Consider the following 111,121-nt stretch of genomic DNA (forward strand, 5'->3'; position numbering starts at 1 on the left):
TTCGCGCCCATCGCGGTCCTGCTGGCGCTCGGCGTGCTGTTCGCCGGCTACGCCTTGAAGCGCGATCCGCAGGTCCAGCCCAAGGCCCTGGTGGGCAAGCCGGTTCCGGCCGTCAGCCTGCCAGACCTGGAGACCGGCCGCCCGACGCCGATCGCCGCCACCCTGGACGGGCCGGTGCTGATCAACTTCTTCGCCTCCTGGTGCGCTCCCTGCGAGATCGAGCATCCGCAGCTCATGGCCCTGAAGGCCGAGGGCGTCCGCATCATCGGCGTCGCCTACAAGGACGCGCCGGACAACACCCGCGCCTTCCTCACCCGCCTGGGCGATCCCTTCGCCGTGAAGCTGATCGACCGCGACGGCCGGGCCGGGATCGAGTTCGGCGTCACCGGCGTGCCGGAGACCTACCTTGTGGACGGCCAGGGCGTGATTCGCGCCAAGCACACCGGCCCGCTCACCCCGGAGGCGGCCGAAAGCATGCTCAGCAGCCTGGGCTCAGCGCCGCGTTAACCTTTCATTGACCATGTTCGCGCCAAACCTTGACGGCGCGTTAACCATGTTCAGACTGGTCCCGTGACCGACATCCGCCCCAACAACTGGCCCGCCGTAACGCCGCAGCATCAAGCGCCGGCGAAAGCGAATCCGCGCAACTCCGCCCAGAAAGCGTTCTTCGACGCGGCGCTCAGCAAGGCCGGGGCGGACGCCTACGCCGCGCCCCAGAAGCCGCAGCCGCAACCCACGGCGCAGACGGGCGCCAGCGGTCAGCCGACGCGCCTGCTGCGCCCCGGCTCGCTGGTCAATATTCTAGTCTAGAAGCCGGCTACTCGACCGGCGGCGGCGGGGCTTCGACGGCCTCCATCGCCTTCATGCCCTTCATCATCAAAGGCACCTGCGCGGCCGAGAAGGCCAGCGCCAGGATCTGCAGGCCCGGGAAGCGGAACACCACCCAGGTGGTTTCCGGCTGGGTGCGCCAGACGACCTCGTTCAGGATCGCCACGCACAGGAAGAACACCCCGTAGCGCAGGGTCAGGGTCCGCCAGGAATCCTCCGGCAGGCTGACCGCCTCGCCCAGCAGCACCTTCAGCGGGTTCTTCTTCAGCATCACCCCGCCCAGCAGGAAGATGGCGAAGGCCGTGTTCAGGAAGGTCGGCTTCATCTTCACGAAACGGGCGTCGTGGAAGATCAGGGTCAAGGCCCCGAACACCAAGGCCGCCCCGCCCGCCAGCAGCGGCATGGGCGCCAGGCGGCGCTCGAAGGCGAAACCGATGGCCAGGGCCACCGCCGAACCGGCCACAAGCGCCCAGGTCGCCGCGATCATGTCGCGGGTGATCAGATAGGCGACGAAGAACACCAGGGGGCCGCCGTAATCGACGGCGCCGCGCACATAGGGGCGGAGTTTCGGGGACATTCAGGCCTCTTTGAGCGGCCACCTTCCCACATCCGTTCTCCCCGGCGAAGGCCGGGGTCAAGATGACAAGATGCGGCGCTCGATGATCTGGGTCCCGGCCTTCGCCGGGATGAGCGGGTTTCTAAGGTTTAGGCCGGCGGAAGGCCGACCAGAGAACGGGAAAAGGCCTTGGCGTCGAAGGGTTGCAAATCCTCGATGCCTTCGCCCACCCCGATCAGCATGATCGGGCTGTCCGACGCCTGGGCCACGGGCACCAGCACGCCGCCGCGGGCGGTGCCGTCCAGCTTGGTCATGACGATGCCGGTTACGCCGATCTGGTTGCCGAACACCTTCTCCTGCGCCAAGGCGTTGCGGCCTACCGTGGCGTCCAGCACCAGCAGCACCTCGTGCGGCAGGGCGCCGTCGATCTTCTTCAGGACGCGGATGATCTTGAACAGCTCGTCCATAAGGCCGGACTTGTTCTGCAGGCGGCCGGCGGTGTCGATCAGGACCACGTCATAGCCCTCGGCCTTGGCCTGCTCCACCGCGTCAAAGGCCAGACCCGCCGCATCGGCGCCGGACGGGCGCGAGACGAAGGTCGCCTTGGCCCGGTCGGCCCAGACCGACAGTTGTTCGACCGCGGCGGCGCGGAAGGTGTCCCCGGCCACGATCATCACCTTGGCCCCGCGGCCGGTCAGGTCGGCGGCGATCTTGCCCAGGGTCGTGGTCTTGCCCGAGCCGTTCACACCGATGAACAACACGACGTAGGGCTTGGGCCCTGACAGCGGGTCGAACCGGGCCTCGCGGCTGATCAGTTCGGCGGCCACGGCTTCGGCCAGGGCCTCCTTAACCTCGTCCTCGCTGGATTCCTTGCCGAAGCGGGCCTTGCCGAACGCTTCGGCGATCCGGGCGGCGGCGGCCGGGCCGAGATCGGCCTCGATCAGCATCTCCTCGAGTTGATCGAGTTGATCCTGGTCCAATGGCTTCTTGGCGACAAAGACCGAGGTGACCTGCTCGGTCATCTGCTTCGACGAGCGCGAAAGGCCCGAGGTCAGCCGCTGGAACCAGCCTTGCTTCTTTTCAGTCATGGCGCTCCTTTACCCGCCCGTGCGAGGAAACGCCATGGACGCCCTTTCGACCGCTCTGTTCTGGCTGGACTACGCCGCCGTGGCCGTGTTCGGGGCCGCCGGCGCCCTGGCCGCCGCGCGACGCAAGCACGACATCATCACCTTCGGCTTCTTCGCCGCCGTCACGGGGGTCGGCGGGGGCACCCTGCGCGACCTGCTGATCGGGGCGCCGGTCTTCTGGGTTGGCCGCCCCGGCTACATCGTCACCTGCCTGATCGCGGCGGCGGCCATCTGGGTCGTGGGCCGCAAGCCCTGGCGGTTCACCGCCCTGCTGTGGTTGGACGCCCTGGGCATGGCCGCCTACACCGTGGTGGGCACGGCCAAGGCCCAGTCCTTCGGCGCCCCGCCGGTCTCGGCCATCGTCATGGGCGTTCTGACCGCCGCCTTCGGGGGGATCGTGCGCGACGTCCTGGCCAACGAGCCATCGATCCTGCTGCGGCGGGAGATCTACATCACCGCCGCCCTGGCCGGCTCCACCGTCTTCGTGGTCCTGACCGCCCTGGGCGCGCCCTACTGGTGGGCGGGGGGCGCGGGTTTCGCGGCGGCGCTGTCCATCCGTTCCGGCGCGCTGCTGTTCGGCTGGAACATGCCGGCCTTCCCCGGCGCGGGCTCCACCGAGGACTGAGGCAGCGCGACCACCGGCGGTTCGTACTTCGGCCAGCGGACGCGGAAACGGACCATCAGGCCGTCATGGTCCGACAGCACCGGCTCGTTCTGACCGTCGAACAGGGCCTCGATCTCGATGGGCCAGATGGACGCCCCGGTCCCGGCCGTCGAGCCGATCAGGTCCTGGGTGTCGAGCCACGGCGCGTCCCCATCCATGGACACCTTGATGGCGCAGGCGCCGGCCGCGAGGCTCCGCCAGCAGTACTCGCTGGCCACGTCGAAGTCGTAGTCCTCGAACATGTAGTTGTAGCGGTCGGGCGCCTTCCGGATGTTGAAGTCGCCGCCCACCACCAGCGGCGCGGTCGGATCATGCGCCACGGCCACGAAGCGCTTCAGCTCATCCGCCTGCAGGTTGTGCGCGCGGAAGGCCCGCAAGCGCGGCACGCGCGACGCCTTGCGGGCGTTCATGTGCGTGTTGGCCACGTCGATCACCGTGGGCGCGCCCGGCAGGCGGATGCCCGCCAGTTGGACGCCCTTGTTCGCCAGGCAGTCGAATCCCGCGCAATAGCGGAAGGCGTGCGAGCGCCGCGTCTCGATCGGATAGTTGCTGAGGATGTAGAGGCCGCTGGAGCGCCACTTGCCCAGCCCCTCGCCCTTTCGCCAGTACTTGCCGCGCTTGTACTGCGCCGGCTTGTCCAGCAGGGCCGGGTCGCGCTGCTTGCGTTTCGGTCCCCGGGCATGGTGCGGATAGCCGCTCAGCCGGATCAGGTCGTGGATCTCGTCGCGGAAGGCTTCCTGCACCAGGACCACGTCCGGCGCCCGCCCCTCGGCGCGCATCTTGGCCAGCTCCCGGCCGATAGCCTTCAGGGCCTCGCCCCGATCCTTGCGCACCGGCCAGGGCAGGCCGGCGACGTTGTAGGTCAGGACCGAAAGCTCCTTCTCCACCACCGGCTGAGGCTGGGCCTGGGCGAAGGCGCGCGCGGGAAGGATCAGCAGCAGGCCCAAGGCCGCCGCCTTGGCCAGACGGATCAAGCCGCCAGTTCCGCCAGGACCCGCTTGCCGTCGTGGCCGGTCACCCGCATGGGGCGGATGGTTCCGGCCTCGGCCTCGCCGGTGAAGGCGATCTCGGTGAAGTCCTCGGCCCGCGCTAGGCCGTCACGCTCCACCAGACCCGACAGGACGCGGCCGACCTGGGCGTCCAGGTGGCGGACCAGGGCCGCCTCGCCGGCGGCGCGCAGGCGGGCGGCGCGCTCCTTGATCGCCGCGCCCTTCACAGGGGGCATCTTGGCGGCCGGGGTGCCGGGGCGGGCGCTGTAGGGGAAGACGTGCAGGAAGGCGAGACCCGCCTCCTCCACCAGCTTCAGGGTGTTCTGGAACGCCTCTTCCGTCTCGGTGGGGAAGCCGGCGATCAGGTCGGCGCCAAAGGCGGTGTCGGGGCGCACGGCCCGCACCTCGCGCACCAGCTTCAGGGCGTCGGCCCGCAGGTGGCGGCGCTTCATGCGCTTCAGGATCAAGTCATCCCCCGCCTGCAGCGACAGGTGCAGATACGGCATCAGCCGCGTCTCGACGGCCAGCAGCTGCATCAGGTCCGGGTCGATCTCCGCCGCGTCGATGGACGACAGGCGCAGGCGCGGCAGGTCGGGGACCAGGCGCAGGATGCGGCCCACCAACTGGCCCAGCGACGGCTGGCCCGGCAGGTCGGCGCCCCAACTGGTCACGTCGACGCCGGTCAGAACCACTTCCTGATAGCCCTCGGCGGACAGGCGGCGGACCTGTTCGACCACCTCGCCCGCCGGGGCGGAGCGGCTGTTCCCCCGGCCATAGGGAATGACGCAGAAGGTGCAGCGGTGATCGCAGCCGTTCTGCACCTCCACATAGGCGCGGGCGCGGTCCTTGAGCCCGGCGATCAGGTGCCCGGCCGTCTCGCGCACCGACATGATGTCGTTCACGCGGACCCGCGCCGTGGTCTCCATCAGCGCGCCCGGCGCGGCCTTCTCGGCGTTGCCGAGGACCAGGTCCACCTCGGGCATGGCGGCGAAGGCGGCGGGGTCGATCTGGGCCGCGCAGCCGGTGACGATCAGGCGCGCGCCCGGACGCTCCCGGCGGGCCTTTCGGATCGCCTGCCGCGCCTGGCGCACGGCCTCGTTGGTGACGGCGCAGGTGTTGAACACCACCGCGTCCTTCAGTCCGTCCTCCTCGGCGCGCGCGCGGATGGCCTCGGACTCGTAGGCGTTCAGCCGGCACCCGAAGGTGACGACATCGACCTCTGCGTCCGAAGTCTTTTCAGCAGGCGTTTCGAGGACGTCGGTCACGCCGCGGCGGCCTCCGGCAGCTTGCCGGCGAAGTCCATGCTGACCGGACCGGTCATGATCACGTGGCCGTCGCTCTCGCGATATTCGATGACCAGCGAACCGGTCTCGAACTCCACCTTCGCCTTGCGGTCGGTGAGGCCCCGGCGGAAGGCGGCCACCTGGGCAGCGCAGGCGCCGGTGCCGCAGGCGGCGGTCAGACCCGCGCCACGCTCCCAGACCTTCAGCTTGATGTGGTCGCGGGCGACGACGTTGGCGAAGCCCACGTTCACGCCTTCGGGGAACAGGGGATGATGTTCGATGGGCGCACCGGCCTCGCGGGCCAGTTCGTCGCTGGCCGGGGCGTCCACGAAGAACACCACGTGCGGATTGCCCATGGAGACGCAGCCCGGCGCCGTCAGCTCCGGATGGGTCGCCGAGGTCAGGTCCACCGTGACCGTGTCCATCGGACCGCTCAGCGGGATCTCGTTCCAGGCCAGACCCGGCTTGCCCATGTCCACCGTGACCAGCTTGTCGCCGGCCATGACGCCGGTCAGCCGGCCCGCCACGGTGTCGAAGGCCACCTCGTTGGTCCGCGCCGACTGCATCAGCAGCCACGCCACGCAGCGGGTGCCGTTGCCGCAGGCGCCGGTCTCCTCGCCGTCCGAGTTCCAGAACCGCACATAGGCGCTGGCGCCTTCGGCCGTCGGCGGATCGATGGCGATCAACTGGTCAAAGCCGATCCCGCCCTCGCGGTCGGCGATGGCGCGAATCTCCTCCACCGTCGGGTTGAACGGCTGGCTCTTGGTCTCGACGACGACAAAATCGTTGCCGAGGCCATTCATCTTCAGGAACGTGCGGGTCATTTGGCCCGCTATATAGGCCAAAATATCGTCTTCGTCAGATCGGGCCGCCAAGCAGGACACATGACCGCAGCCGAACGCGCCGACGACGACAAGGGATTGCGCCTGCGGGCGCGTCTCCGCGCCCTCTATCACGGGGCCTCGCCCACGGCGGTCCGCTTCCGCTACGCGGTGCTGATGGTCGATCTGGCGATCATCGCCTTCTTCATCGCCGCGCCCCTGCTGCGCGACCACATGACAACCTTCTACGTCCTCGACTACATGGTCGCCGTGATTATGGCCGTGGACCTGGGCGCGCGGGCCATCGCCTATGGCGACCTGAAGGGCTGGCTGAAGCAGCCGATGATCTGGGTCGACCTGTTTGTCTTCGCGACCCTGCTGGCGCCGTTCTGGCTGTTCAACCTGGGCTTCCTGCGGGTGCTGCGCCTGTGGACCCTGGTCAACAGCGAGTTCTTCTGGCGCACCGTGGCCCGGCGCTATGACGACACCCGGGTCGAGGAGGTGACCAAGGCCTCGGTCGCCCTCGTCACCTTCATCTTCGTGGTCACCGGCTTCGTCTATTCCAGCTTCATCGGCCGCTACGAAGGCATCGGCGGTTATGTGGACGCGCTCTATTTCACGGTCACCAGCCTGACCACCACCGGCTATGGCGACATCATCCTGCCGGGGGTGTGGGGCCGCCTGCTGTCCATCGCCGTCATGCTGGGCGGGGTGTCGCTGTTCATCCGCCTGATCCAGCTGATCCTGCGGCCGTCGAAGGTGACCTATCCCTGCCACGGCTGCGGACTGCAGCGTCACGACCCCGACGCTGTTCACTGCAAGGCCTGCGGTGAACTGCTGAAAATCCCCAACGACGAATAGCCTTGTTCGACGGGTCCGGCTGCTTGCGGCCTCGTTTGAGAGGGCTAAGGTGCCCGCCTCTTTCGTATACGGAACGGGCCTTCATGTTCAGAGCCGCCGGCGTCGCCGCCTTCGCCCTCCTCATCGCCAGCGGGGCGCACGCCCAGGCGGTCGATCCCAACCAGTGGCTGGAGGAGGTGGAGACGCCCCGGGCCCTCGACTGGGTGAAGGCCGAAAACGGCAAGACCCTGCCGGTCCTGACCGGCGACAAGCGCTATCAGTCCCTGCACGACGAGGCGCTGAAGGTCCTGTCGGCCACCGACCGCATCCCCACTCCGCATTTCGAGGGCGAGGCGGTGTTCAACTTCTGGCAGGACGCCACCCACGTGCGCGGAGTCTGGCGCAAGACCAGCCGCGCCAGCTTCAAGACCGCCAACCCGCAGTGGGAGACCGTGATCGACCTGGACGCCCTGTCCAAGGCCGAGAACGCCAACTGGATCTGGAAGGGCGCCGACTGCCGCGGCCCGAAGTACGACCGCTGCCTGGTCCGCCTGTCCAACGGCGGCAAGGACGCCGTGCAGATCCGCGAATTCGACATGGCGACCAAGACCTTCGTCGCCGGCGGCTTCAACCTGCCGGAAGGCAAGCAGAACGTCGGCTGGTTCGATGACGACACCCTGGTCCTGTCCCGCGACTGGGGCGCCGGCAGCCTGACCGACAGCGGCTACGGCATGATCGCCAAGACCCTGAAGCGCGGCCAGGCCCTGGCCGACGCCAAGGAGATCTTCCGCGGCCAGACCAAGGACGTCAGCGCCGGGGCGCGCGTCATGAAGGACGGCGCCGGCAACAGGATCGTGGTGCTGTCCCGCGCCACCGATTTCTTCAACACCGAATACAGCCTGCTGACCGACGCCGGAGCCGCGCGCATGTCGCTGCCGACCCGCTCCAGCATCCAGGGCTTCGTGAACGGCGAGCTGATCGTCACCCTGGAGGAGGCGTGGACCGCTCCAGGCGGCAAGGCTTTCCAGGCCGGCGCCCTGATCGCCGCCACCCCGGCCTTCCTGACCGGCAAGGGCGGCGAGGCGCCGGCCCTGCTGTTCCAGCCCAATCCGCGCCAGTCCATCGACCAGGTGGGCGTGACCAAGAACCGCGTGGTGGCCGCCACCTACGACAACGTGCGCGGCCGGGTCATGGCCTTCGAAAAGCACGCCGGCCACGGCTGGATGAGCAAGCAACTGCCGGCGCCGGAGAACGCCTCCGTCTCGCTGGTCGCCGCGTCGGACGTGGATGACGCCGTCTTCTATTCGGCCGAAAGCTTCCTGGTCCCCACCGAGCTGAAGCTGGCCGACGCCGCCACCGGCGCCGCCGAGACGGTGAAGACCTCGCCCGCCCGCTTCGACGCCGCCAACTATGTGGTCGAGCAGCACGAGGCCACTTCAAAGGACGGCACGAAGGTCCCCTACTTCCTGGTCCGCCAGAAGGGCCTGAAGTTCGACGGCCTGGCCCCCACCATCCTGCACGCCTACGGCGGCTTCCAGCTGTCGAAGCTGCCGGTCTATGACCCGGTTGTCGGCAAGCTGTGGCTGGAGCGCGGCGGCGCCTATGTGGTCGCCAACATCCGCGGCGGCGGCGAGTTCGGCCCCGCCTGGCACGAGGCCGCGCTGAAGGCCAACCGCCAGCGCGCCTTCGACGACTACTACGCCGTGGCCGAGGACCTGATCGCCCGCAAGGTGACCACGCCCCGCCACCTGGGCATCTACGGCCGCTCCAACGGCGGCCTGCTGATGGGCGTGTCCCTGACTCAGCGCCCGGACCTGTACAACGCCGTGGTGGTGGAAAGCCCGCTGCTGGACATGATGCGCTACCACCTGCTGCCGGCGGGCGCGTCGTGGATCGGCGAATACGGCGACCCGACCAAGCCGGAAGAGGCCGCCTGGATCGCCAAGTACTCGGCGTACCAGCACCTGAAGCCGGGCGTGAAATACCCCCTGGCCTACATCACGACGTCGACCAAGGACGACCGCGTCCACCCCGGCCACGCCCGCAAGTTCGCGGCCCGGATGAAGGACCTCGGCGCGCCCTATCTCTATTACGAGAACACCGACGGCGGTCACGCCAACGGCGCCGACCCCAAGGCCAACGCCAAGCGCTGGGCCATGCACTACGTCTATCTGTCGCGTCAGCTGATGGACTGACGCTCCTAGCTTCTAACCCACGGGAAGGTGAGTTCGCCTTCCCGATGGGCGAAGCGGTTGACGTGGTCGGCCACCACGTCCTCGAACCGGCCCATGTCGGCGTCTTCGGCGCCGTCCAGGTCGATCTGCAGAACCGCCGGGGTGGCGGTCAGGGTGCAGACGCCCAGGGGCAGGACGATGCGCCCCAGCACCGGATCAAAGCTGACCTCGAACTTGTGCGCCCAGTGCTTGCACAGCTGGGTCAGGTACTTCGAGGCGTGCTCGGTCTGAACGACGGCCTGGCTCTGCATCACGCCTGCTCCACCTTGCGGGCCGCCTCGTCGAGGGCGGCGACAACGGCGGCGATCTGCTCGTCCGACAGGCGCTCGCCCGTCAGCTTCAGCTTCATGGCCGTCTTCAGGTTCTCCCGCGCCCGCAGGATCTGCGGCGAGAACGCCGCGCTGCGCGAGGCGACGTCCGCCATACGCTCGAACAGTCCGCGCACCGGCGCGTCGTTCTGCTCCAGGAAGGCCTGCCCCTCGGGGGTGATCGAGAACAGCTTCTTGCCGCCGCCAGCATCGGCCGCCGTGGCGTAGCCCAGCTCTTCCAGCAGGGTCAGGGTCGGGTAGATGACGCCGGGGCTCGGCGTATAGGCGCCGCCCGCCGCTTCTTCGACGGCCTTGATCAGCTCGTAGCCGTGGCTCGGCTTGTCGGCGATCAGCTTCAGGACCACCAGGCGCAGGTCCCCGTGGTCGAAGAACCGACCCACCCGGCCGCCGCGGCGGTGATTCTCGTGGCCATGGCCATGGAAGCCGAAGGGATGACGGCCGTGGCGGCTGTGGTGGTGGCCGTGGTGATGATGTCTTCCAAACATATTTCGATCCTATTTCGTTATATCGAAAGTTTAGATATATCGGATGCATATCGAATTCAAGGACGCCCGCTCATTCCGGCGAAGGCGGGGATCCAGATTCAGCCCGCCAAATGACGATCTCCCTGAATGGTCGCTCACCCTTGAAGCTGCACCAAATGCCGCAAGCTATGCCGTTGCGGCGCGCCCTTTCTCAATGCAATCCTGAGTTCAATCGCGGCTAGAGACCCGCCTTGGAAGCTTTAGGAATTTTTGATGCTCGGCCGCCTGTTAGCTTATTCAGCCTTCGCCATCGCCCTGACCGCAGCGGGGCTGGCCAACGCGGCGAATGTCACCTCGCTGAATCCAGAAACGCTGGTTCAGGCGCTTCACAATGCCGGCTACAAGGCGAAACTGGGTAAGGCCGACGACGGAACGCCACTCATCGAGACCGCGTCGGACGGAAACAACATTCTGATCATCATGACGGACTGCACGAACAATGCGTCCTGCACGACGACGGAATTCGTGGGCATTTGGGACTGTTCAGATTCGGTCGCAGCTTGCCAGAAGACCGCGACGGCCTTCAATGCTCAGGAACAGCCCACCCACGTTCTGATGTCCGAGGATGGAAAAAGAGCGACGACCTATTCCTATCTTATCTTCGACAAGGCTGGAATATCGGAGGAGCTATTCATCCGTAACCTGGTCGCGTTCAATTACTACAACAACCAGTTCACGCTTTCCGTGGGCGAAAAATAACAAGGCTCAAGCGTCGCCGGCCTTCGCTGAGATGAGCGGCTACTTCGCCGCTTCCACCCCGAACGCCTGCTTGCAGAGCTCCTCGCCGAAGGCGTCGGACATCTGCTCCTCGGCCTCGCCCATCTTCACGATCGCCATGCGGCCGCCGACCACGGTCTGGCCGATCTGATACTCGCCGACCGTCTGGCCGGTGGCCACATCCACCAGCCGCGCCTCGCCGCGCATGACATTGGCGCCCATGATCAGGGTGGTGATCACCGGATTGGCCTTGTCCAGGCGGGTGAGCTTGGCCTCCAGCCGAAGCGGTCGGGTCCCCGTGGCGCATTCGGCCAGCTTGGACTTCACCCGGCTCTCGAAGATGGAGTCGAACTCGGGCGTGATCTTGAACTCGCCCTCCTTGGCCAGAGTGATCTGGTCGACCCGGCCTCCGGTCTTCCAGTCGGCGGCCAGCGGCGCGACAGCCTTGCTGCGGGACATGCCCACGCAGCCGGCCAACATCACGGCGGCGATGGCGAGGGTCAGAGCGGTTCTCATGACGGCGGTCTCCTGAACTTGGCCGAAGCGCTTTTCGGAGCCTGCCTGTTCCCGATCAGCGCGACTTGAACGCTTCCGCCAGCAAACGCCCTTCCACGGCGCGGCTGGAGCCTGAACGCCAGGCGACGACGATCTCCCGGCTGGGATGGTCCGCCATCAGCGGCCGGATGGTCACCGGCGCATGATTGACCAATCCGGCCTCCACCGCCATGGCCGGCAGGAAAGACACCCCAAGCCCCGATCCGACCATCTGCACCAGGGTCGGCAGGGAGGTGGCGGCGAACCCCTCTCCGTCGTCATCACCCCCGTTGCGCGACAGCTCGATACCGCAGGCGGCCAGGGCGTGGTCACGCAGACAGTGGCCGTCCTCAAGAAGGATCAGGTCCGAAGGATCGATCGACCCCAGATCCACCCGGCTCTGGGAGGCGATGGGGTGGTTGGCCGGGGCGGCGGCCAGCAGTTCGTCATCCTCCACATGCGCCCACTCCAGCCCCGCCATGTCGTACGGCAGGGCGATCAGGGCGGCGTCCAGCGCGCCGGCCTTCAGGCTGGCGATCAGACGGTTGGTGAGGTCCTCGCGGAGGAACAGCTTCAACTTCGGGTATGCAGTTCGCAGGTGCGGCAACGCACGCGGGAGAAGGAACGGCGCCACCGTCGGAATCACCCCCAGACGGAACCGCCCGCACAGGGGCTGGCCCGCTCCGCGCGCGGCCTGAACCAGATCCTCCGACTGCGCCAGGATCGCCTTGGCCCGGCGCAGCGCCTCCTGTCCGGCGGCGGTCAGAAGCACCCCGGAACGCGCGCGGTCCACTACCGGCGCCCCAAGTATTTTCTCGAGTTCCTGCACGCCGGCCGACAGCGTCGGCTGCGTCACGTGCGCGGCTTCGGCGGCGCGGCTGAAGGAGCCGTGTTCGGCCAGAAGGGTCAGGTACTGAAGTTGGCGCAGGGTCGGCAGCATGGCCGATACCTATAGATCAAATTTATCGTTTCGACAAAAACAATTGATTGTGCATTTGCGAAGCGACTCCCTATCTAAGGGTCCGCGCGGCGCCGCCGCACACCATTTCAACTAGGAGAGACTCTGTATGCTGGGCGTTGGTCAAACCCTCCCCGACTTCAAGATCGTCGGCGTGAAGCCGAAGTTCAACAGCCACGAAGAGAACGGCGAAAGCGCGTTCGAGACGATCGATCAGACCTCCTTCGACGGCAAGTGGAAGGTCATCTTCTTCTACCCGAAGGACTTCACCTTCGTCTGCCCGACCGAGATCGTCGAATTCGCCAAGCTCGGCCGTGACTTCGAAGACCGCGACACCGTCGTTCTGGGCGGCTCGACCGACAACGAGCACTCCAAGCTCGGCTGGCGCCGTGAGCACCCGGATCTGAAGAGCCTGCCGATCTGGCAGTTCGCCGACAACGGCGGCAAGTTCGCCCGCGACCTGGGTGTCCTGAACGAAGAAGAAGGCGTCGCCCTGCGCGCCACCTTCGTCGTCGACCCGCACAACGTCGTGCAGCACGTCTATGTGACGAACCTGAACGTCGGCCGCGCTCCGGCTGACACCCTGCGCGTCCTCGACGCCCTGCAGACCGACGAACTCTGCCCCTGCAACCGTGCGGTGGGCGGCGAGACCCTGGCGGCCTAAGGCCGTCAGACCAGGAAGCGCCCGTTTTCTCCCCAGCCAACGGGTGCTTCCTCCCCCATACTCCATCAAGAACAACAAGACTTAGGAGCCGACGATGTCCCTCGACGCGCTGCGCGATCTGCTGCCCGCCTATGCCAAGGATCTCAGCCTCAACCTGTCCTCGCTCGCCAGCGAGACGGTGCTGACCGACCAGCAGAAGTGGGGCACGTTCGTCGCCTCGGCCCACGCCATCGGCGTCCCGGCTGTCGTTAAGGCGATCGAAGCCGCCGCCGATGCGGCCGGCCTGACCCCGGAAGCCAAGACCGCCGCCAAGGCCGCCTCGGCGATCATGGGCATGAACAACGTCTATTACCGGTCGCTGCACCTGCTCTCGAACCACGAGTACCGCACGATCCCGGCCAAGCTGCGGATGAACATCCTGGCCAATCCTGGCGTCGAGAAGGTGGACTTCGAACTGTGGTCGACGGCGGTCTCGGCCATCAACGGCTGCGGCATGTGCCTGGACAGCCACGAGGCCGAGCTGAAGAAGCACGGCGTCGTCGCCCTGAACATTCAGACCGCCCTGCGCATCGCCGCCGTGGTCAACGCGGTCAGCCGCGTGGTCGCCGCCGAAGCCGCTCTGGCCTCGTAAGACAACCTCTCCTTCCCAGAGAGATTGCAAGGAAACGCCGTCCGGTCCGCCGGGCGGCGTTTCTGCGTTCAAAACCAGGGATGGAAGTCGCGCGGCGCCCAGCCGAAGTCGCGGGCCGCCTCGCTGCTGTCGAAGGTCAGGTCCGCCTCCATCCGCTCGCCCATGCCGGCGGTGACGCCCGGCATGATCGGCGAGGCGACGGTCAGGCCGATGCGCCACAGCCACGGCGGCAGGCTGACGATCAGCGGCCGCCGTCCCAGCCCCTCGAACACCCGCTGCGCCATCACTCGATAGGTCAGGGTCTCGCCGCCGGTGAGGTCATAGGCGCGGTTCTTGGCCTTGGCGCTCGCCGCCGCGTCCACCGCACCCTGGGCTAGGTCGCCGGCATGGACTGGCTGGCGCAGACCGCCGCCTTCGCCCGACAGCGGCAGGAAGCCCAGCTTGCGGATCAGGCCCGCTAGGCGGCTGACATTGCGGTCGCGCCCCTCGGCGTAGATCAGGGTCGGACGCAGGATGGTCCAGGCGATCTTGTTGGCTTCACAGAAGGCGATGGTCTCCGCCTCGGCGTCCGCCAGGGCCTGAGCGACCTCCCGCTCCTCGGCGTTGCGGGAAGAGATCTTGGTGAACCGGCTGGTGGACGAGAACGCCACCAAGCGCTTCATCCCCGCCGCCTTCAGAGCCGGCAGCGCCTTGGGCAGCAGCCAGATCGGCGACAGGCTGAACACAGTCTTGGTCGGCGGCAGGCGCTGGGCCAGATCGTCCTCCGACAGGTCGCCGCGGATCATGCGCACGTCGTCGGCCGGCGCCTCGCGGCTCAGGCCGTAATAGTCGAGCCCGGCGGTCGCCAGCCGCTCGATCAGGAAACGCCCGATCAGGCTGGTCGCGCCAAGGACGAGAATCGGGGACGCAAGCGCGGTCATGCGGTCCTAATACGCATCCCTGCCGCTGGTGGAAGCGCACTCGCCTACTTAGATGCGTCGCACCGATCTTCTGGAGTCCCCCATGCACGACGTGAAATCCGGCGATGTCGCCATTCCCGCCCTCGGCTTCGGCACCTGGCAGCTTGAAGGCGACGTGGCCAAGCGCATGACCGAGGCGGCGCTGGAGATCGGCTACCGCCACATCGACACCGCCCAGATCTACAAGAACGAGCGCGAGGTCGGCGCCGCCATCGCCGCCTCGAAGGTGGCCCGCAAGGACATCTTCCTGACCACCAAGGTCTGGGTCGATCGCTTCGCCAAGGGCGACCTGCAGGCCTCGGTCGAGGAAAGCCTGGAGCGTCTGGGCGTCGAGCAGGTGGACCTGCTGCTGCTGCACTGGCCGAAGGCCGTCCCGGCGCTGGAAGAGACGATGGAGGCGCTGAACGACGTCCAGGCCAAGGGCTGGACCCGCGCCATCGGCCTGTCGAACTTCCCGTCCGACCAACTGCAGAAGGCCGCCGCCCTGGCCGCCACGCCTATCGCCACCAACCAGGTCGAGTATCACCCCTACTTGGCCCAGAAGACCTTGCTGGCCGCGACCCAGGCCGTCGGCGCCTCACTCACCGCATGGTCGCCCCTGGCCCAGGGCAAGATCGCCGACGACGCGGTGATCGGCGAGATCGCCAAGGCTCAAGGCAAGACGGCGGGTCAGGTGACCCTGCGCTGGCTGGTGCAGCAGGACGGCGTCATCGCCATCCCCCGCACCCAGAAGGAAAGCCGCGCGAAGGAGAACTTCGACATCTTCGACTTCACCCTGACCGCCGACGAAATGGCCAAGATTCACGCGCTCGCCGCCCCGGACGGCCGCATCGGCGACTGGCTGGACCCGGCGTTCAAATGGGATGCGGAATAAGGCTCTCCCCCTATGGTGACACGGGACGGCGGCGGGCATAGCCTCGCCGCCGTTTTTGTATACGGGGGTCCTTGTTCATGCGTCGCCGCACCTTCCTCGCCGCCCTGCCCGCAGCCGCTGTTGCGGCCCCGGCCCTGGCCCAGTCGCAGTTCGTCGGCGATCCGAATCCCAACCGCAAGCGGCCCGACGTCCATGGCGGCGACCGCGTCGACGGCGCCAACTTCGCCTCGCGCTCGGCGGCCTGGGGCGCCAACGGCGCGGCCGGCACGGCTCACCCCCTGGCCACCCAGGCGGCGATCAGCGTCCTGAAGAAAGGTGGCTCGGCCGCCGACGCCGCCATCGCCGCCAACGCCTGCCTCGGTCTGATGGAGCCCATCGCCTGCGGCATCGGCGGCGACTGCTACGTCCTGCTTTGGGACCCGAAGACCAAGAAGGTCATGGGCCTGAACAGCTCCGGCCGCTCGCCCAAGGGCCTGTCGCTGGAGACGGTGCGCAGCCGCGCCAAGGACGGCCTGCTGCCCTCGTGGGGCGCGGTCACCGTCAGCGTCCCGGGCGCGGTCGACGCCTGGCGCGCCATGCACGAACGCTATGGCAAGCTGAAGTGGGCCGAGCTGTTCGAGGACGCCATCCACTACGCCGAGAACGGCCACGCCATCACCCAGAACGTGGCCTTCTATCTGGCCGGCAGCCACAAGCGCTTCACCAACCCCGCCTCGCAGATCGAGGAGCACGCGAACTTCCTCAAGGTCTGGGCCGCCAGCGGCAAGACCCCGGTCGAGGGCGAGATGTTCCGCAACCCGGACCTGGCCCGCACCTACCGCCTGATCGCCCAGGGCGGCGGCCGCGCCTTCTATGAGGGCGAGATCGCCGAGACGATCGAGCGCTATTTCAAGCGCATCGGCGGCTGGATGACCAAGGCCGACCTGGCCAACCACAAGGCGGTGTGGACCAGCGTCTACAAGACCGGCTATCGCGGCGTGGACGTCTACGCCCTGGCGGAGAACACCCAGGGCCTCGCCACTCTCCAGATGCTCAACATCATGGAGACCATGGACATCAAGGGGATGGGCTTCCAGTCGGCCGCCGCCATCCACCACGCGGTCGAGGCCAAGCGCCTCGCCTATGAGGACCGCGCCCGCTACTACGCCGATCAGGACTTCTACAAATCCCCGATCGAATGGCTGATCTCCAAGGACTACGCCGCCGAGCGCGCCAAGCTGATCCGCCCGGACAAGATCCTCACCCCGGTTTATCCGGGCCAGGCGCCGAGCAAGGGCGACACCACCTATTTCACCACCGCCGACAAGGACGGGATGATGGTCTCGATCATCCAGTCTAACTATCGCGGCATGGGCTCGGGCCTGGTGCCCGACGGCCTGGGCTTCATGTTCCAGGACCGGGGCGAGCTGTTCGCCCTGACCGACGGCCACCCCAACATCTACGCTCCGGGCAAGCGCCCCTTCCAGACCATCATCCCCGGCTTCGCCATGAAGGACGGCCAGCCCTGGCTGTCCTTCGGCGTCATGGGCGGCGACATGCAGCCCCAGGGCCAGGCCCAGATCATCAGCAACATGGTCGACTTCGGCCTGGGCGTTCAGGAAGCCGGCGACTCGCCGCGCTGGCACCATGGCGGCTCCACCGAACCCACGGGCGAGGCCCAGCAGGGCGTCGGCGAGCTGAACCTGGAGTCCGGCGTGCCCGAGGCGACGCAGAAGGCCCTGGCCGCCCTCGGCTGGAACCTCAAGCCCAGCCTGGGCGGCTACGGCGGCTACCAGGCCATCGAACGCTGGCCCGGCCGCTACGCCGCCGCCACCGAGATGCGCAAGGACGGGGTCGCGCTCGCTTACTAAGTGAGTCGCCATGCCGCGGCGGACGGGGCCTTTATCCGTTTGCCGCCGGCTCCTCCGGCAGTCGATACTGCTGGTTGATTCGCACTGGCGTTTCCTTGGCGGGATGATGCGGAAACTGACCCTGGCGCTGCTGATCGGCGCCTATCTTTGTCTGTCCCTGATCGTCGCCCTTACGATTTGGCGTAACGGCGGAGGCTGGGGTGCGGGCGTTTCCGCCTTCCTCGGCGGCCTTGGCCTGTGCCTGGCCTTCCACGGCCTGATCGGCCGGATGATCGAGGCCGCCCAGCTCGAGGGCGAGGTCGAGGCTCTGCGCGAGGCGCATTCCATCCTGCTGACCCAGGTCGAGCGCATCGACGGCCGACTGACCGAGGTGGTCGAGACCGTCACCGACGACGCCCTGCGCCGCTCCGAAGAACTGACCAGCGAAGTCCACATGCTGGAGGACGTGGTCCAGCGCATGAGCGACAAGCTGGAGACCCAGCTGTCCCAGGAAGTCGCCGCCGCCCAGTACGACGCCGCCCGCCCCCGCTCGCAACAGTCGGTCGCTCTGCTGGACGCCGTCCGCGACGCCCTGGCCGAGAACCGCGTCGACCTCTACCTGCAGCCCATCGTCGGCCTGCCCCAGCGCAAGATGGTCTTCTACGAAAGCTTCTCGCGCCTCCGGGACGAGGGCAATCGCGTGATGATGCCGGCCGAGTATCTGGCCGTCGCCGAGCCCGAAGGCCTGGTCGCCGCCATCGACAACCTGCTGCTGTTCCGCTGCGTGCAGGTGGTGCGCCGTCTGGCGCGCAACGACCGCAAGGTCGGGATATTCTGCAACATCTCGCTCAACAGCCTGGGCGACGAAGCCTTCTTCTCCCAGTTCCTGGAGTTCATGTCGGCCAACCGCGACCTGTCCGGCTCGCTGATCTTCGAACTGGGCCAGAGCGCCTTCGACCAGCGCGGCCCGGTGGAGGCCCGCCATATGGCCCGCCTCGCCGCGCTCGGCTTCCGCTTCTCCATCGACAAGGTCAGCGACCTGGATCTCGACTTCCAGGACCTGGCCCGCGCCGACGTGAAGTTCGTCAAGGTCGGCGCCCAGATGCTGCTCGACCAGCTGGAGGAGGAAGGCGGCCGCCTGGTGCTCGCCTCCCTGCCCGACCTGCACGCCGCCGACTTCGCCGCCCTCACCCGCCGCTACGGCCTGGAGGTCATCGTCGAGAAGGTGGAGAGCGAGCGTCAGATCGTCGATCTGCTCGACCTCGACATCGGCTACGGCCAGGGCAACCTGTTCGGCGAGCCCCGCGTGGTCCGCGACGCGGTCCTGGCGGAGGCCGAAGCCCCCGCCCAGTTCTTCCGCGAAGCCCTGCGCCGCCGGGTGGGACGCTAAGTAAAACGGCCGCTGTCTCCAGCGGCCGTTTCCATTTCCAGATCTAACAAGCCCTACTTCGCCGGTCCCTTGTCCAGCGTCGGCCACTTGACGCCGAGCTGCTCCAGATAGGTCTGATCCTTGGTCTCGTCGTAGTAGAACGGCTTCATGGCCTCACGGTACTGGGCCATGATCCCGGTGTTCAGCTCGATGGGCGGCTTGGCGTCGCCGATCAGCGGGGCGTACTTCTCGTTCTTGGTCTGGACGTTGGTGAAGTAGTCCTTCGCCGCCGCGCGCAGGTCCGGCCGCATCAGCAGATCCAGGGTCGTCATCGCCACCACCTTGGAGCCGGCCACCACGCCCTTGTGGGCGATCGGCGTGGCCATGGAGATGCCGTTGCGCCAGTTGTGGCCCGGCAAACCCGGGATGTTCGACGGGTAGTTCACCGTGATGGTCGGGACCGCCCACGCCACGTCGCCGATGTCGTCGGAGCCGCCGCTCTTGGGCTCCTCCACCGGGGGCTCCAGCTTCTTCAGCTCGGTGTCGAGGCCGGCGGTCTTGTCGGCGCCCACATTGGCCTGAACCGCCTTGGCGAAGGCCTGGTCATTGGCGTCCCACTTGGGCAGGCCCACCGCCTGGATATTGGCGTAGGCGGCCTCGGCCATCGGCTTGTTGAAGTGGCGCGGCGCAGCGTAGCCGACCACGCGCTGGGTCACCGTGGTGTCGGTCATCATCGCCGCGCCGTCGGCGATCTTGTCGCCCATGGCCTTCAGGTCGGCGATCTTCTTGAAGTCCTGCTCGCGGAAATAATACCAGACGGTGGCCTTCTCAGGCACGACGTTGGGCTGGTCGCCGCCGTCGGTGATCACGTAGTGCGAACGCTGCTCGGGGCGGATGTGCTCGCGGCGGAACTCCCAGCCGGCGTTCATCAGCGACACCGCGTCCAGGGCCGACTTGCCCTGCCACGGCTTGCCGGCGGAGTGCGCCGTCTCGCCCTTGAAGGTGTACTGGATCGACACCAGGCCGGTGCCCGACGCCTTGCCCCAGGTGGTGGCCAAGTTGTCGCCCACGTGGGTGAAGATCACCGCGTCCACGTTCTTGAACACGCCGTCGCGGACCATGTAGGCCTTGCTGGCCACCAGCTCCTCGGCGACGCCCGGCCACAGCATCAGGGTGCCGGCGATGCCCTCGCGCTCCATCAGCTCCTTCACCGCCAGGGCGGCGACCACGTTCACGGCCTGGCCGGAGTTGTGGCCCTCGCCGTGACCCGGCGCGCCGTCCACCAGCGGCTTGCGATAGGGCAGACCCGGAGTTTGGGACGACTTCGGAATCCCGTCGATGTCGGAGCCCAGGGCGATGACCGGCCCGCCGGTCTTGTTGGTCCAGGTAGCGACCCAGCCGGTGGGCAGGCCCGAGGTCCCGCGCTGGATGGTGAAGCCGTTCTTCTCCAGCACGCCGGTTATGTATTTCGAGGTCTCGATCTCCTGGAAGCCCAGCTCACCGAAGCTGAAAATCGAGTCGTTCATCTGCTGGGCCAGCTTGGCCTTGGAGTCGACCTTCGCGACCGCCTCCTTCTTCAGCGCCGGCAGGGACGCGGCCCAGGCGGACGCGGCGGTCGTGGTCATCAGCAGCGCGGCCAGCGCGCCGGGCAAGGCCCGTTTAATCATCACTCGAAATCCATGCTCAACGGGCGCGAAGCCCCCCAAAGAGGCTAGACGTCTGTACGCGCCGCTCCCCCATCCGCATGGGGGCATGGCGAAGCCAAGCCTGGCAAGGGTTCACTGTGCGTCTGGGCCATTATCTCCGCCTCCCTCGCCCTTGTGGCGAGGGTCCCTGCATCGGCTGCCTCGGAGCTTGGAGTTTGGGCGCTGAGCAAGCGGACGCAGGGACCCTAGGCACAAGGCCTAGGGAGACGAAATTTGTAGAGCGCACCGCAAGGTTCGGAATGCCCGGCTCCTCCGAACCAGCCATATCCACCCCATGATCGCCCCCGACACCCTCGACTGGCCGCGCATCGCCGCCGAACTGGACGCCCGAGGCTGGGCGCTCACCGGCCGGGTTCTCGACGACGCCGACTGCGCCGCCCTGGCCGGCCTCTATCCGCAGGACGCCGGCTTCCGCAGCCGGGTGGTCATGGCCCGCCACGGCTTCGGGCGCGGGGAGTACAAGTACTTCAGCTATCCCTTGCCCGACCGGGTCCAGACCCTGCGGGCGGGGCTGTATCCGCACCTGTCCGCCATCGCCAACCGCTGGGCGGAGCGGCTGGGCATCGACAACCGCTTCCCGCCGAGCCTGGACGAGATGCTGGGCCGCTGCCACGCCGCTGGCCAGCTTCGCCCCACCCCGCTGCTGCTGACCTACGGCGCCGGCGACTACAACTGCCTGCACCAGGACCTTTATGGGGAGCATGTCTTCCCGCTCCAGGCCGCCTTCCTGCTGGACGAGCCGGGCGTGGATTTCGAGGGCGGCGAGTTCGTCCTCGTGGAGCAGCGTCCCCGCCAGCAGTCCGCGCCCCAGGTCGTGCCCCTGTTCAAGGGCGAGGGCGTCATCTTCGCCGTGCGCGAACGGCCGGCGGAGGGAACGCGCGGCGTCCATCGCCGCATCCTGCGCCATGGCGTCAGCGAAATCCGCTCCGGCCGGCGGCGGACCATGGGGGTCATCTTCCATGATGCGAGTTGACCGCACCGCCTGATCCCCGCTACCGCCGGGGCATGCGCGCAGCTCCCCTCCTCCCCGCCGGCCTTTCCGAACTCAAGGATCGCTACGACGTCCTGCTCTGCGACGTCTGGGGCGTGATCCACAACGGGCGCGAAAGTTTCCCCGAGGCCTGCGCCGCCCTGGCCCGCTGGAACGCCGAGATCGGCCCGGTGGTCCTGATCTCCAACTCCCCGCGCCCGGCCAGCGACGTGGTCGCCCAGTTGGAGGCGCTGAACGTGCCGCAGGCGGCCTGGGCCGGCTTCGTCACCTCCGGCGACGCCACCCGCGCCCTGCTGTCCCAGCACGCGCCCGGCCCAGTCTGGACCGTCGGCCCCGTGCGCGACGCCCCGCTCTATGACGGCCTGAACCTGGCCTTCGCCGACGCGGAGGACGCGGCCTTCATCTCGCTCACCGGCCTGTACGACGACGAGAACGAGACGCCCGAGGACTATCGCGAGCGCCTTCAGATCGCCGCCGAGCGCAAGCTGCCCCTGATCTGCGCCAACCCCGACCGGGTGGTTCAGCGCGGCGACAAGCTGATCTACTGCGCCGGCGCCCTGGCCGATCTGTACGAGAGCCTCGGCGGCCAGGTGCTGATGGCCGGCAAGCCCTTCGCCCCGATCTATGACCTGGCCCTGGCCGAAGCCGAGCGCCTGCTGAAGCGCCCTGCCGACCGCAGCCGCGTCCTGTGCATCGGCGACGGCGTGATCACCGACGTCCTGGGCGCCGAAAGCCAGAAGCTGGATTGCCTGTTCATCGCCAAGGGCATCCACGGCCTGAAGGCCATGGGCCCGGACGGCCGCCTGCACGCCCCCGCCGTGGAGGCCCTGCTCAACGCCGAGGGGACCACCGCCACGCACGCCATGGGCGACCTCGTCTGGTGACATCGACCCGTCACGGGGTACAACGGCGCCGCAAGACAACGACGCCGGAACGGCGAGGAGAGTGCGGGTGAAGAGCTACTTCCTGGAAGACCTGAGCGTCGGCATGTCCGCCGAGACCACGAACCTCGTCACCGAGGCGGTCATCCAGAAGTTCGCCGACGTCAGCGGCGACACCAATCCCGTCCACCTGGACGCCGACTTCGCGGCCAAGACGTCGTTCGGAGAGCGCATCGCTCACGGCATGCTGTCCGGCGCCTACATCTCGGCCGCCATCGGCACGAACCTGCCGGGGCCGGGCGCGATCTACATCTCGCAGTCACTGTCCTTCAAACGCCCGGTGAAGATCGGCGCCGAGGTGGTCACCCGCGTTGAGATCACAGCCATCGACGAGGCCAAGGCCCGCGTCACCTTCGCCACCGTCTGCAAGGTGGGCGGCAAGGCCGTGGTGGACGGCGAGGCCGTGGTCATGGTCCCCCGCCGGAGCGCCTGATTGACCCTGCGCATCATCCATAGCTGGAAAGACCTGGGCCCCGAGGATCGCGGCGCCTCCGTGGCGCTCGGCAACTTCGACGGCGTCCATCAGGGCCACCAGCACGTCATCACCGCCGCCGCCGAAGCGGCCAAGCGTCTGGACGCCCCGCTGGGGGTCATCACCTTCGACCCGCACCCGCGCCGCCTGTTCCGGCCCAACGAGCCGGCCTTCAAGCTGATGACCCACGACCAGCAGGCGCGCGCGCTGGAGGCGATGGGCGTCCGCCGCCTGTACCTGCTGCCCTTCGACTTCGAGATGGCCAGCCTGTCCGACCGCGAGTTCGCGCAGAAGGTGCTGAAGGGCGGCCTCGGCGTGCGCCATGTGGCCGTGGGCTTCGACATCTCCTTCGGTCGCGGCCGCAGCGGCGACGCCGGCCTGATGCGACAGTACGGCGAGGAGCTCGGCTTCTCGGTGTCGGTTGAGGAAGCCGTGGGCGAGGAGAGCGGCAAGTTCTCCTCCACCGGCGTGCGCGAGGCGCTGCGCGCCGGCCGTCCGGAAGAGGCCGCCCACATCCTGGGCCAGCCCTTCGCTATCGAGGGGATCGTCCGCCGCGGCCGCCAGCTCGGCCGCCAACTGGGCTTCCCCACCGCCAATGTGGCGCTGGAGGACTATGTGGTCCCCAAGCTCGGCGTGTACGCCACCCGCACCCGCCTGCCCGATGGGCGCGTGGTCCCGGGCGTCGCCAATCTGGGCAACAACCCCACCACCGGCGAGGTCGAGACCCGTCTGGAGACCTGGCTCTTCGATTTCGACGAGGACCTCTACGGCCAGACCCTGGAGACCCAGCTGATCGCCTTCCTCCGCCCCGAGGAGAAGTTCAGCTCCATAGAGGCCATGGTCGAGCAGATCCACGAGGATGAGCGCCAGGCGCGCGGGATTTTGGGGGCGTAAAGCAATCTCTTCCCCTGCGAAGCGGGGGAGCGGGACCATGCGCAGCATGGTGGAGGGGGCGACCGCCCACTCTGAGCCCAGTCACGCCCCCTCCACCGCTTCGCGGTCCCCCTCCCCCGTACCTTCGCTACAGGGGAGGAGAGTTTTAGAGATCCCCGAACCAGTCCGTCTCGCCCCCGATCGGCATGCCGGGCGGCGTTGCCGGGGTGCGGCGTTCCTGGGCCAGCAGCGGAGCCAGGGTTTCGCGGTCGGACAGCAGACCCGCCAGCCAGCGGCCGTGGGCGCTCTCGGCCTCGCCGCCCTTCATGGCCGACAGGCGCTTGGACAAGTCCTCCAGCCGCGCGGCGATGATCGAGGCGGCGGTGGGCGACACGTTCGGGTCGTTCTGCGCGATGGCCAGGGCGAACACCGTCCGCGCCTGCAGGCGACGGCGCACCTCGGCCAGGCGGCCGGCGGGGACCGCGCCGTCAAAGGCGGCGGCCAGGATGCGGCGGGTCATCTCGTCCACGCCCAGATTGCCGGCGTCGCGGCGGTGCTGGTCGGCCACGCGGTTGATGCGGGTCGGGTCCAGCAGGTTGCTCAGGGTCAGGCCCGCCGCCACATCGGCGGCCACCAGCGGATCGAACACCGGCCCGCCCATGGTGCGCAGCACCTCGATCTCATGCTGGCGGTCACGGTCGCCCGAATTGCCGGATGACAGATAGGGGAGCACGCTTTCCGGCACATCCAGCGCCGCCGGCGCCAGGGTCAGCATCAGAGCGTCCAGGGCCGCGCGTTGATGTGCCGCCGGGACCACCGTGGCGGCCTCCTTGCCGTCGCCCTTCACGGAGTAGGCAAAGTCCACCCCGCCCACCAGCTTCACGGCCGCCTCGGCCTGATAGCGGTGCAGCAGATAGACCGGCACGAACTTGCGGCGCAGCTCGTTGGCGCCCTCGCCCTGGTGCAGGACCTTGAGGCCATAGGTCTCCACGGCCACCTTGCGCACGCCCATCATGCGGACCAGTTCGGCGGCCGGATCGGCGCCGTCATCCCACAGGCTGCCCCAGGGCTGGCCCGCCGAGCCCGACCGCGCGTCGGCGTCCGTAGTGTAGCGCAGGCCGCCCTTGGCCGCCGCGTTGGCGTGGGCCCGCTTTTGATCGCCATACATCCAGTCGACGATGAACTCGTCCCAGGCGCCGACGCCCACGCCATAGGCGTCCGAAAGGTCCACCTGGCCGTTGACGAGGTTCAGGCGCGGGGCCGGATAATCCATGACGGAAAACCGGCCCTGGGTGCTGGCCGAGAAGTTGTGTGCGAAGCCCAGGGAGTGGCCGACCTCGTGCGCCGACAGCTGGCGCATCCGGGCCAGGGCCGCCACCACAGGATCGTTCGGCGTGCCGGTCCCGACCTTGTCGGCGCCCACCAGGGCCTCGAAGATCATCATGTCTTGGCGCACCCGCAAAGAGCCCAGCAGCACCGAGCCCTTGATGATTTCGCCCGTGCGCGGGTCGGTCACCGCTTGGCCGTAGGACCAGCCGCGCGTGGCCCGGTTGGTCCAGTTGACGACGTTGTAGCGGACGTCCAGCGGATCGGCGCCTTCCGGCAGGATCTCGACCTTGTAGGCGTCGATATAGCCGGCCTCCTCGAAGGCCTTGGCCCACCAGGCCGCGCCTTCCTTCAGGGCGGTGCGGATCGGCTCCGGCGCGGCGCGGTCGATATAGAAGACGATGGGCTTCTTCACCCGCGACTTCGGCGCGGCGGGGTCCAGCTTCTCCAGCCGGAAGCGCGACACCATCTGGCGCACGATCGGGTCGCCCAGCGGCGCGGCGTAGTCATTGACGATGTTGCCGAAGGCGCCGCTGCGCTGGTCCCACCACCGCCGCTCGAAGCCCGGCTCCGGCAGGCGGATCAGCGAGTGGCGGACAGCCAGGGTGATCAGCTTGGCGTCCGGCGCGATGTTGCGCACTTCCGGTCCCGGCGTGTCGGAGCCGAAGGTCAGGCGCGCCTCCAGCTCCACATTGTCCGGGAACACCTTGGTGGCCGCGGCCTCGACCAGGGATAGGTCGGCCACCTGCTTGAAGCCGCCCTCGCCGCCCTGCTTCAGGGAGTCGGCGATGCCCATGGCGTCGCGGGTCAGGAAGCTGGAGACGTCCACCACCAGGCGGCCGTCGGCCTCCTCGCGCTCGATCTTGCCGGCCCAGACGGTGGAATAGGCGAAGCTGTCGCGGGCGGCAGCCTGTTCGTCAGGACCGGCCCCCTCGGCGCGGAACTTGGGGTTCTCGTACTCGGCCACCACCTTGCCGCCCACGCGGCGGAACACCAGCAGCCGGCCTTCGCCCAGGGCCGCCTTGTCCAGGCCGATGGGCGCCGAGCCGAGCCCAGTCTTCAGGGCGGCGATATGGATGTAGCGGCCGGCGACCCCGTCCTTGTCCGGCTTGGGCAGGGACAGCATCACCTTGCCCTGCTGGGCGTCGATCAGGACAGGCAACAGCCCCTCCTTGCGCTCGACGCTCGAAGCGGCGGCGGGCTTGGCCGCCTGCGCCAGAGCGATCTGCGGCGACGCCGCGATCAGAGCCGTCGCGGCCGCGGCCGCCATCAGAAAACGCTTGCCCATGGAACTCCCCCCGGAACTGGAAGCGAAAGGGATAGGGGCAGTTTCCGCGACCGTCGAGACATAGCAGCGGTCGTTGCGATGAACGCCGCCTCTTGCCCGATGCGCAGGCGTCGCCAATAACCGCGCATGGTTGCGTTCCGGCCTCTTCTTGACCGTCTGCCCAAGCTCCGTCCGGAGAGTGACGACTTCCTGCATCTGGACGCCCTGCGCTTCCTGGCCTCGGCGGGCATCGTCTTCTTCCACATGATGGGCGAACTGCGCCTGCCAGACCTGGGCGAGGACGTGATCAAGCGGTCCGGTCCGCTGAACCTGCTGGTCGACCTGTTCTTCGTCATCTCCGGCATGATGATCGCCCACGCCTATGCCGACCGGCTGAAGTCGCCCGGCGACTACGGCCGCTTCATGCAGAAGCGCATCGCCCGCCTGGCGCCCCTGCACTGGCTGACCCTGCTGGCCTTCCTGCCGTTGATGAGCTGGCTGATGCCGGGCCGTTTCGCCCGCATCGATGTGGGCTGCCTGGCGCCCACCGCCCTGTTCCTGCACGCCATCCCCAACTGCGGCGGCCTGCGGTTCAACTTCCCCAGCTGGTCCATCGGGGCCGAGATGATGATGTACTTGGCCCTGCCGGCGTTCCTCGTCCTATACCGCCGGGCCTGGACCCTGTTCCTGGCGGCGGCCGTGGTGCTGGCCTTCCTCTACGGCGTCGGCCGCGCGGGTCCGATCAACCGCCCCTGGTGGGAGTGGACCTTCGACTGGGGCGTCATGCGCGCCCTGCCAGCCTTCCTTATCGGTCTCGGCCTCTACGCCGTCCGCGACAAGCTGCGCCTTTTGCCCGCGCCCAAGTTGCTGCTGGCGGCCACGACAGTCGCCTATCTGGCGGGCATGTACTTCCGGGTTCCGAAGTCGATCTTGGTGCTGATCGTCTATTCCATCGCCGCCACCGCCCTGGCCGCCGACCTGAACGGCAAGGTGGACGCCCTGACCCGGAAACTCGCCCCACTCGGCCAGCTCACCTACTCGCTCTATATGTGGCACGCCTTCGCCCTGCTGTTCTTCGTGCAGCAGCTGCCCCGCCGCACGGGGATCGGCCACGACGTCTGGATCGCTCTGTCCGTGCCGATCCTGCTGGTCGTCTCCTACGTCTCGCTGGTCGCTTTCGAGCGTCCGATGCGGTCCTGGATCGCCGGACTGCCGATCTTTCCCCGCAAGAGGCGTGACGATGCGGCCTCTTCTCTGGTATCAGCCGGCGATGACCTTCCTTCGGTCCATTCCGCGAATTACGCGCCCGGCGTGACGCCGCCCGTTGAGGCTGCGCGCGCGCCGGGTTCGCCGATCTCCGCCCCTTCCGCTCCCCGCAGCGGCGAAGCCGTCTGACGACGGCGCCCGATTTTTCGAGACGACATGACCATGGCCGACGACGCCAACCAGACCCCGGGCCGCGATTACCGCGAGACCGTCTTCCTGCCCGAGACCCCGTTCCCCATGCGCGGCGGCCTGCCCCAGAAGGAGCCCCAGATCCTGGAGCAGTGGGGCGACCTCTATTCCGCCATCCGCAAGACGCGCCAGGACGCCAAGTCCCCGCTGTTCGTGCTGCATGACGGCCCGCCCTACGCCAACGGCCCGATCCACATCGGCCACTCGCTGAACAAGATCCTCAAGGACTTCGTCGTCCGCTCGCGGTTCGCCCTGGGCTTCGACGTGGACTATGTGCCGGGCTGGGACTGCCACGGCCTGCCGATCGAGTGGAAGATCGAGGAGGAGTTCCGCGCCAAGGGCCGCCGCAAGGACGAGATCCCCGCCGCCGAGTTCCGCTCGCGCTGCCGCGAATACGCCGCCGAATGGATCGACGCCCAGCGCGACGAGTTCAAGCGCCTCGGCGTCCTGGGCAACTGGGACGGCCGCTACGCCACGATGGACTTCACCACCGAGGCGAAGATCACCGGCGAGTTCCACAAGTTCCTGATGAGCGGCCAGCTCTATCGCGGCTCCAAGCCGGTGATGTGGAGCCCGGTCGAGCGCACCGCCCTGGCCGACGCCGAGGTGGAGTACCACGACCACGTCTCGCCGATGATCTGGGTGAAGTTCCCGGTGGTCGAAGGCTCCGACGTGGCCCGCAGCGCCAAGCTGGTGATCTGGACCACCACCCCCTGGACCATCCCTGCCAACCGCGCGGTCAGCTACAACCCCGACATCGCCTATGCGGCGTATGAGGTCGAAAGCCTGGAGACCGGGCTTGAGTTCGAACCCTGGGCCAAGCCGGGCGACCGCCTGATCGTCGCCGAGAAGCTGGCCGAGGACGTGTTCAAGGCCGCCAAGATCGCCTCGTGGAAGAAGGTCGAGTCCGTCGACTGCGAAGGCATGGTCCTGGCCCACCCGCTGGCCGACCTGGACAGCCACTACACCTTCGCCGTGCCGCTGCTGGCCGGCGACCACGTGACCGACGACGCGGGCACGGGCTTCGTCCACACCGCCCCGGGCCACGGCCAGGAGGACTATCAGGTCTGGCTCGCCCACGGGCACCGCGAGATCCCCGAGACGGTCGATCCGGACGGCGCCTACTATCCGTCGGTCGGCCTGTTCGCCGGCCTGAAGGTGCTGGAGACCGAAGGCAAGAAGGCCGGCAAGTTCGGTCCCGCCAACGGCGCGGTCATGGACAAGCTGATCGAGGCCGGCAACCTGCTGGCGCGCGGCCGGCTGGAGCACTCCTATCCGCACTCCTGGCGCTCCAAGGCGCCGGTGATCTACCGCAACACCCCCCAATGGTTCATCCGCATGGACCACGAGGGCGAAGACGGCACGTTGCGCGACAAGGCCCTGGCAGCCATCGACGCCACCACCTTCCACCCGGCCCAGGGCCGCAACCGCATCCGCGGCATGGTCGAGACGCGCCCGGACTGGCTGATCAGCCGCCAGCGCAACTGGGGCACGCCCCTGGCCATGTTCGTCGACAGGGAGACGGGCGAGCCGCTGCATGACCCCGAGGTCAACCAGCGCATCATCGACGCGATGAAGGCCGAGGGCGCCGACGCCTGGTTCACCCGTCCGGTGACCGACTTCCTCGGCGCGCACGATGCGGCCCGCTACGAGAAGATCGAGGACATCCTCGACGTCTGGTTCGACAGCGGCTGCACCCACGCCTTCACCATCGAGGGCCGCGCCGACTCCAAGTGGCCCGCCGACCTCTATCTGGAAGGCTCCGACCAGCATCGCGGCTGGTTCCAGTCGTCCCTGCTGGAAGGCTGCGGCACCCGCGGTCGCGCGCCCTATGACGCTGTCCTGACCCACGGCTTCACGCTCGACGAGAACGGCGAGAAGATGTCCAAGTCGAAGGGCAACACGGTCGCCCCGCAGGCGGTCATCAAGGAAAGCGGCGCCGAGATCCTGCGCCTGTGGGTCGCCTCGGTGGACTACGCTGACGACCAGCGCATCGGGAAGCAAATCCTGCAGGGCGTCGCCGACGCCTATCGCAAGCTGCGCAACACCGTCCGCTACCTGCTGGGCGCCCTGGCCGGCTTCGACGAGGCCGAACGCCTGCCGCTCGACCAGATGCCGCCGCTGGAGTCCTACATCCTGCACCGCCTGCATGAGCTGGACGGTCAGGTGCGCGCCGCCTACGCCGAGTACCGGTTCAGCGACGTCCTGCGCCCCATCGCCGAGTTCTGCGCCCAAGACCTGTCGGCCTTCTACTTCGACATCCGCAAGGACGCGCTCTACTGCGACGCGCCCGACAGCGTCCGCCGCCGCGCCTGCCGCACGGTGATGGACCTGGTGTTTGAGCGCCTGACCATCTGGCTGGCCCCGCTGACGCCGTTCACCATGGAAGAAGCCTGGACCACCCGCTTCCCCGACGCCGGCTCCAACTGCCTGCGCGTCATCCCGGCCACCCCGGCCGATTGGAAGAACGACGCCGAGGCCGCCCGCTGGGCCAAGGTCGAAATGGTCACCCGCGCGGTCACCGGCGCCCTGGAGATCGAGCGGCGTGAAAAGCGCATCGGTTCGGCCCTCGAAGCCGCGCCGGTCGTCCACGTGGCCGACCCCGGCCTGCTGGCCGCCTTCGAAGGCCTGGACGCCGCCGAGATCTTCCGCACCAGCCAGGCGACCCTGGTTGCGGGCGAAGGTCCGGCCGACGCCTTCCGCAGCGACGACGTGAAGGCCGTCGCCGTGGAGCCCACCCGGGCCGAAGGCGCCAAGTGCGCCCGCTCCTGGCGCGTCCTGCCGGAAGTCGGCTCGGACCCGCGCTACCCCGACCTTTCGCTGCGGGACGCGCAAGCCGTCGCCGCCTGGGATGCTAAGCATGGCTAAGCCGCACATCACCCGCTGGGGCTGGACCGCCTACGCCATCGCCATCGCGGTCATCGTCATCGACCAGGCGGTGAAGCACTGGATCCTCAACGTCTTCGACCTGCCCCTGCGCGGGTCGGTGCCGGTGGCGGGTCCCTTCCACCTGACCATGGTGTGGAACCAGGGCGTCAGCTTCGGCCTGCTGCAGGCCGGGCACGACCTGGCCCGCTGGGCCCTGGCCGGCTTCTCCCTGGCGGTGGCCTTCTTCCTGGCCGGCTGGGCGCGCAAGACCGAGCGTCCGCTGCTGGCCACGGCGCTTGGCCTGGTCATCGGCGGAGCCCTGGGCAACCTGATCGACCGGGTGCGATTCGCCGCCGTGGCCGACTTCCTGGACTTCTCGCGGCTCTATTTTCCGTGGGTGTTCAACATCGCCGACGCCGGCATCACGGTGGGCGTCATCCTGCTGCTGGCCGACAGCCTGTTCGGCGATTCCTCGCGCAAGTAAGGCGGCGCGCCCGCCCCGGCGCGCCGTTGCAAAATTGTCTGAAACATTTCAGGGCTGCAATCGTATCTGGTATACGATCGTCTAACAAAACTGCGACGATCAAGGAGAGGCGAAGCCGTTTACGCCTCCCCTCCAAATGCGGTATCTGCGACGTCCGTATGTAGGCCGGGGGCGGCCTCTGGAGCATGGATTTCATGAGTTTGAACCGCGTCGTCGCCACCTTCGCCGTCCTGGGCGCCGCCACCCTCGGCGCCGGTCTGGCCGGCTGCCAGAGCGCCTCCAAGGCGCTGGGCATGTCGAAGGTCACCCCGGACGAGTTCCGCGTCGTCACCAAGGCGCCGCTGGTTCTGCCGCCCGATTTCTCCCTGCGTCCGCCCGCACCGGGCCAACCGCGCGCCGCCGAACTGGCGCCGGACAGCGCCGCCCGCGCCCAGCTTCAGGGCCAGGCCGCCGCGGCTGACCGTTCTCAGGGCGAGAACATCCTCGTGGCTCGCGCCGGCGGCGGCTCCGCCGACCCGCTGATCCGCTTCGTCGTCGACGACGAAAACGGCGAGATCACCCACAAGGACAAAGGCTTCGCCGACCGCGTCATGTTCTGGCGCAAGGACAAGCCGGCCGGGGGCGACGCCGCCACCGCCGGAGCGTCCGCGCCGGTCGTTGATGCAGAGGCTGAAGAGCAACGCCTGAAAGCCCTCACGGGCGGCAAGGCGGTGGTGATCTCCCGCGGCAAGGGCGGGATCAAGCTGCCGGGCCTCTAGGTCGGAGCCCTGGGCGGCCCGATGGCCGCCCGGTCCCTGACGGCGCGTTGCTGACGACTCTTTGAACGACCGGCGGGACAACCGCCGGCGGTCGCATCACCGCCAGAAGGGACTGAAACTGACCATGCGTCGAACCACGCTTACCGCCCTCGCCACCATCCTGATGCTGGGGGCGACGACCGCCGCCGTGGCTCAGGACAAGCCGGAAGCCGCCAAGGGTGAAAAGCCCGCCGCCGCTTCCGAAGGCTGGGTGAAGGCCTCCGCCGACGAGCGGACCGCCTCGATCTTCAACACCATCAACGTCGGCGGCAAGGCCCTGCGCTACAAGGCGACGGCCGGCACGCTGACCGTGCGCAACGACGACGGCAAGCCGACGGGCAGCCTGTTCTACGTGGCCTATACCGCTGGCGATAAGCCGGACCCGAAGCGCCCCGTCACCTTCCTGTTCAACGGCGGCCCGGGCTCGTCCTCGCTGTGGCTGCACATGGGCTCGTTCGGCCCGCAGTGGATCAAGCCGGGCGATCCGGAAGTGATGAAGCCGGGCCCGTTCTCGCTTGAGGCCAACCCCTACAACCTGATGGGTGAGACCGACCTGGTGTTCATCGACATGATGAACGCAGGCTACTCGCGTCCCCTGGGCGACACCCCGGCCAAGGCCTTCTACGGCGTCGACCAGGACGTGGACGCCTTCGCCCGCGCCATCAACCGCTACATCACCCTGAACGGCCGCTGGTCCTCGCCGAAATACATCTTCGGGGAAAGCTACGGCACCCTGCGCGCCGGCGCCCTGGCCAACAAGCTGCAGGAAGGCGGCACAGCCCTCAACGGCGTGATCCTGCTGTCCTCGATCATGAACTATGGCGTGCGTCAGCCCGGCTATGATCAGAACCACCTGACCCTGTTCCCGACCTATGCGGCGACGGCCTGGTATCACAACCGCATCCAGAACCGCCCGGCCGACCTGGCCGCCTTCGTCCAGCAGGCCCGCGAGTTCACCAGCGGCCGCTACGCCGCGGCCCTGGCCAAGGGCGACACCATCTCCGCCGAGGAGAAGGCCGCCGTCGCCAACGAGATGTCGCAGTTCATCGGCATCCCGGCCCAGGTCATCCTGAACAACAACCTGCGCATGGAGCTCGGCCGCTTCCGCAAGGAGCTGCTGCGTGACCAGCGCCTGACGGTGGGCCGTCTCGACAGCCGTTATCGCGGCGTGGACGTGGACGCCGGCGGCGCCAGCCCCGAAGGCGACATCGCCAACGACGCCATCACCGGCGCCTACGGCGGCATGGTGCGCGACTACGTCAACAACACCATCGGCTACAAGACCGACCTCGACTACCGCCTGTCGGCGCGTGACGCGGGCGGCTTCGACTGGGACTGGAAGCACCGCGCTCCGGGTCAGGGCTTCGGCGCCCAGACCACCCCGAACACCGCCGTCGATCTGTCGGTGGCCATGCGCAGCAACCCGCACCTGAAGGTGCTGGCGCTGAACGGCTATTACGACATGGCCACGCCGTTCTACGGCCTGGAGTTCGACGTCTCGCACATGATGCTGGAGCCGGCTCAGCGTAAGAACGTCGAGCTGACCTACTACCCGTCGGGTCACATGATCTATCTGAACCCGGAAGCCATGAAGACCATGCACGAGGACGTCGTGCGCTGGTACCGCCAGACGGCCCGCTAAGAGCCCAGGACCGTCTGTGACTGACGCCCGGCTGGCCCTCCCAGCCGGGCGTTTTTCATTCGGGCGTGCTGACCGTCAGGCCTTGCCGCCGCAGCCGGTCCAGCACCCCGTTCTGGCTGACCAGGGAGCGCAGGCTCATCACCGCCACGCTGTGGCCGGGCGTCTTCAGGGCCTCGGCGATGGCCGCCGCCTGGTCCGCATTGGCGCGGTTCAACTGGTCGCCCATGCCCGGCAGGGCGTTGATGCACAGGTCATAGCTGCGCCGCCCGTCCAGGGCCCCGCGCACATTCCCCACCGCCCAGGCCTGAGCCGTCGCCCGGAAGACCGCCGGCCCCGCCTCCACCTCGTCCAGCGCCACCTCCAGACAGGTCAGGCTGGCGCTGTCCGGCGCCGCCATGATCGCCCGCCCCAGCAGCACCGCCTCATAGGTCGCCGCTCGCCCGGCCTTCACCCGCGCCTTCTTCGCCGCCTTGACCACGGCCTGATGCGGCTCGGCGGGATCGACGCGCGTGGCCTTGCGGTTGTCGGACAGCAGCATCAGCGCCCCGGCCACCGGCTTCCATTCCAGATACCGGTCGCTCTTCTTGCCCAGGCGCGCGGCGGCCGCATCCACCCGCGCCTGCAAGGGCGCCGGCAGGGGCTGCACGTCCCGCCGCGCCTGCTTGCGCAGAGCCAGCAACCCGCCGATGTCGCCGAACCCGGCGGTGGCCGCCGCCGGCAGGATCAGACGGTTGGCTCCCTCCAGCCGGCGCTTCAGGATCGTCTGGTCCCAGGCCAGCCCCTTGGGCAGGGCGTTGGGCGCGCCCAGCACATAGACCGTGCTGTCGCCGTCCGTGACCTTCCACCAGGCGGGGCCCGGCAGACGCGCCTCGACAATCAGTTCGTCCACGAGCACGGCTTCGGGATCGACCAGCTCGTCCGCCCGGCCGAGCGCCGGCGCGAGGCACAGGGCCATGACAAGGCCCGCAATCAATCGACGCATGAAGGGTCTCCACGGCGCCCCCGCCCCGGAATCGACCTATGTTGATCAGCTTGGAACGAGCTTGACCATGCCTATCCGCCGCCTCCCGCCAGAGACCGTCAACCGCATCGCCGCCGGCGAGGTGGTCGAACGCCCGGCCAGCGCCATCAAGGAGCTGGTCGAGAACGCCCTCGACGCCGGCTCCACGCGCGTGGAGGTCGAGGCGCACGGCGGCGGCCTGACCCGCATCCTGGTGGCCGACGACGGCTGCGGCCTATCGCCGGACGAACTGCTGCTGGCGGTGGAGCGTCACGCCACCTCCAAGCTGGCCCCGCAGGACGACGGGAGCTGGGATCTGCTGCGCATCGCCACCCTGGGCTTCCGGGGCGAGGCCCTGCCCTCCATCGGCTCCGTCGCCCGCCTGTCGATCACCTCCCGCGCCAAGGGGGCGTCCGACGCCCACAGCCTGCTGGTCGAGGGCGGCGCCATGGGCGCGGTGGCCCCGGCCCCCTTCCCCGGCCCGCACGGCGCCCGGGTTGAGGTCCGCGACCTGTTCTACGCCACCCCCGCCCGGCTGAAGTTCATGAAGTCCGAGCGGGCGGAGGCCATGGCCATCGCCGAGGAGATCAAGCGCCAGGCCATGGCGCACGAAGCCGTGGGCTTCACCCTCGACCTGGACGGCAAGCGGGTCCTGCGCCTGTCGGCCGAGCATCCGGGACCGGACGGCCGCCTGGCCCGCCTCGCCGCCGTGCTGGGCCGCGACTTCCAGGACAACGCCATCCTGATCGACCAGGAGCGGGAGGGCGTGCGCCTGACGGGCTTCGCCGGCCTGCCCACCTATTCGCGCGGCAACGCGGCCCACCAGTACCTGTTCGTCAACGGCCGCCCCGTTCGCGACCGCCTGCTGCAAGGGGCTTTGCGGGCGGCCTATGCCGACTATCTGGCCCGTGACCGCCATCCGACGGCGGCCCTCTATCTGGAGCTCGACCCGACCCAGGTGGACGTCAATGTCCACCCGGCCAAGGCGGAGGTCCGCTTCCGCGATCCGGCCCTGGTGCGCGGCCTGCTGATCGGCGCCCTGCGCCACAGCCTGGCCGCCGCCGGCCACCGCGCCTCGACCACCGTGGCCGCCGCGGCCCTGGGCGGCTTCCGTCCGCAGAGCGGGCCGCCGTCCTATTCGCCCTCCCCCGCCGGCTTCTCCGCCTGGGGCGCCGGCGGCTGGACGCCCTCGCCGCAGCCGACGGCCCAGATCCTGCCCGGCCTGACCCAGGTCTCGGCCCGGGTGGAGACCAGCTTCGGCGAGGTGCTGGAGCAGGCCGTCGCCTATGCCGACCAGCCCGCCGCCGCGCCGCATCCGGGCCATGTCGATCCCATCGACCATCCGCTCGGCGCCGCCCGCGCCCAGCTGCACGAGACCTACGTGGTCGCCCAGACGCGCGACGGCATCGTCATCGTCGACCAGCACGCCGCCCACGAGCGCTTGGTCTATGAGCGCATGAAGATCGAGATGGCCGCCGGCGGCGTCGCCCGCCAGGCCCTGCTGCTGCCGGAGGTGGTGGAGCTCGATCCCGCCGAGGCCGAGCGCGTTGTCGCCAAGGCCGACGAACTGGCCGAGATGGGCCTGATCGTCGAGGGCTTCGGCCCCGGCGCCGTGCTGGTGCGCGAGACCCCCGCTTTGCTGGGCGAGACCGACGCCGGCGCCCTGATCCGCGACATCGCCGATGACCTGTCCGAGAACGGCCAGGCCCTAGCCCTGAAGGAGCGCATGGCCGAGGTCTGCGGCACCATGGCCTGCCATGGCTCCATCCGCGCCGGCCGCCGCCTCACGGGCGAGGAGATGAACGCCCTCCTGCGTCAGATGGAGGCCACCCCCCACTCCGGCCAATGCAACCACGGCCGCCCGACCTACGTGGAGCTGAAGCTCGCCGACATCGAGCGGCTGTTCGGGAGAAGGTAGCGCCGCCGCCTAAATCCTCCCCCTCTGGGGGAGGGGGACCGCGAAGCGGTGGAGGGGGTCTTCCGGCTCAGCAGCCCCCTCCGTCCCTTTGGTACACCTCCCCCAGAGGGGGAGGATTTGCACTCTAAAGCCGCGCCTCGGCGTAAACCGCCATCGCCGCGCCCATGTACTCCGTCAGCCCCGGCGCCAGCGCCTCGTAGCGCGCCGTGAAGTCCGGGTGCTCGGCGTACATCCGACCCAGGCCGATGAAGGCCTCGCGGGTCGGGGGCTTGGGCCAGGTGCGGGCGATCATGGCGTGGTGGCGCGCCATCAGGGCCGTCACCGCCGCGCTGTCCACGGGCAGGCCGTCGCGCAGGGTCTGAGCCATGGCCGCCTCGATGCTCTCCACCTCCGCCTTCAGGCTGGCGTAGTCGGCCTTGCCCCACTGACTCATCTTCACGCGGGAGCCGTCGATCATCGCCGCCGCGCCCTCGTAGCGGTCGGCCACCCAGACCTCGTACTCGGCCTGCTTCTCGGGCGCGAAGCCCATGTAGAGGTTCTTGTCGTCCATATCCGTCGCTCCTTCGATGGAGGCGATGGTCTCGTCCAGCGTGCGCAAGAGGCGGTCGTACCGCTCGGCCTTGGCGGCCAGGGCGGCGCGCTGGACCTTCAGAGCGGCCGCCCGGTCGAACCCGGCGGCGTCCAGCAGGCGGCCGATGGCCTCCAGCGGCATCTCCAGCTCCCGGTGCAGCAGGATCTGCTGCAGGCGCAGCAACTCCTCCCGCCCGTACCAGCGGTAACCGTTCTCTCCCACGCGCGCGGGCTTGAGTAGGCCGATCTCGTCATAGTGGTGCAGGGTGCGGACCGAGACGCCCGACATCCTCGCCACCTGCTTGACCGTGTGCTCGCTCATGACCTTCTCGCCGTGTTGACGGACGGGGTGATCAGCCCTCACGCCGCGTGAGGGTCAAGCCCGGCAACTGTCTCGGCCGAACCACGTTTCCGCCAGAGCCCGAAGGAGACGCCCCATGGAAATGCGCCGCGGCCGACTGATCGACCATGTCCAGCTCCGAACCAAGGACCTCGCCGCCTCCAAAAGGTTCTACGGCACCCTGATGGAAGTGCTGGGGATCGAGATCATCGAGGACGACCGCTACTTCTTCTTCGACGAGGTGTGGGTCGACGAGGGCAAGCCCGAGGAGATCACCCACGTCCACCTCGCCTTCCAGGCCGTGGACCGCGAGACGGTGGACCGCTTCCATGCGGCCGGCCTGAAGGGCGGCGGCAAGGACAACGGCGCCCCGGGGGAGCGGGAGTACCACCCCGGCTACTACGCCGCCTTTCTGATCGACCCGGACGGCAACAACATCGAGGCCGTCTATCACGGCCCCCACGAGCGCTCGGCCGACGCCATCGTGCTGACCTGGGACGACTGATCTGCTAGGCTGAAGCCTCCTAACCGAGGATGCCTATGTCTTCCGCCCAAGAGGCCCGGGCCTAGGGATCGTCCGCCGAAAGGCCTGACGGTCCCGCGAGCCCCCTGACCGCCCCGCCGCTGATCCTTTCAGCGGTGTGATCCGTCATGCCTCTTCGGAAGACCTCCATTGAACATCTCGAAACCGCAGCAAAGGACGCTGCACGCGCTCGCCCAAGGCGGACGCATCCAACTCGTGCGCGACGACCGTGGCGCCATCATCAACGCCGAATGCCTCAGCCATGAGGGCTGGCGTCTCTCCGACTGCAACCTCGCCGTCTTCAAGACCCTGAAAAAGCGGGGCCTGATCGCCAGCCAGGGCGGCCATCCCTACCGCATCACGCGGGAGGGCCTGCACCGGCTGCGGTCGCAGCTCGATAACCGGGTCTCGGCCAAGCGCTGGTGACCTTCAAGCCGCCCGCCGATGCAACCCGTCGGCGGGCGGCGCGATGTATGCAGACCCCTTCAGGAGCACGTCATGCAGCAACAGGTCGCGGTCATCACCCTCGGCGTCGCCGATCTGGCCCGCTCTCGCCGGTTCTACGGCGACGGCTTCGGCTGGACGCCGGTGTTCGAGAACGAGGAGATCGCCTTCTACCAGATGAACGGCCTGGTCCTCGGCACCTGGCTGAAAAGCGCCCTGGAGCTGGACATGCAGCGGCGCTGCAACTCCGCCTCCTCCCCCTTCGCCCTGGCGCACAACGTGGCCTCACAGGATGAGGTGCAGCCCCTGCTCGACCAGCTCGTCGCCCATGGCGGCTTGATGCTGCGCCCCGGCGACGCTCCGCCCCACGGCGGTTTCCGAGGTTATGTCCAGGATCCGGACGGCCACGCCTGGGAGATCGCCTTCAACCCCGCCTGGCCGATCAGTGCGGAGGGGCATGTAACGTTCAAGGGGTGACCCCTTCTCCTGGCTTCGCCTTCCAACAGACCCCGCTCATCCCGGCGAAGGCCGGGACCCAGATTCATCCAGAGCGTCAGCAGGGCTTCACCTGGGCCCCGGCCTTCGCCGGGGTGAGCGGCGGTCAGACAGCCCGCAAGAAGAACACCTTCGCAGCGCCGTATCTGCGCTCGTCCAGGACCTCGAACCCGTCCACCGCAGGAACCGGCTCGTCGTCGCCCTTCTCCAGCATGGCCACCGCGCCGGGCGCCAGCCAGCCGCCGGACAGCAGGCCGGCCAGCGCCTTTTCGCCCAGACCCTTGCGATAGGGCGGGTCGAGGAAGGCCAGCTCGAACGGCGCGCCCGCGCTGGCCGGGCGCTGGCCGAGATCCGTGGCGTCGCGGCGGTGGATGCGGGTGTTCCCGAACAGGCCGAAGGCGTCCACGTTCTCGCGGATCGCGCCGCGCGCCGCCTCGTCCGTCTCCACGAACAGCGCGAAGGCCGCGCCGCGCGAGATGGCCTCGAAGCCCAGCGCGCCCGAGCCCGCGAACACGTCGATCACCCGCAGGTCCCGCACCCCGGGCGACCATTCGGCGTGCTCCAGGATATTGAACACCGCCTGCCGCGCGCGGTCGGAGGTCGGCCGCGTGGCCGAACCCTCCGGCGCGGCGATGGCCTTGCCACGGAATGTTCCCGAAACGATGCGCATCAGGCCGTCTTGGTCAGGCGGCGCTGGATGGCGTTCGACCCGATCAGCAGCGCGGCGGCGACGAAGTAGCCCCAGACCGCCCCGCCCGCCAGGCTGACCAGCAGCAGGGCGCAGATCAGGCCCGGCAGCACGCCGCTGGAGAACAGCACGTACAAACGAGCCGGCAGGCGGATGGCCGGATCGACCAGCCTGCCGATGAAGGCCGCATAGGCCCAGCCGATCGCATGCGCCACGCCGATGGCCGCCACGAGGGCGATATAGAGCAGGGTCGACGAGCCGCTCGGCTTCTCCCACAGCAGCACCGTGCCCAAAGGCAGCAGGCCGAGCAGACCCAGCATCAGCAGGTTCAGCACGTCCAGCACGCCGTCGGCGCGCAGCAGCCGCCCGAACGAGCGGCGATGCGCGATCCAGTAGACGCCGATCACGGCGAAGCTGACCGCATAGGCCGTCAGCTTGTGGCCCATCAGGCCGAAGAACTCGCCGATGCCCCCATGCCATTCCTCCGGCGGATGGATCTCGATCGCCAGCAAGGTGATGGCGATGGCGAAGACCGCATCCGAAAACAGGATCAGTCGATGAAGGTGTCTTTCCTCACGTGCTTGGTCGCTCATGCCGCCCCTCAGCGTTAGCGATTAGGTCCCTTGGGACCGGGTTTCTTCGGGCCGCCGCTCTTGGGAGCGTGGCTCGGCTTCTTCTTCGGCTTGGCCCAGCCGGCCTTGTAGACCGGCTTGTCGGACGCCGCCTCGGCGCCCGGCCCCTTGGGCTTCGGCTTGCGGGCCTTGTCGGCGCGGCGCGGGTCGGTGGTCTCCAGACCCGGCGCGCGGAATGGCTTCTTGGGCCCGCCCGCCTTGGGACCGCCCGGACGGCCGGGGCCGCGCGGACGCTCGTCCTCGTCGCGGGTGCGGCGCGGCGGGAAATCCCGGCCGCCCGGACCAGCCTTGCGCGGGCGCTCGTCGTCGCCCCGACGCGGGCCGCGATCATCCCGGCGTCCTTCGGGCTTGTCCTCGCGCGGCGCTCGGCGATCGAACTTGCCGGCGCCCCGACGCGGCGCCGGGCCGTCGCCCTCCGCGGGCAAGGCCGCGCCGCCGCGATACATCGGACGGTCGCCCAGCGGCATGGAGCCGGCGGTGATGTGCTCGGCCAGTTGCTCGCGGATGACGCGCGGGCCGACCTCCTCCACCTCGCCCGGAGCCAGGGTCCCCAGCGAGAACGGGCCGTAAGACAGACGGATCAGGCGGTTGACCTTCAGGTCCAGGGCTTCCAGCACCCGGCGCACTTCGCGGTTCTTGCCCTCGGCCAGGGTGACGGTGATCCACACGTTGCGGCCGAAGTTGTCCGGCCCCTTGGCCTTGTCCAGCTTGGCTTCGATGGCGCCGTATTTCACGCCCTCGATGGTGATGCCGTTCTTCAGGCGGTCCAGCTTCTCCTGGGTCGCATGGCCGAAGGCGCGGGCGCGGTACACGCGCGACCAGCCGTTGGACGGCAGCTCCAGCGCCCGGGTCAGGCCGCCGTCATTGGTCAGCAGCAGCAGGCCTTCGGAATTCAGATCCAGACGCCCGACCGAGATCACCCGCCCGATCTCCTTGGGCAGGGCCTGGAACACCGTCGGGCGTCCCTTGGGGTCGTTGTGGGTGGTCACCAGGCCGACAGGCTTGTGATAGCGGAACACGCGGGTCGGCTCGGCCGAGCCGACCACCACGCCGTCGACGGTGAGGATGTCGCTCTCGCCCACCTTGACCGCCGGATGGGTCAGGACGTCGCCGTTCAGGGCCACGCGGCCGCTCTCGATCAGGCGCTCCACCTCACGGCGGGAAGCCACGCCGGCACGGGCCAGGGCCTTGGCCACGCGTTCGCCGCCTTGACCGTCGGCGGCCTCATCCGTCAGGTGGGGGTCGTAAGTCTTCTTGTTCATGTCGCGTCCTGCTTCGGGCCGGGCGCATCTCACGATGGGCCGTCGCTGCTAATGCGCATCGAACCGAACGATGATCAAGCCGCCATGGTTCTGGCCCTGGAGCAGGCGCGCGCCTCGGCCGAGCGCGGCGAAACCCCCGTGGGCGCCGTGATCCTTGATCCAGCGACCGGTGAGATCATCGCCGCCGCCGGCAACGGCCCCATCGGCGCTCACGATCCTACCGCCCATGCCGAGATCGTCGCCCTGCGCGCGGCGGCGGCGAAGCTGGGCAACTACCGCCTCACCGACCTGACCCTGGTGGTGACGCTGGAGCCCTGCGCCATGTGCGCGGGCGCCATCAGCCACGCCCGCATCGGCCGGGTGGTCTATGGCGCCGACGACCCAAAGGGCGGCGCCGTGGCCCATGGCCCCAGGTTCTTCGATCAGCCCACCTGCCACTGGCGGCCGGCCGTGACCGCCGGCGTCATGGCCGAGGAAAGCGCCGACCTGTTGCGCGGCTTCTTCAAGGCCCGCCGCAAGCCCAAGGGGGACGCTGCGTGAAAACCCTCGCCCTCGTCCTGCTGCTGGCCGGCGCGCCGACCGTTCAGCCGATGCAGGAGATGTCCTGGCTGGCGGGAAGCTGGATGGAGAAGACGCCGGAGCGCGAGGTCCTGGAGACCTGGTTCCTGCCGGTGGACGGGGCCATGCGCGGCGTCAGCGTCACCAAGCGCCCGGGCCGTCCAGAGTTCATCGAGACCATGGCGATCACCACCGAGCCCGCCGGTCCCACCTTCACCGCCACCATCCCCGGCCAGGCGCCGACCGCCTTCGTCCGCCTGCCCGGCCCGCCGGGAGAAGCTGTATTCGAGAACAAGGCCCACGACTTCCCCCAACGGGTCATCTACCGCGCGTGCGGGGTGGAGCTCTGCGCGGCGATCGAGGGCATGGTGAAGGGCGAACTGAAGCGCACCGAGTGGCGCTACCAGCGGGCGCGGTGAGCGTAACGCCAACAAACTCCGTCACCCTAGGCCTCGTGCCTAGGGTCCAGAGACTCCGCATCCGTCCGAAAGACGCAGCGGCGCCGCTTCAGCGAACCTAGAATTTCAGCCGCGTATGGGTCCCAGGCACAAGGCCTGGGATGACGGCGGAAGGGTCAGACGAAATCCTCGCTCAGACGGAAATCCAGCCGCTGCTTGATGGCCGGCCAGTCGTAGTCGGTGATCGAGAACACCGCCGTGTCGCGCACGTGGCCGGTCCAGGTGATCTTGTGGTTGCGCAGCACGCCTTCCTTGCTGGCGCCCAGCTTCAGCACCGCCGCCTGGCTGCGGGCGTTGCGCACGTCGACCATGAACTCCACGCGGATGGCCCCGGACTCGAAGGCGTGGGTCAGCATCAGGCGCTTCACTTCCGGATTCACCGGGCCCGAGCGGGCGTCCGGGTGCAGGAAGGTGGCCCCCACCTCCAGCCCCGAATGGGCCGGGCGCATGTTCAGGTAGCTGGACGTGCCGACCACCTTGCCGTCCTCCAGCCGCCGGATGGCGTAGGCGATGCGTTCGCCCCGCACCGTCTCGGCCTCCAGCGCGCCCCACCAGTCGTCGAAGCCTTCGCCGCAGCCGTTGACCGACATGATCTCCCAGGCTTCGGGATCGCAATCGACGGCCCCGCGCAGTTCGTCGCGCAGTTCCGGGGTGACGGGCTCCAGCCGCACGTAACGGCCGTCGAGGGGAGTGGCTCTCAGATGCATGAGCGCAATCTGCCGTCCCTCTCGAGTCTGGGCAAGACGATCCGGCTAGGCGCTTGCCGCGCGCGTCAACTCGTGCAAAATGAGATCAAACAAGCGTTTGAACGACAAGGGACGGGCCGCCATGGATTTTGACATCTCCCCCAAGCAACGGATGTTCCTCGACCGCGTGGTCGCCTTCATGGACGAGCACATCGCCCCCGCCGTGGCGGAATACGAGCGTGAGATGGACGTGCTGGGCGCCGAGCGCTGGAAAGTCGTCCAGGTCGTCGAGGAGCTGAAGAAGAAGGCCAAGGCCGCCGGTCTGTGGAACTTCTTCATGCCGCCCCACAGCGGCCAGACCCACGTGGACGACACCTTCCAGTTCGAGGGCGTGCAGCTCACCAACCTGGAATACAGCTTGATCGCCGAACAGCTGGGCAAGATCGGCTTCGCGTCCGAGGTGTTCAACTGCTCCGCACCCGACACCGGCAACATGGAAGTGCTGATGCGCTACGGCACGCTGGAGCAGAAGGAGCGCTGGCTGCGCCCCCTGATGAACGGCGAGATCCGCAGCGCCTTCCTGATGACCGAGCCGGCGGTGGCCTCCTCCGACGCCACCAACATCGAGACCCGCATCGAGCGCGACGGCGACCACTACGTGATCAACGGCCGCAAGTGGTGGTCCTCGGGCGTGGGCGACCCGCGCTGCAAGGTCGCCATCGTCATGGGCAAGACCGATCCCGACAATCCCAGCCGTCACCAGCAGCAGAGCCAGGTGCTGGTCCCCCTCGACGCGCCGGGCATCGAGATCGTCCGCATGCTGCCGGTGTTCGGCTATGACGACGCTCCGCACGGCCACGCCGAGGTCATCCTCAAGAACGTCCGCGTTCCGGTGGAGGAAGCCCTGATCCTGGGCGAGGGCCGCGGCTTCGAGATCGCCCAGGGGCGCCTTGGCCCGGGCCGCATCCACCACTGCATGCGCACCATCGGCACGGCGGAAGTGGCGCTGGAGAAGATGTGCAAGCGCCTGATGACCCGAAAGGCCTTCGGCAAGTACGTGGCCGAGCAGTCGGTGTGGGAGGAGCGCATCGCCGACGCCCGCATCGACATCGAGATGTGCCGCCTGCTGTGCCTCAAGGCCGCCGACATGATGGACAAGGCCGGCAACAAGTCGGCCCGTCTGGAGATCGCCATGATCAAGGTCGCGGCCCCGCGCCTGGCCCTGAAGATCATCGACGACGCCATCCAGGCCCACGGCGGCGGCGGCGTGACCACCGACTTCGGCCTGGCCAAGGCCTATGCCGGCATCCGCACCCTGCGCCTGGCCGACGGCCCGGACGAGGTCCACCAGCGCACCATCGCCCGCATGGAATACGCCAAGTACGGCGACCTGGCGGCGAAGAAACGCGCCGAGGCCGAGGCCGCCCTGCACGTGCCGGGGATCCGGTAGGTCTGATCAAAAAATCCTCCCCTCTGGGGGAGGTGTCCCAAAGGGACGGAGGGGGCCTGCTGAGTCAGCAAGCCCCCTCCACCGCTTCGCGGTTCCCCTCCGCCAGAGGGGGAGGATCTTCTCGGCTAGACCATCCACCCGCGCGCCAGCAGCGCCCGGCCGTAGCTCCAGAACGGCGAGGCCAGGCTGGCCGCCATCAGCAGGGCCAGCAGCACGCCCGTCTGACGCCCCTTCTTGCTGTTCAGCAGGCTGGAGGCCGCGCCCCCGAACCACAAGGCGGCCGCCGCCAAGGCCAGGGCCGAGCCGGCCAGGGGCGAATAGCCCAGCATGGCCGCCGTGATCGCGTGAACCCCCACCAGGGCCCCGCCCACGGCCCGCGTCTGGGCCAGGCCGTTCTCCTCGGACTCCGTGGTCAGGCCCAGCCGCTTCATCGCGCTATCGGGGCTGGCCAGCAGAAAGCCGCCGATGGCGCCGCCGATCATGCAGGCGACGATGGCGAGGAGGATCGAAACCGTGTGGGAGGCCATGGGCGAAGCTTACTCCGGCGCGTGACAGACCGCCTCGATATTGTGGCCGTCCGGGTCCAGCACAAACGCGCCAGCCGCGAACCGCTCCGACGCCCAGTCATAAAAGGCTTCCGTCGTCTTACAATCGACAACCTTGAACCCTAGATGGTCGGGCGTTGCAGTCCTCTTCGAACGAAGGCGCAACCGATGGCCAAGACCACCGGTGCTTGACTCCACGGAGCGCCCAACCTACCTCCCGCGCACCGCTGGCACTCAGGGTGGGCGACTGCTAACAGCCCCGCTCGCCAGCGACAGAACAACAACCCCGTAACGCTACGGAGAGCCTCAAGATGAAGTTTCGTCCTCTTGGCGACCGCGTGCTCGTGAAGCGCGTCGAAGAAGAAGAGAAGACCAAGGGCGGGATCATCATCCCGGACACCGCCAAGGAAAAGCCGCAGGAAGGCGAAGTCGTCGCCGTCGGTCCGGGCGCCCGCAACGACAAGGGCGACGTCGTCGCTCTGGACGTGAAGGCCGGTGACCGCATCCTGTTCGGCAAGTGGTCGGGCACGGAAGTGAAGGTCGACGGTGAAGACCTGCTGATCATGAAGGAAAGCGACGTCCTGGGCGTGGTCGAGCGCTAAGCGCCGACGCCTTCGACGATCCCCTCAAACCCATTTGAAAGAGAGAGCCCGAAATGGCCGCTAAAGACGTCTATTTCTCTTCCGACGCGCGCGACAAGATGCTGCGCGGCGTCAACATCCTCGCCAACGCGGTGAAGGTGACCCTCGGCCCGAAGGGCCGCAACGTCGTGATCGAAAAGTCCTTCGGCGCCCCGCGCTCGACCAAGGACGGCGTCTCGGTCGCCAAGGAAATCGAACTGGCTGACCGCTTCGAGAACCTCGGCGCCCAGCTGATCCGCGAAGTCGCCTCCAAGACCAACGACAAGGCCGGCGACGGCACCACCACCGCCACCGTTCTGGCGCAAGCCATCGCCGTGGAAGGCCTGAAGTCGGTCGCCGCCGGCATGAACCCGATGGACCTGAAGCGCGGCGTCGACAAGGCCGTCGCGGCCGTCATCGCCGACATCAAGGCTTCGGCCAAGAAGGTCACCACCAACCAGGAAATCGCTCAGGTCGGCACCATCTCGGCCAACGGCGACAAGGAAGTGGGCGAGATGATCGCTCACGCCATGGAAAAGGTCGGCAACGAAGGCGTCATCACGGTTGAAGAAGCCAAGTCGCTGGAAACCGAACTCGACGTCGTCGAAGGCATGCAGTTCGACCGCGGCTACCTGTCGCCGTACTTCGTGACCAACGCCGACAAGATGGAAGTGCAGCTGGAAGAGCCGCTCATCCTGCTGTTCGAAAAGAAGCTCTCCTCGCTGCAGCCGCTGCTGCCGGTGCTGGAAGCCGTCGTCCAGTCGGGCCGTCCCCTGCTGATCATCGCTGAAGACGTCGAGGGCGAAGCCCTGGCGACCCTGGTCGTCAACAAGCTGCGCGGCGGCCTGCGCGTCGCGGCCGTCAAGGCTCCGGGCTTCGGCGATCGCCGCAAGGCCATGCTGGAAGACATCGCCATCCTGACGGGCGGCCAGGTCATCAGCGAAGACCTGGGCATCAAGCTGGAGAGCGTCACGCTCGACATGCTGGGCCGCGCCAAGAAGATCACCATCACCAAGGACGACACCACGGTCGTGGACGGCCTGGGCGAAAAGGGCGGCATCGAAGCCCGCATCGGCCAGATCAAGAAGCAGATCGAGGACACCACCTCGGACTACGACAAGGAAAAGCTGCAAGAGCGTCTGGCCAAGCTGGCCGGCGGCGTTGCGGTGATCCGCGTCGGCGGCGCCACCGAAGTCGAAGTGAAGGAGCGTAAGGACCGCGTCGACGACGCCCTGAACGCCACCCGCGCCGCGGTTGAGGAAGGCATCGTCCCCGGCGGCGGCATCGCCCTGCTGAAGGCTTCGAAGGCTCTGGAAGGCCTGACCGGCGATAACGCCGACCAGACCGCCGGCATCGCCATCGTCCGCCGCGCCCTGCAGGCTCCGATCCGTCAGATCTCGGAAAACGCCGGCGTCGAAGGCTCGATCGTGGTCGGCAAGGTGCTCGAGAACAACTCGGCCACCTTCGGCTTCAACGCCCAGACCGAACAGTACGTCGATCTGGTCGCCGACGGCGTCATCGACCCGGCCAAGGTTGTCCGCACGGCCCTGCAAGACGCCGCCTCGGTGTCCAGCCTGCTGATCACCACCGAAGCCGCCATCGTCGAGGCTCCGAAGAAAGCCGCTCCGGCCCCGGCCATGCCGGGCGGCGGCATGGGCGACATGGACTTCTAGTCCTAGTCACCAGCACCAAGTTGAAGGGCGGGGCCGCAAGGCTCCGCCCTTTTTCTTTGCTTCGCCAGCCGAAGCCCGCACAGCGCCCAAACTACGCACCCGGCTAGGCGCCGGCCTCTCGACCGCCTATCTCGGAAGGCATGAACGCCATCACCTCCGCCCCCTCCCTGCTGGACGCCGCCGGCGTCGACCCCAAGGCCGCTGAGCGCATCCTCGGCGAGGCCCTCGCCGGGGCCGACGACGGGGAGCTGTTCTTGGAGCGTTCGGAGAGCGAAAGCTTCGTCTTCGACGACGGCCGGCTGAAGACCGCCGCCTATGACGCCGGCGAGGGCTTCGGCCTTCGCGTGGTGGCGGGCGAGACCGCCGGCTACGCTCATTCCTCGGAAATCTCCGAAGGCGCCATTCGCCGCGCCGCCGACAGCGCCCAACTGGCCCGCCGCGGCTACAGCGGCGTCTCCGCCGAAGGGCCCCGCGCCACCAACGCCAAGCTCTATGGCGAGGACGATCCGGTCTCCAAGCCGGACTTCTCCGACAAGGTCGCCCTGCTGCAGGAGATCGACGCCTTCGCCCGTCAGCGCGACCCGCGCGTGGTGCAGGTCATGGCCTCCCTGGCCGGCGAGCGCCGGGTGGTGGAGATTCTGCGCGCCGACGGCCGCCTGATCCGCGACATCCGCCCCCTGGTCCGCGTCAACGTCCAGCTCACCGTCGAGAAGGACGGCCGTCGCGAGACTGGCTCATCCGGCGCGGGCGGCCGCGCCGGCTTCGAGGCCTGGATCAGCCCTGACAAGTGGCAGGGCCAAGTGGACGAGGCCCTGCGTCAGGCTCTGGTCAATCTGGACGCCGTGGCCTGCCCGGCGGGCGAGATGGACGTGGTGCTTGGCCCAGGCTGGAACGGCGTGCTGCTGCACGAGGCCGTGGGCCATGGGCTTGAGGGCGACTTCAACCGCAAGGGCATCTCGGCCTTCTCCGGCCGCATCGGCGAACGGGTGGCCGCCAAGGGCGTCACGGTCTTCGACGACGGCTCCATCCAGGGCCGCCGCGGCTCCCTGACCGTGGACGACGAAGGCACCCCCACCGAGCGCACCATCCTGATCGAGGACGGCATCCTGGTCGGCTACATGCACGACCGTATGAGCGCGCGCCTGATGGGCATGCAGGCCACTGGCAACGGCCGCCGGCAGTCCTACGCCCACATGCCCATGCCGCGCATGACCAACACCGGCATGCTGTCAGGCTCGCACAAGCAGGAGGAGATGATCGCGTCGATGAAGCGCGGCCTCTACTGCGCCAATTTCGGCGGCGGCCAGGTGGACATCACCAACGGCAAGTTCGTCTTCCAGTGCACCGAGGCCTATCTGGTCGAGGACGGCAAGATCACCGCTCCAGTGAAGGGCGCGACCCTGATCGGCGACGGCCCCAGCGCCCTGACCCGCGTCACCATGATCGGCGACGACTTCGATTTCGATCCCGGCATCGGCGTCTGCGGCAAGGCGGGACAAGGGGTTCCGGTGGGCGTCGGCCAGCCGTCCTTGAAGATCACCGGCCTCACCGTGGGCGGCACCGGAGTCTGAGCCCAATCTAGGGTAGAGGCATCGGACAGGGCTTTCAGATGCAACCTGTCAGAGATTTAATCTACCTTTCCGCCTTGTAATTGGTCTTAGCGAGCGACGTTCGCCATCCCTCACTGCATCAAGTGGGGAGTACACGTCCATGGCCATCGCGCCGATCATCGCCATTCTGGCCGCCGGCCAACCCGAGGCCGCGGCCGCGGTCCAGCCTGCTCCGGCTCCGCAGGCGGCGCCCGCAGCGCAGAGCCAGAACGCCGCCCAGGGCGTCATCTCCTATCCGGCGGAGTTCTTCGCCGCGGCCCAGCCGAACACGGCCATGGACATGATCGACCGCCTGCCGGGCTTCTCGTTCAACGGCGGCGACTCGGTGCGCGGCTTCGCCGGCGGAGCTGGCAACGTGCTGATCGACGGCCAGCGGCCCACCGCCAAGAACGACAGCCTGGGGAACATCCTGCGCCGCGTCCCGGCCAGCCAGGTCGAACGCATCGACCTGATCCGCGGCAGCGCCCCGGGCATCGAGATGCAGGGCCAGACCATCCTGGCCAACATCGTCCGCAAGGGCGGCGTGCAGAGCACCGGCGTCTTCGCCGTGGCCGGCAACTTCCTGCATGACGGCCGCGAGGTGTACGCCATGCGTCTGGAAGGCTCGCGCCGCAACAACGGCCGCACCCTGGAAGGCGGCCTGTTCATGGGCGGATTTGTGGACGACGGCGCCGGCGACGGCCCCATCACCCGCCGCGACGCCAATGGCCGGATCATCAGCCAGGACCGCATCAACACCGAGGGCGACGGCCAGGACACCATCCTCACCGGGGCCTACGAGACCCCGCTGGCCGGCGGCAAGTTCAAGGTCAACGGGCAGCTCCATAACAACCGCTTCTATTACGACGAGCTCCTGCCCGGCATTCAGGGCGTCCAGCGCGACCACGACGAGCAGAACCGCGCCGAGCTCGGCCTGCGCTACGACCGCCCGCTGAGCAGCACGCTCGCCCTGGAAAGCCTGCTGCTGCAGCAGCTCAAGCACTTCGACTACACCTCGCTCTACAAGGAGCCGGGCTCGGTCACCGTCTATGAGAACGAACGCACCACCGGCGAGAGCATCGCCCGCGCGGTGCTGAAGTGGAACAAGTCCTCCACCTTCTCCCTCGAGACCGGTCTGGAAGGCGCTTACAACTGGCTGGACAGCGAGTCCGGCTATTCCGAGAACGACACGCCCATCGAGCTGCCCGCCGCCAATGTGAAGGTGAACGAGAAGCGCGGCGAGATCTTCGTCAACACCACCTACAAGCCCTGGACGCCGCTGACCCTGGAGGCCGGCGTCCGCATGGAGGGCTCGCGCCTGGAGTCCAGCGGCGACGTGGAGCTGGAGAAGACCTTCTCCTTCTTCAAGCCGCGCGCCGTTGCCACCTGGTCGCCCAACGCCCTCAACCAGGTCCGCCTGCGCGTGGAGCGTCAGGTGGGGCAGCTGAACTTCAACGACTTCACCGCCTCCTCCGCCCTATCCACGGGCGTCATCTCCACCGGCAACCCGAACCTGGAGCCGGAGCACGCCTGGGTTATGGAGGCCGCCTATGAGCGCCGCTTCTGGGGCAACGGGGCCATCGTCTTCACCGCCCGCCACTTTGAGGTGACCGACGCCATCGACCGCGCGCCGATCTTCACCGCCACAGGCGCCTTCGACAGCCCGGCCAATATCGGCGACGGGACCAAGGACGAGTTCGAAGCCCGCTTGACCCTGCCCCTGCAGAAGCTCGGCGTCGCCGGCGGCCTGCTGAAGGGCAAGCTGACCTATCGCGAAAGCGAGGTCACCGACCCCACCACCGGCCAGAAGCGCGAGCTCTCCGACTATCGCCCGGTGGAGTACGAGCTGAACTTCACCCAGGACCTGTCGAAGTACAAACTGAACTGGGGTGTGAACGTCTTCAGCCAGTGGCGCGAGACCTACTACCGCTTCAACCAGATCCAGACCTACAAGCTGAAGACCTGGGTCCATCCGTTCCTGGAATACCGTCCGAAGCCCGATCTCTCGATCCGCTTCGAGATGCCCAACGCCACCGCGCGCGGCTTCAAGCAGATCCGCCAGGTCTATGCCGGCCCGCGCAACACCAGCCCGCTGTCGTTCGAGGAAGTCCGCGATCTTGAGTTCGGTCGCAGCTTCTACGTGCGCCTGCGCAAGACCTGGGGCTGAGCCCCTCCCTCAGCTCCAGGCAAAGCAAAGGCCCCGGATCGCTCCGGGGCCTTTCGTCTTCTCGGGCCTGGGCCTCCGACGCCCTACGGCATCGACTGACGGTCGGCGTCCACGTCCGCGTGCGGATGGTTCTGCGCGTCGTTCACCCCGTGCGACCACTTCTTGAGGAAGGGCGAGGCGACCAGGAAGGCGACGCCGAAGCCCACGCCCCACCAGCCGATGGTCGCGAAGACGCCGGTCGAGGTCTCCAGCGCCTTGGCCGGGTCTAGGACCTGACCACCGACGGTTTCGGTGCCCGCCAGGCTGGCGATGAAGCCGCCTACGTATTGGGCGATGGAGCTGGCCAGGAACCAGACCGCCATCATGAACGCCACCACCGACGCCACCGACAGCTTGGTGATCTCCGACAGGCCCACCGGCGATAGGAACAGCTCGCCCGTGGTGTGCAGCAGATACATGACGCCCAGGAAGATCAGCGGCAGACGATAGTCGTCGCCGGCGAAATTGGCGCCCCAGACCAGCACCAGGAAGCCGAGGCCCACCTGCAGCAGGCCCAGGCCGAACTTGACCATCGGACCCATGTCCATGTTGCGGGCGCCCATATAGCTCCACGCCCAGGCAAAGATCGGGGCGAAGATCAGGATGAAGCCCGCGTTGAACGACTGGGTCTGCGAGGCGGCGAGCCCCGTGTTGACCCAGAAGGTCGAGGCCGGATCGATGCCCGCGGCGGCCAGCTGCTGCGCTGTACCGGCGGTGACTCCACCGCCGAACAGCACCATGGGCTGGCCGATGATGGTCAGGTCGACGTTGCGGTCGGCGAACAGGTTGAGGGACGAGCCCGCCTGTTCGAACAGGGTGAAGAACACCACCGAGCCCAGGATCAGGATCAGGGCCAGGCCCATGCGCTCGCGCTGGACCTTGTTGCACTGGGTGACCATGAACCAGCCGATATAGGCCAGCGACGCCACGGTGCCGGCGGTCAGGGCCATGCCCACCCAGCTGTAGCGCTGGACCAGCACCCAGACGATCCCCACGCCGGCCAGGGAGGCGATGTAGATCAGGGTCTCGCGGCTGATGGGGCCGGCGACCTTCTCGGCCAGCTTGGCCGGAGCCGGCGGCTCGCCCTTGCCTTGCAGCAACGGCTTGCCGAGCACGAAGACGATCCAACCGAGCAGCATGCCGATGCCGGCCAAGCCGAAGCCCGCCCACCAGCCGACGTTCTGGCCCAGCCAGCCGCACATCAGCGCCGCCCAGAACGAGCCGAGGTTGATGCCGTAATAGTAGAGGGTGAAGCCCGAATCCCGTCGCGGATCGCCCTGCGGATAGAGCTGGCCGACGATGGCCGAGATGTTCGGCTTCAGGAAGCCCACGCCCATGATGATGAGCGCCAGGGCCAGGTAGAAGATGTTGACGTAGGTCTGGTCACGGCCGGCCACGTCCATCGAATAGGACCCCTTGGCCAGCACCGCCGGCAGCGGCGCGTCGGCGGGCAGATTCTGGATGGCCAGGCCGCCGTCGGCGGTGGCGGTCCAGTCATAGGTGTTCTCGCCCACCTGCAGCTTCACCTCGCGGGACGCGCCCGCGCCCTCCACCTGGAAGATGTACTGCGCGCCCTGATAGTTCAGGACCTGCTGGGCGGACTTGCCCTCGACGGCCATGGTCAGGTGGCCCGCCACCAGCAGCAGGGCCCCGAACGCCACCGCCTTGCGGGTGCCCAGATACTTGTCGGCCAGGAAGCCGCCGATCAGCGGCAGCAAGTAAACCAGCGAGGTGTAGGATCCGTACTGGGCGTTGGAGAACTTGTCGTCGAAGAGGAAGTGCTGGGTCAGATAGAAGATCAGGATGGCCCGCATGCCGTAGTAGGAGAACCGCTCCCACATCTCGGCGAAGAACAGGATGATCAGTCCGCGCGGATGGTTGCGCAGCAGCTGGATCAACACCGGAATGCCGGTGGCGAGCGTCACGAGGAGCCCGAGGACTAGAACGATATTCATACAGAGATCCCGACCAAACAGCGGACGCGCGGCCCCCCAAGACCGGACGACGCCCACCCCATTTGGCGGGGAGAAAATCATGCGTGTGACGGTTACACAAGCAACGGCGTCGCGATTGGACCCCTCTCAAGGGGTCATGCGTTTCGTCTCCCAACGGAGGAGACCGTCATGCAAGCGACTGAAAACAACGACCACCCCCTTCGCCTGCAACGGAAGGGCGGCCGCGTGCAGGTGTTGTTCGAGGGGCATCTGATCGCCGACAGCGATGACGTCCTCGTGCTGAACGAAGCCGACCTGGCCCCGGTCTTCTATTTCCCGCGGCAGCACGTGGAGATGGAGAAGCTGGTCCAGAACGACATCGTCACCCACTGCCCCTACAAGGGCGACGCCCGGCACTTCACCGTGCTTCGCGACGGGGTGATGATCGAGCGCTTCGCCTGGTCGTATGACCGGCCGAACGCCGAGGCGTCCGGCATCGGCGACCGCATCGCCTTCTATCCCGAGCACGTGGACTTCCACGAAATCGCCGCCGCCCCGGGCGAACAGCGCGTCGTCGGCGCCGACGCCGATCCTCGCGTGGACGAGGTGATCCAGCACACCGACTCAGGATCGGGGGCCAGCCAGAAGGATCACTGGGAGCAGAACGTCAGCGAACCGGAGGATGACGACACCCCGGACGCGCCAGATGCGCCGCCTTACCGTGGGGTGGGATCGATCTAGTAGGCGTCTTCCTTGAAGACCCGGGTCACGTCCCCGCCCCAGGGGCCGTGGTACTTCTCCAGCAGCCGCTCGGCGGGGGTGATCCCGCTGTCGGCGATGGCTTCGAGTTCGCCCAGATAGGTGGTCTCGTCGATGAAGCCGCCGTCCAGGCGGTTGCGGTTCTTCAGACCCTGGCGGGCGATCGCCACCAGGTCCTTGGCCACGTCCTGGCTGGTGCGGCCGCCGACCTTGGCCTTCAGGCCCAGGCGCGGGGTGTCGTTGCGCAGGGCCACGCGGTCCTCGGCGCTCCAGCCCTTGGCCAGGTCCCAGGCCGCCTCCAGCGCCGCGTCGTCGTACAGGATGCCGGTCCACAGCGCCGGCAGGGCGCACAGGCGGCTCCACGGCCCGCCATCGGCGCCGCGCATCTCCAGATAGGTCTTCAGACGCACTTCCGGGAAGATGGTGGTGGTGTGGTCGGCCCAGTCCTTGATCGAGGCGCGCTCGCCCGGAACGGCCTCCAGCTTGCCGTCGATGAAGTCGCCGAACCGCTGGCCCGACACGTCGATGTACTTGTCATCGCGCTTCACGAAATACATCGGCACGTTTAGCGCGTAGCGGGCATAGGCCTCGAAGCCGAAGCCCTCCTCGAACACGAAGTCCAGCATGCCGGTGCGGTCGGCGTCGGTGTCGGTCCACACATTGGCTCGGGCCGACAGGAAGCCGTTCGGCTTGCCCTCGGTGAAGGGCGAGTTGGCGAACAGGGCCGTGGCGATGGGCTGCAGGGCCAGGCTGGTCCTGAACTTCTTGACCATGTCGGCTTCGCTGGCGAAGTCGAGATTGGCCTGCACGGTGCAGGTGCGGAACATCATGTCCAGGCCGAGCCCGCCGACCTTGGGCATGTAGCTGCGCATGATCACGTAGCGGCCCTTGGGCATGACCGGCGACTGCTCGCGCGTGATCGTCGGGTGGAAGCCCAGGCCCAGGAAGCCGAGACCCAGCTCGTCGGCCACGGTCTTCACCTCTTCCAGATGGCCGCCGGTCTCCTGGCAGATGTCGTGCATGGTCTCCAGCGGCGCGCCGGAGAGCTCGAACTGGCCGCCCGGCTCCAGGCTGACATTGGCGCCGTTGCGCTCCAGCCCGATCAGGGTCTCGCCTTCATAGACGCCCTTCCAGCCGAACCGCATCAGGCCGGTCAGCAGGGCGTGGATGCCGTCAGGCCCATCATAGGGCGGGGGCGTGTCGTCGCTGAGACGGAAGCCGAACTTCTCGTGCTCGGCGCCGACGCGGAACTGCGACTTCGGCTTTTCGCCCTTGGCGAAATAGGCCGTCAGGTCGTCCAGCGAGAGGGGACGATCGTCCTGCATGCCGTCAGCCATTCCTATCGACTCCCCAGCCGTACTCATTGTCGCCGCGCCCGTTGCGATTGACGACCTTCGCGCAAGTGGGCGCTCCGGCGGCCAAGCTCAAGAGCAAAACGCTCAAGAACGCCAATCGCCCGCCGCGGCTTGCCAAAGGGTCAACGCCGAGATCGCCGCCGTGTCGGCCCGCAGGATGCGCGGCCCCAGCGATATAGGGGTCACGAAGTCCAGCGCGCGCAGGCGCTCGCGCTCCTCCGGGGCGAAGCCGCCCTCCGGTCCGATCAGCACCGCGGCGGCCTGGGGCTTCAGAATCTCCAGCGCCGGCTTGGCGTCCCCGCCCTCATCGCAGAAGACCAGGGCGCGGGCGGCGTCCCAGCCGTCCAGCATCCTGTCCAGCTTCTCTGGCGCGACGATCTGGGGGACGTCCAGGCGGCCGGTCTGCTCGGCGGCTTCGGTGGCGATGGCCTGCAGGCGACCGACATTGGTGTGGTCGGCGTTGGTGCGGCGGGTGATCAGCAGGCGCACGCGCCGCGCGCCAAGCTCGGCGGCCTTCTCGACGATGGTCTCAAGCCGGTTGCGCTTCACCAGCGCCACCACGAGGTCCAGGTCGGGCCCGATGTGCTGCGGCCGGGTCTGCTCCTCGGCGATGAGTTTCGCGCCCTTCTTCGACACCTCGCTCAGCACCGCCCGCCACTCGCCGTCGCGGCCGTTGAACAGCAGCACCGCATCGCCCAGGCCCAGGCGCATGACGCTGGTCAGGTAGCGGGCCTGGTCGGGCGAGGGCGAAACCTGGCCGCCGGCCTTGAGCGCATCGGGGACGAACAGTCGGATCATGCCGCCTCTATAGCGCTCTCCGCGCGTCTGGACAGCGCCTCGCGCCACCGGCACACAAGGGCATGGCCAAGGGCTACGACCTTTCCGCCCGCGAGGCGCGGCGCATGGCGCTGACCGCCCAGGGGTTCGCCGGAACCGCCCGCAAGGGATCCCCCGCCCAAGTGCGCGGCCTGGCCGAACGGCTGGGCGTAATCCAGATCGACTCGGTCAACGTCCTGACCCGCACCCACTATCTGCCGGCCTTCTCGCGGCTCGACGGCTATGACCGCACGTCGCTGGAGAAGATCGCCTGGAGCAAGCGGCGGACCCTGTTCGAATACTGGGGCCACGAGGCGTCGCTGATGCCCACGGAGATGCAGCCCCTGTTCCGCTGGCGCATGGCGCGGGCGGCGGCGGGGGAAGGCATCTGGAAGGGCATCGCCCGCTTCGCCCGCGAGCGGCGGGACTACGTGGACAAGGTCCGCGACCGGATCGAGCGCGGCGGCCCGGTGACCGGCGGCGATTTCGCCGACGGACCGAAGAAGGCCGCCGGCTGGTGGGAGTGGAGCGAGGGCAAGCGCGCCCTGGAATGGCTGTTCTGGACGGGGGAGATCACCACCCTGACCCGGCGGGGGTTCGAGCGGGTCTATGACCTGACCGAGCGCGCCCTGCCCGCCGCATCGGCCCTGCCGACCCCGTCGGACGCGGACGCCCAGCGCGAGCTGGTCGGCATCGCCGCCCGGGCCATGGGCGTGGCGACGGAGGCCGACCTGCGCGACTATTTCCGCCTGCCCCTGGCCGATGCCCGGGCGCGGGTGGCGGAACTGGCCGAGGCGGGCGAGCTGACGCCCGTGAAGGTTCAGGGCTGGGACAAGCCCGGCTATCTGCATGGCGAGGCCAAGGCCCGCCGGGGCGCGCGCAATGTGCTGCTGTCGCCCTTCGACAACCTGATCTGGTTCCGCGACCGGACCGAGCGGATCTTCGACGTGAAGGTGCGGCTGGAGATCTACACCCCGGCCGAGAAGCGCACCCACGGCTACTACGTCCTGCCGTTCCTGGAGGGGGAGACGATCACCGCCCGCGTGGACCTGAAATCCGACCGCGCCGGCGGCGCCCTGCTGGTGCAGGCGGCGCACGCCGAACCCTGGGCGACCAAGGACACCCCCGCCCTGCTGATGGAGGAGCTGAAGCGGATGGCCGCCTGGCTGGGGCTGGAGCGGGTGGTCGTCGTCGGCAAGGGCGACCTGTCGCCAAGGCTTGCCGGGCTCTGATCCCCGGGCCTAGGCTGGCCGGATGAAAGAGAAGACCTACCAGGAACAGCTGGAGGCCCTTCAGGTCCTCCTGGTGCATTTCCAACAGGCCGCGATCCGTGACGGCGACCGCGTGGTCATCGTGCTTGAAGGCCGCGACAGCGCGGGCAAGGACGGGACGATCAAACGGATCACCGCCCACATGTCGGCCCGCAACACCCGCGTGGTGGCCCTGCCCAAACCGACGGAGCGGGAGCGCGGCCAGTGGTACTTCCAGCGCTACGCCGAGCACCTGCCCACGGCGGGCGAGGTCGTGCTGTTCAACCGCTCCTGGTACAACCGCGGCGGCGTCGAGCCGGTGATGGGCTTCTGCACCCCGGCCGAGCATGAGGCTTTCCTCGAGGACGCGCCGCATTTCGAGCGGATGCTGACCGACGGCGGCATCAAGCTGGTGAAGATCTGGCTCGACATCAGCAAGGACGAGCAGGCCGAGCGCCTGGACGCCCGCCGCAACGACCCGCTGAAGGCCCTGAAGGTCAGCGACCTGGACGCGGAGGCGCAGAAGCGGTGGGACGGCTACTCGACCGCCCGCGACCAGATGCTTACCCGGACCGACTCCGTCCACGCTCCCTGGGTCTGCGTGCGCGCCGACAAGAAGAAGAAGGCCCGGCTGGCGGTGATCCGCCACCTGCTGAACGTGCTAGCCGACAAGGACATCGCCGCCAAGGCGGGGACGCCGGACCCGGAGGTCCTGTTCCCCTTCACCAAGGCGGCCATCGAGGACGGACGCCTGGCGCGTTAGGAGCCCACGTGACGGAACGCAGGAACATCGCGGTCGGACGGCTGCTGATCGGCCTCGTGCAGGGCATCACCCTGTTCGGCCTGTATCATGCCGAGCAGGAGAAGCTCTGGCCGGCGACAATGCCGGCGCTCTACGGGGCGCTCTTCCTGACGGCCGCCTTCGCCCCCGCCGTGCTGCTGGCGGGGATCGGCGCCCTGCGCCGCCGGACACTGCTCGCCACCTTCGCCGGGGCGGTGGTCTTCACCCTGTTCATGGGCGCCTACGGGGTCTGGCGAAACCCGATGGACTACAACACGCCCCGCCTCTTCCCGGGGCCCGAGTTCACCCTGACCGCGGCGGTGGCGCTGTTCGTCGCCTATCACTTGGTCGAGCCCGCCGAGGCCGCGCGCCGACGCATCGCGCCCTATGCCGCCTATTTCGAGACCGCCTGGAAGCGCGGGGTTCAGCTCGCCCTGTCGCTGGGGTTCACCGGCGTGTTCTGGGGCCTGCTGTTCCTGGGCGCCTCGCTGTTCGAGGTGATCGGCATCCGGTTCTTCATCGAGACGATCCGCACCTCCGAGTTCGCCTTTACGGTGACGCCGGTGGTCTTCGCGGCGGCGGTGCATCTGGCCGACGTGCGAAGCGCCATGATCAATGGGGTGAGGACGGTGGTCCTGACCCTGCTGGCCTGGCTGCTGCCGTTGCTGACCCTGATCGTGGCGGGCTTCCTGGCCAGCCTGCCCTTCACCGGGGTCGATCCCTTGTGGAGCACCCGCAGCGCCGGCGGACTGATGCTGGCGGCGGCGGCCAACTTGATCATCCTGATCAACGCCGCCTGGCAGGACGGGGAGGAGGCGCCCCACCGCATCCTGAGCGTCGCCGTGCGCGTAGCGGCGGTCCTGCTGGCGCCGCTGGCCGGGCTGGCCGCCTGGGCGCTGGCCCTGCGGATCGGGCAGTACGGCCTGAGCCCGGAGCGGATCATCGCCGCCGCCTGCACGCTGATCGCGGCGGGCTATGCTGTCGGCTACATCGCCGCCGTCGTGCGCCGGTCGGCCGGATTGGCGGGGCTGGGCCGGACCAACATCGCCATGGCCTTCGTCCTGCTGGGCCTGATCGCGGCGCTGTTCACCCCCATCGCCGATCCCATGCGGCTGTCGGTCAACGACCAGCTTCATCGCCTGCACAAGGGCAAGGTCAGCGCCGAGACGTTCGACTACGACTTCCTGCGCTTCCAGTCGGGCCGGTTCGGGATGAAGGCGCTGGAGCGTCTGGCTGCTGATGAGAACCCGGTGATCGCCCGCGAGGCGAAGGCCGCCCAGAAGCGCCAAAACAGATATGTCAGTGAGAACCTGAACGACAGCGCCACGCGCCAGAAGCTCTATCCCGCCGGCGCCAAACTGCCGGCCGGCTTCCCCGCGAACGAGACCATATGCGGCGACGGATGTGTCGCATTGGTCCGCGATCTGACCGGCGACGGGCGTGACGACGTCCTGGTCATCGTCGGCGGCACGGCGCATTTCTACCGCGCCCCCCAGCAAGGTCCCTGGCCGAAGCCGCTGCAGTTCATGGACGTCTGCCGGAAAGGCCGCGAACTACGGGATGTCGTGGCCGCCGGACGCCCCGTCGCCCTGGTTCCATCGGACGGCCAGGACCTCATCGTGGACGGCGGCCGGCTCCGGCTGTCGCCCTTCAACGAGTGCGGAAAGACCCCCTAAACCGTCCCCTCGGCCACCGCGTTGAGCCGGGCGTAGAGGCCGCCCTGGGCCTTGAGCTGGGCGTGCTTGCCCTCCTCGACCACGCGGCCGTTCTCGAAGACCAGGATGCGGTCGGCGTCGCGGATGGTGGACAGGCGGTGGGCGATGACGATGGTCGTGCGGCCGGACATCAGGGCCTCGGTGGCGGCCTGGACCTGCAGCTCGGTCTCCACGTCGAGGGATGAGGTCGCCTCGTCCAGCACCAGGATCGGGGCGTCGGCCAGGAAGGCGCGGGCGATGGCCACGCGCTGGCGCTCGCCGCCCGACAGCTTCACGCCCCGCTCGCCCACCAGGGTGTCGTAGCCCAGGGGCAGACGGCTGATGAAGTCATGGGCGCGGGCGCGCTTGGCGGCCTCGATCACATCCTCGATCGGCGCGTCGGGACGGGCGTAGGCGATGTTCTCGGCGATGGAGCGGTGGAACAGGGCCGGGTCCTGCGGCACCAGGGCGATGGCCTGGCGCAGGGAGCCTTGCGTCACCTTCGACACGTCCTGGCCGTCGATGAGGATGCGGCCGCCGCTGAGATCGTAGAGGCGCTGGACCAGCTTGACGAAGGTGGACTTGCCGGCCCCGGTGGCGCCGACCAGGGCGACCTTTTCGCCCGGCGCGATGACCAGGGAGAAGTCATCGTACAAGGGCCGCTCGGCGCCCTTGTAGCCGAAGGTCACATGGTCGAAGGCGATCAGGCCGCGCTCGGCCTTGAAGGCCGCGGCGCCGGGGGCGTCGGGCACCTGGGCCTGCTCGCGGGCATAGGCGGCCACATCTTGGGCGTCGTCGAGACCTTTCTGCATCATGCGGACGTTCTCGCCGACATTGCGCAGATAGCCGCTCATCAGCATGAAGGCGGCGATGGCGAAGGCCACGTCGCCAGGCGTGGCGCGGTCGTTGGCCCACAGCCAGACCATCAGGCCCGACAGGCCGGCCTGCAGCGCCACCAGCATCATGCTGTGGATCAGCCACACGTCGACGAAGCGGTTCCAGGTGATGACCACGGCCTTGGCCCAGGCGCCGGTGATGTCGCTGAGGCGGGCCTGCTCGCGCGCCTCGGCGCCGAAGCTCTTCACCGTGGGATTGGCCGAGACCGCGTCGGCCATGGCCGCGCCGATCTTGGAGTCCAGCGCCGTGGACCGCAGGTTGGCCGGACGCACGTACCAGGTGGCGAAGGTGAGGTTGGAGATCAGGTAGAGCGTCACCACCACGAAGGAGAACAGCCCCACGATCGGCCAGCGCAGGCCCATCATCACCGACAGGCCGATCAGCACGATGACCGCCGGGCCGAGCATCAGGACCACCGCGTCCGAGACGCTGTCATAGCCCCACATGGCGCGGGTCAGGCGGCGCACGGTGGCGCCGGCGAAGTTGTCGGCGTGCCAGTCGGCGGAGAAGGACTGGACGCGGCCGAACGCCTCGTCCGTCAGCTCGCGCATGTTGTTGGCGGCCATGACGTTCCAGAACCGGAACGACAGGATCCGGATCAGGGTGAAGGACAGATAGATGCCGACGAAGAAGGCCCAGGCGACCCAGGCGCCGGCGGCCTGGCCGGCGGGGGCGGACACCGCGTCCACCAGCCTGCCCGCCGCCCAGGGCAGGGACAGGTCGAGGCCGACGGCGATCAGCATCAGGGTGACGCCGCCGAAGAACAGCCCCTTTCGGCGCAGCCAGAAGCGGCCGACGAAGCCGAGGACCTGTCGGTTGCTGAGAACCCGGCGCGAGCCGTCCTCTTCGTCGTCTTCGATATCGTCGCTCATGGCCGGCGACAGATAGGCCCGCTGTGTGACGGCGTCACGGGGGCCCGGCGCTGTTACCCGCCGTTTTACCCGTCAGCTGTGGTCCAGGTGCAACCGGATCAGCCCCTTGGCCGTGCGGGCCACCGAGCGCACCGGGCCGTCGCCGCCCAGGGTGACGCGCGCGGAGCACGAGCCTTCCATCAGCAGCAGCAGGCCGTCGGCCAGATCTTCATCCTTGGCCCCGGCGGCGGCGCACAGCTCGATCAGGCGGCGGTGCATCTCGCGCTTGAAGTTGACGCTGATGACCTGGGCCGGGTGGTCCTTCTCGTGCAGCTCGATGGCGGCGTTGGCCAGGGGGCAGCCGTGGACGTCCTTCTCGGCGGCCTTGGCCTCGAAGGCGTCGAACAGGGCTTCGAGCTTGTTGCGAGGACAATCAGGGCAGCCGTCGAGGACCGCGTCCCACCAGATCCAGTAGTCCCGCTCCTGCTCGCGCATGACTTCGGCGATCAGGTCGTCCTTGGACGGGAAGTTCCGATACAGGGTCATCTTGGTGGCGTCCGCCTCGGCGGCGATGGACTCCACCCCCACGGCGCGGATGCCGCGCTCGTAGAACATCTCACGAGCCGTCTCGAAGATGCGGTCGCGGGCCGGCCGCTTTGACACGACGTCCACGCTCTTTTCCCCCCCAGAAATTCTGGAACTCATTTTTTGGGCCTCACCTTGACGTGAGAGTGACCGGTCAGTATCTCTCGTAACGAGGATACCGAACGGTATCGTCACATAACGTATGTCGGCTTTTGTTCGACCAAGGTCAAGCACAGCCGCTGCGACAATTCCACCACCGCCCTCCGCACAGCTCAGGTCGGAACCGCACAAAACCAGCCCGGACGGACCAATCCGCCGGGAACGAACCCTTGCACTCTCTCGCCAACGCCAACGCAGGACCTCCCCCCATGCGTACCCGCAAGATCATCACTTCCTTCGCCGGTCTGGCCGCCATGGCCGTCCTGGCCGCGTGCAGCGCCAAGGCGCAGCAGGAAGCCGCTCCGCCCCCGCCCCAGGTCTCGGTGACCGAGGTGGCCTTCAAGAACCTCCGCCAGTGGGACGACTTCACCGGCCGCCTCGAAGCCATCGAGAGCGTGGACATCAATCCGCGCGTCGGCGGCTATATCGACAGCATCGGCTTCCAGGAGGGCGCCCGCGTCCGCAAGGGCCAGGTGCTGTTCCAGATCGATCCGCGCCCGTTCCAGGCTGACGCCAACCGCGCCGCCGCCGAGGTGGACCGCGGCCGGGCCCAGCTTGAGCTGGCCACCGCCAACAAGGAGCGCGGGCGCCGCCTGTTGGACCAGAACGCCGTCGCCCAAAGCGAATTCGAGCGCCTGGAGGCCGAGGAAAAGTCCGCCCGCGCCAACCTGGCCGCGGCCCAGGCCGCCTTGCAGTCGGCCCGCCTGAACCTGGAGTTCACCCGCGTGGTGTCCCCCATCGACGGGCGCGTCTCCAAGGCGCTGATCACCCGGGGCAACCTGGTCACCCAGACCAGCCTGCTGACCACCGTGGTGTCGGACACGCCGATCTACGCGACGTTCAACGCCGACGAGCAAAGCTTCCTGAAGTACGCCGCCGCCGAACGGGGCAAGCAGAGCCCGGTCTATATGGGCCTGATGACCGAGGACGGCTATCCGCACCAGGGCACGCTGCAGTTCATCGACAACGCCATCGACGCCAAGAGCGGCACGATCAACGGCCGGGCGATCTTCGCCAACGCCGACGGCCGGTTCACGCCGGGCCTGTTCGCCCGCATCCGCATGGTCAGCGCCGCGTCCGAGAACGTCGCCCTGGTGCCTGACCGCGCCGTCGCGACCGACCTGGGCAAGCGCTACGTCATGGTGGTCGGAGCTGACAACAAGGCCCAGTACCGCCCTGTGGTGCTCGGCCCGCTGGCCGGCAATCTGCGCATCGTGCGCCAGGGCCTGAAGCCCGGCGACAAGGTGATCACCGCCGGCCTGCAGAAGGTCCGCCCGGGCGACGCGGTGAAGGCCGTCAAAGCCCCCGCGCCCGACTTCGCCGGCGACCTCGCCCAGATCGAGACGACCGCACGCCAGGTGGCCCAAGCCGCCCCGGCCGGCGGCCAGAACTAGAACCCCGCGAGCCAGAGGGGGCTTCCTCCCATGAACTTCTCAAAGTTCTTCGTGACCAGGCCGCGGTTCGCCGCGGTCTTGTCGATCATCATCTTCATCGCGGGCCTGGTGTCGCTGCCGGCCCTGCCGATCAGCGAATATCCCGAAGTCGTGCCGCCCACCGTGGTGGTGCGCGCCGTCTATCCGGGCGCCAACCCGTCGGTCATCGGCCAGACGGTGGCCGCCCCCCTCGAACAGTCGATCAACGGGGTCGAGGGGATGCTCTACCAGTCGTCCCAGTCGGCGGCGGACGGGGTGATGACCCTGACCGTGACCTTCGCCCTGGGCACCGACCTGGACCAGGCCCAGGTGCAGGTCCAGAACAAGGTGGCGCAGGCCCTGCCCAAGCTTCCCCAGGAAGTGCAGCGCATCGGCGTGACCACCACCAAGGCGTCGCCCGACCTGACGCTGGTGGTCCACCTGACCTCGCCCGATAATCGCTATGACACCCTGTACCTGAGCAACTACGCCCAGCTGAACATCAAGGACCGCCTGGCCCGGATCGAAGGCGTGGGCGACGTGCAGATCTTCGGCTCGGGCGCGTATTCCATGCGCGTCTGGCTCGATCCCGACCGCCTGGCCGCCCTGAACCTGACGGCCGGCGACGTGGTCCGCTCCCTGCGCGAGCAGAACGTCCAGGTGGCCGCCGGCCAGCTCGGCGCCCCGCCGACCCCCGGCATGTCGGACTTCCAGCTTTCCGTGAACGCCCCCGGGCGTCTGCAGGACGAGCAGGAGTTCGGCGAGGTCATCGTCCGCGCCGGCGCCGACGGCCAGATCACCCGCCTGCGCGACGTGGCCCGCATCGAGCTGGGCTCCAACACCTATGCCCTGCGCGCCCTGCTGGACAACAAGCAGGCCGCGGCCATGCCCGTGTTCCAGCGCCCGGGCTCCAACGCCCTGGAGATGGCCGGCGAGGTCAAGAAGACCATGGAGGAGCTCTCCAAGGAGTTCCCCGAGGGCGTGAAGTACGAGATCGTCTACGACACCACCGCCTTCGTGCAGGAGTCGATCGACTCGGTGGTCCACACCCTGATCGAAGCGCTGATCCTGGTGGTCATCGTGGTGGTGATCTTCCTGCAGAGCTGGCGCGCGTCGATCATCCCGCTGCTGGCGGTGCCGGTGTCGCTGATCGGCACCTTCGCGATCATGCTGATGCTGGGTTTCGGCCTGAACGCCCTGACCCTGTTCGGCCTGGTGCTGGCCATCGGCATCGTGGTCGATGACGCCATCGTCGTGGTCGAGAACGTGGAGCGGCACATCGCCGACGGGCTCAGCCCGCCGGAGGCCACCCGCAAGGCCATGTCGGAAGTGACAGGGCCGATCATCGCGGTGGCCCTGGTGCTTTGCGCCGTGTTCATCCCCGCCGCCTTCATCAGCGGCCTGACCGGCGAGTTCTATCGCCAGTTCGCCCTGACCATCGCCATCTCGACGGTGATCTCGGCCATCAACTCCCTGACCCTGTCGCCGGCCCTGGCCGCCGTCCTGCTGCAACCCCACGGGGCCGAGAAGGACCGCTTCCAGAAGCTGATCGACCGGGCGCTGGGCTGGTTCTTCGGACCGTTCAACCACTACTTCGGCCGCGCCTCGAACGGATACGTCCGCACGGTGTCGCGGGTGCTGGGCAAGTCCAGCGTCGCCCTGTTCGTCTATGGCGGCCTGATCCTGCTGACGGTGTTCGCCTTCGCCAAGACGCCTGGCGGCTTCGTGCCCCAGCAGGACAAGGCCTATGTGGTCTCCATGATCCAGCTGCCCGACGCGGCGTCGCTGGACCGCACCGAGAAGGTCGTCCGCGAGGTGACTGACATCGGCATGAAGGTCCCCGGCGTCGCGCACGCCGTGGCCTTCCCCGGCCTGTCGATCAACGGCTTCATCAACAGCCCGAACTCCGCCGTGGTGTTCTTCCCGCTGGAGGACTTCAAGTCCCGCCGCGGGCACGAGAAGTCCATGGAGACCATCGTCGGCGAACTGAACGCCAAGCTCGGCCAGATCCCCGACGCCTACATCGCCAGCTTCCCGCCCCCGTCCGTCCAGGGCCTGGGGACCATCGGCGGCTTCCGCATGCAGATCGTCGACAAGGCGGGCCTGGGTTCGGACGAGCTGTACAAGGAGACCCAGAACCTGATCGCCAAGGCGCAGAAGGATCCGGCCCTGGCCGGGGTGTTCTCCAGCTATCAGGTGGGCGTGCCGAAGATCGAGGCCGACATCGACCGCGAGAAGGCGCGCGCCTCCGGCGTGTCCCTGACCGACCTGTTCGAGACCATGCAGGTCTATCTGGGCTCGCTGTACGTGAACGACTTCAACCGCTTCGGCCGCACCTACGAGGTCAACGTCCAGGCCGACCAGCGCTTCCGCCTGCAGCCCGAGCAGATACTCCGGCTCCAGACCCGGAACGCCGACGGCCAGATGATCCCGCTGGGTTCGTTCGTGACCTTCAAGGAGGGCACGGGTCCTGACCGCGAGATGCACTACAACGGCCTGCTGACCGCCGAGATCAACGGCGGCCCGGCGCCCGGCTTCTCCACCGGCCAGGCTCAGGCGGCTCTTGAAAAGCTGGCCGCCGAGGAACTGCCAAACGGCATGGGCTTCGAGTGGACCGAGCTGACCTACCAGCAGATCCTGGCGGGCAACACGGCGGTCTTCATCTTCCCGCTGTGCGTGCTGCTGGCCTTCCTGGTGCTGGTCGCCCAGTACGAGAGCTGGAGCCTGCCGCTGGTCGTCATCCTGATCGTGCCGATGACCCTGCTGTCGGCCCTGGGCGGGGTGTTCCTGACCCAAGGCGACAACAACATCTTCACCCAGATCGGGCTGATCGTGTTGGTGGGCTTGGCGTGTAAGAACGCCATCCTCATCGTCGAGTTCGCCCGCGAGCGGGAGATGCACGGCGACAGCCCGCTTCAGGCGGTGCTGGAGGCCTGCCGCCTGCGCCTGCGTCCGATCCTGATGACCTCGATCGCCTTCATCATGGGGGTCTATCCCCTGGTGGTGTCGCACGGGGCCGGGGCGGAGATGCGCCAGGCCATGGGCGTGGCGGTGTTCAGCGGCATGATCGGCGTGACCTTCTTCGGCCTGCTGCTGACCCCCGTCTTCTACTACGTCATCCGCCGCTTCCCGGCCCGCAAGGCCGCGCCCGCCGCCCCCGCGGCGGAGCTTGAAGCCCACGCTTCGCACTAGGTCGGGAGAAGACTCATGACCTTGCTTCGATCCGCCCTGATCGCCGGCGCCAGCCTGATGGCCGTCGCCTGCGCCGTGGGGCCTGACTACAAGGCGCCCACCGTCGCGCCGGTCGCCTACCAGAACGCCGAGACCTTCGTCACCACCGCGAACCCGGAGGTGGAATGGTGGAAGGGCTTCGAGGACCCGATCCTCGACCAGCTCGTCCTTCAGGCGCTGGGCGACAACCTGGACCTGCGCGTCGCCATCGCCCGCGTCGCCGAGGCGCGGGCCCTGCTCACCGACACCAAGCTGGACCAGCTGCCCCGGGTCACCACCCGGGGGGCCTATTCGATCACCGACCAGCAGTTCCCGGCCGGGAACCCGCGCATCGAGATCGAGTCCTTCCAGGCCGGCTTCGACGCCGGCTGGGAGCTGGACCTGTTCGGCCGCGTACGCCGGGGTGTGGAGGCGGCGCGCGCCGACCTCGGCGCCACGGAGGCCGACCTGCGGGACGCCCAGGTGACGGTGGCCGCCGAGGTGGCCCGCAACTACTTCGAGCTGCGCGGGGCGCAGGAGCGGCTGGCCGTGGCCCGCCGCAACCTGGAGACCCAGCGCGAGACCGTGCGCCTGACCCAGGTGCGCTTCGACGTGGGTCGCGGCGACGCCATCGACGTGGCCAGCGCCACGGCGCGGATGAAGGCGACGGAGGCGGCGATCCCCGTCCTGGTCACCGCCGAGCGCCGTGCGAACTATCGCCTGGCGGTCCTGACCGGACAGCGTCCGGGGGCGCTGGACACCCTGCTGGCCGCCCGCGACCAGCAGCCCGCGCCGCTGATCAAGGCTCTGGCCATCGGCGACGCCGGCGAACTGCTGCGCCGGCGGCCGGACGTGCAGGCCGCCGAGCGCCGCCTGGCCGGGCAGACCGCCCGCGTCGGGGTGGCGACGGCGGACCTGTTCCCGCGCGTCAGCGTCACCGGCTTCATCGGCTTCCTGTCGGGGGACCTGTCGTCCTTCGGCAACGGGAGCACCCGGGCGTGGAGCGTGGCTCCGACGGTGACCTGGCCGGGCCTCGACTTCGTCGGCGCCCGGGCGCGGCTGAAGGCGCAGGAGGCCCGCGAGGACGCCAGCCTGGCGACCTACGACCAGACTGTGCTGCGGGCCATCGAGGACCTGGAGAACGCCCTGGTCGCCTATCGCCAGCAGCAGTCGCAGCTGGCCAGCCTGACCGAGCAGGCCAGCGCCTCGCGCCGGGCGGCGGAGCTGGCGCGGGTGCAGTATCGCGAGGGGGGGATCGACTTCCTGGTCCTGCTCGACGCGGAGCGCACCCTGCTGGCGGCGGAAGACGCGCTCAGCGTGGCCGAGACGGGGGTGAACACCAACGTCGTGGCCATCTACAAGGCATTGGGCGGGGGCTGGACTCCCGCCTGATAAAGTCTGCGCGGGCGTTTCTCCCCAGCCACGTCCGCGCAGGCCCCTTGATTGTGACAGTTCGGCGCCTAGCTGGACTACATGATCGAAGCCCTACTCCAGCAGCAGATCAAGGTCGGGCGCCTCACGGTCCGCCTTCCCAACGGCAGGACGATCACGGCGGGCGACGGGACCGGAACACCGGTCACCGTGAAGCTCACCAACAAGGGCATAAGGCGCATCGCCGCCAAGCCCGGCCTGGGCCTCGGCGAGGCCTTCATGGACGAGGATCTGGTCTTCGAGCAGGGCCGCATGTGGGACCTGCTGGAGATCGTGGGCCGCAGCGGATCACGCATTCCCAAGGGTCGCGGCGGACCGCTGACCCGGCTGAAGCGGGCCATCAAGCGGCGCATCCAGCAGGCCAACGGACGGGTCGCCTCCCGCCGCAATGTGCATCACCACTACGATATCTCGAACGACCTCTACCGGCGCTTCCTGGACGCCGACATGCAGTACTCCTGCGCCTACTTCCCACGCGAAGGCATGACGCTGGAGGAGGCCCAGGTCGCCAAGAAGGCGCACATCGGCGCCAAGCTGCGGATCACGCCGGGCCAGAGCGTGCTGGACATCGGCTCCGGCTGGGGCGGCATGGCCATGACCCTGGCCCGCGACTTCGGCGCCGACGTCACCGGCGTGACCCTGTCCACCGAGCAGCTTGAGCTGGCCCGCGAGCGGGCCGAGACGGCGGGCCTGGCTGACAAGGCGCGGTTCGAGCTGACGGACTATCGCGACATCACCCGCACCTTCGACCGCATCGTTTCGGTGGGGATGCTGGAGCATGTGGGCGCGCCGAACTTCCGCGGCTATTTCGAGACGGTCCGCCGGCTGCTGGACGAGGACGGCGTCGCCGTGATCCACTCCATCGGCCGCATGGAAGGCCCGCGCACCACCAACGCCTTCACGAACAAGTACATCTTCCCCGGCGGCTATGTGCCGGCCCTGTCGGAGATCGTCTCGGCCGCCGAGGATGCAGGCCTGTGGGTGACGGACGTGGAGATCCTGCGCCTCCACTACGCCGAGACCCTGCGCCACTGGCGCGAGCGGTTCCTGGCCGATCCGGAGATCCCGTCCCTGTACGACGCGCGGTTCCGGCGGTTGTGGGAGTACTACCTGGCGTCCGCCGAGGTTGGCTTCCGATACGGCGGGCACATGGTCTTCCAGATCCAGCTGACCCGAAAACTCGACACCCTGCCGATCACCCGCGACTACTTGGCGGGGAGCTAGGATTACTCGCCCCTCTCCTCCCCTGTAGCGAAGCGTACGGGGGAGGAGAAGATGCAGGCCCTAGTTCTGCAGCAACGCCACTGTCCCCTGACCGCCATCGGCGCAGATGCTGACGATGGCGCGCGAGCCCTTGGGCCGGCTGGCCAACTCCTTGACCGCCTGGGACAGGATGCGGGCGCCGGTGGCGCCGAAGGGGTGGCCCAGCGCCAGGCTGCCGCCATTGGGGTTCACCCGGTCCTTGGGGAACGGGCCGAACGTGTGGGGCAGGCCGACCTTGGTCTTGAGGAAGGTCTTGTCCTCCAGCGCCTTGATGTGGGCGGCCACCTGGGCGGCGAAGGCCTCGTGGATCTCCCACAGGTCGATGTCGGCGTACTTCAGGCCGTGGCGGGCCAGCAGCTTGGGGATCGCATAGGCCGGGGCCATCAGCAGGCCCTCGGTCTTCAGGTCGATGGAGGCGACCTCGAAATCCACCAGCTTCACGCGCGGGGTGTCGGCGGGCAGGCGCTTGAGGCCTTCCTCGGAGGCGACCCAGATGGCCGCCGCCCCGTCGGTGAGCGGCGAGGAGTTGCCGGCGGTCAGGGTCCCCTTGCCGCTGGTGCGATCGAAGGCCGGCGGCAGCTTGGCCAGCTTCTCCAGCGAGGTGTCCTTGCGGGGAATGGTGTCCTTCTTCACCCCGCCCAGGGGCGCGACCAGGCTGTCGAAGAAGGCGCGGTCCCAGGCGGCCACGGCATTGACGTGGCTGGCCAGGGCGATGACGTCCTGCTCCTCGCGGGTCAGGGACCAGTCCTTGGCGGTGATCTCGGTGTGCTCGCCCATGCTCATGCCCGTGGTGCGGTTCACCACCTTGGGAATCCAGAGCTTCAGATTGGCGGGGTTGAGGGTCTTCAGATGGGCGATCTTCTGGCCCGTGGTCTTGGCGCCCTGGAACTTGCGGATCCAGTCGGACAGGCCCTGGGTCAGGCCGATCTGCACGCGGCTCATGGCCTCCACCCCGCCGACCAAAGCGAGGTTGCGGGCGTCGCCGTCGATCATGCCGGCGGCCTGGAAGGTCCCCATCATGCTGGTCGAGCAGGCCATGACGGTGGAGTAGGCCGGGATGGTCGGGCCGATGCCGGAGTCGATCAGCACCTCGCGGGCGATGTTGCTGAAGGTCAGGCTGGGGATCACCGTGCCCCAGACGGCGAAGTCGGGTTGGGCGCCACCCTTGAGCTGCGCCGCCATGGCCTGGACCACGGGGACCGACATGGTGATGGCGTCATAGCCGCCGAGGGGGCCGTCCACCTTGGCGAAGGGAGTGCGCAGGCCGGCGGCGAGCCAGACCTGGGGCTTGGCTTGAGCGGATTTGGTTGCGGTCTTCTTCGGGGCGGCGGCCATGGATGTCTCCAATCAGGGCGTGCAGCTTAGCTGGTGACGACGACGGCGAATTGAAGATTAGCGGCGCTTCTTCTTCGAGAACGGCTTCCAGCGCAGGAAACCCCGGATCGCCGGGCCGATCACGGGGGTGCGCAGGATGGGCTTCACGGCGCTGGGCCGGGTCTTCACGAAGCACATGACCGCCCCGATCCAGAAGATCGTGGTCGGCAGGCCGGGGATGAAGATGTTGACCGTCCCGATGGCGAACAGCGTCCCGCCCACGGCGTCGAGGGTCCAGCGGACAACGCGGGATCGGCGGCGGCGGGGCGGTGGGTTCATCGGGCGCGACAATGGCGCCGTTTTACGCGAATGGCTCGCAATTATCGTTGATCGAAATCAGAGGAAAATTAGGGGCCGCCCTTCCTGGGGGGAGGAAGGAAGGGCGGCCATGGCCCCGTCCGCGGCGATGGGGTGCGGAGGAGCCGTCGGGGTGAGAACAATCTCCACCTTCGCCTCCCACAAATCCAATTGATTGTTTTTTTCGAACCGATTGGAAGCTTCTATGTCGCTTCCGGCCAAGCGCTGCGCTAAGCCAGCGGCATGACCGCGCCCCTGCCCGACGCCGCTCCCGCCAACTGGGTCGACCGCCTCGCTCCGCCCGCCGTGCGCCCCTGGCTGCGGCTCGGCCGCTTCGACCGGCCAGCGGGGATCTGGCTGCTGATGCTGCCCGGCTGGCAGGGAATCGCCCTGGCCTCGGCGGCGCGGGAGCAGTTGCCGAGCCCGTGGCTGCTGGTCGCCTTCTTCCTGGGGGCGGCGCTGATGCGGGCGGCGGGCTGCGCCTATAACGACATCGTCGACCGCGACTTCGACGCCCAGGTGGCGCGCACGGCGGCGCGGCCGATCCCGGCGGGGGAGATCAGCGTCAAGCAGGCCTGGGCCTTCGTGCTGGGCTGTTCGCTGACCTCGCTGCTGATCCTGCTGACCCTGGGGACCACGGCCATCGTGCTGGGCGTCCTGTCGCTGGGCCTGGTGGCGGGCTACCCGTTCATGAAGCGGATCACCTGGTGGCCGCAGGCCTGGCTGGGCCTGACCTTCAACTGGGGCGCGCTGCTGGGCTACGCCGCCGTGACCGGGATCGTCGAGCCGCCGGCCCTGCTGCTGTACGCGGCCGGCATCTTCTGGACCCTGGGCTACGACACGATCTACGCGCTTCAGGATATCGAGGACGACGCCCTGGCGGGGGTGAAGTCCTCCGCCCGCCGCCTGGGCAAGGGGGTGCGCAAGGGTGTGCTTGGCTTCTATGTCCTGACCATTCTGCTGGCCGGAACAGCCGCATGGTCGGCCGGGTTGGGGCCGATCGCCTTCACCCCGATCTGGGCGGTGTTCGCGGCGCACCTGCTGACGCAGGTGGTGCTGCTGAAGCCGGACCAGCCGCAGCACGCGCTGAAGCTGTTCAAGTCCAACGCCTGGGCGGGGCTGATCCTGTTCGTAGCCCTGGCCGCCGGGATGTTCAGCAACAGCTGACCTTGGGTCACGCTTGGCGGGTCAGCGCCGTGGTGAGATGATCCCGCCATGGCCGCCGCAGCCCGCGTCAACCCGAAGGACTTCTTCACGCCCGAGGAATGGGCGCCATTGTCCGCGCGCTCGTCGTGGAAGGGGCTGGCCCTGGTCGCCCATGCCTGGATCGTCATCCTGGCCGCCGGGGCGATGTTCGTGGTCTGGCCTAACCCGCTGACCTTCGTCCTGATGGTGATGATCACTGGCACGCGGCAACTGGGTCTGGCGATCCTGATGCACGACGCGGCCCATGGCTGCCTGCACAGGAATCTGAAGCTCAACGACTGGGTCGGCCAGTGGCTGTGCGCCGCGCCGGTGGGCGGCAATCTGGTCGGCTATCGCACCTATCACCTGACCCACCACAAGTTCGCCCAGCAGGCGGAGGACCCGGACCTGGTCCTGTCGGCGCCCTTCCCCACCACCCGCGCGTCCCTGCGCCGCAAGATCATCCGCGACCTGACGGGCCAGACCTTCTTCAAGCAGCGGTTCGGCCCGCTGCTGGCGCGCCTGAAGAAGCGCGAGCACGGCCAGCCGGCGGGAGCGATCTTCGCCACCGAGGCGGCGCGGTCGGCGGTGTTCCTGCTGTGGAACCTGGGCCTGTTCGCGGTCCTGGCCGTGGCCGGATACTGGTGGGCCTATTTCGTCTGCTGGCTGCTGCCTTTGGCGACTTGGTTCCCTCTGGTCACGCGCCTGCGCAACATCGCCGAGCACGCCCTGGTGGCCAAGGACGAGACCGATCCCCTGCGCCATGCGCGGACCACCCGCGCCAACTGGATTGAACGCGCCCTGATCGCCCCCTATTGGGTGAACTTTCACGGCGAGCATCACATGTTCATGCACCTGCCCTGCTGGAGCCTGCCTAGGGCCAACCGGCTGCTGGAGAAGAAGGGCGTGACCCAGGGCATGCTGACCGCGCCGGGCTATCTGACCGTGCTGAGGGCCGCTTCAAGCCGAGCCGCCTAAGCGTCACCGAGCTTCACCGAACCTGCCCCCCAAGCCGCTCTTCCCCGCGAAGGCGGGGACCCAAGCGGCGTTCGCAGGTTGATCCACCGCATTCACCACCCCGCTCAGACTCGGCTTGGATCCCCGCCTTCGCGGGGAGGAGTGGTTGATGCTAACCAGCATCGTCCTAGAGCACGCTCAACCATTGGCGTAAGAGCCTCACGTGATCGTCCCGACCCTGGAAGGCCGTCGCGCCTTCATCCTGGAGAACACGCGCCTGCAGGCGCCGCCGCACGCGCCTGAGCTGGTCCTGCATCTGGCGGACGAGATCACGCCCCTGTGGCGGATGACGGAAGAGGCGCTGGAGGAGATCGGCCTGCCGCCGCCGTTCTGGGCCTTCGCCTGGGCCGGCGGGCAGGCCCTGGCGCGCTATGTGCTGGATCATCCGGAGCTGGTGCGCGGCAAGACGGTGGTGGATTTCGCCACCGGCTCGGGCCTGGTGGCCATCGCCGCCATGAAGGCGGGGGCCACGCGGGTGCTGGCCACGGACATCGACGTGTTCTGCGAGGCGTCGGTCACACTGAACGCCGAGGCCAACGGGGTGGCGGTGGACTTCACCGACCGCAACCTGCTGGATGACGCCCCGCCAGAGGCCGACGTCTTCCTGGCCGGGGACGTGGCCTATGAGAAGCCCATGGCGGAGAAGGTCCTGGCCTGGCTGGGCGCGGCGCGGGGCCGAGGGGCGCAGGCCCTGATCGGCGATCCGGGGCGGACCTACTTCCCCAAGACCGGGCTGGAAAAGCTGGCCGAGTATCAGGTGCCGACCACGCGGGAGCTGGAGGACATGGCCGTGAAGCGGACGTCTGTCTGGACTCTGCCCTGAGCGCCAACTAGAACATTTGCAGAACATTTATTGAGGGGAACCGCCATGCGCGAAGACGGCAAGATCGATTATGTGGAGCTGCCGGGCGGCGCCCTGCCGGCCACCAAGGACTTCTATGGCAAGGCCTTCGGCTGGACCTTCACCGACTACGGTCCCGACTACGCTGCCTTCGAGCAAGGCGTCGATGGCGGCTTCCAGGCCCAGCCGGACGATGCAGGCTCGGTGGGCAAGCCGCTGGTGATCCTGTTCGCCCACGACCTGGAGGCCATGCAGGCCAAGGTGGAGGCGGCGGGCGGCGCGATCGTGCAGCCGATCTTCAGCTTTCCGGGCGGGCGGCGCTTCCACTTCCGCGACCCGGCCGGCAACGAGCTGGCGGTGTGGTCGGACAAGTAGCCGCAGCGGGCTCTTAACCGCACTTCCGTATCGACAAGACTCCCCCCTCGTGGCTAGGCTGTTAACCGGCCGGAAATGATTCCGGGTGGCCGCGCGGGGCGCGCGAATCACTAGATCGATGCGCCGCGGGCTGCGGCGGGGGGACTGGAATGCGACTGCTTTCGAAGTCTGCGCGCGGCGGCAAGAACGTCACGCGCATCGAGGCCGGCTTGGAGCGTGAAGCGGAGGCCGAGGGCTCCGACCGTCTGGTCGAGGCCACCCAGGCCATCGGCCTGCGCTATGAATCCATTCATGGCGGGCTGGACGGCATCGAGCGGGTCATGGAGCACCTGCGCGCCATCGAGCCGCTGCTGGCCGAGGTCCGCAAGCCGGTCACCGAAGAATTCGAGGCGCGCCGCGCCGAACACGCCGAGCTGCTGAGCCTGCGCAACGCGCATGACGCCGCGCTCGACAACATCGACGACCTGCAAGGCCGCGAACGCGACCTGTCGGCCCGTCTGGCCAGCACCGAGTCGACGCTCGGCGAATCCGAGGCCATCCGACAGTCGCAAGAATCGCAGCTTGAGGAGAACGCCCTCGAGCTGGACCGCCTGCGCAACCAGCTTCTGCAGACCGAACTGCGCGCCGGCTCGCTGGACGCGTCCCTGCGCGACGTTTCGGCCCGCGCCGAGCACCTGGACCAGGACTGCGCCGCTCTGCGCATCCAGGCCCAGGAAAGCGAACTGCGCCGCAATGAGGCGGAGAATTCGCTGGCCCGCGCCACCCAGGACTTCAGCCTCGCCAGCGAGGAGAACGGCGTCCTGAAGAAGCGCCTCGACTACGCCAATGGCGAAGTCGCCCGCCTGGCCCGCGTCGAGACCGAGCTGGAGACGCAGATCGCTTCCGAGCGTGCGCGCAACCTGGCCGACCAGACCGAGGCCACCCGCAACATCCGCGCCCTGGAAGGCCAGGTCGAAGCCGCCCGCTCCGACGCCGCCGCCCTTCAGGCCCGCTTCGAGACCGCGGTTGTCCGCGCCGAGAAGCTGGAGGAGCTGAACACCCAGCTGTCGCAACGCCTCGGCGAAATCGGCGCCGCCCATCAGGCCGCCGAGCGCCGCGCCAGCGAATTGCAGGTCTCGGTCGACCGCGCCCAGGAACGCATCCGCAGCCTGGAGGAAGAGGCCGACGCCCTGCGTCACCGTCACGCCTCGCTCGACACCGCCCGCGCGGCGGCCATCGAACGGGCCGACCAATTGGCCAAGACCGTCCAGGCCCAGGAAAAGGCGCTCAAGCGCGGCGAGGAACGCGCCGCTCAACTGCGCGCCCGCTTCGAGACCCTGCAGGCCGCGCAGGACCAGGCGCAACGCGATCACGCCGAGCGCGCCACCGAGATGCAGTCGGAGCTGGAGCGCATCCGCGCCGAGGCCGCCGTCAACAGCGGGGCGCTGGAATCGGCCCGCCGCGACCGCGCCCGTCTGCAGATGGCCCTGCTGGGCGGCGGCGAGCAGGACGACGACCGCGCCGCCGGCTAAGCCCTTGGCGGCCTGAAGCCGCATGATCGACCGCCGCACATGGTTGTGGATCGCCGTCGTCGCGACGGTTCTCCTGGCCCTGTCGGCGGTCTTTTCACGTCGGCAGACCACCTTCGAACAGGCCGAGACGATCGCCCGGCGCTACGCCGCCAGCGCGGCCAACACCTGCGCCCGGGACAGGCTGGGCGGCCGGTTCACGCTCGGGAAGCCCGAATACACGGCCATGGCCGGCGGGTGGATCTTCGACTTCCCGATCGGGCGCGGCCATGTGGGCGTGGTGGTCTTCGAGACCCGCCGCGCGCAGTACGTGGGCGTGGATTGCGGGGAGCGGGTTTAGGGCCGACAAACTAGCCAACCACTAACCCGCTCATCCCGGCGAAGGCCGGGATCCATGTGAGCACTGCTGACGCTCTCGATGAATCTGGACCCCGGCCTTCGCCGGGGTGAGCGGATGATAGGGGTGTCGCATAGCGCCCCCTCCACCATGCTTCGCATGGTCCCCCTCCCCCGTTTCACGGGGCAGGAGAAGAGGTTTACGCCGCCTCGAAGCTTAGCGGGCCGCCCCAGAAGCTTTCCACCAGGGCGTTCTGCGGACCCGGTTTGCCGGTGGTCAGGAAGCGGCGCACGCCGGAGGTTCCGGGGTTCAGTTCCGGGTGGCGGGCCAGGTAGCGCTCAAGCGCATCCGCCGTGGCGACGGGCTGGTGGATCAGCGGGGTTCCCGCCGGCAGGGCCGCCCGGAACAGATCGGCGACGATCTCGTAGTGGGTGCAGCCGAGGATGGCGCGGTCCGGGGCCCGGCCGATGCGGCGGGTCAGGGCTGCGACGCGCTCCTCGATCTCCTTCGCCAGTTCGACCACCCCGGCGTCGCCCTCGATCAGGGGCACCAGATTGGGGCAGGCCTCGGAGAACACCGCCACGTCCTGGCGTCGCTTGTCGATCTCGATCTCATAGACCCGGCTGTTGGTGGTGCCCTGGGTCGAGAAGACGCCGAGGATGTCGAGCTTCTCGACCTTCTCCCCACGCCGCTCGGCCTCATGCTCCCAGGGCAGGCCGGTGGCCGCCTCGATGGTCGGGACGATGATGCCCAGCACGTTCAGCGGCTTGCCCTTGGCCTTGCGGTAATCGGGCAGCCAGGTCTGCTGAAGGCGGCGAAGGGCGATGGCGCTGGCGGTGTTGCAGGCCAGGACCACCAGGTCGGCGCCGGCGTCGAACAGACGCTCGCAACCTGCGCGGGTCAGGTCGACGATCTCCTCGCCCGGACGGCCGCCATAGGGGGCGTTCGCCTGGTCGGCGAGATAGATGAAGTCGGCGGCCGGAAGCCGCTCCACGAGGGCGCGGTGGACGGTCAGGCCCCCTACGCCGGAATCGAACACGCCGATGGACATGAGACCGATTTAGACCCGCCCCGGAGCGGCGTCCATGCGCGGTTTAAGGCGACCGATGTTTCATTACAGCCGCGTAATATGACACGGGCCACAGGAGGTCTAAGGTCCGCCCCATCGAAATCTGGAGACCCGACCTTGCAGCGTCGAACCTTCCTGGCGGCCACCGCCGCCACCGGCCTCGCGGCCGCCCTGGCCCCTACCCTGTCCATGGCCCAGACCAATCCCCTGACCCAGAAGTGGACCGGCCCCTATGGCGGCGTCCCCGCCTTCGATAAGGCCAAGGTCTCGGACGTGAAGGCCGCCCTCGAAATCGGCATGGCCGAGAACCTGAAGGAGATCGACGCGATCACGGCCAACACGGCCGCGCCGACCTTCGACAACACCATCGTCCCGCTTGAGGACGCCGGCCGCACCCTGAGCGACGTGTTCACCTACTGGGGCATCTGGGGCGGCAACATGAGCACGCCCGAGTTCCGCGCCGTGCAGCAGGAGATGAGCCCGGTCCTGGCCGCGTTCAACGACAAGATCAACCAGAACCCCGCGCTCTTCAAACGCGTGGAGGCGGTCTACAACTCCCCCGCCAAGGCCAAGCTGACGCCCGAGCAGCAGCGCGTGACCTGGCTGTACTACACCAACTTCGTGCGCCAGGGCGCCAAGCTGGACGCCGCCGCCAAGACCCGCATCGGCGAGATCAACAAGCGCCTGGCGACCCTGTTCTCGACCTTCAGCAACAACCTGTTGGCGGATGAGGAGACCTATATCGAGCTGACCCAGGCCGATCTGGCCGGCCTGCCCGACAGCCTGAAGGCCGGCGCCGCCGCCTCGGCCAAGGATCGCGGGCTGGAAGGCAAGTGGGTGATCGTCAACACCCGCTCCAGCGTCGATCCCTACCTGACCAACGCCACCAACCGCGCCATGCGCGAGAAGGTCTGGCGCGCCTTCGTCAACCGCGGCGACAACGGCGACGCGCACGACAACAACAAGATCATCACCGAGATCCTGAAGCTGCGCGTCGAGCGCGCCAAGCTGCTGGGCTACAAGACGCACGCTCACTGGCGGGTCGAGAACAGCATGGCCAAGACGCCGGAAGCGGCCATGGAGCTGATGGAGGCGGTGTGGAAGCCGGCCATCGCCCAGGTCGCCATCGACGTGGCCGAGATGCAGAAGATCGTCGACGCGGAGAAGGGCGGCTTCAAGCTGGCGCCTTGGGATTACCGCTTCTACGCGGAGAAGGTCCGCAAGGCGAAGTACGACCTCGATATGAACGAGGTGAAGCCGTACATGCAGATGGAGAAGCTGCGCGAAGGCATGTTCTGGGCCGCCGGCCAGCTCTACGGCTTCGAGTTCAAGCAGATCGACAACGTGCCGGTCTATCACCCCGACGTCCGCGTCTGGGAGGTGAACCGCGGCGGCAAGCTGGTCGGCCTGTGGTACTTCGATCCCTATGCCCGCCAGGGCAAGCGCTCGGGCGCCTGGATGAACGCCTATCGCGGCCAGGAGAAGTTCAAGGGCGACATCAAGACGATCGTCTCGAACAACTCCAACTTCATCAAGGGCGCGCCCGGCGAGCCGGTGCTCATCTCCTGGGATGACGCCAGCACCATGTTCCACGAGTTCGGCCACGCCCTGCACGGCCTGAACTCCGACGTGGTCTATCCGAGCGTGGCCGGCACCGCGGTGGCCCGTGACTATGTGGAGTTCCCGAGCCAGCTGAACGAGCACTGGCTGCCGACTAAGGAAGTGCTCAACAAGTTCGCCGTCCACTACCAGACCGGCGCGACGATCCCGCAGGCCCTGGTCGACAAGATCAAGGCCGCCGACAAGTTCGGCCAGGGCTTCGACACCACCGAGTATCTGGCCTCGGCCCTGATCGACATGAAGCTGCACCTGGCCGGCGACGTGACCATCGATCCGGACGCCTTCGAGCGCGACGAGCTGGCGAAGCTGAACATGCCGAGCGAGATCGTCATGCGTCACCGCACCCCGCAGTTCGGCCACGTCTTCTCGTCCGACGGCTATTCGGCCGGCTACTACAGCTATCTGTGGGCCGACACGATCACCGCGGACGTGGGCGAGGCGTTCAAGGAGGCGCCGGGCGGCTACTACGACAAGGCGGTCGCCAAGAAGCTGCACGACGACATCATGTCGAAGGGCAACTCCATCGACCCGGCCCAGCAGTTCCGCAACTTCCGCGGCCGCGATCCGAAGATCGGCGCCCTGATGCGCGACCGGGGCTTCCCGGTGCCGCCGGGGGCGTAAGGCTTCGGCTGAACAAAGGAACGGCCGGGGAGCGATCCCCGGCCGTTTTCAATCCTGATCGATAGGGCGCCACACTATCACCCGCTCATCCCCGCGAAGGCGGGGACCCAAGCGGCGTTCACGGGTCGATCCGCAGCCTGCGCCCCAAACTCGGACTCAGCTTGGCTCCCCGCCTTCGCGGGGATGAGCGGGTTTCATCTGCCTAGGCCTGCGCCACAGCCGGCGTCTTCCAGTTGCGGGCCAGGGCGAGGAAGACCGCGCCGGCGAAGAAGAAGAAGCCGAGGATCACGCTGGGCGGCCCGACCATGTAGAGGCCCATCATCAGCTGCTTCGAGGCCGCCGAGCCGGACAGGTAGAGGTAGAGCACCGTGGTCATGCAGATGACCCCGATGTTGGTGAAGACGTAGTTGGTCGCCGCCAGCCAGTTGGGCGTGCGACGGCCCATCACCGCGTAGAACAGGCCCATCAGCGCCTGGCTGACCCAGCCGATCAGATTCAGGTGCGCGTGGGCGCTGTAGGTCTCGTGATGGTGGGTCAGGCTCATGGCCATGCCCCACAGCACGCCGATCAGGATGTAGACCGTGGCGGTGGCGAAGAAGACATAAGGCCAGCGGTTCATGCGGCGACCCCTTGGGCTTCAGCGGCGCGCTGGGCCAGCCAGGCGTTGAACGGGGCGTAGGCGGGAGCAAAGCCCGGACGCGCGCGCATGCGCTGCATCCAGGCGGCGACCCTGGGCCAGGGCGACAGGTCGAAGCCCCCCGCCTCGCCGAAGCTGACGAAGGTCGCGCCCAGATAGTCGGCGATGGTGATCTGGTCCCCGCAGACGAAGCCGCCGTCGGCCAGCATCACGTCGTTGAGCACGGCCATCCAGCGGGCGGCGCGGGTGCGGCCGTAGGTGACCAGGGCCTGGACGCCGGCGGGGTCGAGGCCTTCCGGCGGCATGACGGCCACATAGACGCCGAACACGCACAGGTCCTTGTGCAGGTTGGTGGCGAACCAATCCATCGCCTCGTTCACCCGGGCGCGGGCGCGCAACTCCACCGGATAGGCGGGCGAGGCCGTGCGGTCGGCCAAGTACTTGAGGATCGCCGAGCATTCGCCGAGGGCGAAGTCGCCATCCACGAAGTAGGGCACGATGCCGTTCGGGTTGATGCTCAGATAGTCCGGATGCTGGGCGCCGCCGGTGAGCATGTCCACATGGACGAGTTCGAGATTGATGCCGTTTTCGGCGGCGAAGTGCAGCACCGGCCGCGAGGTGGTGGAGATCGGATCGCTATAGAGTTTCATGATGTGCCCCTGACAGGCGGGGCGGAATAACGACGTCCGCAGAACGCTGCAATGTCGGCTGTTGCAACCCTGTTATGCGTTTGTGCAGAATAGGCCTCATGGACTGGAACGACCTGCGCGTCTTCCTGGCCGTAGCGCGGCAGGGCAGCGCGCTGGGGGCGGCCGCCGAACTTCAGGTGAACCAGACGACGGTGGGACGTCGGCTGGATGCGCTGGAGCACGCCCTGGGCTTCAAGCTGATCGAACGCAGCCAGACCGGAAGCCGCCTGACCGAGGCCGGCGAGAAACTGCTGCCCCATGCGCAGAAGGTGGAGGCGGAGTTCACGGCCCTGACGCGGCAGGCGTCCGCCCTGCGGCGGGACCTGTCGGGCACCCTGCGCCTGACCCTGGCGGACATGGCGGCCAACATGGTCATGCCGGCCCTGTCGGAGTTCCGCGTCCTCTATCCCGACATCACGGTGGAGCTGATCATCACCGACCAGTTCCTGGACATCGCGGCGGGCGAGGCGGACCTCGCCCTGCGGGGCACCGCCGAGCTGGAGGATTCCAATCTCGTGGCGCGCAAGCTGGCGACCTTCGAGTTCGCCATCTTCTGCAGCCGAAGCTATGCGCAGCGCCATGGGGTCCCGCGTACGCCGGATGAGTTACGAAGCCACATCCTGATCGGCGGCGAAGGGCCGATCTCGAACCTGCCCGTGGTGAAATGGATGTTCGCCCAGGCGCCGGGCGCGGAGGTGCGGTGCCGCTCCAACAGCCTGGGCAACATGATCATGGCGATCAGCAACGGCCTGGGCGTAGGGCCCGGGCCTCTGCTGATGCTGACGGATCACCAGGAGCTGGTGCTGTGCATGAGGCCGGACCCGCCGATCATCGGCGGCAGCTGGCTGGTCACACGGGAGGACCTGAAGAACAGCCCCCGCGTCCGCGCCTTCATCGACTTCCTGGTCCCCTATTTCGAGCTGCAGTTCCGAAAGGCCCAGGAAGGCTTCAACCCGAACCCCTAGACCCGCTCGATGATGATCGCCGGGGCCATGCCGCCGGCGGCGCACATGGTCACCAGGCCGCGCTTCAGATCGCGGCGCTCCAGCTCGTCCAGGATGGTCCCGATGAGGATGGAGCCGGTGGCGCCGATGGGGTGGCCCAGCGCCATGGCCCCGCCGTTCACATTGACCTTCTTCCGGTCGAGGTTGAGGTCGCGGATGAACTTCTCGGCCACAACGGCGAAGGCCTCGTTGATCTCCCACAGGTCGATGTCGTCGGGGGTCAGCCCGGCCTTCTGCAGCGCCTTCTTCGCCGCCGGGACCGGGGCGTTGAGCATCAGGGTCGGGCTGTCGCCCACATTGGCGGTGGCGACCACCCGGGCCCGCGCCTTCAACCCGTTGCGGGCGGCGTAGTCGGGCGAGGCCAGCAGCAGGGCGGCCGCCCCGTCCACCACGCCCGACGAATTGCCCGCGTGGTGCATGTGGCGGATCTTCAGGTCCGGATAGACCTGGTTGATCAGGCCGGCATAGGTCGTGCCCGCCTCGTCGAGCTGGATGCCCGCCATCATCTCGAAGGCGGGCTTGAGGGTGGAGAGCCCCTCCAGCGTCGTCTGCGGGCGGGGGAACTCCTCGCGATCCAGGGCCACGGAGCCGTCGTCGCGCAGGACCGGGATCAAAGCGCGGTCGAAGTGGCCGTTGCGGATTGCGTGGTCGGCGCGCTCCTGGCTGACCATGGCCAGCTCATCCAGGGCCTGGCGCTCGATCCCCTCCAGCGTGGCGATGGCGTCGGCGCAGACCCCCTGGTGGCTCTGCGGATGGCGGGCGCGCAGGCGCAGGTTGCCGGCGTCCATCATCGGCGGCTTGGTCGGGTCGGCGGTGGCGGCGGTGTAGCTCATCATCTCAGTGCCGCCGGCGATGACCAGATCCTCCATGCCCGACATGATCTGGGCGGCGGCCAGGTTCACCGTGGTGATGCCCGAACCGCAGAAGCGGTCCAGGGTCACGCCGCTGGCGCGGATGTCGTAGCCGGCGTCGAGGGCGGCCATGCGGCCCAGGTCCCCGCCCTGCTTGCCGCGCTGGCTGCTGGTGCCCCAGATGATGTCGTCCACCTGGGCGGTGTTCAGTTTGTTGCGCTCGGCGATCGCCTTGAGCACGGCGGCGGCCAGGTGCTGGGGATGGAAGTCGGCCAGAGCCCCCTTCCCCACTTTGCCGATGCCGCGCGGCGTGCGGCAGGCGTCGATGATCAAGGCTTCCGGCATGGCGCGTCTCCCCGTTCGTTCTGTGTTGGGAGAAGCTTCGGCGGGTTGGCCCTACGTCAGTCCAGCCCCTTATTTCACCGACTGCCGTAGCCGCCGATCACCGGCAGGATTTCGCCGGTGATGTAGCTCGAGGTGTGGGGCGAGGCGAGGAAGACGTAGGACGGCGCCAGCTCTTCCGGCTGGGCCGGGCGGCCCATGGGCGTGTCCTCGCCGAAATGGGCGACCACCTCGGCCTGCTTGTCGCTGGGGTTCAGGGGCGTCCAGACCGGACCGGGGGCTACGGCGTTCACCCGGATGCCCTTGGGGATCAGGTGCGTGGCCAGGGAGCGCGTGAAGGCGTGAATGCCGCCCTTGGTGGTCGAGTAGTCCAGCAAGTCCTTGTTGCCCATCAGGCCGGTGACCGAGCCCGACATGACAATGGCCGAACCGGGCTTCATATGCGGCACGGCGGCCTGGGCCATGAAGAAGTAGCCGTAGAGATTGGTCTTCAGGGTGGCGTCGAAGTGCTCTTCGGTCAGCTCCTCCAGAGAGGGAGCGTGGACCTGGAAGGCGGCGTTGTTGACCAGGACATCCAGCTTGCCCAGCTCCTTCACCGTCTGCTCGACGGCGGCCTGGCAGAAGGCGCGGCTGCGCACGTCGCCCTTGATGACGATGGCGCGGCGCCCTTCCTTCTCGACAGCCTTCTTCGTGGTCTCGGCGTCCTCATCCTCGTCCAGATGAAGGATGGCGATGTCGGCGCCTTCGCGGGCGAACAGGACCGCAACCGAGCGGCCGATGCCGCTGTCGCCGCCGGTGATGATGGCGACCTTGTCGAGCAGCTTCTCCGACCCCTTGTAGAAGGGCGCGTCGTACATGGGAGCCAGATCGAGGTCCGCCTCCGAGCCCGGCTTGGCCTGGTGCTGGGCCGGCAAAGGCGGCACGGGATATTCACGCCCGCCCGCCTGCATCGCGAAAGAGCGTTCTTCCTCCCCCGCCGCCTTGTCAGCGCGGTCGACCTGATCCTGCACCTTGCGCTGCTGATCGGCGGCGCGTTCGGCCTGCTGGGCGTGGTTGTCGGTCATGGGAAGGCCTCGAAAGCTGGCGTGGAGTTGCGAGGACAACGCCGTGCGGACGCGCGAGTTCGGCCCTGCAGACTCTCAAAACTTGATTTTGACGGCCTTCTCGCCCATAAGGCCCGCTTTCCGGCGCAGCATTGCCAGCGCCCTCCACCGCCACGACCCCGGCCTGGGAGACCAGGACACCATCCGGACGAGGGCGGCGAGGCCCCCCGTCGACGTGATCGTCCACGGGGGCTGGCCGCGTTGCGCGCATGGGTGAGCTGAATGTTCGACGGCCTTACAGAGCGACTTTCCGGCGTATTCGACCGGCTTGGCGGGCGCGGCGTCCTTTCTGAGAAGGACGTCGAGGAAGCCCTGCGCGAAGTCCGCGTCGCCCTGCTGGAGGCCGACGTCGCCCTGCCGGTGGTGAAGGACTTCATCTCCAAGGCCAAGGAAAGCGCCACGGGCGAGGCGGTGATCCGCGCCGTCCGCCCCGCCGACCAGGTGGTCAAGATCGTCTATGACGGCCTGATCGAGATGCTGGGCGGCGAGGAGCCGGAGCCCCTGCGCCTGGCCACCAATCCGCCGACGGTCATCCTGATGGCCGGTCTTCAGGGTTCCGGCAAGACGACCACCTCGGCCAAGCTGGCCCTGCGCCTGACCAAGACCGAGCGCAAGAAGGTCCTGATGGCCTCGCTGGACACCCGTCGTCCGGCCGCCATGGAGCAGCTGGCCGCCCTGGGCGTCCAGATCGGCGTCGAGACCCTGCCGATCGTCGCCGGCCAATCGGCCCCCGACATCGCCAAGCGCGCCCTGAGCGCCGGCAAGCTGGGCGGCTACGACGTGGTCATCCTGGACACCGCCGGCCGCACGACCCTGGACGAAGCGATGATGAGCGAGGCGGCGGAGATCGCCAAACTCGCCAATCCCGTCGAGACCCTGCTGGTGGCCGACAGCCTGACCGGCCAGGACGCGGTGCGCACCGCCACCGCCTTCCACGAGCGCCTGCCGCTCACCGGCCTGATCCTGACCCGCGCCGACGGCGACGGCCGCGGCGGCGCCATGCTGTCCATGCGGGCGGTCACCGGCCTGCCGATCAAGTACCTGGGCGCCGGCGAAAAGGTCGACGAGCTCGACACCTTCGACGCCCGCCGCGTGGCCGGCCGCATCCTGGGCCAAGGCGACGTGGTGGCCCTGGTGGAGAAGGCCGCGGCCGAACTTGACCAGGCCCAGGCCGAGCGCATGGCCAAGAAGCTGGCCAAGGGCCAGTTCGACCTCGACGACCTGGCCAGCCAGCTCGCCCAGATGCAGAAGATGGGCGGCATGCAGGGCATCATGGGCCTGCTGCCCGGCGTCCAGAAGGTCAAGAAGCAGATCGAGGAAGCCAATATCGACGACAGCGTCTTCCGTCGTCAGCAGGCCATCATCAGCTCCATGACCAAGCAGGAGCGCAAGAAGCCCGACATCCTGCAGGCTTCGCGCAAGCGCCGCATCGCGGCCGGCGCCGGGGTCGACGTGGCGGAGGTCAACCGCCTGCTCAAGCAGCACCGCCAGATGGCCGACATGTTCAAGTCGATCAGCAAGGACGGCGGCAAGGGCATGATGAAGATGGCCCAGGCCATGGGCCTGGGTGGCGGCGGCGCCAACCCGCTCAAGAACCTCGGCGGCGGCAAGATGCCGTCCGAAGCAGAGATCGAGGCCGCCGCGGCCAAGCTGCAGCAGCAGGGCGGCCTTTCCGGCCTGCCGGGCCTCGGCGGACCCAAACTACCTGGCCTGGGCGGCATGCCCCCCGGCTTCAACCCGTTCAAGAAATAACCTGAACTAGACTCCAAGGAACTGAAAATGCTGAAGATTCGTCTCGCCCGCGGCGGCACCAAGAAGCGCCCGTACTACTCGATCGTCGTGGCCGACAGCCACTCGCCGCGCGACGGCCGCTTCATCGAGAAGGTCGGCACCTACAACCCGCTCCTCAAGAAGGACGATCCGACCCGCGTCACCCTGAAGCTCGAGTCCATCCAGGGCTGGCTGGCCAAGGGCGCTCAGCCGACCGACCGCGTCGCGCGCTTCCTGTCGAAGGAAGGCCTCGTGAAGTGGGAAGCCGGCAACAACCCGAACAAGGGCCAGCCGGGCAAGAAGGCGCAAGAGCGCACCGCCGAGCGCGCCCAGCGCGAAGAAGACCGCAAGGCCGCCGAAGTGGCCGCCGCTGAGGAAGCCGCCGCCGCCAAGGCCGCGGCTGCTGAAGCCGCTGCCGCCGCCGCTGCTGCTCCGGCTCCGGAACCGGAAGCTGCTCCGGCCGAGGAAGCCCCGGCTGCCGAAGCTGCTGCTGAAGAAGCTCCGGCCGCCGAGGAAGCTCCGGCTGCTGAAGAAACCACCGAAGCCTAAGGGTTTTCGCGTGACCGACGCCCTCATTCTGGTTGGCCGCGTGGCCGGGGCGTTCGGCGTGCGGGGCGAGGTCCGGATCAGCACCTATACGGCTGATCCCCTCGCTCTCGCGCAGTACAAGTCTCTGGTGCGTGAGGACGGTTCGCCCGCCCTCACCATCACGAGCGCCCGCGCGGTCAAGGATGGGATCATCGCCCGTTCGCCCCAAATCGCCTCCAAGGAAGACGCCGACGCCCTGCGCGGCTTGAAGCTTCACGTCCTGCGCTCGGACCTGCCCGAGCCGGAGGAGGATGAGTTCTATCTCAACGACCTGATCGGCCTGGCCGCCGTCACGCCGCAGGGCGAGACCGTGGGCAGGATCAAGGCCGTGCAGGACTTCGGCGCCGGCGACCTTCTTGAGATCGCGCCCGCCGCCGGGGGCCAGACCTGGTACCTGGCCTTCACGCGTGAGAACGCCCCCACCGTCGACATCGCCGGCGGCAAGGTGGTCATCATCCGACCCGTCGAGGTCGGCGAAAGCGAACCCAACACCGACGCCTGAGGCGCACGATCTGCATGACGAGAATTTAAGTACCGTCGCTTCGCATAAATAAGTAAGCGCTTTCCTAGATTGAAAGGAAAGCCATGCTCTCTCGCTCCACCGTCTTCGCCGCCTTGCTGTTCGCCAGCGCCGCGAGCTTCGCCCAGGCCGCTGTTCCGCTGGACCGGACCCAGGCGGCCCAGGCGCTCGACCAACTGGACAAGGCGCTGAACAGCTACGTCTTCCCGGAGAAGGCGGACGCCGTGCGCAAGGCGCTTAAGGCCGACCGCGAAACCCTGCTGGCCGCCAAGGACGTGGACGCCTTCACGGCGGCGGTGTCGGAGGAGATGCAGCGCGTCGGCGGCGACAAGCACCTGAACGTCACCTATGAGCCGACCAAAATCGAGACCGCCGCCGGCGAGCGCCCGCCCCTGTGGCCGGAGCCCCTGGCCAAGGGCATCGCCCAGGGGCTGATGTCGGTCCGCCGCCTGCCGGGCAATGTGGGCTACATCAAGCTGCGCTATCTGGTGGACACGCCCGAGGCCGAGGCGATGATGACCAACATCGTCGCCATGCTGAAGGACACCGACGCCCTGATCATCGACCTGCGCGCCAACAACGGCGGCGGGGCCGGGGCGGGCGACGTGCTGATCAGCCACCTGTCGAACACCCTGATCCCCATGGAGGAGCTGCATTACCGCCAGCCCGACGGAAGCTGGGAGATCGAGAAGGTGGTGGTGAAGCCGGCGGTCGGCGGCGCGGCCTTCGACGGCAAGCCGATTTATGTGCTGACCTCGTCCCGGACCTTCTCGGCGGCGGAGGCCATGGCCTATGTGCTGAAGGCGGCGGACCGCGCGACCCTGGTGGGCGAGACCACGCGGGGCGGCGCCAACCCCGCCAACGCGCCGGCCCAGACCCTGGGCGGCGGCTTCTCGGTCTTCGTGCCCAACGGCAAGGTGGTCCACCCGACCACCAAGGGAAACTGGGAAGGCGTTGGCGTGGCCCCAGACGTGGCGGTCCCGGCGGGCGAGGCCCTGACCACCGCCTACACCCTCGCCCTGAAGGCGGCCAAGCCGGTCATCACCCTGAAGGGGCTGGAGGACCAGCGCGCCAAGGCGATGGCCGACCCGAAGGCCGCCCTGATCGCCGACCAGGAGCTCTAGCCCTTACGCACCCGCATCAGGCACTCCTGCGCCACCGAGGCGACGAGGGTCCCGTCCTTGGCGAACATCTGGCCACGGACGAGGCCCCGGCCTTGGGAGGCGGAGGGGCTGTCCTGCGAGAACAGCACCCATTCGTTGAAGTCGAACGGACGGTGGAACCACATGGCATGGTCCAGGCTGGCGGCCTGCAGGCCTGGCGTGGTCCAGATGAGGGCGTGCGGCCGCAGGGCCGTCTCCATGAAGGCCATGTCCGAGGCGTAGGCCAGGGCCGCATGCTGCATGCGGATGTTGTCGCCGATCGGCGCCTTGGCCCGCATCCAGACGTCCTTCAGCGGCGACATCTTCTGCGGGTCGATGAAGGACTGCGGATCGGGCCAGCGCACGTCGATGGGGCGCGGCTTCTCGGCTTGGCGGATCAGGCCGCGCGGGACCTTGTCGCCGAGGGCCTGGAAGCGCTCCAGTTCGGTGGGCACGTTCAGCGGCTCGGGCGCGGACGGCATGTCGAACTGGTGCTCGTAGCCGTCCTCGATGGACTGGAACGAGGCGGCGAGGTTGAAGATCTGCTCCCCGTTCTGGATGGCGGTCACGCGGCGAGTGGTGAAGCTGCCGCCGTCGCGGGCGAAGTCGACCTCGTAGACCACCGGAATCTTCACGTCGCCGGGACGGATGAAGTAGGCGTGCAGGGAGTGGCAGATGCGCTCGGGCACCGTCTCGTAGGCCGCCAGCAGGGCCTGGGCGATGACGAGGCCGCCGAAGATGCGCGGGAAGCCGTCGTCGGGGGACACGCCCCGGAACAGGTTCTTCTCGATGCGCTCGAGCTTCAGGACGTCGGCGAGGTCTTCTGTGGTCTCCATGCCGTAGCGCTTAGGAGCATCGGCGGAGCGCGGCAACCTTGACTTTGCGGGGCCTATGGCCGCATCGCCCTGCGCGAACAAGGATATTCGTGCGCCCATGACGCTCTTTTCCGGCCTCAGCGCCTTTCCGATCACGCCCGCCGATGCGGAAGGCCGCGTGGACGCCGCCGGCGTGCAGCGCGTGGTGGGGCGTCTTGTCGAGGCCAGGGTCGACTCCATCGGCCTGCTGGGCAGCACAGGGACCTACGCCTATCTGACCCGCGACGAGCGCCGCCGCGCTGTCGAGGCGGCGGTGGAGCGCGTGCAGGGCTCGGTTCCGATCATGGTCGGCATCGGGGCCACGAGCACCGCCGAGGTGATCCGCCTGGGTCAGGACGCGGCCAAGGCCGGGGCCGACGCGGTGCTGCTGGCGCCGGTGTCCTATCTGCCGCTTACCGACGCCGAGGTCGCGGGACACTACACGGCCGTGGCCGCCGCCGTCGGCCTTCCGCTGTGCATCTACAACAACCCCACGGTGACGCGCTTCACCTTCAGCCCGGAGCTGATCAGCCGGCTGAGCCAGATGGAGGGGATCGCGGCGGTGAAGACCTCCGGCGCGGCGACGCCGCAGGAGGCGGAGGCGCTGGTGTCTGAGCTGCGGGCGCGTGTCGCGCCGGGCTTCTCCATAGGCTGCGCGGCGGACTGGCTGGTGACCGAGGCGATGATCGCCGGGGCGCAGGCCTGGTACAGCGTGCTGGGCGGGCTGTTCCCGGCGCCGATCCAGACCATCGTGCGGGCGGTCCAGGCTGGCGATTTCGACACGGCCCGCGCCGAGAATGCCCGGCTGAAGCCCCTGTGGGGCCTGTTCCAGGAACTGACCAGCTTCCGGGTGATCTATGCCGCCAACGCGCTGCTGGGCTTGAGCGACGCCCAGCCGCCCCGCCCGATCCTAGGCCTGTCGGAGACCGATCGCCGCAGGGTGGAGCAGGTCATCGAACAGCTAGAGCTGGCCTGACCCGGCCGCGGGTTTGGTGTAAAGGCCCGCCCATGCCGTTCACCGCCACCGTCCTGACCATGTTCCCCGAGGCCTTTCCGGGCCCGCTCGGCGTCTCGCTGATCGGCACGGCGTGGCGCGAGCAGGACCTTTGGCGATTGGAAACGCTGGACATTCGGGGCTTTTCCGCAGATAAGCGCGGCTTCCTCGATGACACCCCCGCGGGTGGCGGTCTGGGACAAGTGCTTAAAGCGGACGTCATAGCCGCCGCGCTGGATAGCGTGGAGCGGGATGGGCGGCCGCTTTTGTACATGAGCGCCAGGGGTCGTCCCCTCACCCAGGCGCGCGTGCGTGAGTGGAGCAAGGCCCCCGGGATCATCGTCCTGTGCGGCCGCTTCGAGGGGGTGGACCAGCGGGTGCTCGACAGCCGCGGGTTCGAGGAGGTCTCCGTCGGAGACGCGGTTCTCGCCGGCGGCGAGGCGGCGGCGATGGTGGCGATCGAGGCGTGCGTCCGACTGATCCCAGGTGTGCTGGGCGATTTCGGGAGCACGAGTGAAGAAAGCTTCGAGGACGGTCTCCTCGAGCATCCGCAGTACACGCGACCGCGGACGTTCGAAGGGCTCGACATCCCCGAGGTGCTGCTGTCCGGCCATCACAAGAAGGTCGGCGAGTGGCGCAAGCTTATGCGTGAACAAACAACCCGCGAGCGGCGTCCAGATCTCTGGGAAGCGCATCTCGCCAATCAACAGGCAAAGGGCGGCCCTTCTCGCAAGGGGTAAGCCCAGTAGGAGAAATTACGATGGCTGCGAACATCATCAAGCAACTGGAGCAGGAAGAAGCCCAGCGCCTGCTCGACGTCCGCAAGGTTCCGGAATTCCAACCCGGCGACACCCTGCGCGTCAACGTGAAGATCAAGGAAGGCGACCGCGAGCGCATCCAGGCGTACGAAGGCGTCTGCATCGCCCGTCAAGGCGGCGGCATCCACGAGAGCTTCACCGTCCGTAAGATTTCGTTCGGCGAAGGCGTGGAGCGTCTGTTCCCGCTGCTGTCGCCGAACATCGACAGCATCGAAGTGAAGCGTCGCGGCGTCGTCCGTCGCGCCAAGCTGTACTACCTGCGCGACCGTCGCGGTAAGTCGGCTCGTATCGCCGAGCGTCAGATGTCCAACACCAAGGAAGCTGCGACCGAAGCCTAAGCTTCCCGCATCGACCTGAAGATCGAGGGCCCCGGAGCGATCCGGGGCCTTTTTCTATTCCGCCAAGACCTATTCCGCCGGCGTCGTCTCCACCCCCGCATTGCGGCGGGCGCGGGTGAGGCGGGCGCGAATCTGGGCGTCGCGGACGAAGGCGCCGGGGATTTCGGTCAGGTGGCGCAGGCCGGCCACCGGCGACAGGTTGCGCACCACCTGGCGGGCCTGGGACAGGACCTCGGCCCGCATGCGGCGGCTGTCGATCTCGCCTTCCTCGCGCACCAGGCTGAGGCGGTGCAGGGCGTAGAGGCCGAGCACGGCGGCGATCAGGAAGAAGAAGTCCCAGTTGGACAGGCGCAGGGCGCGGACCACCAGGGCGCCGTCGGGACTGGTCCAGCGCAGGGCGATCTCCAACGCGCGGACGGAGAAGAAGTCGGCGAACAGACCGCCTAGCACGGGAGCAAGACCGGCGGCGGCCGAGGAGACCATGGCGCTGGCGGCCACATAGGCGGTGGCCGAACCCTTGGGCGACAGCTTCAGGGCGATGTTGGCGGTGGCCAGGGTCACCCCCGCCGAGGCCAGACCCATCAGCAGGTGCAGACCGACCAGATAGGCCGCCGCCCAGTCCCGGTCCTCGATCTGGGACGCCCCGACCATGCCGGCGATGCAGAGGAGGAAGATCGGCGTGGCGAAGGCCAGGACCGACTTGTTGGAGAACCGGTCCGACAGCAGGCCCCAGGAGCGTAGGGCGATGAGATTGGCCAGCTGGCTGACCACGCTGAGCATCACCACGAAGGTCATGGAGAAGCCGAGCTGGCGTACGAAGAACACCGTGAAGAACGGCGTCGCCAGGTTGGCCGCGAACTGCCAGCTGGCGAGGTAGGCGATCAGGCGGCGGAAGTTCACATCGCGGAACGGCGCGCGCAGCAGGGCGAAGAAATCGACCTTCTCATGCAGGGCGGGCATGGCCGGCTCGGGCATCCGGGCGACGATCAGGGCGCTGATCATGCCGAACAGGCAGCCGACGATGTAGAGGCCGAAGAACGCCCAGCCGCGAAGGGGCGAGCCGGGCGCGGCGGCGTCCAGGGCGAAGGCGGCGGCGAGGCCGGCGACCATGCTGACCAGGGTGGACCAGATGTTGCGCTTGGCGACGATCTCGCCCAGCCGCTGCTCGGGCGCGAGGTCGCGGATCCACGCGTTCCAGGCGCAGCCGCCCACCGCGCCCGCGGCGCAATAGACCAGCTGGGCGGCCAGCAGCGCGCCGAGCGACGGCCCGCCCGGGAAGAAGGCCAGCACCGCCATGCCCACCAGCATGGCGCGGCCCAGGACGCTGGAGACCACGGCGATCCGTTTGCGGGTGCGCAGCCGCTCGATCAACACCACGCTGGGCGCCTGGAGAAGCTGGGTCCAGAACGGCAGGGCCGCCAGCAGGCCGATCACCGAATTGGGCGCCCCCAGATAGAGGGCGAAGGCGGTGAGGATCACGCCGGAGGTCATGGCCCCCGTGGTGTTCGAGAAGGCGGACTCGATCACCATCTGGCGAACGCCGCGTTCGCGCGCCTCGTCGGACAGGTTGTCTACGGGGGCCAGAAACATGAAGCCGAAGTCTGGTGAGGGAATGCGGCCTGAAGAAGCCCCGCCGGGGATGGTTTGTTCCGGCGGTTTGGGCTAGCGGGGCCTCAAGAGGCAAAATGTTGCGCGAAAGCCGCGTCACCACGCCGCTCGGCGAAAGATGATGCTCAAGGAACTGGACTACGGCGCTTCACGGGCCTAAATCGCCGCCATGTCCGGCAAAACCCTCTACGACAAGATCTGGGATGCGCATGTGGTCGCCGAGGACGGCGGCGAAGCGATCCTGTACATCGACCTGCACCTCATCCACGAGGTCACTACGCCCCAGGCCTTCGCCGGCCTTCGCAGCGCGGGCCGTGGCGTGCGCCGCCCCGACCGCACCCTCGCCGTGGCCGACCACAACATCCCGACCGAGGGCCAGGACCTGGGCACCGCCGGCATCACCGATCCGGAAGCCAAGCTGCAGCTTGAGACCCTGGGCCGCAACACCAAGGCCGCCGGGATCGAGTATTTCGGCATGGGCGACATCCGCAACGGCATCGTCCACGTGGTCGGCCCCGAGCAGGGCCGCACCCAACCGGGCATGACCATCGTCTGCGGCGACAGCCACACCTCGACCCACGGCGCCTTCGGGGCCCTGGCGCACGGCATCGGCACGTCCGAGGTCGAGCACGTCCTGGCCACCCAGACCCTGCGCCAGAAGAAATCCAAGAACATGCGGGTCACCTTCACCGGGGCTCCGGCCCCAGGCGTCGGCGCCAAGGACTACGCCCTGGCCATGATCGGCGAGATCGGCACGGGCGGCGGCACGGGCTACGTCATCGAATATGCGGGCGAGGCCATCGAGACCCTGTCGATGGAGGGCCGCATGACCCTCTGCAACATGACCATCGAGGGCGGCGCCCGCGCCGGCCTGGTGGCGCCGGACCAGATCACCGCCGACTATCTGCGCGGCCGCCCGGCGACGCCCAAGGGCGCAGCCTTCGACATGGCCGCCTCCTACTGGAAGACCTTCTTCACCGACGCCGACGCCAGGTTCGACCGCGAGGTGGTGATCAACGTGTCCAAGCTGGTCCCGACCGTGACCTGGGGCACCAGCCCCGAGGACGTGATCGCGGTGACCGACGTGGTGCCCGACCCGGCCGCCATCGCCGACGAGACCCGCCGCCTGTCTGCTCAGAAGGCTCTCGACTACATGGGCCTGACCGCCGGCCAGAAGATCACCGACGCCAAGGTCGACGTGGTGTTCATCGGCTCCTGCACCAACAGCCGCATTGAGGACCTGCGCGAGGCCGCCGGCGTGGTGCAGCACGCCTTCGTCCACGGCCGCATGGTGGCGCCGCATGTGCGGGCCATGGTGGTGCCGGGCTCCGGCCTGGTGCGCGAACAGGCGGAGGCCGAAGGCTTGGACGCCATGTTCAAGGCCGCCGGCTTCGAATGGCGTGAGCCGGGCTGCTCCATGTGCCTAGGCATGAACCCCGACAAGCTGACCCCGGGGCAGCGCTGCGCCTCGACCTCCAACCGCAACTTCGAGGGACGGCAGGGACCAGGCGGGCGCACCCACCTGATGAGCCCGGCCATGGCCGCGGCGGCCGCCATCGCCGGCCATATCGCCGACGTGCGGGAGTTCCTGTGATGCAAGCTTTCACCCGCCTCGACAGCCGCGCCGCGCCGCTGAATCAGACCAATATCGACACCGACCAGATCATCCCCGCCCGCTTCCTGAAGACGGTGGAGCGCGAGGGTCTGGGCAAGGGCCTGTTCCACGCCTTCCGCTATGACGAGAACGGCGCGGAAAGGACCGACTTCGTGCTCAACCGGCCGGAGTACAAGGGCACGTCGATCCTTGTGGCCGGCGACAATTTCGGCTGCGGGTCGAGCCGCGAGCATGCCCCCTGGGCGCTGATGGATTTCGGCATCCGCTGCGTGATCGCACCCAGCTTCGCGGACATCTTCAACAACAACTGCTTCAACAACGGCCTGCTGCCGATCGTCCTGCCTGTCGATCAGGTGAACGCCTTGATGGACGAGGCCAAGGGCGGCAACCACGTCTTCACCGTGGACCTGGAAAGCCAAACCGTCACAGCCCCGTCGGGCAAGAGCTACGGCTTCGACATCGATCCGGGCCGCAAGGAAAAGCTGCTCAAGGGTCTGGACGCCATCGGCGAGACCCTGCAGCACGCGGGCGACATCGACGTGTTCGAGAGCAAGCGCGCCATCGGCCAGCCCTGGCTTGAGCAGGCCTAAGGCCGCCCCCTCATTTCTCTGATTTCCTTCCAGCGTTCCCAAGGACCGATCATGGCCACTCTCCTGCTTCTTCCCGGCGACGGCATCGGTCCCGAGGTGTGCGCCGAGGTGCGCCGCATGGCGGCCAAGCTGACACCCGACCTGACCGTCGAGGAGAAGATCTATGGCGGCGCCAGCTATGACGCCCATGGGACGCCGCTGACCGACGACACCCTGAACGCCGCCCTGGCCGCCGACGCGGTGCTGATGGGCGCGGTGGGCGGCCCGCAGTGGGCCGACGCCCCGCGCGACAAGCGGCCGGAAGCCGGCCTGCTGGCCCTGCGCAAGGCGATGAACGTCTATGCCAACCTGCGTCCGGCCTATTGCTTCGAAGCCCTGGCCGATGCGTCGAGCCTGAAGTCCGAGTTGGTGTCCGGCCTGGACCTGATCTTCGTGCGCGAATTGGTGGGCGGCGTCTATTTCGGCCAGCCGCGGGGCATCGAGGACCTGGGCGACGGCCAGAAGCGCGGCTTCGACACCCAGACCTACACCACCGCCGAAATCGAGCGCGCCGGACGCGTGGCCTTCGAGCTGGCGCGCGGCCGCCGCAACAAGGTCCACTCCGCCGAGAAGTCGAACGTGATGGAGAGCGGCCTGCTGTGGAAGCAGGTCATCACCGACCTGCACAAGCGTGAGTACGCCGACGTCGAGCTGGAGCACATCCTGGCCGACAACTGCGCCATGCAGCTGGTCCGCGCGCCCAAGCAGTTCGACGTGATCGTCACCGACAACCTGTTCGGCGACATCCTGTCCGACGCCGCCGCCATGCTGACCGGCTCGCTGGGCATGCTGCCCTCGGCGGCCCTGGGCGATCCGGGCAAGCCGGGTCTGTACGAGCCGATCCACGGCTCGGCGCCGGACATCGCGGGCAAGGGCCTTGCCAATCCGCTGGCGGCGATCCTGTCCTTCGAGATGGCCCTGCGCTGGTCCCTGAACCGCACGGCGGAAGCCGACCGCCTGACTGCGGCGGTCAACGCCGCCCTCAACGGCGGCGCCCGCACGCGTGATTTGGGCGGCTCCCTGACCACCACCCAGATGGGCGACGCGGTGCTGGCGGCGCTGTAAGTCACCACCAGCACCACTACGCCTCAACGCTCGCTGTCGAGGTGGGCCATCAGGGCGGGAGCGTAGCGCTCTCCCGCGGCGGCGTTCTTGGGCACGGCGCGTTCCAGGGCGGCCAAGTCGTCCGCCGTCAGGGTGACGTCGAGCGCGCCCAGGGCTTCGGTCAGGCGGTCGCGGCGGCGGGCGCCGATCAGCGGGACGATGTCGCTCCCCTGGGCCGCCACCCAGGCGATGGCGATCTGGGCGACGCTGACGCCCTTGGCCTCGGCGATGGCGCGGATGGCCTCAACCAGGGCCAGGTTGCGGTCGAGGTTTTCACCCTGGAAGCGCGGGGCCATGGCGCGGAAGTCACGCCCCATCTCGCGATCCTTGGACCAGTGGCCGCTGATCAGGCCGCGCGACAGGACGCCATAGGCGGTCATGCCGATCCCCAGTTCGCGCAGGGTCGGCAGGATCTCCGCCTCCAGCCCGCGCGAGATCAGGGAGTACTCGATCTGCAGGTCGGTGATCGGATGGACGGCGGCGGCGCGGCGGATGGTTTCGGCGCCGACCTCGGACAGGCCGATGTGGCGGATATAGCCGGCCTGGACCATCTCGCTCAGGGCGCCGATGGAGTCCTCGATCGGCACGTCGGGGTCGAGGCGCGAGGGGCGGTAGACGTCGATGTAGTCCACCTGCAGGCGCTTCAGGCTGTAGGCGAGGAAGTTCTTCAGGGCGGCGGGGCGGGAATCGTAGCCGGCGAAGCCGCCGGCCGGGTCGCGCAGGGCGCCGGTCTTGACGCTGAGCACGTAGCGGTCGCGGTCGACGCCCTTCAGCGCCTCGGCGATCAGCATCTCATTGTGGCCCATGCCATAGAAGTCGCCGGTGTCGATCAGGTTGATCCCGGCGTCGAGGGCGGCGTGGATGGTGGCGATGCTCTCGGCCCGGTCGCTGGGGCCGTACATGTCGGACATGCCCATGGCCCCGAGGCCGAAGGCGGAGACTTGCGGGCCGGTGCGGCCCAGGGTGGCGGTCTTCATGGGGAAGCTCCTTGGTGGATGAGCCGACTATGCGCCGCGATGTTTCGTGCGATAATCCGGTTTAGTTCGCACAACCCGTTCGGAAATTCGCACAATGTCAGATGTGGATCTGGCCGACCTGGACGCCTTCGCCGCCGTGGCGCGGGCCCGCAGCTTTCGCGGAGCGGCGGCGTTGCGCGGCGCGTCCGCCTCGACCCTGAGCGAGGCGGTGCGGCGGCTTGAGGCGCGGCTGGACGTGCGGCTGCTGAACCGCACCACTCGCAGCGTGACGCCGACCGAGGCGGGAGAGCGGCTGCTGACCCGGCTGGCCCCCGCCCTGGGCGAGGTGGCGGGGGCGCTGGAGGAGTTGGGCAGCCTGCGCGCCGCCGGGCCGTCCGGTACCTTGCGCCTGAACGCCCCCACCGTGGTGGCGCGGTTCATCCTGCCGCCCATCGCTCTGCGCTTCCTGCAGGCCTATCCCGGCGTGCGGCTGGAGATCATCGCCCAGGACGAGTTCATCGACGTGCTGGCGGCCGGCTATGACGCCGGCATCCGCTATGACGAGCGGCTGGAGAAGGACATGATCGCCCTGCCCATCGGGCCCCGCGAGCAGAGGTTCGCCACCGTCGCCGCACCCGCCTATCTGGCCGCGCACGGGACGCCGCGCCATCCGCAGGACCTGCTGGAGCACGCCTGCATCCGTCATAGGTTCCTCAGCGGGGCGTCGCCGGCCTGGGAGTTCTCCAAGGGCAACGAGCTGCTCCGCGTCGCGCCCAAGGGGCCGCTGGTCACCAATAGTCCCGAGATGCATCTGGCCGCCGTCGAGGCGGGCCTGGGGATTTCCTACCTGTTCGAGGACATGGTGGCGCCGCAGCTGGCCTCCGGCGCCCTGGTGGAGGTCCTGCCGGAGTGGTCGGAGCGGTTCACCGGGCCGCGCCTGTACTACCATTCGCGGCGGCACATGCCGCCGGCCTTGCGGGCCTTCATCGACTTCGTCCGCGCCGGGCGGTGAGCTTTTCGAATCCGGCGATCAGGGCTAAGAACAGAGCATGAACTTCGCCATCCTCTTCGCCGCCTCCGCCGTGCTGGCCCTCGCCTTCCTCGCCTGGGCCGTGTTGGAGCGCCTGCGCGCCGGCCGCGCCGACGACCGGGCCTTCGCCTATCAGGAGCGGGTGGCCGAGGCCGAGGCGCGCGTGCGGCTGCTGGAGGACCAAGCGGCGAGCCAGGGCGAACTGCTGCGCGCCCAGGCCGCCCAGAGCGCCAGCGTGGTGGCCGAAGAGCTGCTGAAACGCAGCGACGAGACCTTCCGCAACCGCGAGCTTCTGGCCCAGCAACGGCTGGAGGCGCAGTTGAAGCCCGTCGCCGACACCCTGGCCAAGTTCGAGGCCCAGGTGCAGGCGGTGGAGAAGACCCGCGCCGAGGAGACCGGCGGGCTGAAGGCCCAGATCGCCGCCCTGATGGAGGCGTCCACCGCCACCCAGGCCGAGGCGCGCAAGCTGTCCGCCGCCCTGCGCCGAGGCGCCGGGGTTCAGGGCCGCTGGGGCGAGCAGACCCTACGCAACGTTCTGGAGGCCGCCGGCCTGAACAGCCGCTTCGACTTCGAGGAGCAGTTCAGCGTCGACACCGACGAAGGCCGCCGTCGCCCGGACGTAAAGGTGCGGATGCCCGGCGGCGGGGTGTTCGTCATCGACGCCAAATGCTCGCTCAACGCCTTCCTGGAGGCCCAGGAGGCGGCCGATGAGGCTTTGCGCGAGGCCGCCTTTGTCCGCCACGCCGCCAGCGTCCGCACCCACATGACCGGGCTGTCGGCCAAGGCCTACTGGGACCAGTTCGCCAATGAGGGGTCGCCCGACTTCGTGGCCATGTTCGTGCCGGGCGACGGCTTCCTGGCCGCGGCGCTGGACCGCCTGCCGGACCTGATGACCGAGGCCATGGAGAAGAAGGTGGTGATCGTCACCCCGACCACCCTGTTCGCCCTGTGCAAGGCCGTCGCCTATGGCTGGCGGGTCGAAGAGCAGGCCAAGAACGCCGCCGACATCGTCAAGGTCGGGCGCGAGCTCTACAAGCGCATCGCGGTCATGGGCGCCCATGCCGGTTCGGTGGGCAAGGCGCTGGAGGCGGCGGTGGGCCGCTACAACCAGTTCGTCGGCTCGCTGGAGAGCCAGGTCCTGACCCAGGCCCGGCGTTTCGAGGAGCTGTCGGTGGACCACGAAGGCAAGGAGATCGCCGAACTGGCGCCCGTCGAGGGCTCGGTCAGGCCATTGGTGAAGCTGGCGCCGCCTGCGGCGGAATAGTCCCCAAAACCCCGGAAATCTTGACGTTCGGCCCCATCGGGCCTACCTCCCGCCCATGGCTATCCGTCGCATCCTCACCGTGGACAACGCCGCCGACACGGCGGTGCTCAAGCAGGTCTCCACCCCCGTCGAGGGCGTGGACGACGAACTGCGCGCCCTGATGGACGACATGCTGGAGACCATGTACGCCGCGCCCGGCATCGGCCTGGCCGCCGTGCAGATCGGCGTGACCAAGCGCGTCATTGTCATGGATCTAGGCTCGGGCGAGGAGAAGGCTCCGCGCTACTTCGTGAACCCGGAGATCCTGACCACGTCGGAAGACACCCTGCCCTACGAGGAAGGCTGCCTGTCGATCCCGGAATATTATGACGAGGTCGAGCGTCCGGCGAAGGTCACGCTGCGTTACCTGAACTATCAGGGCGAGCAGGTCGAGGAAGAGGCCGAGGGCCTGTTCGCCGTCTGCATCCAGCACGAGATGGACCACCTGGAAGGCGTGCTGTTCATCGACCACCTGTCGCGCCTGCGCCGCGACCGGGCCATCACCAAGGTCAAGAAGGTCATGCGCGCCGCCTAGGGCGACGCGCCTCAGGCCCTAGCGCTAGCGGGGCTTGGTTTCTTCCTTGCCGTCGGTGGCGCGCTGGACGTTTCGCGCGCCCTCGTTCGTCTCACGCTTGATGTCGGCGCCGAGCTCCTTGCCCTCACGCTTGGCGTCAGCGGCCGCGTCTTCCAGCGCGTCGCCGGCTTCGGCCGCCGTCTCCTTCAGGGCTTGGCCGCTGTCCTTGGCGGCTTCCTTGATGGCGTTGCCGGCGTCCTTCACGTCGGTGTCGTTCTTGATGTCGCTGGCGGCCTCGCGGACTTCCGAGGCGGCGCTGTCGGCGCCTTCCTTGATCTCCGACCGCTGCTCCTGCGAGCAGGCGGCGATGGACAGGGCGGCGACGGCCGTGGCGGCGAGCAGGATGGAACGCATGGCTAAGCTCTCCTCTGTTGCGGCGTCTAACGTAGGCATGGCGGGGACGGTTCCGGCCCGCTAAACCACGCCCATGCGTCTAGCTTTCCTCGGCACCCCCGAATTCGCGGTCCAGAGCCTGGCCGAACTGGTCTCAGCCGGACACGAGATCGTCTGCGTCTATTCCCAGCCGCCGCGCCCGCGCGGCCGGGGCCAGGCCCTGAAGCCCTCGCCCGTCCACGCCTTCGCCGAGACCCTGGGGCTGGAGGTGCGCACCCCGGCCAGCATGAAGACCCCGGAGGAGATCGAGGCGTTCCAGGCCCTGGACCTCGACGCCGCCGTGGTGGTGGCCTACGGCCAGATCCTGCTGCGTGAGGTGCTGGAGGCGCCGCGCCTGGGTTGTTTCAACGTCCACGCCTCCCTGCTGCCGCGCTGGCGCGGGGCCGCGCCGATCCAGCGGGCGATCATGGCCGGCGACGCCCTGACCGGGGTTCAGGTCATGCGCATGAGCGAGGGTCTGGACGAAGGGCCGATCCTGCTGTCGGAGACGGTGCGGATCGACGCCCTGGACACGGCCGCCAGCCTGTCCGAGCGCCTGGCCCAGGTCGGCGCGCAGCTGCTGCCCCGCGCCCTGGCCGCCATCGAGCGCGGCGGCGCGGCCGGCACGCCGCAGAGCGAGGACGGCGTCACCTACGCCAAGAAGATCAAGTCTGAGGAGGCGCGCATCGACTGGACGCGCCCGGCCGCCGAGATCGACCGCCATATCCGCGGCCTGTCCCCCTTCCCCGGCGCCTGGTTCGAAGGGCCGGGCGGCGCGCGGGTGAAGGCCCTGCTGTCGCGGCTGGAGAACGGCGAGGGCGCGCCCGGCACGATGCTGGACGACCGCCTGCTGATCGCCTGCGGCGAGGGCGCGGTGCGCCTGCTGACCGTCCAGCGCGAGGGCAAGGGCGCCCAGAACGCCGACGTGTTCCTGAACGGCTATCCCGTGCCGGCCGGCACGATTGTGAGCTAGATCAGCGGAAGAAGTCGAACTCCTTGCCCAGGATGTTCCACAGCTCGAAGGCGCTCTTGCGGTCGAGCTGGAAGGTCTGGACCGGCTTGCCGGAGAAGTCCTTGTCGTCGGCGCTGTAGGTGTCGATCTGGACCAGGGCCTGACCGTCGCGGGTCTCGGACTTGTGCCGGGCGACGACCTGAGTCTTCTGACGTTTGACGCCTGGGGTGTCATGGCGCGCGAACCGCGTGATCAGTGGCATTCTCAACCTTTCACCGAGTAAGCCTTACTGATGCCCCGCTACCGCCTTCTCGTCGAGTATGACGGCCGCCCCTATCGCGGCCTGCAGGCCCAGGGCGACCTGCCGTCGGTGCAGGGCTCCATCGAGCGGGCGGTGAAGGCCTTCTGTGGCGAGGACGTGCGCCTGCAGGCCGCCGGCCGCACCGACACCGGCGTTCACGCCACCGGCCAGGTGGTCCATATCGACCTGGAGAAGGACTGGAAGCCGGAGGTCGTCCGCGACGCCCTGAACGCCCACCTGGTTCCCGAGCCGGTGGCCATCGTCGAGGCGGAGGTCGCGGTGGGCGACTGGCACGCCCGGTTCTCGGCCACGGAGCGGCGCTACCTGTACCGGATCCTGAACCGCAAGGCGCCGCCGGCCCTGGACCAGGGGCGCGTGTGGCTGGTGAAGAAGCCGATCGACGAGGCGCGGATGCATGCGGCCGGCCAGGTTCTGGTGGGGCACCACGACTTCACCACCTTCCGCGACATGCAGTGCCAGGCGAAGTCGCCCATGAAGACCCTGGACCTGGTGAAGGTCTATCGCGAGGGCGACTACGTGCTGACGGAGTTCGCCTCTCGCTCGTTCCTGCATCGGCAGGTGCGGTCGATGATCGGCACCCTGACCGAGGTCGGCGTCGGCCGCTGGACCGCCGACGATTTGAAGGCCGCCCTGGAAGCCAGGGATCGCCGAGCCTGCGGCCCGGTGGCGCCGGCGGACGGCCTGTACTTCACCGGCGTGGGTTACTGAGGGGCGGTTGAGGCGTATTCTGGGGTCGCGTGGCTCGAGGAGACCTCCCCATTGGAACTCAAACCGCTTCCACCAGCGGAAAGAAGCATCGCCTGGGGCACGGGCCTGCTGAAGACGTCGGTTCTTCGGCGGAAACTCGTTGGCGGCGAGCTTGAGACGCGCGGCGAGCGCTTCGTCGAGGCGATCGCAGCAAAATACAATGCCTTGCAGGGCCGCTATCCTGAAGCTCGTTCCGCCGACCATCCGATTGTGGCGCCGGGCTACGAAATCACTTCAAGCCTCGTCATCATTCCCGCAGAGGACGGCGACGCTCTTCAGCGCATCGACTTCCAGTTCCATCTGCGACCGATGCCCTACGCGTATGACAACCACGAGGATTTGGGCTTCAGCCAAGCAGCCTGCGATCTGCTTGTTCTGGAATTGCGTGAAGCGTTGAGGAGCTGGGGATGGGTGTTCCCGCCCCCGCCGCAGGACCTCGAAGCCTGCTGGCTTGCTTTGATTAGGGGCTCGAAAGAGCCTTGTGACCCAAGCGGCCACGAGCTCACCGTGACGGCCATCCTTCGCCGCAGCAGTTCTACAAGCTACAGTCGCTCAGTCTCGTTTGTGGGCGACAAGACTTGGGCCATTCTCACCAGGTCTACGGCGCCTATCGCGATGTAAACGCCGCGAAGTAACGTGCGATCAGCCGCTCATAGACCTTGGTCAGGGCCTCGATCTCGGTGATCGGGGCGCGTTCGTCGATCTGGTGCATGGTCGTGCCGACCAAGCCCATCTCGACCACCGGGCACAGACTGCGGATGAAGCGGGCGTCGGAGGTGCCGCCGCTGGTGGAGCGTTCCGGCGCGTGGCCGGTGACGTCCTCGAACGCCCCGGCGGCGACGTCCACGAAGGAGCCGGGCTCGGTGAGGAAGGCCTCGCCGCTGACCAGGGGATCGAGGGTCACGGAGCCCTTGAAGCCTTCGCCCGCCGCGGCGCATTCGGCCTGGAGCCATTCGGTCAGCGACGCGCCGGTATGGTTGGGATTGAAGCGGATATTCAGCCGCGCCTTGGCCACGGCCGGGATCACGTTCGTCGCCGGATTGCCCACGTCGATGGTGGTGACTTCCAGGTTCGAGGGCTGGAAGTCCTGGTATCCCTCGTCCAGCACGCGGGCCTGGAGCTTTGCCAGCAGGTTGACCAGCACCGGGATCGGGTTGGCCGAGCGGTGGGGATAGGCCACGTGGCCCTGAACGCCCTCCACCGTGATCCAGGCGTTGATGCTGCCCCGGCGGCCGACCTTGATCATGTCGCCGAAAACCGTGGCGCTGGTGGGTTCGCCCACCACGCAGTGGTCCACGGGCTCACCCTCGGCGATCAGGGCCTCGACCACTTTCTTGGTGCCGTCGAGGGCCACGCCCTCCTCGTCGCCGGTGATCAGGAAGCTGATGGAGCCGGCGGGTTCCGGGCTGTTGGAGACGGCGGCGACGAAGGCGGCGATGGCGCTTTTCATGTCCACCGCGCCGCGGCCGATCAGCTTGCCGTCGACGATGGGGGCCTCGAAGGGATCCTGGCTCCAGGCCGCGAGATCGCCCGTCGGCACCACGTCGGTGTGGCCGGCGAAGCAGAGGTTCGGCGAGGCCGTTCCGCGACGGGCATAGAGGTTCTCGATCTCGCCGTACTTCATGCGGCGGCAGGCGAAGCCCAGGGCCTCCAGCTTGCGCTGAAGCACGTCCATGGCGCCGGCGTCGGCGGGGGTGACGGACGGGCGGCGGATGAGTTCCTGCGCGAAGGCGACGGGATCGATGGCGGCGGTCATGGCGCCGGTTTAGGCTTGAATTTGCATCACATGCAAACTCAAGAGTCCGCATGCCCAAGATCGACATCGCCGCCGCGCCCGTCTTTGACGGCACCGGCTATCCGCCGCCCTTTCACCTGCAGTGTCATGGCCGGCGGCGGCAGAAGCTGGGCGACGCTGCGGGGCTGAACCAGTTCGGGGTGAACCTGATGCGCCTGCCGGACGGACAATGGAGCAGCCAACGGCACTGGCACACTGCGGAGGACGAGTTCGTCTGGGTGGTGGAGGGCGAGGTGGTGCTGGTGGAGGACGGGGTAGAGACCGTGCTCAGGGCCGGCGAATGCGCGGGCTTCCCAGCCGGGGCGCCGAACGGGCACCACCTGCAGAACCGTTCAGGCAAGGACGCCCTGCTGCTGGAGGTGGGCGGGCGACAGCCTGCGACGGACGTCTGCACCTATCCGGACATCGACCTGCACCTGCCGCTGGAGGCTGAGGGCTACGAGACCAAGGACGGAAAGTCCTACGGCCCCTTCGCGCAGCGGACGGAGCCCTAGGCCCCTTCAGTCGGCTTATCCTCGGGCAGGGGCCGGCCGTCGTTGGAGATCAGGATCGCCACCCAGCGGGTGCTGTCGAACTGGGCGAAAAGGAACATCAGCGCCAGGGTCAGGGGTATGGCCAGGAAGGCGCCCGAAATCCCCCAGATCAGGGTCCAGGCGCCCAGGGCCACCAGGCCGGCGGACGGGTCGATGTTCTGGGTGTCGGCCTGCATCTTGGGCAGGACCAGATTGCCGACCACGAAGGACACCGCCTGGATCGCCGCGAAGATCGCCACGGCCTGCCAGGGCTGGGTGAACTGTAGTAGGGCGAACAGGGCCGGGGCGATGCTCCCGATGGCGACGCCCAGCACCGGGATGTAGGACAGCAGGAACAGGATCAGCGTCCAGAACATGGCGTTGTCCAGGCCCAGCGCCAGCATGACCAAGCCGGAGACGCCGGCGATCATGGCGCCGGTCACCGTCTGCACCCAGACATAGGCCTCGACGCCCTTCACGCAGCGCTCGACCACGGCGTGGGCCTGGGCCGAGAGGGCCGAGGACTCGGCGATGCGGTCGATCTTCTCGTCGATGCGGTGGCGGGTGGCGAGCAGGAAGGCCAGGAACAGCAGGGTCAGGGTGATGCCGGACATGGCCCCCTGCAGCTGCCCCAGGACGTTCTGGATCAGGGACGGCAGGTCGATCCGCGACAGCAGGCCCCGCAGATGAAGGGGCTGCGTGACGCCGAACTGCGAGCCGGCCAGGGCCAGCAGGTCGTCGAGGCGATCCTCCAGCCGCCCGGCCTGACCCATGAGCTGAGCCGCGCCGCGCACCACCACGAAGGCCGAGCCGAGGACGCCGAGGCCCAGGATCGCCCCCGTGCCGATGACCACCAGCCATTGCGGCGCGCGGGGCATGGCGCGCATCAGGGCCCGCGCCGTGGCGTCCACCAGGACCAGCAAGACCAGGGCGATGACGAAGGGCTGGATTACGGCGCGGAAGGCCCACAGGATGGCGAGGCCCGCCGCCACCCCGGTGACCGTCTGTGCGACCCGCGCCGGCGCTGTGATCACGACAAGCCCCTATGGTTCACGCGCCGAGGCGCTGGATCAGTCCCGCAGCAGTTCGTTGATGCCGGTCTTGGATCGGGTCTGGGCGTCCACCGTCTTGACGATGACCGCGCAGTAGAGGCTCGGGCCGCCGTCCTTGCCCGGCAGCGAGCCCGGCACCACGACGCTGTAGGGCGGCACCTTGCCCATGTGGATCTGGCCCGTGGCGCGGTCGACGATCTTGGTCGAGGCCGACAGGAAGACGCCCATGGAAAGCACCGCGCCCTGGCCGACGATCACGCCCTCGGCCACTTCCGAGCGGGCGCCGATGAAGCAGTCGTCCTCGATGATGGTCGGGTTGGCCTGCAGAGGCTCCAGCACGCCGCCGATGCCGGCGCCGCCGCTGATGTGGACGCGCTTGCCGATCTGGGCGCAGGAGCCGACCGTAGCCCAGGTGTCGACCATGGTGCTTTCATCGACATAGGCGCCGATGTTCACGAAGGACGGCATCAGAACCACGCCCTTGCCGATGAACGAGCCGCGACGGGCCACGGCGCCCGGCACCACGCGGAAGCCGGCGGCCTGGAAGTCCGCGTCGGTCCAGTCGTCGAACTTCAGCGGCACCTTGTCGAAATAGGGGCTGGGCGAGCCGGTGCCGGCGCCGCCGAACAGCGGGGCCGAGGCCATGACGCGGTTCGGGTGCAGGCGGAAGGACAGCAGGACCGCCTTCTTCAGCCATTGGTGAGTGACCCATTCGCCGTCGATCTTCTCGGCCACGCGGGCCTCGCCGGCGTCCAGCTGGGCCAGGGCCTGGTCGACCGCCGTGCGGGCGCCGCCGCGCGTGTCGGCGTTGAGGGTGTCGCGGACCTCCCAGGCGGCTTCGATTTCGGTTTGAAGCTCATGGCTCATCGGGCGGTCTCCTTGATGCTGGCCCCGGCGAGGAAGCCGGCCAGGTCGGTGGTCTTGTGATGGACGAAATCGGCGATCGAGGCCGGCGCGTCGTCGCCGACCAGCACGGTGGTCATGCCGATCAGGGCCGCCGGGGCGAGATTCTTCTCGCTGTCCTCGAAGAAGGCGGCGGCGCGCGGATCGACGCCGTGGCGCTTGGTCATGCGGTCGAAGGTCCCCGGCGCGGGCTTGGGGATGTAGTCGGCCGCCTCGATATGGAAGGTGTCCTCGAACAGGTCGTCGAGCTGCAGGTGCGCCAGGACCCGTTCGGCGTGGGCGGCCGAGCCGTTGGTGAAGATCAGGCGGCGGCCCGGCAGGCGCTCCATCGCCGCGCGCAGCAGCGGATCGGGCGCCAGACGGTCGAGGGCCACGTCATGGACCTCGTTCAGGAAGTCGGTGGGGTCGATGCCGTGGTGAGCCATCAGTCCGGCCAGGGTCGTCCCGTGCTCCATCCAGTAGCGCTTCTGCAGCGCCCGGGCCTCGTCCCGCGGCAGGCCGGTCGCCCGCGCAACGAAGTCGGTCATCCGAACCTCGATCAGCCCCATGAACTCGGTCGAGGCCGGGTACAGGGTGTTGTCGAGGTCGAACAGCCAGACGTCGATGTGGGCGAGGTTGGCGGTCATGCGCGGATGAGCGTGCCCGCCCCGTGCTCGCTGAACAGCTCCACCAGCATGGCGTGCGGGCGGCGGCCGTCGAGGATGACCACGGCTTCGACGCCCGATTCCACGGCGGCGATGGCGGTCTCCAGCTTGGGGATCATGCCGCCGGTGGCGACGCCCGAGGCGATCAGGCCGCGCGCCTCGGCGACGGTGAGCTCGCGGATGAGCTCCTTGTTCTCGTCCAGCACGCCAGCCACGTCGGTGAGCAGCAGCATCCGCTTGGCCCGCAGGGCGCCGGCCAGGGCGCCGGCCACGGTGTCGGCGTTGATGTTGTAGGTCTCGCCGTGCTCCGACACGCCGATCGGCGCGACGACGGGGATGTAGTCCTGCTCGGAGGTGATCAGGGCTTGGATGAGCTGCGGATCGACGCGGGTAGGCTCGCCCACGAAGCCGAGATCGACGACCTGCTCGATGTTGCTGTCCGGGTCCTTGCGGGTCCGGGTGGCTTTCTCGACGGTGATCAGGCGGGCGTCCTTGCCCGACAGGCCCACGCCCCGCACGTCGGCTTCACGGCCGGCCAGGGTGATCCAGTTGGCGATCTCCTTGTTGATCGCGCCGGACAGAACCATTTCGGCCACTTCCATGGTGGCTTCGTCGGTGACGCGCAGGCCGTCGATGAAGGTCGATTTCACGCCGGCGCGGTCGAGCATGCGGCTGATCTGCGGGCCGCCGCCGTGGACGACGACCGGATGCACGCCCAGCAGCTTCAGCAGCACGGCGTCGGCGGCGAAGCGCTTGGCGCTCTCCTCCTCGCCCATGGCGTGGCCGCCGTATTTGATGACCACGGTCTCGCGGTCATAGATCTGGATGTAGGGCAGAGCCTCGGCGAGCGTCTTGGCGCCGGCCCAATCTGGGGTGACGGAACTGTCGGTCATTTCGGCGCTCTCCGCCCAATCGAAAGGCGCGCTTCGATAGCGGACCTTGCCCCCCCTGTCACCTTCGCCTTGCCCCTAGGCGCCACGCCGCGAACTGCTAGCGTCCGACGCTCGTGATTTGAGGGGGCTGTTTCATGAAGCATGTGGTGATGGCGGCTGTGGCCGCGGCGATGGTTTCGGGCGTCGCCCAGGCCGAGACGGTGGCCGTGACCGCCGACCGGCTGCTGGACGTGGCGACCGGGAAATACGTCGAAAAGCCCCTGGTGCTGATCACCAACGGCAAGATCGTCAGCATCAGCCCCCTGGCGGCCACCACGATCCCTCAAGGAACCAAGACCGTGGACCTGGGCGCGACGACCCTGGTCCCGGGCCTGATCGACATGCACACACACCTGGAAGGCGCGCCCGAATTGGGCGGCTATACGGGCCTGCAGTACACCGACAGCTTCCACACCTTCACGGCGCCGCGAAACGCCAAGGACACCCTTGAGGCCGGCTTCACCACCGTGCGGTCGCTGGGCACCTCGCCCTATGTGGACGTGGGCCTCAAGCAGGCCATCGACATGGGCTATCTGGTCGGGCCTCGGGTGATCCCGGCGGGCTCCAGCTTCGGCGCCACGGGCGGACACTGCGACAGCACCTATTTCCCGCCCTCGATGAAACAGGCCAGCGAATTCAACGCCGACAGTCCTGAAGAGGGCCGCAAGGTGGTCCGCACCCTTCGCAAGTACGGGGCCGAGGTGATCAAGATCTGCGCCACCGGCGGGGTCTTTTCGCGCAACACCGAACCCGGTCAGCAGCAGCTGTCCCTGGCCGACATGACCGCCATCGTTGAAGAGGCGCACATGTGGGGTCTGAAGGTCGCCGCGCACGCCCACGGCGCGGCGGGCATCAAGGACGCCATCCGCGCCGGCGTCGACACCATCGAGCACGTCAGCCTGGTGGATGACGAGGGCATCCGCCTGGCCAAGGCCAAGGGCGCCTGGTTTTCCATGGACATCTACAACACCGAGTACACGCAGTCCGAGGGCGCCAAGAACGGCGTGCTGGAGGACAACCTGCGCAAGGACCGCGAGATCGCCGAGATTCAGCGCAACAACTTCCGCAAGGCGCACGCGGCCGGCGTGAAGATGGTCTACGGCACCGACACCGGCGTCTATCCGCACAAGGACAGCGGCAAACAGTTCGCGATCATGGTCCGCTACGGCATGACGCCCCTGGAGGCGATCCGCACCGCCACGCTCAACGCCGCTGAAGCCCTCGCCCGCCCCGACGTGGGCCAGATCAAGGTCGGCGCGTGGGGCGACATGGTGGCGGTGTCGGGTGACCCGTTGTCGGACGTCCGCGCCCTGGAGAAGCCGGTGGCGGTGATCAAGGGCGGCGTGGTGGTGAAGGGCCCCAACTGACCCGTTCTTGATCCCGATCAAGGCCCGGCGGCGCGTGAACCTCCAAGGAAGGCCCATGAACACCACACTTCTCGCCGCCCTGGCCGTCCTGGGCCTGACCTTCGCCGCGCCCGCCCTGGCCACCGAGAAGGACGTGGTGGAGGCCGAGCGCTTCGCCCTGTGCGCCAGGTCGGTGGATCTGGCCGGCATGCGCGACGACATGGACGCCAAGATTGCGGCCATCGTCGATGAGGTGAGCCAGCGGATCACGCCCTTCGCCGAGAACGAGAAGAGCGTCGAGGCCTACAAGACCGCCCTGGGCCTGGCCCTGGACGGCGGCAAGGCCGTGGTGGTGCAGCGGGTGATCGAGACCTGCGCCACGACCTTCACCATCGAGGAGCTGAACGGCATCAACGCCTTCTACGTCTCCCCGGCCGGCAAGGCCTGGCTGGAGAAGGGCCGGACGGTGATGATGCCGGCCCTGGAAGGCGCGATCGCCGAGGTCCAGCCGCAGATCGAGGCGGAGATGCAGGCGCGCTTCTGCGCCGCCATCGGCGGCTGCGCCCTGCCGGAGCAGGCCCAGCGGCTTCCGGGGAAGAAGACCTAGGGCCTTACGGCCGCACGCCGCAGACGGTCATGATCTCGGCCCGCAGGTCCGGGATGCCCACGCCCTTTTCGGACGAGGTCGCCAGGACGCGGGGGAAGGCGGCCGGACGCTTGGCGATGGCCTTGAGCGTCTTCTGGGCCACGGCCTCGACCTCGGCCGGCTTCATCTTGTCGGCCTTGGTCAGGACGATCTGATAGGACACCGCCGCCTTGTCGAGGGCGTCCATGGGCTCGTTGTCCACCGTCTTCAGGCCGTGGCGGCTGTCGATCAGCAGATAGACGCGCTTCAGCGCCGGGCGGCCGCGCAGGTAGTCGCGGCCGAGGTTCTGGAACTTCTTCACCTCGGTCTTGGCGGCGCGGGCCCAGCCGTAGCCGGGCAGGTCGACCAGGCGCAGCTTGTCGTCGGTGACGAAGAAGTTCAGTTCGCGCGTGCGGCCCGGCTCGTTCGAGGCTCGGGCCAGATGGTTCTGGCCGACGATGGCGTTGATCAGGCTGGACTTGCCCACATTGGAGCGGCCGGCGAAGGCGACCTCGGGAAGGTCGTCCGGCGGCAGGCCGTCCATGGCGACGGCGCCCATCATGAACACGGTGGGTCGGGCGAACAGCAGCCGCCCGGCCT

At 68.2% G+C, this 111,121-nt stretch carries 108 protein-coding genes (2 of these 108 running past the window's edge); 66 read left to right on the forward strand and 42 right to left on the reverse strand.

Going from position 1 to position 111,121, the window contains the following annotated elements:
• Nucleotides 1-507: the 3' portion of a DsbE family thiol:disulfide interchange protein gene (locus P7B02_RS00845; protein ID WP_277784405.1), read on the forward strand. Its footprint begins 18 nt before the window's first position; the window shows 507 of its 525 coding nt (coding positions 19-525); its start codon lies off the left edge, out of view; its stop codon occupies nt 505-507.
• A 63-nt stretch (nt 508-570) separates the two neighbouring features.
• Nucleotides 571-810 carry a hypothetical protein gene (locus tag P7B02_RS00850; RefSeq protein ID WP_277784406.1) on the forward strand — a complete coding sequence of 80 codons (240 nt, stop codon included), beginning with the start codon at nt 571-573 and terminating at the stop codon, nt 808-810.
• 7 nt (nt 811-817) lie between these two features.
• Here the strand turns inward: P7B02_RS00850 and P7B02_RS00855 are convergent, their stop codons facing one another.
• Together P7B02_RS00855 and ftsY are read right to left on the reverse strand one after the other, a co-directional pair.
• On the reverse strand, nt 818-1,405 hold the full coding sequence (locus tag P7B02_RS00855; RefSeq protein WP_277784407.1) for an inner membrane-spanning protein YciB: 588 nt from the start codon (nt 1,403-1,405) through the stop codon (nt 818-820).
• A 128-nt stretch (nt 1,406-1,533) separates the two neighbouring features.
• Complete coding sequence (gene ftsY, locus P7B02_RS00860; RefSeq protein ID WP_277784408.1) at nt 1,534-2,472, reverse strand: signal recognition particle-docking protein FtsY; 939 nt, start codon at nt 2,470-2,472, stop codon at nt 1,534-1,536.
• Nucleotides 2,473-2,506: 34 nt separating this feature from the next.
• Between ftsY and P7B02_RS00865 the strand changes: the two genes are divergently transcribed.
• Nucleotides 2,507-3,136, forward strand: a complete 630-nt coding sequence (locus P7B02_RS00865; protein ID WP_277784409.1) for a trimeric intracellular cation channel family protein — start codon at nt 2,507-2,509, stop codon at nt 3,134-3,136.
• Here the strand turns inward: P7B02_RS00865 and P7B02_RS00870 are convergent.
• From P7B02_RS00870 to dapF, 3 genes are read right to left on the reverse strand one after another with little or no spacing between them, the layout of a single operon-like run.
• Nucleotides 3,022-4,149 carry an endonuclease/exonuclease/phosphatase family protein gene (locus tag P7B02_RS00870; protein ID WP_277784410.1) on the reverse strand — a complete coding sequence of 376 codons (1,128 nt, stop codon included), beginning with the start codon at nt 4,147-4,149 and terminating at the stop codon, nt 3,022-3,024. The genes P7B02_RS00865 and P7B02_RS00870 overlap by 115 nt on opposite strands.
• The gene (gene mtaB / locus P7B02_RS00875; RefSeq protein ID WP_347276627.1) at nt 4,146-5,429 is read right to left on the reverse strand and encodes a tRNA (N(6)-L-threonylcarbamoyladenosine(37)-C(2))-methylthiotransferase MtaB; all 1,284 of its coding nucleotides are present in this window, start codon (nt 5,427-5,429) and stop codon (nt 4,146-4,148) included. The genes P7B02_RS00870 and mtaB overlap by 4 nt, the downstream gene beginning before the upstream one ends.
• Nucleotides 5,426-6,271 (reverse strand): diaminopimelate epimerase, encoded by an 846-nt coding sequence (gene dapF / locus P7B02_RS00880; protein ID WP_277784411.1) that lies wholly within the window; start codon nt 6,269-6,271, stop codon nt 5,426-5,428. The genes mtaB and dapF overlap by 4 nt, the downstream gene beginning before the upstream one ends.
• 60 nt (nt 6,272-6,331) lie before the next feature.
• On the opposite strand from dapF, the gene P7B02_RS00885 reads away from it, so the two are divergent.
• Both P7B02_RS00885 and P7B02_RS00890 read left to right on the forward strand, forming a co-directional pair.
• Nucleotides 6,332-7,129 (forward strand): potassium channel family protein, encoded by a 798-nt coding sequence (locus tag P7B02_RS00885; protein ID WP_277784412.1) that lies wholly within the window; start codon nt 6,332-6,334, stop codon nt 7,127-7,129.
• 83 nt (nt 7,130-7,212) lie between these two features.
• A complete protein-coding gene (locus P7B02_RS00890; protein ID WP_277784413.1) occupies nt 7,213-9,303 on the forward strand; it encodes a prolyl oligopeptidase family serine peptidase in 2,091 nt (696 codons plus the stop codon).
• Nucleotides 9,304-9,308: 5 nt separating this feature from the next.
• Here P7B02_RS00890 and P7B02_RS00895 read toward each other — a convergent pair whose 3' ends face one another.
• Together P7B02_RS00895 and P7B02_RS00900 are read right to left on the reverse strand one after the other, a co-directional pair.
• A complete protein-coding gene (locus tag P7B02_RS00895; RefSeq protein ID WP_277784414.1) occupies nt 9,309-9,593 on the reverse strand; it encodes a DUF2218 domain-containing protein in 285 nt (94 codons plus the stop codon).
• Entirely contained in the window at nt 9,593-10,156 is a 564-nt protein-coding gene (locus P7B02_RS00900; protein WP_277784415.1) for a PadR family transcriptional regulator, read from the reverse strand. The genes P7B02_RS00895 and P7B02_RS00900 overlap by 1 nt, the downstream gene beginning before the upstream one ends.
• 252 nt (nt 10,157-10,408) lie before the next feature.
• Between P7B02_RS00900 and P7B02_RS00905 the strand changes: the two genes are divergently transcribed.
• Nucleotides 10,409-10,894 carry a YbjN domain-containing protein gene (locus P7B02_RS00905; protein WP_277784416.1) on the forward strand — a complete coding sequence of 162 codons (486 nt, stop codon included), beginning with the start codon at nt 10,409-10,411 and terminating at the stop codon, nt 10,892-10,894.
• 39 nt (nt 10,895-10,933) lie between these two features.
• Here the strand turns inward: P7B02_RS00905 and P7B02_RS00910 are convergent, their stop codons facing one another.
• Both P7B02_RS00910 and P7B02_RS00915 read right to left on the reverse strand, forming a co-directional pair.
• Nucleotides 10,934-11,428, reverse strand: a complete 495-nt coding sequence (locus P7B02_RS00910) for a hypothetical protein (protein WP_277784417.1) — start codon at nt 11,426-11,428, stop codon at nt 10,934-10,936.
• A 55-nt stretch (nt 11,429-11,483) separates the two neighbouring features.
• Nucleotides 11,484-12,386, reverse strand: a complete 903-nt coding sequence (locus P7B02_RS00915; protein ID WP_277784418.1) for a hydrogen peroxide-inducible genes activator — start codon at nt 12,384-12,386, stop codon at nt 11,484-11,486.
• A gap of 127 nt (nt 12,387-12,513) precedes the next feature.
• Here P7B02_RS00915 and P7B02_RS00920 point away from each other — a divergent pair, with 127 nt between their 5' ends.
• Together P7B02_RS00920 and P7B02_RS00925 are read left to right on the forward strand one after the other, a co-directional pair.
• Nucleotides 12,514-13,068 (forward strand): peroxiredoxin, encoded by a 555-nt coding sequence (locus P7B02_RS00920; protein WP_277784419.1) that lies wholly within the window; start codon nt 12,514-12,516, stop codon nt 13,066-13,068.
• Between the two features lie 94 nt (nt 13,069-13,162).
• On the forward strand, nt 13,163-13,699 hold the full coding sequence (locus P7B02_RS00925; RefSeq protein ID WP_277784420.1) for a carboxymuconolactone decarboxylase family protein: 537 nt from the start codon (nt 13,163-13,165) through the stop codon (nt 13,697-13,699).
• Nucleotides 13,700-13,767: 68 nt separating this feature from the next.
• On the opposite strand, the gene P7B02_RS00930 is transcribed toward P7B02_RS00925, so the two are convergent.
• Entirely contained in the window at nt 13,768-14,619 is an 852-nt protein-coding gene (locus tag P7B02_RS00930; RefSeq protein ID WP_277784421.1) for an NAD-dependent epimerase/dehydratase family protein, read from the reverse strand.
• Nucleotides 14,620-14,701: 82 nt separating this feature from the next.
• Here P7B02_RS00930 and P7B02_RS00935 point away from each other — a divergent pair, with 82 nt between their 5' ends.
• The 3 genes from P7B02_RS00935 to P7B02_RS00945 all read left to right on the forward strand — a co-directional run bounded on the left by P7B02_RS00935 (nt 14,702) and on the right by P7B02_RS00945 (nt 18,751).
• A complete protein-coding gene (locus P7B02_RS00935; protein WP_277784422.1) occupies nt 14,702-15,532 on the forward strand; it encodes an aldo/keto reductase in 831 nt (276 codons plus the stop codon).
• A gap of 77 nt (nt 15,533-15,609) precedes the next feature.
• Entirely contained in the window at nt 15,610-17,382 is a 1,773-nt protein-coding gene (ggt, locus tag P7B02_RS00940; protein WP_277784423.1) for a gamma-glutamyltransferase, read from the forward strand.
• Between the two features lie 106 nt (nt 17,383-17,488).
• Nucleotides 17,489-18,751, forward strand: a complete 1,263-nt coding sequence (locus P7B02_RS00945) for an EAL domain-containing protein (RefSeq protein WP_277784424.1) — start codon at nt 17,489-17,491, stop codon at nt 18,749-18,751.
• A 53-nt stretch (nt 18,752-18,804) separates the two neighbouring features.
• On the opposite strand, the gene P7B02_RS00950 is transcribed toward P7B02_RS00945, so the two are convergent.
• The gene (locus P7B02_RS00950; protein ID WP_277784425.1) at nt 18,805-20,397 is read right to left on the reverse strand and encodes an amidohydrolase; all 1,593 of its coding nucleotides are present in this window, start codon (nt 20,395-20,397) and stop codon (nt 18,805-18,807) included.
• A 313-nt stretch (nt 20,398-20,710) separates the two neighbouring features.
• Here P7B02_RS00950 and P7B02_RS00955 point away from each other — a divergent pair, with 313 nt between their 5' ends.
• The 4 genes from P7B02_RS00955 (at nt 20,711) to P7B02_RS00970 (ending at nt 23,734) form a co-directional block, all read left to right on the forward strand.
• Nucleotides 20,711-21,409 carry a 2OG-Fe(II) oxygenase gene (locus tag P7B02_RS00955; RefSeq protein WP_431355764.1) on the forward strand — a complete coding sequence of 233 codons (699 nt, stop codon included), beginning with the start codon at nt 20,711-20,713 and terminating at the stop codon, nt 21,407-21,409.
• 32 nt (nt 21,410-21,441) lie between these two features.
• The gene (locus P7B02_RS00960; protein WP_277785156.1) at nt 21,442-22,311 is read left to right on the forward strand and encodes a TIGR01459 family HAD-type hydrolase; all 870 of its coding nucleotides are present in this window, start codon (nt 21,442-21,444) and stop codon (nt 22,309-22,311) included.
• Nucleotides 22,312-22,378: 67 nt separating this feature from the next.
• Entirely contained in the window at nt 22,379-22,801 is a 423-nt protein-coding gene (locus tag P7B02_RS00965) for a MaoC family dehydratase (protein WP_277784426.1), read from the forward strand.
• A complete protein-coding gene (locus P7B02_RS00970; protein ID WP_277784427.1) occupies nt 22,802-23,734 on the forward strand; it encodes a bifunctional riboflavin kinase/FAD synthetase in 933 nt (310 codons plus the stop codon).
• 145 nt (nt 23,735-23,879) lie between these two features.
• Here the strand turns inward: P7B02_RS00970 and P7B02_RS00975 are convergent, their stop codons facing one another.
• Nucleotides 23,880-26,327 carry a zinc-dependent metalloprotease gene (locus P7B02_RS00975; protein ID WP_277784428.1) on the reverse strand — a complete coding sequence of 816 codons (2,448 nt, stop codon included), beginning with the start codon at nt 26,325-26,327 and terminating at the stop codon, nt 23,880-23,882.
• A 126-nt stretch (nt 26,328-26,453) separates the two neighbouring features.
• Between P7B02_RS00975 and P7B02_RS00980 the strand changes: the two genes are divergently transcribed.
• The 5 genes from P7B02_RS00980 to P7B02_RS01000 all read left to right on the forward strand — a co-directional run bounded on the left by P7B02_RS00980 (nt 26,454) and on the right by P7B02_RS01000 (nt 33,552).
• On the forward strand, nt 26,454-27,701 hold the full coding sequence (locus P7B02_RS00980) for an acyltransferase family protein (protein ID WP_277784429.1): 1,248 nt from the start codon (nt 26,454-26,456) through the stop codon (nt 27,699-27,701).
• A 33-nt stretch (nt 27,702-27,734) separates the two neighbouring features.
• Nucleotides 27,735-30,629: an isoleucine--tRNA ligase gene (ileS, locus tag P7B02_RS00985; protein ID WP_277785157.1), complete on the forward strand. Its 2,895-nt coding sequence runs from the start codon at nt 27,735-27,737 to the stop codon at nt 30,627-30,629.
• The gene (lspA, locus tag P7B02_RS00990) at nt 30,622-31,113 is read left to right on the forward strand and encodes a signal peptidase II (RefSeq protein ID WP_277784430.1); all 492 of its coding nucleotides are present in this window, start codon (nt 30,622-30,624) and stop codon (nt 31,111-31,113) included. Before ileS ends, lspA begins: the two co-directional genes overlap by 8 nt.
• A 194-nt stretch (nt 31,114-31,307) precedes the next feature.
• Entirely contained in the window at nt 31,308-31,871 is a 564-nt protein-coding gene (locus tag P7B02_RS00995; RefSeq protein ID WP_277784431.1) for a DUF3035 domain-containing protein, read from the forward strand.
• A gap of 124 nt (nt 31,872-31,995) precedes the next feature.
• Nucleotides 31,996-33,552 carry a S10 family peptidase gene (locus P7B02_RS01000; RefSeq protein WP_277784432.1) on the forward strand — a complete coding sequence of 519 codons (1,557 nt, stop codon included), beginning with the start codon at nt 31,996-31,998 and terminating at the stop codon, nt 33,550-33,552.
• Between the two features lie 55 nt (nt 33,553-33,607).
• Here P7B02_RS01000 and P7B02_RS01005 read toward each other — a convergent pair whose 3' ends face one another.
• A complete protein-coding gene (locus P7B02_RS01005) occupies nt 33,608-34,534 on the reverse strand; it encodes a TraB/GumN family protein (RefSeq protein ID WP_277784433.1) in 927 nt (308 codons plus the stop codon).
• Nucleotides 34,535-34,601: 67 nt separating this feature from the next.
• Between P7B02_RS01005 and mutL the strand changes: the two genes are divergently transcribed.
• Nucleotides 34,602-36,470: a DNA mismatch repair endonuclease MutL gene (gene mutL, locus P7B02_RS01010; protein WP_277784434.1), complete on the forward strand. Its 1,869-nt coding sequence runs from the start codon at nt 34,602-34,604 to the stop codon at nt 36,468-36,470.
• Nucleotides 36,471-36,594: 124 nt separating this feature from the next.
• Here mutL and P7B02_RS01015 read toward each other — a convergent pair whose 3' ends face one another.
• On the reverse strand, nt 36,595-37,362 hold the full coding sequence (locus tag P7B02_RS01015) for a MerR family transcriptional regulator (protein ID WP_277784435.1): 768 nt from the start codon (nt 37,360-37,362) through the stop codon (nt 36,595-36,597).
• A gap of 115 nt (nt 37,363-37,477) precedes the next feature.
• Here P7B02_RS01015 and P7B02_RS01020 point away from each other — a divergent pair, with 115 nt between their 5' ends.
• The 3 genes from P7B02_RS01020 to P7B02_RS01030 all read left to right on the forward strand — a co-directional run bounded on the left by P7B02_RS01020 (nt 37,478) and on the right by P7B02_RS01030 (nt 38,824).
• Entirely contained in the window at nt 37,478-37,885 is a 408-nt protein-coding gene (locus tag P7B02_RS01020; RefSeq protein ID WP_277784436.1) for a VOC family protein, read from the forward strand.
• 168 nt (nt 37,886-38,053) lie between these two features.
• Nucleotides 38,054-38,329, forward strand: coding sequence for a YjhX family toxin (locus P7B02_RS01025; RefSeq protein WP_277784437.1), 276 nt, complete (start codon nt 38,054-38,056; stop codon nt 38,327-38,329).
• A 72-nt stretch (nt 38,330-38,401) separates the two neighbouring features.
• A complete protein-coding gene (locus tag P7B02_RS01030; protein WP_277784438.1) occupies nt 38,402-38,824 on the forward strand; it encodes a VOC family protein in 423 nt (140 codons plus the stop codon).
• Nucleotides 38,825-38,948: 124 nt separating this feature from the next.
• On the opposite strand, the gene rsmD is transcribed toward P7B02_RS01030, so the two are convergent.
• The 3 genes from rsmD to P7B02_RS01045 are packed head-to-tail and all read right to left on the reverse strand — an operon-like array spanning nt 38,949 to nt 41,424.
• Nucleotides 38,949-39,512, reverse strand: a complete 564-nt coding sequence (gene rsmD, locus P7B02_RS01035) for a 16S rRNA (guanine(966)-N(2))-methyltransferase RsmD (RefSeq protein WP_277784439.1) — start codon at nt 39,510-39,512, stop codon at nt 38,949-38,951.
• A complete protein-coding gene (locus P7B02_RS01040) occupies nt 39,512-40,123 on the reverse strand; it encodes a TMEM175 family protein (protein WP_277784440.1) in 612 nt (203 codons plus the stop codon). Before P7B02_RS01040 ends, rsmD begins: the two co-directional genes overlap by 1 nt.
• 14 nt (nt 40,124-40,137) lie before the next feature.
• Nucleotides 40,138-41,424 carry a pseudouridine synthase gene (locus P7B02_RS01045; protein WP_277784441.1) on the reverse strand — a complete coding sequence of 429 codons (1,287 nt, stop codon included), beginning with the start codon at nt 41,422-41,424 and terminating at the stop codon, nt 40,138-40,140.
• Nucleotides 41,425-41,475: 51 nt separating this feature from the next.
• Between P7B02_RS01045 and tadA the strand changes: the two genes are divergently transcribed.
• Both tadA and P7B02_RS01055 read left to right on the forward strand, forming a co-directional pair.
• Nucleotides 41,476-41,964: a tRNA adenosine(34) deaminase TadA gene (gene tadA, locus P7B02_RS01050; RefSeq protein WP_277784442.1), complete on the forward strand. Its 489-nt coding sequence runs from the start codon at nt 41,476-41,478 to the stop codon at nt 41,962-41,964.
• Entirely contained in the window at nt 41,961-42,401 is a 441-nt protein-coding gene (locus P7B02_RS01055; protein ID WP_277784443.1) for a DUF6265 family protein, read from the forward strand. Before tadA ends, P7B02_RS01055 begins: the two co-directional genes overlap by 4 nt.
• 155 nt (nt 42,402-42,556) lie before the next feature.
• Here the strand turns inward: P7B02_RS01055 and P7B02_RS01060 are convergent, their stop codons facing one another.
• Entirely contained in the window at nt 42,557-43,147 is a 591-nt protein-coding gene (locus P7B02_RS01060; protein ID WP_277784444.1) for a GNAT family N-acetyltransferase, read from the reverse strand.
• Nucleotides 43,148-43,268: 121 nt separating this feature from the next.
• Here P7B02_RS01060 and P7B02_RS01065 point away from each other — a divergent pair, with 121 nt between their 5' ends.
• Nucleotides 43,269-44,576 carry an acyl-CoA dehydrogenase family protein gene (locus P7B02_RS01065; RefSeq protein WP_277784445.1) on the forward strand — a complete coding sequence of 436 codons (1,308 nt, stop codon included), beginning with the start codon at nt 43,269-43,271 and terminating at the stop codon, nt 44,574-44,576.
• 125 nt (nt 44,577-44,701) lie between these two features.
• Here P7B02_RS01065 and P7B02_RS01070 read toward each other — a convergent pair whose 3' ends face one another.
• Nucleotides 44,702-45,103, reverse strand: a complete 402-nt coding sequence (locus P7B02_RS01070; RefSeq protein ID WP_277784446.1) for a DUF4345 domain-containing protein — start codon at nt 45,101-45,103, stop codon at nt 44,702-44,704.
• A gap of 329 nt (nt 45,104-45,432) precedes the next feature.
• On the opposite strand from P7B02_RS01070, the gene groES reads away from it, so the two are divergent.
• The 4 genes from groES (at nt 45,433) to P7B02_RS01090 (ending at nt 51,170) form a co-directional block, all read left to right on the forward strand.
• The gene (groES, locus tag P7B02_RS01075) at nt 45,433-45,723 is read left to right on the forward strand and encodes a co-chaperone GroES (RefSeq protein ID WP_277784447.1); all 291 of its coding nucleotides are present in this window, start codon (nt 45,433-45,435) and stop codon (nt 45,721-45,723) included.
• A 53-nt stretch (nt 45,724-45,776) separates the two neighbouring features.
• Nucleotides 45,777-47,414, forward strand: coding sequence for a chaperonin GroEL (gene groL, locus P7B02_RS01080; RefSeq protein WP_277784448.1), 1,638 nt, complete (start codon nt 45,777-45,779; stop codon nt 47,412-47,414).
• A 140-nt stretch (nt 47,415-47,554) separates the two neighbouring features.
• A complete protein-coding gene (gene tldD, locus P7B02_RS01085) occupies nt 47,555-48,985 on the forward strand; it encodes a metalloprotease TldD (RefSeq protein ID WP_277784449.1) in 1,431 nt (476 codons plus the stop codon).
• 139 nt (nt 48,986-49,124) lie between these two features.
• Nucleotides 49,125-51,170: a TonB-dependent receptor plug domain-containing protein gene (locus P7B02_RS01090; RefSeq protein WP_277784450.1), complete on the forward strand. Its 2,046-nt coding sequence runs from the start codon at nt 49,125-49,127 to the stop codon at nt 51,168-51,170.
• Nucleotides 51,171-51,253: 83 nt separating this feature from the next.
• Here P7B02_RS01090 and P7B02_RS01095 read toward each other — a convergent pair whose 3' ends face one another.
• Nucleotides 51,254-53,164: a peptide MFS transporter gene (locus P7B02_RS01095; protein WP_277784451.1), complete on the reverse strand. Its 1,911-nt coding sequence runs from the start codon at nt 53,162-53,164 to the stop codon at nt 51,254-51,256.
• Nucleotides 53,165-53,332: 168 nt separating this feature from the next.
• Between P7B02_RS01095 and P7B02_RS01100 the strand changes: the two genes are divergently transcribed.
• Nucleotides 53,333-53,884: a DUF427 domain-containing protein gene (locus P7B02_RS01100; protein WP_277784452.1), complete on the forward strand. Its 552-nt coding sequence runs from the start codon at nt 53,333-53,335 to the stop codon at nt 53,882-53,884.
• Here P7B02_RS01100 and P7B02_RS01105 read toward each other — a convergent pair.
• A complete protein-coding gene (locus tag P7B02_RS01105; protein WP_277784453.1) occupies nt 53,881-55,239 on the reverse strand; it encodes a glutamate--cysteine ligase in 1,359 nt (452 codons plus the stop codon). The genes P7B02_RS01100 and P7B02_RS01105 overlap by 4 nt on opposite strands.
• Before the next feature lie 102 nt (nt 55,240-55,341).
• Nucleotides 55,342-56,055 (reverse strand): 16S rRNA (uracil(1498)-N(3))-methyltransferase, encoded by a 714-nt coding sequence (locus P7B02_RS01110; protein ID WP_277784454.1) that lies wholly within the window; start codon nt 56,053-56,055, stop codon nt 55,342-55,344.
• Nucleotides 56,056-56,117: 62 nt separating this feature from the next.
• On the opposite strand from P7B02_RS01110, the gene P7B02_RS01115 reads away from it, so the two are divergent.
• From P7B02_RS01115 to P7B02_RS01125, 3 genes are read left to right on the forward strand one after another with little or no spacing between them, the layout of a single operon-like run.
• Nucleotides 56,118-57,305 (forward strand): winged helix-turn-helix domain-containing protein, encoded by a 1,188-nt coding sequence (locus P7B02_RS01115; RefSeq protein WP_277784455.1) that lies wholly within the window; start codon nt 56,118-56,120, stop codon nt 57,303-57,305.
• A gap of 22 nt (nt 57,306-57,327) precedes the next feature.
• On the forward strand, nt 57,328-58,086 hold the full coding sequence (ppk2, locus tag P7B02_RS01120; protein WP_277784456.1) for a polyphosphate kinase 2: 759 nt from the start codon (nt 57,328-57,330) through the stop codon (nt 58,084-58,086).
• An 8-nt stretch (nt 58,087-58,094) separates the two neighbouring features.
• Nucleotides 58,095-59,780: a DUF4153 domain-containing protein gene (locus P7B02_RS01125; protein ID WP_277784457.1), complete on the forward strand. Its 1,686-nt coding sequence runs from the start codon at nt 58,095-58,097 to the stop codon at nt 59,778-59,780.
• On the opposite strand, the gene P7B02_RS01130 is transcribed toward P7B02_RS01125, so the two are convergent.
• Both P7B02_RS01130 and P7B02_RS01135 read right to left on the reverse strand, forming a co-directional pair.
• Complete coding sequence (locus P7B02_RS01130) at nt 59,777-61,567, reverse strand: ABC transporter ATP-binding protein (protein WP_277784458.1); 1,791 nt, start codon at nt 61,565-61,567, stop codon at nt 59,777-59,779. The two genes, P7B02_RS01125 and P7B02_RS01130, sit on opposite strands and share 4 nt — an antisense overlap.
• 72 nt (nt 61,568-61,639) lie before the next feature.
• Nucleotides 61,640-62,218 carry a TetR/AcrR family transcriptional regulator gene (locus tag P7B02_RS01135; RefSeq protein ID WP_347276628.1) on the reverse strand — a complete coding sequence of 193 codons (579 nt, stop codon included), beginning with the start codon at nt 62,216-62,218 and terminating at the stop codon, nt 61,640-61,642.
• Nucleotides 62,219-62,499: 281 nt separating this feature from the next.
• Between P7B02_RS01135 and P7B02_RS01140 the strand changes: the two genes are divergently transcribed.
• The 4 genes from P7B02_RS01140 to P7B02_RS01155 all read left to right on the forward strand — a co-directional run bounded on the left by P7B02_RS01140 (nt 62,500) and on the right by P7B02_RS01155 (nt 69,567).
• Nucleotides 62,500-63,684 carry an efflux RND transporter periplasmic adaptor subunit gene (locus tag P7B02_RS01140; RefSeq protein WP_277784460.1) on the forward strand — a complete coding sequence of 395 codons (1,185 nt, stop codon included), beginning with the start codon at nt 62,500-62,502 and terminating at the stop codon, nt 63,682-63,684.
• Nucleotides 63,685-63,714: 30 nt separating this feature from the next.
• Nucleotides 63,715-66,894, forward strand: coding sequence for an efflux RND transporter permease subunit (locus P7B02_RS01145; RefSeq protein ID WP_277784461.1), 3,180 nt, complete (start codon nt 63,715-63,717; stop codon nt 66,892-66,894).
• A gap of 15 nt (nt 66,895-66,909) precedes the next feature.
• Entirely contained in the window at nt 66,910-68,304 is a 1,395-nt protein-coding gene (locus P7B02_RS01150; protein ID WP_277784462.1) for an efflux transporter outer membrane subunit, read from the forward strand.
• Between the two features lie 81 nt (nt 68,305-68,385).
• Nucleotides 68,386-69,567, forward strand: coding sequence for an SAM-dependent methyltransferase (locus P7B02_RS01155; protein ID WP_277784463.1), 1,182 nt, complete (start codon nt 68,386-68,388; stop codon nt 69,565-69,567).
• Between the two features lie 60 nt (nt 69,568-69,627).
• On the opposite strand, the gene P7B02_RS01160 is transcribed toward P7B02_RS01155, so the two are convergent.
• Together P7B02_RS01160 and P7B02_RS01165 are read right to left on the reverse strand one after the other, a co-directional pair.
• Nucleotides 69,628-70,941, reverse strand: coding sequence for an acetyl-CoA C-acyltransferase (locus P7B02_RS01160; RefSeq protein ID WP_277784464.1), 1,314 nt, complete (start codon nt 70,939-70,941; stop codon nt 69,628-69,630).
• A 57-nt stretch (nt 70,942-70,998) separates the two neighbouring features.
• Nucleotides 70,999-71,259 (reverse strand): DUF454 family protein, encoded by a 261-nt coding sequence (locus P7B02_RS01165; protein WP_277784465.1) that lies wholly within the window; start codon nt 71,257-71,259, stop codon nt 70,999-71,001.
• Between the two features lie 261 nt (nt 71,260-71,520).
• Here P7B02_RS01165 and ubiA point away from each other — a divergent pair, with 261 nt between their 5' ends.
• The 6 genes from ubiA to P7B02_RS01195 all read left to right on the forward strand — a co-directional run bounded on the left by ubiA (nt 71,521) and on the right by P7B02_RS01195 (nt 76,543).
• A complete protein-coding gene (gene ubiA / locus P7B02_RS01170; RefSeq protein ID WP_277784466.1) occupies nt 71,521-72,444 on the forward strand; it encodes a 4-hydroxybenzoate octaprenyltransferase in 924 nt (307 codons plus the stop codon).
• A 48-nt stretch (nt 72,445-72,492) separates the two neighbouring features.
• Nucleotides 72,493-73,440, forward strand: a complete 948-nt coding sequence (locus P7B02_RS01175) for a fatty acid desaturase family protein (protein ID WP_277784467.1) — start codon at nt 72,493-72,495, stop codon at nt 73,438-73,440.
• Nucleotides 73,441-73,642: 202 nt separating this feature from the next.
• Complete coding sequence (locus P7B02_RS01180; protein ID WP_277784468.1) at nt 73,643-74,302, forward strand: class I SAM-dependent methyltransferase; 660 nt, start codon at nt 73,643-73,645, stop codon at nt 74,300-74,302.
• 45 nt (nt 74,303-74,347) lie between these two features.
• On the forward strand, nt 74,348-74,695 hold the full coding sequence (locus tag P7B02_RS01185; protein WP_277784469.1) for a VOC family protein: 348 nt from the start codon (nt 74,348-74,350) through the stop codon (nt 74,693-74,695).
• Nucleotides 74,696-74,844: 149 nt separating this feature from the next.
• Nucleotides 74,845-76,206, forward strand: coding sequence for an intermediate filament-like cell shape determinant CreS (locus tag P7B02_RS01190; protein ID WP_277784470.1), 1,362 nt, complete (start codon nt 74,845-74,847; stop codon nt 76,204-76,206).
• 22 nt (nt 76,207-76,228) lie between these two features.
• Complete coding sequence (locus P7B02_RS01195) at nt 76,229-76,543, forward strand: hypothetical protein (RefSeq protein WP_277784471.1); 315 nt, start codon at nt 76,229-76,231, stop codon at nt 76,541-76,543.
• Nucleotides 76,544-76,739: 196 nt separating this feature from the next.
• On the opposite strand, the gene P7B02_RS01200 is transcribed toward P7B02_RS01195, so the two are convergent.
• Nucleotides 76,740-77,591, reverse strand: a complete 852-nt coding sequence (locus P7B02_RS01200) for a glutamate racemase (RefSeq protein WP_277784472.1) — start codon at nt 77,589-77,591, stop codon at nt 76,740-76,742.
• Nucleotides 77,592-77,726: 135 nt separating this feature from the next.
• Between P7B02_RS01200 and P7B02_RS01205 the strand changes: the two genes are divergently transcribed.
• Nucleotides 77,727-79,850, forward strand: a complete 2,124-nt coding sequence (locus P7B02_RS01205; RefSeq protein WP_277784473.1) for a M3 family metallopeptidase — start codon at nt 77,727-77,729, stop codon at nt 79,848-79,850.
• 202 nt (nt 79,851-80,052) lie between these two features.
• On the opposite strand, the gene P7B02_RS01210 is transcribed toward P7B02_RS01205, so the two are convergent.
• Both P7B02_RS01210 and P7B02_RS01215 read right to left on the reverse strand, forming a co-directional pair.
• Nucleotides 80,053-80,469, reverse strand: coding sequence for a hypothetical protein (locus tag P7B02_RS01210; protein WP_277784474.1), 417 nt, complete (start codon nt 80,467-80,469; stop codon nt 80,053-80,055).
• Nucleotides 80,466-81,137 carry a glutathione S-transferase family protein gene (locus tag P7B02_RS01215; RefSeq protein WP_277784475.1) on the reverse strand — a complete coding sequence of 224 codons (672 nt, stop codon included), beginning with the start codon at nt 81,135-81,137 and terminating at the stop codon, nt 80,466-80,468. The genes P7B02_RS01210 and P7B02_RS01215 overlap by 4 nt, the downstream gene beginning before the upstream one ends.
• Nucleotides 81,138-81,235: 98 nt before the next feature.
• Between P7B02_RS01215 and P7B02_RS01220 the strand changes: the two genes are divergently transcribed.
• Nucleotides 81,236-82,141, forward strand: coding sequence for a LysR family transcriptional regulator (locus P7B02_RS01220; protein WP_277784476.1), 906 nt, complete (start codon nt 81,236-81,238; stop codon nt 82,139-82,141).
• Here the strand turns inward: P7B02_RS01220 and P7B02_RS01225 are convergent.
• Together P7B02_RS01225 and P7B02_RS01230 are read right to left on the reverse strand one after the other, a co-directional pair.
• Complete coding sequence (locus P7B02_RS01225; protein ID WP_277784477.1) at nt 82,138-83,376, reverse strand: acetyl-CoA C-acetyltransferase; 1,239 nt, start codon at nt 83,374-83,376, stop codon at nt 82,138-82,140. The two genes, P7B02_RS01220 and P7B02_RS01225, sit on opposite strands and share 4 nt — an antisense overlap.
• Nucleotides 83,377-83,450: 74 nt before the next feature.
• Nucleotides 83,451-84,437 (reverse strand): SDR family oxidoreductase, encoded by a 987-nt coding sequence (locus tag P7B02_RS01230; RefSeq protein ID WP_277784478.1) that lies wholly within the window; start codon nt 84,435-84,437, stop codon nt 83,451-83,453.
• 261 nt (nt 84,438-84,698) lie between these two features.
• On the opposite strand from P7B02_RS01230, the gene ffh reads away from it, so the two are divergent.
• The 4 genes from ffh (at nt 84,699) to P7B02_RS01250 (ending at nt 88,478) form a co-directional block, all read left to right on the forward strand.
• A complete protein-coding gene (ffh, locus tag P7B02_RS01235) occupies nt 84,699-86,228 on the forward strand; it encodes a signal recognition particle protein (protein ID WP_277784479.1) in 1,530 nt (509 codons plus the stop codon).
• A gap of 27 nt (nt 86,229-86,255) precedes the next feature.
• A complete protein-coding gene (gene rpsP, locus P7B02_RS01240) occupies nt 86,256-86,795 on the forward strand; it encodes a 30S ribosomal protein S16 (protein ID WP_277784480.1) in 540 nt (179 codons plus the stop codon).
• A 10-nt stretch (nt 86,796-86,805) separates the two neighbouring features.
• A complete protein-coding gene (gene rimM, locus P7B02_RS01245; RefSeq protein WP_277784481.1) occupies nt 86,806-87,336 on the forward strand; it encodes a ribosome maturation factor RimM in 531 nt (176 codons plus the stop codon).
• A gap of 83 nt (nt 87,337-87,419) precedes the next feature.
• A complete protein-coding gene (locus tag P7B02_RS01250) occupies nt 87,420-88,478 on the forward strand; it encodes a S41 family peptidase (RefSeq protein WP_277784482.1) in 1,059 nt (352 codons plus the stop codon).
• Here P7B02_RS01250 and P7B02_RS01255 read toward each other — a convergent pair.
• Nucleotides 88,475-89,332, reverse strand: a complete 858-nt coding sequence (locus P7B02_RS01255) for an acyl-CoA thioesterase (protein WP_277784483.1) — start codon at nt 89,330-89,332, stop codon at nt 88,475-88,477. The two genes, P7B02_RS01250 and P7B02_RS01255, sit on opposite strands and share 4 nt — an antisense overlap.
• A gap of 97 nt (nt 89,333-89,429) precedes the next feature.
• Here P7B02_RS01255 and P7B02_RS01260 point away from each other — a divergent pair, with 97 nt between their 5' ends.
• The 3 genes from P7B02_RS01260 to rplS are packed head-to-tail and all read left to right on the forward strand — an operon-like array spanning nt 89,430 to nt 91,500.
• Complete coding sequence (locus tag P7B02_RS01260) at nt 89,430-90,326, forward strand: dihydrodipicolinate synthase family protein (protein WP_277784484.1); 897 nt, start codon at nt 89,430-89,432, stop codon at nt 90,324-90,326.
• A gap of 32 nt (nt 90,327-90,358) precedes the next feature.
• Complete coding sequence (gene trmD / locus P7B02_RS01265; RefSeq protein ID WP_277784485.1) at nt 90,359-91,084, forward strand: tRNA (guanosine(37)-N1)-methyltransferase TrmD; 726 nt, start codon at nt 90,359-90,361, stop codon at nt 91,082-91,084.
• Between the two features lie 20 nt (nt 91,085-91,104).
• Complete coding sequence (gene rplS / locus P7B02_RS01270; RefSeq protein WP_277784486.1) at nt 91,105-91,500, forward strand: 50S ribosomal protein L19; 396 nt, start codon at nt 91,105-91,107, stop codon at nt 91,498-91,500.
• 69 nt (nt 91,501-91,569) lie between these two features.
• Here the strand turns inward: rplS and P7B02_RS01275 are convergent, their stop codons facing one another.
• Nucleotides 91,570-93,090 carry an MFS transporter gene (locus tag P7B02_RS01275; protein ID WP_277784487.1) on the reverse strand — a complete coding sequence of 507 codons (1,521 nt, stop codon included), beginning with the start codon at nt 93,088-93,090 and terminating at the stop codon, nt 91,570-91,572.
• 187 nt (nt 93,091-93,277) lie between these two features.
• Between P7B02_RS01275 and leuC the strand changes: the two genes are divergently transcribed.
• From leuC to leuB, 3 genes are read left to right on the forward strand one after another with little or no spacing between them, the layout of a single operon-like run.
• Nucleotides 93,278-94,702, forward strand: a complete 1,425-nt coding sequence (leuC, locus tag P7B02_RS01280) for a 3-isopropylmalate dehydratase large subunit (protein ID WP_277784488.1) — start codon at nt 93,278-93,280, stop codon at nt 94,700-94,702.
• The gene (leuD, locus tag P7B02_RS01285; RefSeq protein WP_277784489.1) at nt 94,702-95,313 is read left to right on the forward strand and encodes a 3-isopropylmalate dehydratase small subunit; all 612 of its coding nucleotides are present in this window, start codon (nt 94,702-94,704) and stop codon (nt 95,311-95,313) included. Before leuC ends, leuD begins: the two co-directional genes overlap by 1 nt.
• 51 nt (nt 95,314-95,364) lie before the next feature.
• Nucleotides 95,365-96,417, forward strand: coding sequence for a 3-isopropylmalate dehydrogenase (gene leuB / locus P7B02_RS01290; protein ID WP_277784490.1), 1,053 nt, complete (start codon nt 95,365-95,367; stop codon nt 96,415-96,417).
• Between the two features lie 23 nt (nt 96,418-96,440).
• On the opposite strand, the gene P7B02_RS01295 is transcribed toward leuB, so the two are convergent.
• Entirely contained in the window at nt 96,441-97,433 is a 993-nt protein-coding gene (locus P7B02_RS01295) for an aldo/keto reductase (protein WP_277784491.1), read from the reverse strand.
• A gap of 94 nt (nt 97,434-97,527) precedes the next feature.
• On the opposite strand from P7B02_RS01295, the gene P7B02_RS01300 reads away from it, so the two are divergent.
• From P7B02_RS01300 to def, 3 genes are read left to right on the forward strand one after another with little or no spacing between them, the layout of a single operon-like run.
• Entirely contained in the window at nt 97,528-98,424 is an 897-nt protein-coding gene (locus P7B02_RS01300) for a LysR family transcriptional regulator (protein WP_277784492.1), read from the forward strand.
• A gap of 37 nt (nt 98,425-98,461) precedes the next feature.
• Nucleotides 98,462-99,706 (forward strand): DNA recombination protein RmuC, encoded by a 1,245-nt coding sequence (gene rmuC / locus P7B02_RS01305; RefSeq protein WP_277784493.1) that lies wholly within the window; start codon nt 98,462-98,464, stop codon nt 99,704-99,706.
• A gap of 55 nt (nt 99,707-99,761) precedes the next feature.
• Nucleotides 99,762-100,280: a peptide deformylase gene (def, locus tag P7B02_RS01310; RefSeq protein WP_277784494.1), complete on the forward strand. Its 519-nt coding sequence runs from the start codon at nt 99,762-99,764 to the stop codon at nt 100,278-100,280.
• Between the two features lie 24 nt (nt 100,281-100,304).
• Here the strand turns inward: def and P7B02_RS01315 are convergent, their stop codons facing one another.
• Entirely contained in the window at nt 100,305-100,673 is a 369-nt protein-coding gene (locus tag P7B02_RS01315; protein ID WP_277784495.1) for a cell surface protein, read from the reverse strand.
• 73 nt (nt 100,674-100,746) lie between these two features.
• Between P7B02_RS01315 and fmt the strand changes: the two genes are divergently transcribed.
• Entirely contained in the window at nt 100,747-101,664 is a 918-nt protein-coding gene (fmt, locus tag P7B02_RS01320) for a methionyl-tRNA formyltransferase (RefSeq protein ID WP_277784496.1), read from the forward strand.
• Between the two features lies 1 nt (nt 101,665).
• On the opposite strand, the gene P7B02_RS01325 is transcribed toward fmt, so the two are convergent.
• Nucleotides 101,666-101,905: a hypothetical protein gene (locus tag P7B02_RS01325; RefSeq protein ID WP_277784497.1), complete on the reverse strand. Its 240-nt coding sequence runs from the start codon at nt 101,903-101,905 to the stop codon at nt 101,666-101,668.
• Between the two features lie 30 nt (nt 101,906-101,935).
• Between P7B02_RS01325 and truA the strand changes: the two genes are divergently transcribed.
• Nucleotides 101,936-102,673 (forward strand): tRNA pseudouridine(38-40) synthase TruA, encoded by a 738-nt coding sequence (gene truA, locus P7B02_RS01330; protein ID WP_277784498.1) that lies wholly within the window; start codon nt 101,936-101,938, stop codon nt 102,671-102,673.
• Between the two features lie 51 nt (nt 102,674-102,724).
• On the forward strand, nt 102,725-103,333 hold the full coding sequence (locus tag P7B02_RS01335) for a hypothetical protein (RefSeq protein WP_277784499.1): 609 nt from the start codon (nt 102,725-102,727) through the stop codon (nt 103,331-103,333).
• On the opposite strand, the gene dapE is transcribed toward P7B02_RS01335, so the two are convergent.
• Nucleotides 103,320-104,468 (reverse strand): succinyl-diaminopimelate desuccinylase, encoded by a 1,149-nt coding sequence (gene dapE, locus P7B02_RS01340; RefSeq protein ID WP_277784500.1) that lies wholly within the window; start codon nt 104,466-104,468, stop codon nt 103,320-103,322. The genes P7B02_RS01335 and dapE overlap by 14 nt on opposite strands.
• 50 nt (nt 104,469-104,518) lie before the next feature.
• On the opposite strand from dapE, the gene P7B02_RS01345 reads away from it, so the two are divergent.
• Complete coding sequence (locus tag P7B02_RS01345; RefSeq protein ID WP_277784501.1) at nt 104,519-105,001, forward strand: cupin domain-containing protein; 483 nt, start codon at nt 104,519-104,521, stop codon at nt 104,999-105,001.
• Here P7B02_RS01345 and P7B02_RS01350 read toward each other — a convergent pair.
• Genes P7B02_RS01350 through argB form a run of 4 tightly spaced genes read right to left on the reverse strand, consistent with a single transcriptional unit; the run spans nt 104,998 to nt 108,511 of the window.
• The gene (locus P7B02_RS01350; protein WP_277784502.1) at nt 104,998-106,053 is read right to left on the reverse strand and encodes an AI-2E family transporter; all 1,056 of its coding nucleotides are present in this window, start codon (nt 106,051-106,053) and stop codon (nt 104,998-105,000) included. The genes P7B02_RS01345 and P7B02_RS01350 overlap by 4 nt on opposite strands.
• A 36-nt stretch (nt 106,054-106,089) precedes the next feature.
• Nucleotides 106,090-106,938: a 2,3,4,5-tetrahydropyridine-2,6-dicarboxylate N-succinyltransferase gene (gene dapD, locus P7B02_RS01355; protein WP_277784503.1), complete on the reverse strand. Its 849-nt coding sequence runs from the start codon at nt 106,936-106,938 to the stop codon at nt 106,090-106,092.
• Complete coding sequence (locus tag P7B02_RS01360) at nt 106,935-107,600, reverse strand: pyrimidine 5'-nucleotidase (RefSeq protein ID WP_277784504.1); 666 nt, start codon at nt 107,598-107,600, stop codon at nt 106,935-106,937. Before P7B02_RS01360 ends, dapD begins: the two co-directional genes overlap by 4 nt.
• Nucleotides 107,597-108,511, reverse strand: a complete 915-nt coding sequence (gene argB / locus P7B02_RS01365; RefSeq protein ID WP_277784505.1) for an acetylglutamate kinase — start codon at nt 108,509-108,511, stop codon at nt 107,597-107,599. Before argB ends, P7B02_RS01360 begins: the two co-directional genes overlap by 4 nt.
• A gap of 134 nt (nt 108,512-108,645) precedes the next feature.
• Here argB and P7B02_RS01370 point away from each other — a divergent pair, with 134 nt between their 5' ends.
• Together P7B02_RS01370 and P7B02_RS01375 are read left to right on the forward strand one after the other, a co-directional pair.
• On the forward strand, nt 108,646-109,917 hold the full coding sequence (locus tag P7B02_RS01370; protein WP_277784506.1) for a metal-dependent hydrolase family protein: 1,272 nt from the start codon (nt 108,646-108,648) through the stop codon (nt 109,915-109,917).
• Between the two features lie 55 nt (nt 109,918-109,972).
• Nucleotides 109,973-110,503: a DUF2059 domain-containing protein gene (locus P7B02_RS01375; RefSeq protein WP_277784507.1), complete on the forward strand. Its 531-nt coding sequence runs from the start codon at nt 109,973-109,975 to the stop codon at nt 110,501-110,503.
• A gap of 4 nt (nt 110,504-110,507) precedes the next feature.
• Here P7B02_RS01375 and yihA read toward each other — a convergent pair whose 3' ends face one another.
• Nucleotides 110,508-111,121: the 3' portion of a ribosome biogenesis GTP-binding protein YihA/YsxC gene (gene yihA, locus P7B02_RS01380; RefSeq protein WP_277784508.1), read on the reverse strand. The gene runs 34 nt beyond the window's last position; 614 of the gene's 648 nt are visible here — the last part of the coding sequence; its start codon lies beyond the right edge, outside the window; the stop codon is at nt 110,508-110,510.

Source organism: Caulobacter segnis (assembly GCF_029543125.1).
Taxonomy (GTDB): Bacteria; Pseudomonadota; Alphaproteobacteria; order Caulobacterales; family Caulobacteraceae; genus Caulobacter; species Caulobacter segnis_D.

Coding starts and splice junctions, on each gene's coding strand:
- P7B02_RS01325 (WP_277784497.1), bottom strand. CDS start 101,905: ATGCCACTGATCACGCGGTTCGCGCGCCATGACACCCCAGGCGTCAAA.
- dapE (WP_277784500.1), bottom strand. CDS start 104,468: ATGACCGCCGCCATCGATCCCGTCGCCTTCGCGCAGGAACTCATCCGC.
- P7B02_RS01040 (WP_277784440.1), bottom strand. CDS start 40,123: ATGAGCGACCAAGCACGTGAGGAAAGACACCTTCATCGACTGATCCTG.
- P7B02_RS01090 (WP_277784450.1), top strand. CDS start 49,125: ATGGCCATCGCGCCGATCATCGCCATTCTGGCCGCCGGCCAACCCGAG.
- P7B02_RS00910 (WP_277784417.1), bottom strand. CDS start 11,428: ATGAGAACCGCTCTGACCCTCGCCATCGCCGCCGTGATGTTGGCCGGC.
- dapF (WP_277784411.1), bottom strand. CDS start 6,271: ATGACCCGCACGTTCCTGAAGATGAATGGCCTCGGCAACGATTTTGTC.
- argB (WP_277784505.1), bottom strand. CDS start 108,511: ATGACCGACAGTTCCGTCACCCCAGATTGGGCCGGCGCCAAGACGCTC.
- ppk2 (WP_277784456.1), top strand. CDS start 57,328: ATGAAAGAGAAGACCTACCAGGAACAGCTGGAGGCCCTTCAGGTCCTC.
- ftsY (WP_277784408.1), bottom strand. CDS start 2,472: ATGACTGAAAAGAAGCAAGGCTGGTTCCAGCGGCTGACCTCGGGCCTT.
- ggt (WP_277784423.1), top strand. CDS start 15,610: ATGCGTCGCCGCACCTTCCTCGCCGCCCTGCCCGCAGCCGCTGTTGCG.
- P7B02_RS00890 (WP_277784413.1), top strand. CDS start 7,213: ATGTTCAGAGCCGCCGGCGTCGCCGCCTTCGCCCTCCTCATCGCCAGC.
- P7B02_RS00915 (WP_277784418.1), bottom strand. CDS start 12,386: ATGCTGCCGACCCTGCGCCAACTTCAGTACCTGACCCTTCTGGCCGAA.
- P7B02_RS01315 (WP_277784495.1), bottom strand. CDS start 100,673: ATGCGTTCCATCCTGCTCGCCGCCACGGCCGTCGCCGCCCTGTCCATC.
- P7B02_RS01275 (WP_277784487.1), bottom strand. CDS start 93,090: ATGTTTCTGGCCCCCGTAGACAACCTGTCCGACGAGGCGCGCGAACGC.
- P7B02_RS00935 (WP_277784422.1), top strand. CDS start 14,702: ATGCACGACGTGAAATCCGGCGATGTCGCCATTCCCGCCCTCGGCTTC.
- P7B02_RS01000 (WP_277784432.1), top strand. CDS start 31,996: ATGCGTCGAACCACGCTTACCGCCCTCGCCACCATCCTGATGCTGGGG.
- groL (WP_277784448.1), top strand. CDS start 45,777: ATGGCCGCTAAAGACGTCTATTTCTCTTCCGACGCGCGCGACAAGATG.
- P7B02_RS00975 (WP_277784428.1), bottom strand. CDS start 26,327: ATGGGCAAGCGTTTTCTGATGGCGGCCGCGGCCGCGACGGCTCTGATC.
- fmt (WP_277784496.1), top strand. CDS start 100,747: ATGCGTCTAGCTTTCCTCGGCACCCCCGAATTCGCGGTCCAGAGCCTG.
- P7B02_RS01005 (WP_277784433.1), bottom strand. CDS start 34,534: ATGCGTCGATTGATTGCGGGCCTTGTCATGGCCCTGTGCCTCGCGCCG.
- P7B02_RS01015 (WP_277784435.1), bottom strand. CDS start 37,362: ATGAGCGAGCACACGGTCAAGCAGGTGGCGAGGATGTCGGGCGTCTCG.
- P7B02_RS01020 (WP_277784436.1), top strand. CDS start 37,478: ATGGAAATGCGCCGCGGCCGACTGATCGACCATGTCCAGCTCCGAACC.
- ffh (WP_277784479.1), top strand. CDS start 84,699: ATGTTCGACGGCCTTACAGAGCGACTTTCCGGCGTATTCGACCGGCTT.
- P7B02_RS01255 (WP_277784483.1), bottom strand. CDS start 89,332: ATGGAGACCACAGAAGACCTCGCCGACGTCCTGAAGCTCGAGCGCATC.
- truA (WP_277784498.1), top strand. CDS start 101,936: ATGCCCCGCTACCGCCTTCTCGTCGAGTATGACGGCCGCCCCTATCGC.
- P7B02_RS01030 (WP_277784438.1), top strand. CDS start 38,402: ATGCAGCAACAGGTCGCGGTCATCACCCTCGGCGTCGCCGATCTGGCC.
- P7B02_RS01360 (WP_277784504.1), bottom strand. CDS start 107,600: ATGACCGCCAACCTCGCCCACATCGACGTCTGGCTGTTCGACCTCGAC.
- P7B02_RS00855 (WP_277784407.1), bottom strand. CDS start 1,405: ATGTCCCCGAAACTCCGCCCCTATGTGCGCGGCGCCGTCGATTACGGC.
- def (WP_277784494.1), top strand. CDS start 99,762: ATGGCTATCCGTCGCATCCTCACCGTGGACAACGCCGCCGACACGGCG.
- P7B02_RS01295 (WP_277784491.1), bottom strand. CDS start 97,433: ATGAAGACCGCCACCCTGGGCCGCACCGGCCCGCAAGTCTCCGCCTTC.
- P7B02_RS01345 (WP_277784501.1), top strand. CDS start 104,519: ATGCCCAAGATCGACATCGCCGCCGCGCCCGTCTTTGACGGCACCGGC.
- rmuC (WP_277784493.1), top strand. CDS start 98,462: ATGAACTTCGCCATCCTCTTCGCCGCCTCCGCCGTGCTGGCCCTCGCC.
- P7B02_RS01175 (WP_277784467.1), top strand. CDS start 72,493: ATGGCCGCCGCAGCCCGCGTCAACCCGAAGGACTTCTTCACGCCCGAG.
- P7B02_RS00950 (WP_277784425.1), bottom strand. CDS start 20,397: ATGATTAAACGGGCCTTGCCCGGCGCGCTGGCCGCGCTGCTGATGACC.
- P7B02_RS01070 (WP_277784446.1), bottom strand. CDS start 45,103: ATGGCCTCCCACACGGTTTCGATCCTCCTCGCCATCGTCGCCTGCATG.
- P7B02_RS01250 (WP_277784482.1), top strand. CDS start 87,420: ATGCTCTCTCGCTCCACCGTCTTCGCCGCCTTGCTGTTCGCCAGCGCC.
- P7B02_RS01130 (WP_277784458.1), bottom strand. CDS start 61,567: ATGAGCGACGATATCGAAGACGACGAAGAGGACGGCTCGCGCCGGGTT.
- tadA (WP_277784442.1), top strand. CDS start 41,476: ATGCGCATCGAACCGAACGATGATCAAGCCGCCATGGTTCTGGCCCTG.
- P7B02_RS01115 (WP_277784455.1), top strand. CDS start 56,118: ATGGCCAAGGGCTACGACCTTTCCGCCCGCGAGGCGCGGCGCATGGCG.
- P7B02_RS00920 (WP_277784419.1), top strand. CDS start 12,514: ATGCTGGGCGTTGGTCAAACCCTCCCCGACTTCAAGATCGTCGGCGTG.
- leuD (WP_277784489.1), top strand. CDS start 94,702: ATGCAAGCTTTCACCCGCCTCGACAGCCGCGCCGCGCCGCTGAATCAG.
- P7B02_RS01165 (WP_277784465.1), bottom strand. CDS start 71,259: ATGAACCCACCGCCCCGCCGCCGCCGATCCCGCGTTGTCCGCTGGACC.
- P7B02_RS01155 (WP_277784463.1), top strand. CDS start 68,386: ATGATCGAAGCCCTACTCCAGCAGCAGATCAAGGTCGGGCGCCTCACG.
- P7B02_RS01225 (WP_277784477.1), bottom strand. CDS start 83,376: ATGCCGGAAGCCTTGATCATCGACGCCTGCCGCACGCCGCGCGGCATC.
- P7B02_RS01045 (WP_277784441.1), bottom strand. CDS start 41,424: ATGAACAAGAAGACTTACGACCCCCACCTGACGGATGAGGCCGCCGAC.
- P7B02_RS00930 (WP_277784421.1), bottom strand. CDS start 14,619: ATGACCGCGCTTGCGTCCCCGATTCTCGTCCTTGGCGCGACCAGCCTG.
- groES (WP_277784447.1), top strand. CDS start 45,433: ATGAAGTTTCGTCCTCTTGGCGACCGCGTGCTCGTGAAGCGCGTCGAA.
- P7B02_RS00900 (WP_277784415.1), bottom strand. CDS start 10,156: ATGTTTGGAAGACATCATCACCACGGCCACCACCACAGCCGCCACGGC.
- P7B02_RS01230 (WP_277784478.1), bottom strand. CDS start 84,437: ATGACCGACAACCACGCCCAGCAGGCCGAACGCGCCGCCGATCAGCAG.
- P7B02_RS01190 (WP_277784470.1), top strand. CDS start 74,845: ATGCGACTGCTTTCGAAGTCTGCGCGCGGCGGCAAGAACGTCACGCGC.
- P7B02_RS00960 (WP_277785156.1), top strand. CDS start 21,442: ATGCGCGCAGCTCCCCTCCTCCCCGCCGGCCTTTCCGAACTCAAGGAT.
- P7B02_RS00905 (WP_277784416.1), top strand. CDS start 10,409: ATGCTCGGCCGCCTGTTAGCTTATTCAGCCTTCGCCATCGCCCTGACC.
- P7B02_RS01200 (WP_277784472.1), bottom strand. CDS start 77,591: ATGTCCATCGGCGTGTTCGATTCCGGCGTAGGGGGCCTGACCGTCCAC.
- ubiA (WP_277784466.1), top strand. CDS start 71,521: ATGACCGCGCCCCTGCCCGACGCCGCTCCCGCCAACTGGGTCGACCGC.
- leuC (WP_277784488.1), top strand. CDS start 93,278: ATGTCCGGCAAAACCCTCTACGACAAGATCTGGGATGCGCATGTGGTC.
- P7B02_RS01370 (WP_277784506.1), top strand. CDS start 108,646: ATGAAGCATGTGGTGATGGCGGCTGTGGCCGCGGCGATGGTTTCGGGC.
- lspA (WP_277784430.1), top strand. CDS start 30,622: ATGGCTAAGCCGCACATCACCCGCTGGGGCTGGACCGCCTACGCCATC.
- P7B02_RS01185 (WP_277784469.1), top strand. CDS start 74,348: ATGCGCGAAGACGGCAAGATCGATTATGTGGAGCTGCCGGGCGGCGCC.
- P7B02_RS01210 (WP_277784474.1), bottom strand. CDS start 80,469: ATGAACCGCTGGCCTTATGTCTTCTTCGCCACCGCCACGGTCTACATC.
- P7B02_RS01060 (WP_277784444.1), bottom strand. CDS start 43,147: ATGCATCTGAGAGCCACTCCCCTCGACGGCCGTTACGTGCGGCTGGAG.
- P7B02_RS01150 (WP_277784462.1), top strand. CDS start 66,910: ATGACCTTGCTTCGATCCGCCCTGATCGCCGGCGCCAGCCTGATGGCC.
- P7B02_RS00945 (WP_277784424.1), top strand. CDS start 17,489: ATGCGGAAACTGACCCTGGCGCTGCTGATCGGCGCCTATCTTTGTCTG.
- rplS (WP_277784486.1), top strand. CDS start 91,105: ATGGCTGCGAACATCATCAAGCAACTGGAGCAGGAAGAAGCCCAGCGC.
- mutL (WP_277784434.1), top strand. CDS start 34,602: ATGCCTATCCGCCGCCTCCCGCCAGAGACCGTCAACCGCATCGCCGCC.
- P7B02_RS01140 (WP_277784460.1), top strand. CDS start 62,500: ATGCGTACCCGCAAGATCATCACTTCCTTCGCCGGTCTGGCCGCCATG.
- P7B02_RS00995 (WP_277784431.1), top strand. CDS start 31,308: ATGAGTTTGAACCGCGTCGTCGCCACCTTCGCCGTCCTGGGCGCCGCC.
- P7B02_RS01145 (WP_277784461.1), top strand. CDS start 63,715: ATGAACTTCTCAAAGTTCTTCGTGACCAGGCCGCGGTTCGCCGCGGTC.
- P7B02_RS00895 (WP_277784414.1), bottom strand. CDS start 9,593: ATGCAGAGCCAGGCCGTCGTTCAGACCGAGCACGCCTCGAAGTACCTG.
- P7B02_RS00955 (WP_431355764.1), top strand. CDS start 20,711: ATGATCGCCCCCGACACCCTCGACTGGCCGCGCATCGCCGCCGAACTG.
- leuB (WP_277784490.1), top strand. CDS start 95,365: ATGGCCACTCTCCTGCTTCTTCCCGGCGACGGCATCGGTCCCGAGGTG.
- P7B02_RS01065 (WP_277784445.1), top strand. CDS start 43,269: ATGGATTTTGACATCTCCCCCAAGCAACGGATGTTCCTCGACCGCGTG.
- P7B02_RS01100 (WP_277784452.1), top strand. CDS start 53,333: ATGCAAGCGACTGAAAACAACGACCACCCCCTTCGCCTGCAACGGAAG.
- dapD (WP_277784503.1), bottom strand. CDS start 106,938: ATGAGCCATGAGCTTCAAACCGAAATCGAAGCCGCCTGGGAGGTCCGC.
- rpsP (WP_277784480.1), top strand. CDS start 86,256: ATGCTGAAGATTCGTCTCGCCCGCGGCGGCACCAAGAAGCGCCCGTAC.
- tldD (WP_277784449.1), top strand. CDS start 47,555: ATGAACGCCATCACCTCCGCCCCCTCCCTGCTGGACGCCGCCGGCGTC.
- P7B02_RS01300 (WP_277784492.1), top strand. CDS start 97,528: ATGTCAGATGTGGATCTGGCCGACCTGGACGCCTTCGCCGCCGTGGCG.
- trmD (WP_277784485.1), top strand. CDS start 90,359: ATGCCGTTCACCGCCACCGTCCTGACCATGTTCCCCGAGGCCTTTCCG.
- P7B02_RS01105 (WP_277784453.1), bottom strand. CDS start 55,239: ATGGCTGACGGCATGCAGGACGATCGTCCCCTCTCGCTGGACGACCTG.
- P7B02_RS01375 (WP_277784507.1), top strand. CDS start 109,973: ATGAACACCACACTTCTCGCCGCCCTGGCCGTCCTGGGCCTGACCTTC.
- P7B02_RS00865 (WP_277784409.1), top strand. CDS start 2,507: ATGGACGCCCTTTCGACCGCTCTGTTCTGGCTGGACTACGCCGCCGTG.
- P7B02_RS01160 (WP_277784464.1), bottom strand. CDS start 70,941: ATGGCCGCCGCCCCGAAGAAGACCGCAACCAAATCCGCTCAAGCCAAG.
- P7B02_RS01260 (WP_277784484.1), top strand. CDS start 89,430: ATGACGCTCTTTTCCGGCCTCAGCGCCTTTCCGATCACGCCCGCCGAT.
- P7B02_RS01095 (WP_277784451.1), bottom strand. CDS start 53,164: ATGAATATCGTTCTAGTCCTCGGGCTCCTCGTGACGCTCGCCACCGGC.
- ileS (WP_277785157.1), top strand. CDS start 27,735: ATGGCCGACGACGCCAACCAGACCCCGGGCCGCGATTACCGCGAGACC.
- rsmD (WP_277784439.1), bottom strand. CDS start 39,512: ATGCGCATCGTTTCGGGAACATTCCGTGGCAAGGCCATCGCCGCGCCG.
- P7B02_RS01220 (WP_277784476.1), top strand. CDS start 81,236: ATGGACTGGAACGACCTGCGCGTCTTCCTGGCCGTAGCGCGGCAGGGC.
- P7B02_RS00885 (WP_277784412.1), top strand. CDS start 6,332: ATGACCGCAGCCGAACGCGCCGACGACGACAAGGGATTGCGCCTGCGG.
- P7B02_RS01110 (WP_277784454.1), bottom strand. CDS start 56,055: ATGATCCGACTGTTCGTCCCCGATGCGCTCAAGGCCGGCGGCCAGGTT.
- P7B02_RS00980 (WP_277784429.1), top strand. CDS start 26,454: ATGGTTGCGTTCCGGCCTCTTCTTGACCGTCTGCCCAAGCTCCGTCCG.
- P7B02_RS01195 (WP_277784471.1), top strand. CDS start 76,229: ATGATCGACCGCCGCACATGGTTGTGGATCGCCGTCGTCGCGACGGTT.
- P7B02_RS00925 (WP_277784420.1), top strand. CDS start 13,163: ATGTCCCTCGACGCGCTGCGCGATCTGCTGCCCGCCTATGCCAAGGAT.
- P7B02_RS01215 (WP_277784475.1), bottom strand. CDS start 81,137: ATGAAACTCTATAGCGATCCGATCTCCACCACCTCGCGGCCGGTGCTG.